The 114382-nt window shown below is 67.4% G+C and carries 99 protein-coding genes, 3 tRNA genes, 1 other RNA gene, 1 CRISPR repeat array and 1 riboswitch (2 of these 105 cut by a window edge); of the genes, 57 read left to right on the top strand and 46 right to left on the bottom strand.

Going from position 1 to position 114382, the window contains the following annotated elements:
- On the bottom strand, positions 1-105 hold the beginning of the coding sequence (locus EI73_RS10625; protein ID WP_156103516.1) for an aminopeptidase. Its footprint begins 1134 nt before the window's first position; only the first 105 of its 1239 coding nucleotides appear in the window; it begins with the start codon at positions 103-105; its stop codon lies off the left edge, out of view.
- A 98-nt stretch (positions 106-203) separates the two neighbouring features.
- On the opposite strand from EI73_RS10625, the gene EI73_RS10620 reads away from it, so the two are divergent.
- The 8 genes from EI73_RS10620 to cas2 all read left to right on the top strand — a co-directional run bounded on the left by EI73_RS10620 (position 204) and on the right by cas2 (position 8484).
- A tRNA-Pro gene (locus EI73_RS10620) sits at positions 204-280 on the top strand.
- Positions 281-406: 126 nt separating this feature from the next.
- Positions 407-2689, top strand: a complete 2283-nt coding sequence (locus EI73_RS10615; RefSeq protein WP_051935489.1) for a CRISPR-associated endonuclease Cas3'' — start codon at positions 407-409, stop codon at positions 2687-2689.
- Positions 2690-2856: 167 nt separating this feature from the next.
- Entirely contained in the window at positions 2857-3609 is a 753-nt protein-coding gene (gene cas5c / locus EI73_RS10610; RefSeq protein WP_034388105.1) for a type I-C CRISPR-associated protein Cas5c, read from the top strand.
- Positions 3609-5522, top strand: a complete 1914-nt coding sequence (locus EI73_RS10605) for a type I-C CRISPR-associated protein Cas8c/Csd1 (RefSeq protein ID WP_034386599.1) — start codon at positions 3609-3611, stop codon at positions 5520-5522. Before cas5c ends, EI73_RS10605 begins: the two co-directional genes overlap by 1 nt.
- A gap of 32 nt (positions 5523-5554) precedes the next feature.
- A complete protein-coding gene (gene cas7c / locus EI73_RS10600; RefSeq protein ID WP_034386596.1) occupies positions 5555-6532 on the top strand; it encodes a type I-C CRISPR-associated protein Cas7/Csd2 in 978 nt (325 codons plus the stop codon).
- 7 nt (positions 6533-6539) lie between these two features.
- On the top strand, positions 6540-7169 hold the full coding sequence (gene cas4, locus EI73_RS10595) for a CRISPR-associated protein Cas4 (protein WP_034386594.1): 630 nt from the start codon (positions 6540-6542) through the stop codon (positions 7167-7169).
- Positions 7166-8194 carry a type I-C CRISPR-associated endonuclease Cas1c gene (cas1c, locus tag EI73_RS10590; RefSeq protein ID WP_034386592.1) on the top strand — a complete coding sequence of 343 codons (1029 nt, stop codon included), beginning with the start codon at positions 7166-7168 and terminating at the stop codon, positions 8192-8194. The genes cas4 and cas1c overlap by 4 nt, the downstream gene beginning before the upstream one ends.
- Positions 8191-8484, top strand: a complete 294-nt coding sequence (gene cas2 / locus EI73_RS10585) for a CRISPR-associated endonuclease Cas2 (RefSeq protein ID WP_034386590.1) — start codon at positions 8191-8193, stop codon at positions 8482-8484. The genes cas1c and cas2 overlap by 4 nt, the downstream gene beginning before the upstream one ends.
- A 182-nt stretch (positions 8485-8666) precedes the next feature.
- A CRISPR array of direct repeats spans positions 8667-10217; the repeat unit is 37 nt; unit sequence GTTGCAGCCGTCCTTCGGGGCGGCTGAGGATTGAAAC.
- Between the two features lie 2 nt (positions 10218-10219).
- Here cas2 and EI73_RS10580 read toward each other — a convergent pair.
- Positions 10220-12697 (bottom strand): tetratricopeptide repeat protein, encoded by a 2478-nt coding sequence (locus EI73_RS10580; protein WP_034386588.1) that lies wholly within the window; start codon positions 12695-12697, stop codon positions 10220-10222.
- 129 nt (positions 12698-12826) lie between these two features.
- Here EI73_RS10580 and EI73_RS10575 point away from each other — a divergent pair, with 129 nt between their 5' ends.
- Entirely contained in the window at positions 12827-14656 is a 1830-nt protein-coding gene (locus EI73_RS10575; RefSeq protein WP_034386586.1) for a S8 family serine peptidase, read from the top strand.
- A gap of 91 nt (positions 14657-14747) precedes the next feature.
- On the opposite strand, the gene EI73_RS10570 is transcribed toward EI73_RS10575, so the two are convergent.
- From EI73_RS10570 to EI73_RS10545, 6 genes are all read right to left on the bottom strand, one after another.
- Positions 14748-15578 (bottom strand): stage 0 sporulation family protein, encoded by an 831-nt coding sequence (locus EI73_RS10570; protein WP_034386584.1) that lies wholly within the window; start codon positions 15576-15578, stop codon positions 14748-14750.
- A gap of 70 nt (positions 15579-15648) precedes the next feature.
- The gene (locus EI73_RS10565) at positions 15649-16026 is read right to left on the bottom strand and encodes a RidA family protein (RefSeq protein WP_034386583.1); all 378 of its coding nucleotides are present in this window, start codon (positions 16024-16026) and stop codon (positions 15649-15651) included.
- 26 nt (positions 16027-16052) lie between these two features.
- Positions 16053-17099, bottom strand: a complete 1047-nt coding sequence (locus tag EI73_RS10560) for a PP2C family serine/threonine-protein phosphatase (protein ID WP_034386581.1) — start codon at positions 17097-17099, stop codon at positions 16053-16055.
- A gap of 87 nt (positions 17100-17186) precedes the next feature.
- Entirely contained in the window at positions 17187-18026 is an 840-nt protein-coding gene (locus EI73_RS10555; protein WP_034386579.1) for a DUF1206 domain-containing protein, read from the bottom strand.
- 7 nt (positions 18027-18033) lie between these two features.
- Complete coding sequence (locus EI73_RS10550; protein WP_034386576.1) at positions 18034-18768, bottom strand: metallophosphoesterase; 735 nt, start codon at positions 18766-18768, stop codon at positions 18034-18036.
- Between the two features lie 94 nt (positions 18769-18862).
- Positions 18863-21376, bottom strand: coding sequence for a primosomal protein N' (locus tag EI73_RS10545; protein WP_034386573.1), 2514 nt, complete (start codon positions 21374-21376; stop codon positions 18863-18865).
- A gap of 88 nt (positions 21377-21464) precedes the next feature.
- On the opposite strand from EI73_RS10545, the gene EI73_RS10540 reads away from it, so the two are divergent.
- Together EI73_RS10540 and EI73_RS10535 are read left to right on the top strand one after the other, a co-directional pair.
- On the top strand, positions 21465-22343 hold the full coding sequence (locus EI73_RS10540) for a DMT family transporter (protein WP_034386571.1): 879 nt from the start codon (positions 21465-21467) through the stop codon (positions 22341-22343).
- Between the two features lie 48 nt (positions 22344-22391).
- On the top strand, positions 22392-24752 hold the full coding sequence (locus EI73_RS10535) for a penicillin acylase family protein (protein ID WP_051935488.1): 2361 nt from the start codon (positions 22392-22394) through the stop codon (positions 24750-24752).
- Between the two features lie 10 nt (positions 24753-24762).
- Here the strand turns inward: EI73_RS10535 and EI73_RS10530 are convergent, their stop codons facing one another.
- Positions 24763-25890: a nitric oxide synthase oxygenase gene (locus EI73_RS10530; protein WP_034386569.1), complete on the bottom strand. Its 1128-nt coding sequence runs from the start codon at positions 25888-25890 to the stop codon at positions 24763-24765.
- A gap of 37 nt (positions 25891-25927) precedes the next feature.
- A complete protein-coding gene (locus tag EI73_RS10525; RefSeq protein ID WP_034388101.1) occupies positions 25928-26353 on the bottom strand; it encodes a secondary thiamine-phosphate synthase enzyme YjbQ in 426 nt (141 codons plus the stop codon).
- Positions 26354-26417: 64 nt separating this feature from the next.
- On the opposite strand from EI73_RS10525, the gene EI73_RS10520 reads away from it, so the two are divergent.
- Entirely contained in the window at positions 26418-27791 is a 1374-nt protein-coding gene (locus tag EI73_RS10520) for a DUF4403 family protein (RefSeq protein WP_034388098.1), read from the top strand.
- Positions 27792-27802: 11 nt separating this feature from the next.
- On the opposite strand, the gene EI73_RS10515 is transcribed toward EI73_RS10520, so the two are convergent.
- From EI73_RS10515 to pgeF, 4 genes are read right to left on the bottom strand one after another with little or no spacing between them, the layout of a single operon-like run.
- Positions 27803-29014: a type IV pilus twitching motility protein PilT gene (locus EI73_RS10515; RefSeq protein WP_034386566.1), complete on the bottom strand. Its 1212-nt coding sequence runs from the start codon at positions 29012-29014 to the stop codon at positions 27803-27805.
- A gap of 22 nt (positions 29015-29036) precedes the next feature.
- Positions 29037-31712 (bottom strand): ATPase, T2SS/T4P/T4SS family, encoded by a 2676-nt coding sequence (locus EI73_RS10510; RefSeq protein WP_034386563.1) that lies wholly within the window; start codon positions 31710-31712, stop codon positions 29037-29039.
- Positions 31713-31759: 47 nt separating this feature from the next.
- Positions 31760-32260, bottom strand: a complete 501-nt coding sequence (locus EI73_RS10505; RefSeq protein ID WP_034386559.1) for a YqeG family HAD IIIA-type phosphatase — start codon at positions 32258-32260, stop codon at positions 31760-31762.
- A complete protein-coding gene (gene pgeF, locus EI73_RS10500) occupies positions 32257-33024 on the bottom strand; it encodes a peptidoglycan editing factor PgeF (protein WP_034386557.1) in 768 nt (255 codons plus the stop codon). The genes EI73_RS10505 and pgeF overlap by 4 nt, the downstream gene beginning before the upstream one ends.
- A 96-nt stretch (positions 33025-33120) precedes the next feature.
- Between pgeF and EI73_RS10495 the strand changes: the two genes are divergently transcribed.
- From EI73_RS10495 to EI73_RS10475, 5 genes are all read left to right on the top strand, one after another.
- Positions 33121-33906, top strand: a complete 786-nt coding sequence (locus EI73_RS10495; protein WP_034386554.1) for an enoyl-ACP reductase — start codon at positions 33121-33123, stop codon at positions 33904-33906.
- A gap of 117 nt (positions 33907-34023) precedes the next feature.
- Positions 34024-34908, top strand: a complete 885-nt coding sequence (locus EI73_RS10490) for an acyltransferase (RefSeq protein WP_034388096.1) — start codon at positions 34024-34026, stop codon at positions 34906-34908.
- 12 nt (positions 34909-34920) lie between these two features.
- Positions 34921-35505 carry a 5-formyltetrahydrofolate cyclo-ligase gene (locus tag EI73_RS10485; protein ID WP_034386552.1) on the top strand — a complete coding sequence of 195 codons (585 nt, stop codon included), beginning with the start codon at positions 34921-34923 and terminating at the stop codon, positions 35503-35505.
- Positions 35502-36086, top strand: a complete 585-nt coding sequence (locus EI73_RS10480) for a hypothetical protein (protein WP_034386551.1) — start codon at positions 35502-35504, stop codon at positions 36084-36086. The genes EI73_RS10485 and EI73_RS10480 overlap by 4 nt, the downstream gene beginning before the upstream one ends.
- A 54-nt stretch (positions 36087-36140) precedes the next feature.
- Complete coding sequence (locus tag EI73_RS10475) at positions 36141-37220, top strand: type IV pilus twitching motility protein PilT (RefSeq protein ID WP_034386549.1); 1080 nt, start codon at positions 36141-36143, stop codon at positions 37218-37220.
- A gap of 139 nt (positions 37221-37359) precedes the next feature.
- Here the strand turns inward: EI73_RS10475 and EI73_RS10470 are convergent, their stop codons facing one another.
- Positions 37360-37587 (bottom strand): hypothetical protein, encoded by a 228-nt coding sequence (locus EI73_RS10470; protein WP_034386547.1) that lies wholly within the window; start codon positions 37585-37587, stop codon positions 37360-37362.
- An 83-nt stretch (positions 37588-37670) separates the two neighbouring features.
- On the opposite strand from EI73_RS10470, the gene EI73_RS10465 reads away from it, so the two are divergent.
- Entirely contained in the window at positions 37671-37913 is a 243-nt protein-coding gene (locus tag EI73_RS10465; protein WP_156103514.1) for a hypothetical protein, read from the top strand.
- A 133-nt stretch (positions 37914-38046) separates the two neighbouring features.
- On the opposite strand, the gene EI73_RS15955 is transcribed toward EI73_RS10465, so the two are convergent.
- The 5 genes from EI73_RS15955 to dnaE all read right to left on the bottom strand — a co-directional run bounded on the left by EI73_RS15955 (position 38047) and on the right by dnaE (position 46397).
- Positions 38047-38511 (bottom strand): spore coat protein U domain-containing protein, encoded by a 465-nt coding sequence (locus EI73_RS15955; protein ID WP_197050758.1) that lies wholly within the window; start codon positions 38509-38511, stop codon positions 38047-38049.
- Positions 38493-40664, bottom strand: coding sequence for a hypothetical protein (locus EI73_RS10455; RefSeq protein ID WP_034386543.1), 2172 nt, complete (start codon positions 40662-40664; stop codon positions 38493-38495). Before EI73_RS10455 ends, EI73_RS15955 begins: the two co-directional genes overlap by 19 nt.
- 14 nt (positions 40665-40678) lie before the next feature.
- Positions 40679-41389: a molecular chaperone gene (locus EI73_RS10450; protein WP_034386542.1), complete on the bottom strand. Its 711-nt coding sequence runs from the start codon at positions 41387-41389 to the stop codon at positions 40679-40681.
- A gap of 123 nt (positions 41390-41512) precedes the next feature.
- Positions 41513-41974 (bottom strand): hypothetical protein, encoded by a 462-nt coding sequence (locus EI73_RS10445; protein WP_156103512.1) that lies wholly within the window; start codon positions 41972-41974, stop codon positions 41513-41515.
- A gap of 220 nt (positions 41975-42194) precedes the next feature.
- A riboswitch (cyclic di-GMP riboswitch) is annotated at positions 42195-42278 on the bottom strand.
- Between the two features lie 150 nt (positions 42279-42428).
- A complete protein-coding gene (gene dnaE, locus EI73_RS10440) occupies positions 42429-46397 on the bottom strand; it encodes a DNA polymerase III subunit alpha (protein WP_034386540.1) in 3969 nt (1322 codons plus the stop codon).
- Between the two features lie 81 nt (positions 46398-46478).
- Here dnaE and cobA point away from each other — a divergent pair, with 81 nt between their 5' ends.
- The 6 genes from cobA (at position 46479) to EI73_RS10410 (ending at position 51833) form a co-directional block, all read left to right on the top strand.
- Positions 46479-48005 carry a uroporphyrinogen-III C-methyltransferase gene (gene cobA / locus EI73_RS10435; RefSeq protein ID WP_034386539.1) on the top strand — a complete coding sequence of 509 codons (1527 nt, stop codon included), beginning with the start codon at positions 46479-46481 and terminating at the stop codon, positions 48003-48005.
- 83 nt (positions 48006-48088) lie between these two features.
- Positions 48089-48658 (top strand): bifunctional precorrin-2 dehydrogenase/sirohydrochlorin ferrochelatase, encoded by a 570-nt coding sequence (locus tag EI73_RS10430; protein WP_231557319.1) that lies wholly within the window; start codon positions 48089-48091, stop codon positions 48656-48658.
- Entirely contained in the window at positions 48655-49752 is a 1098-nt protein-coding gene (gene hemA, locus EI73_RS10425; RefSeq protein ID WP_034386536.1) for a glutamyl-tRNA reductase, read from the top strand. Before EI73_RS10430 ends, hemA begins: the two co-directional genes overlap by 4 nt.
- A gap of 151 nt (positions 49753-49903) precedes the next feature.
- Complete coding sequence (locus EI73_RS10420; protein WP_034386534.1) at positions 49904-50773, top strand: folate-binding protein YgfZ; 870 nt, start codon at positions 49904-49906, stop codon at positions 50771-50773.
- Positions 50766-51209 carry a hypothetical protein gene (locus tag EI73_RS10415; protein ID WP_034386531.1) on the top strand — a complete coding sequence of 148 codons (444 nt, stop codon included), beginning with the start codon at positions 50766-50768 and terminating at the stop codon, positions 51207-51209. The genes EI73_RS10420 and EI73_RS10415 overlap by 8 nt, the downstream gene beginning before the upstream one ends.
- Positions 51210-51299: 90 nt before the next feature.
- Complete coding sequence (locus EI73_RS10410) at positions 51300-51833, top strand: GNAT family N-acetyltransferase (RefSeq protein ID WP_034386528.1); 534 nt, start codon at positions 51300-51302, stop codon at positions 51831-51833.
- 44 nt (positions 51834-51877) lie between these two features.
- On the opposite strand, the gene EI73_RS10405 is transcribed toward EI73_RS10410, so the two are convergent.
- The 3 genes from EI73_RS10405 to EI73_RS10395 form a co-directional block, all read right to left on the bottom strand.
- Positions 51878-52897: an ABC transporter permease gene (locus tag EI73_RS10405; RefSeq protein ID WP_034386526.1), complete on the bottom strand. Its 1020-nt coding sequence runs from the start codon at positions 52895-52897 to the stop codon at positions 51878-51880.
- Positions 52897-53919: an ABC transporter permease gene (locus EI73_RS10400; RefSeq protein ID WP_034386523.1), complete on the bottom strand. Its 1023-nt coding sequence runs from the start codon at positions 53917-53919 to the stop codon at positions 52897-52899. The genes EI73_RS10405 and EI73_RS10400 overlap by 1 nt, the downstream gene beginning before the upstream one ends.
- 158 nt (positions 53920-54077) lie before the next feature.
- A complete protein-coding gene (locus tag EI73_RS10395) occupies positions 54078-55799 on the bottom strand; it encodes an ABC transporter substrate-binding protein (RefSeq protein WP_034386519.1) in 1722 nt (573 codons plus the stop codon).
- Positions 55800-55999: 200 nt separating this feature from the next.
- On the opposite strand from EI73_RS10395, the gene EI73_RS10390 reads away from it, so the two are divergent.
- The 10 genes from EI73_RS10390 to EI73_RS10345 all read left to right on the top strand — a co-directional run bounded on the left by EI73_RS10390 (position 56000) and on the right by EI73_RS10345 (position 69730).
- A complete protein-coding gene (locus tag EI73_RS10390) occupies positions 56000-57019 on the top strand; it encodes a D-alanine--D-alanine ligase family protein (protein ID WP_034386517.1) in 1020 nt (339 codons plus the stop codon).
- A 74-nt stretch (positions 57020-57093) separates the two neighbouring features.
- Positions 57094-58092 (top strand): extracellular solute-binding protein, encoded by a 999-nt coding sequence (locus EI73_RS10385; protein ID WP_034388093.1) that lies wholly within the window; start codon positions 57094-57096, stop codon positions 58090-58092.
- A 150-nt stretch (positions 58093-58242) separates the two neighbouring features.
- Positions 58243-59790, top strand: coding sequence for an iron ABC transporter permease (locus EI73_RS10380; RefSeq protein ID WP_034386514.1), 1548 nt, complete (start codon positions 58243-58245; stop codon positions 59788-59790).
- A gap of 39 nt (positions 59791-59829) precedes the next feature.
- Complete coding sequence (locus tag EI73_RS10375) at positions 59830-60858, top strand: ABC transporter ATP-binding protein (RefSeq protein ID WP_034386511.1); 1029 nt, start codon at positions 59830-59832, stop codon at positions 60856-60858.
- A gap of 57 nt (positions 60859-60915) precedes the next feature.
- Complete coding sequence (locus EI73_RS10370) at positions 60916-61509, top strand: TetR/AcrR family transcriptional regulator (RefSeq protein ID WP_034386508.1); 594 nt, start codon at positions 60916-60918, stop codon at positions 61507-61509.
- 78 nt (positions 61510-61587) lie between these two features.
- Positions 61588-63009 (top strand): TolC family protein, encoded by a 1422-nt coding sequence (locus EI73_RS10365; RefSeq protein WP_034386506.1) that lies wholly within the window; start codon positions 61588-61590, stop codon positions 63007-63009.
- The gene (locus tag EI73_RS10360) at positions 63006-64043 is read left to right on the top strand and encodes a TolC family protein (RefSeq protein WP_051935486.1); all 1038 of its coding nucleotides are present in this window, start codon (positions 63006-63008) and stop codon (positions 64041-64043) included. The genes EI73_RS10365 and EI73_RS10360 overlap by 4 nt, the downstream gene beginning before the upstream one ends.
- On the top strand, positions 64040-65308 hold the full coding sequence (locus EI73_RS10355; protein ID WP_034386505.1) for an efflux RND transporter periplasmic adaptor subunit: 1269 nt from the start codon (positions 64040-64042) through the stop codon (positions 65306-65308). Before EI73_RS10360 ends, EI73_RS10355 begins: the two co-directional genes overlap by 4 nt.
- Positions 65305-68721 (top strand): efflux RND transporter permease subunit, encoded by a 3417-nt coding sequence (locus tag EI73_RS10350; protein ID WP_081909005.1) that lies wholly within the window; start codon positions 65305-65307, stop codon positions 68719-68721. Before EI73_RS10355 ends, EI73_RS10350 begins: the two co-directional genes overlap by 4 nt.
- Before the next feature lie 166 nt (positions 68722-68887).
- Complete coding sequence (locus EI73_RS10345; protein ID WP_034386503.1) at positions 68888-69730, top strand: neutral zinc metallopeptidase; 843 nt, start codon at positions 68888-68890, stop codon at positions 69728-69730.
- 273 nt (positions 69731-70003) lie between these two features.
- Here the strand turns inward: EI73_RS10345 and EI73_RS15950 are convergent, their stop codons facing one another.
- The 5 genes from EI73_RS15950 to EI73_RS10325 form a co-directional block, all read right to left on the bottom strand.
- Positions 70004-70225, bottom strand: a complete 222-nt coding sequence (locus EI73_RS15950; RefSeq protein ID WP_081909004.1) for a hypothetical protein — start codon at positions 70223-70225, stop codon at positions 70004-70006.
- Between the two features lie 113 nt (positions 70226-70338).
- Positions 70339-72201, bottom strand: a complete 1863-nt coding sequence (locus tag EI73_RS10340) for a DUF4900 domain-containing protein (protein ID WP_034386501.1) — start codon at positions 72199-72201, stop codon at positions 70339-70341.
- A 10-nt stretch (positions 72202-72211) separates the two neighbouring features.
- On the bottom strand, positions 72212-73075 hold the full coding sequence (locus EI73_RS10335) for a prepilin-type N-terminal cleavage/methylation domain-containing protein (RefSeq protein WP_197050757.1): 864 nt from the start codon (positions 73073-73075) through the stop codon (positions 72212-72214).
- On the bottom strand, positions 73053-73517 hold the full coding sequence (locus tag EI73_RS16325) for a prepilin-type N-terminal cleavage/methylation domain-containing protein (protein WP_034386498.1): 465 nt from the start codon (positions 73515-73517) through the stop codon (positions 73053-73055). The genes EI73_RS10335 and EI73_RS16325 overlap by 23 nt, the downstream gene beginning before the upstream one ends.
- On the bottom strand, positions 73517-74011 hold the full coding sequence (locus EI73_RS10325; RefSeq protein WP_034386496.1) for a prepilin-type N-terminal cleavage/methylation domain-containing protein: 495 nt from the start codon (positions 74009-74011) through the stop codon (positions 73517-73519). The genes EI73_RS16325 and EI73_RS10325 overlap by 1 nt, the downstream gene beginning before the upstream one ends.
- A gap of 255 nt (positions 74012-74266) precedes the next feature.
- On the opposite strand from EI73_RS10325, the gene EI73_RS10320 reads away from it, so the two are divergent.
- The 8 genes from EI73_RS10320 (at position 74267) to purF (ending at position 81925) form a co-directional block, all read left to right on the top strand.
- On the top strand, positions 74267-75979 hold the full coding sequence (locus EI73_RS10320; RefSeq protein ID WP_034386494.1) for a dynamin family protein: 1713 nt from the start codon (positions 74267-74269) through the stop codon (positions 75977-75979).
- 44 nt (positions 75980-76023) lie between these two features.
- Positions 76024-76107, top strand: a tRNA-Leu gene (locus tag EI73_RS10315).
- Between the two features lie 98 nt (positions 76108-76205).
- An RNA gene (ffs, locus tag EI73_RS15945) (signal recognition particle sRNA small type) lies at positions 76206-76304 on the top strand.
- Positions 76305-76563: 259 nt separating this feature from the next.
- A complete protein-coding gene (gene purC, locus EI73_RS10310) occupies positions 76564-77289 on the top strand; it encodes a phosphoribosylaminoimidazolesuccinocarboxamide synthase (protein WP_034386492.1) in 726 nt (241 codons plus the stop codon).
- 64 nt (positions 77290-77353) lie between these two features.
- Positions 77354-77608 (top strand): phosphoribosylformylglycinamidine synthase subunit PurS, encoded by a 255-nt coding sequence (gene purS / locus EI73_RS10305; protein ID WP_034386490.1) that lies wholly within the window; start codon positions 77354-77356, stop codon positions 77606-77608.
- The gene (gene purQ, locus EI73_RS10300) at positions 77605-78273 is read left to right on the top strand and encodes a phosphoribosylformylglycinamidine synthase subunit PurQ (protein ID WP_034386488.1); all 669 of its coding nucleotides are present in this window, start codon (positions 77605-77607) and stop codon (positions 78271-78273) included. The genes purS and purQ overlap by 4 nt, the downstream gene beginning before the upstream one ends.
- Positions 78270-80510: a phosphoribosylformylglycinamidine synthase subunit PurL gene (gene purL / locus EI73_RS10295; RefSeq protein WP_034388086.1), complete on the top strand. Its 2241-nt coding sequence runs from the start codon at positions 78270-78272 to the stop codon at positions 80508-80510. Before purQ ends, purL begins: the two co-directional genes overlap by 4 nt.
- Positions 80507-81925: an amidophosphoribosyltransferase gene (gene purF / locus EI73_RS10290; protein WP_034386486.1), complete on the top strand. Its 1419-nt coding sequence runs from the start codon at positions 80507-80509 to the stop codon at positions 81923-81925. Before purL ends, purF begins: the two co-directional genes overlap by 4 nt.
- A 25-nt stretch (positions 81926-81950) precedes the next feature.
- Here purF and EI73_RS10285 read toward each other — a convergent pair whose 3' ends face one another.
- From EI73_RS10285 to EI73_RS10245, 9 genes are all read right to left on the bottom strand, one after another.
- Complete coding sequence (locus tag EI73_RS10285) at positions 81951-82193, bottom strand: hypothetical protein (RefSeq protein WP_034386484.1); 243 nt, start codon at positions 82191-82193, stop codon at positions 81951-81953.
- Positions 82194-82238: 45 nt separating this feature from the next.
- Positions 82239-82958, bottom strand: a complete 720-nt coding sequence (gene otsB / locus EI73_RS10280) for a trehalose-phosphatase (protein WP_051935484.1) — start codon at positions 82956-82958, stop codon at positions 82239-82241.
- On the bottom strand, positions 82955-84328 hold the full coding sequence (locus tag EI73_RS10275; protein ID WP_051935483.1) for a trehalose-6-phosphate synthase: 1374 nt from the start codon (positions 84326-84328) through the stop codon (positions 82955-82957). The genes otsB and EI73_RS10275 overlap by 4 nt, the downstream gene beginning before the upstream one ends.
- 23 nt (positions 84329-84351) lie before the next feature.
- The gene (locus EI73_RS10270; RefSeq protein ID WP_034386481.1) at positions 84352-85134 is read right to left on the bottom strand and encodes an SDR family NAD(P)-dependent oxidoreductase; all 783 of its coding nucleotides are present in this window, start codon (positions 85132-85134) and stop codon (positions 84352-84354) included.
- Between the two features lie 206 nt (positions 85135-85340).
- The gene (locus tag EI73_RS10265; RefSeq protein ID WP_034386478.1) at positions 85341-86630 is read right to left on the bottom strand and encodes a hypothetical protein; all 1290 of its coding nucleotides are present in this window, start codon (positions 86628-86630) and stop codon (positions 85341-85343) included.
- Between the two features lie 225 nt (positions 86631-86855).
- Positions 86856-88124, bottom strand: a complete 1269-nt coding sequence (locus EI73_RS10260) for an O-acetylhomoserine aminocarboxypropyltransferase/cysteine synthase family protein (protein ID WP_034386476.1) — start codon at positions 88122-88124, stop codon at positions 86856-86858.
- A 92-nt stretch (positions 88125-88216) separates the two neighbouring features.
- Positions 88217-88609 carry a hypothetical protein gene (locus tag EI73_RS10255; protein ID WP_034386473.1) on the bottom strand — a complete coding sequence of 131 codons (393 nt, stop codon included), beginning with the start codon at positions 88607-88609 and terminating at the stop codon, positions 88217-88219.
- 9 nt (positions 88610-88618) lie between these two features.
- Positions 88619-89836, bottom strand: a complete 1218-nt coding sequence (locus tag EI73_RS10250) for an MFS transporter (protein ID WP_034386469.1) — start codon at positions 89834-89836, stop codon at positions 88619-88621.
- Positions 89837-89852: 16 nt separating this feature from the next.
- Positions 89853-92045, bottom strand: coding sequence for a hypothetical protein (locus tag EI73_RS10245; RefSeq protein ID WP_034386466.1), 2193 nt, complete (start codon positions 92043-92045; stop codon positions 89853-89855).
- Positions 92046-92131: 86 nt separating this feature from the next.
- Between EI73_RS10245 and EI73_RS10240 the strand changes: the two genes are divergently transcribed.
- From EI73_RS10240 to EI73_RS10230, 3 genes are read left to right on the top strand one after another with little or no spacing between them, the layout of a single operon-like run.
- The gene (locus EI73_RS10240) at positions 92132-93637 is read left to right on the top strand and encodes an ATP-binding protein (RefSeq protein WP_081909002.1); all 1506 of its coding nucleotides are present in this window, start codon (positions 92132-92134) and stop codon (positions 93635-93637) included.
- Complete coding sequence (locus EI73_RS10235; RefSeq protein WP_034386464.1) at positions 93634-94266, top strand: response regulator transcription factor; 633 nt, start codon at positions 93634-93636, stop codon at positions 94264-94266. Before EI73_RS10240 ends, EI73_RS10235 begins: the two co-directional genes overlap by 4 nt.
- Before the next feature lie 29 nt (positions 94267-94295).
- Positions 94296-95198, top strand: coding sequence for an MBL fold metallo-hydrolase (locus EI73_RS10230; RefSeq protein WP_034386461.1), 903 nt, complete (start codon positions 94296-94298; stop codon positions 95196-95198).
- Between the two features lie 6 nt (positions 95199-95204).
- On the opposite strand, the gene EI73_RS15645 is transcribed toward EI73_RS10230, so the two are convergent.
- The gene (locus EI73_RS15645; RefSeq protein ID WP_156103510.1) at positions 95205-95663 is read right to left on the bottom strand and encodes a DUF6328 family protein; all 459 of its coding nucleotides are present in this window, start codon (positions 95661-95663) and stop codon (positions 95205-95207) included.
- Positions 95664-95725: 62 nt separating this feature from the next.
- Positions 95726-96049, bottom strand: coding sequence for a hypothetical protein (locus EI73_RS10220; protein WP_034386458.1), 324 nt, complete (start codon positions 96047-96049; stop codon positions 95726-95728).
- A 113-nt stretch (positions 96050-96162) separates the two neighbouring features.
- Here EI73_RS10220 and EI73_RS10215 point away from each other — a divergent pair, with 113 nt between their 5' ends.
- The 3 genes from EI73_RS10215 to EI73_RS10205 all read left to right on the top strand — a co-directional run bounded on the left by EI73_RS10215 (position 96163) and on the right by EI73_RS10205 (position 98175).
- Entirely contained in the window at positions 96163-96855 is a 693-nt protein-coding gene (locus tag EI73_RS10215) for a DNA starvation/stationary phase protection protein (RefSeq protein ID WP_034386455.1), read from the top strand.
- 73 nt (positions 96856-96928) lie between these two features.
- Positions 96929-97423 (top strand): DUF4385 domain-containing protein, encoded by a 495-nt coding sequence (locus EI73_RS10210; RefSeq protein WP_034386453.1) that lies wholly within the window; start codon positions 96929-96931, stop codon positions 97421-97423.
- 86 nt (positions 97424-97509) lie between these two features.
- A complete protein-coding gene (locus EI73_RS10205; protein ID WP_034386450.1) occupies positions 97510-98175 on the top strand; it encodes a YqhA family protein in 666 nt (221 codons plus the stop codon).
- Here the strand turns inward: EI73_RS10205 and EI73_RS10200 are convergent.
- Positions 98150-98719: a DinB family protein gene (locus EI73_RS10200; RefSeq protein WP_034388076.1), complete on the bottom strand. Its 570-nt coding sequence runs from the start codon at positions 98717-98719 to the stop codon at positions 98150-98152. The genes EI73_RS10205 and EI73_RS10200 overlap by 26 nt on opposite strands.
- 46 nt (positions 98720-98765) lie before the next feature.
- On the opposite strand from EI73_RS10200, the gene EI73_RS10195 reads away from it, so the two are divergent.
- From EI73_RS10195 to EI73_RS10180, 4 genes are all read left to right on the top strand, one after another.
- Positions 98766-99362, top strand: coding sequence for a hypothetical protein (locus EI73_RS10195; protein WP_034386448.1), 597 nt, complete (start codon positions 98766-98768; stop codon positions 99360-99362).
- 149 nt (positions 99363-99511) lie between these two features.
- Entirely contained in the window at positions 99512-100333 is an 822-nt protein-coding gene (locus tag EI73_RS10190; protein ID WP_034386446.1) for an enoyl-CoA hydratase/isomerase family protein, read from the top strand.
- 130 nt (positions 100334-100463) lie between these two features.
- On the top strand, positions 100464-101468 hold the full coding sequence (locus EI73_RS10185; protein WP_081909001.1) for a malate dehydrogenase: 1005 nt from the start codon (positions 100464-100466) through the stop codon (positions 101466-101468).
- A 119-nt stretch (positions 101469-101587) separates the two neighbouring features.
- A tRNA-Leu gene (locus tag EI73_RS10180) sits at positions 101588-101672 on the top strand.
- A 56-nt stretch (positions 101673-101728) separates the two neighbouring features.
- Here the strand turns inward: EI73_RS10180 and EI73_RS10175 are convergent.
- Positions 101729-102874, bottom strand: a complete 1146-nt coding sequence (locus tag EI73_RS10175) for a glycosyltransferase (RefSeq protein WP_034386443.1) — start codon at positions 102872-102874, stop codon at positions 101729-101731.
- 52 nt (positions 102875-102926) lie between these two features.
- Between EI73_RS10175 and hisA the strand changes: the two genes are divergently transcribed.
- Entirely contained in the window at positions 102927-103658 is a 732-nt protein-coding gene (hisA, locus tag EI73_RS10170; protein WP_034388071.1) for a 1-(5-phosphoribosyl)-5-[(5-phosphoribosylamino)methylideneamino]imidazole-4-carboxamide isomerase, read from the top strand.
- 98 nt (positions 103659-103756) lie between these two features.
- Here hisA and EI73_RS10165 read toward each other — a convergent pair whose 3' ends face one another.
- A complete protein-coding gene (locus tag EI73_RS10165) occupies positions 103757-104938 on the bottom strand; it encodes a YihY/virulence factor BrkB family protein (RefSeq protein ID WP_034386441.1) in 1182 nt (393 codons plus the stop codon).
- A 94-nt stretch (positions 104939-105032) separates the two neighbouring features.
- Here EI73_RS10165 and EI73_RS10160 point away from each other — a divergent pair, with 94 nt between their 5' ends.
- Genes EI73_RS10160 through EI73_RS10150 form a run of 3 tightly spaced genes read left to right on the top strand, consistent with a single transcriptional unit; the run spans position 105033 to position 109094 of the window.
- Complete coding sequence (locus EI73_RS10160) at positions 105033-105476, top strand: thioesterase family protein (RefSeq protein ID WP_034386438.1); 444 nt, start codon at positions 105033-105035, stop codon at positions 105474-105476.
- Positions 105477-105533: 57 nt separating this feature from the next.
- Positions 105534-107282, top strand: a complete 1749-nt coding sequence (locus EI73_RS10155) for an NAD-dependent malic enzyme (RefSeq protein WP_034386434.1) — start codon at positions 105534-105536, stop codon at positions 107280-107282.
- 60 nt (positions 107283-107342) lie between these two features.
- Positions 107343-109094, top strand: a complete 1752-nt coding sequence (locus EI73_RS10150) for an NAD-dependent malic enzyme (RefSeq protein ID WP_034386433.1) — start codon at positions 107343-107345, stop codon at positions 109092-109094.
- 63 nt (positions 109095-109157) lie between these two features.
- Here EI73_RS10150 and lon read toward each other — a convergent pair whose 3' ends face one another.
- From lon to clpP, 3 genes are all read right to left on the bottom strand, one after another.
- Entirely contained in the window at positions 109158-111599 is a 2442-nt protein-coding gene (gene lon / locus EI73_RS10145; protein ID WP_034386431.1) for an endopeptidase La, read from the bottom strand.
- Between the two features lie 161 nt (positions 111600-111760).
- The gene (gene clpX, locus EI73_RS10140; protein ID WP_034386427.1) at positions 111761-112978 is read right to left on the bottom strand and encodes an ATP-dependent Clp protease ATP-binding subunit ClpX; all 1218 of its coding nucleotides are present in this window, start codon (positions 112976-112978) and stop codon (positions 111761-111763) included.
- Positions 112975-113586: an ATP-dependent Clp protease proteolytic subunit gene (gene clpP, locus EI73_RS10135; RefSeq protein ID WP_156103583.1), complete on the bottom strand. Its 612-nt coding sequence runs from the start codon at positions 113584-113586 to the stop codon at positions 112975-112977. Before clpP ends, clpX begins: the two co-directional genes overlap by 4 nt.
- A gap of 136 nt (positions 113587-113722) precedes the next feature.
- Between clpP and EI73_RS10130 the strand changes: the two genes are divergently transcribed.
- Positions 113723-113911 (top strand): hypothetical protein, encoded by a 189-nt coding sequence (locus EI73_RS10130; RefSeq protein ID WP_034386426.1) that lies wholly within the window; start codon positions 113723-113725, stop codon positions 113909-113911.
- A gap of 29 nt (positions 113912-113940) precedes the next feature.
- Here EI73_RS10130 and EI73_RS10125 read toward each other — a convergent pair whose 3' ends face one another.
- On the bottom strand, positions 113941-114382 hold the 3' portion of the coding sequence (locus EI73_RS10125; protein WP_034386424.1) for a ribonuclease J. The gene runs 1253 nt beyond the window's last position; 442 of the gene's 1695 nt are visible here — the last part of the coding sequence; its start codon lies off the right edge, out of view — the gene reads right to left on this strand; the stop codon is at positions 113941-113943.

Genomic DNA, 114382 nt, shown 5'->3' with positions numbered 1-114382 from the left:
CGGCGCCTGTACCAGCACACGTTGGCCCGCCCGCACACCCAGGCCCACGCGAACGGCCAGACGGGCATAGTTCCGCAGCTTCTCCTCAAAGGTGAGTGGAGTCATGCCCGGCAGAATACGCCGCAGACCGCTTCCGCCGTCCCGGAGAGCGGGCCACCCTTGACCCCGCAGCGTCCAGCGTCTATTATTCTCTGCGCTGGAACCGAGGCGTAGCGCAGCCTGGTAGCGCACTACCTTGGGGTGGTAGGGGTCGTGAGTTCAAATCTCGCCGCCTCGACCAGCAGAGCTCCCTCCTCGCGAGGGAGTTTTTTTGTGCCTGCTTTGGGTGCTACTTTGCGGCCTCCTGCCGGATCCGCAGGAGCTACGCTGGGCGGGTGATCCACAAAAGCGTCAGGCGGGTCCCCCGATGAGGGAAGCGGTCTTCTATGCTCATACCTTTCCCGGCGATTCCACCGGGGCGCGCTGGCAACCGCTCAAGGACCACGCGGCCCAGGTGGCGCAACGTGCCCGGCAACACGCCGAGCCTTTTGGGGAGGGAGACCGGGCCGCGCTGGCTGGCCTGCTGCATGACCTGGGCAAATACGGCACGCTGTTTCAACGCCGCTTGTGGGGGGAAGGCCGCGGCCTCGACCACTGGTCGGCGGGTGCCTGCCTGGCCAAACAGGCCTACCACGATGCAGGGCTGGCGCTGGCCATTGCCGGGCACCACACCGGTTTGCCCAGCGGGGACGGAGACAGCCTGCGGGCCTTGAGCCTCGATCACCTGCGGGCGCAGCATCCCCTAGGCCTGCGCCTCACCGAACCCGAACCCGACCAGACCAACCTCAAAACGCTGGTGCAGCGCCTGCGAGCTGACGGCCTGACCCTGCCACCACCGCTGCCGCGTCCCCTGACACCCGGCACGACGGCTGCCCAGATGCTCGATACCCGCATGCTCTTTTCGGCACTGGTGGACGCCGACCACCTGGACACCGAGGCGGCGATGCGCCCCGACGACGAACCCCCACGGCCCACCGGTCTGCCGCTGGACGCCGCACGTCTGCTTGCCGCCCTGGAAAGGCGGCTGGCGGAACTGGCCCACGAGGAGGGCCTGCCGCCCGCTACCCGTGCCCTGCGCGCGGACCTGATGGAGGCCTGCCGCGCTGCGGGCGAGTCCGCAGACCGGCTGTGGACCCTAACCGCCCCGACGGGCAGCGGCAAGACGCTCGCCATGCTGCTGTTTGCCCTGACGCGTGCGGTGAGGCAACCCTTGGCGCGGCCCATTCGCCGCATCGTGGTCGTGCTCCCCTTTCTCAGCATTCTGGACCAAACGGCGGACGAGTACCGCCGGCTTGTGGCCGCCGCCGGCCTCAGCCCGCAGTGCCTCCTCGAGCACCATAGCCTGGCCGGAACCCAGGGCGCGGAGGACGCAGCGGGGTGCGCCGCGCGGCAGCTTGTCGAGAATTGGGACGCGCCCATCATCCTGACCACCAGCGTGCAGCTGCTGGAGAGCCTGCACGCCCACACGCCCGGCGCCTGCCGCAAACTGCACCGCCTCGCCCAAAGCGTCATTCTGCTCGATGAGGTGCAGACACTCCCGGCCCCGCTGGTGACCCTCACCCTCAAAACCCTCGCCCGGCTCACCCATGAGAAGTACGGGACGACGGTGGTGATGGCCACCGCCACCCAACCCGCCTTTGACCGGCTGAGCGAGCAGGTGCGCGAGCCTGGAAACGGCGGCTGGCAGCCCCGAGAAATGGCGCCCCCTACGCTCCAGCTGTTTGAGCGCGCGCGGCGGGTCACCCCCCGCTGGCACCTGGAAACGTCCACTCCCTGGAGGGAAGTGCAGGACTGGCTGCGCCGGGAGCCGCAGAGCCTGTGTATCGTCAACCTGCGCCAGGACGCGCTTGAGCTCGCGCAGGCGCTGTCTGATGTCCCTGGCCTACGCCACCTCTCTACCTTTTTGTGCCCGGCCCACCGCCGCGCCGTGCTGGAGGAGGTTCGCGCCGACCTCCAGGCGGGACGTCCAGTTCGGCTGGTGTCCACCCAGTGCGTCGAGGCGGGGGTGGATCTCGATGTTCCGGTGGTGTTTCGGGCCCTGGCTCCCCTGGACGCTCTCGCCCAGGCGGCGGGGCGCTGCAACCGGCATGGACGGCGGCCACACGGCACCCTGCACGTCTTTTTGCCGCAAGACGCCCGTTACCCCACTCCCGCCTACCAGCGGGCCGCTCTACTCACCCTCAGCCTGGTGCGCGAGGCCGGGGGTGAGCTGGACCTCGATGATCCCGCCACTTTTCGCCGCTTCTACGAGCGGCTGTGGCCCTATACCTCACCCGACCGGGAGGAGCTGCGGGCCGCCGTCCTGCGGCAGGATTACCCCGCGGTCGCCCAACTCTACCGCCTGATTCCCCCAAGCAGCGTGAATGTGGTGGTGCCCTACGGTGAGGGAGCCGCCCTCATCGAGGAAGCCCGGCAACAGGGCATCACCCGCACGTGGATGCGCCGGGCACAGCCCTACACCGTGACGGTGTTTCGCCGCGCCGACGGCACCCTGCCCCCCCACTGCGAGCCCGTTCACCTGCGCGGCAGGCGCGGCGCGCCCCCCGAGCCCGCCGCCACCTGGTTTGTCTGTCCCTATCCCGCAGCCTATGACCCGCAGCTTCTGGGCTGGCAACCGGACGGCGGCGGGGCCGAGCCCTTTGTGCAGTAGGTGCTGGAGAAGCGTACGTCAATTCGGTTAGCCCCTCGCGGCTGTTTGGCTGAGGAAGAGATGAGAAGGCTTTTTCTATTGTGGAGGTCGCTCGACGTGCTGCATCCCCCATGCAGCACGTCGCTCGTCCCGTACCGCTTTTTTCTGTGCTGTTTTTCGGAGGTTCCATGACCGAGCAAACGCAGCGGGGCAGCTCCTTTGTCCTGGAAGTCTGGGGAGAGTACGGCTGTTTTACCCGTCCCGAGCTCAAGGTGGAGCGGATGAGCTATCCGGTGATCACGCCCAGCGCCGCCCGCAACATCTTTGACGCCATCTATCTGGAGTTTGATCCCCGCACCCGCAGACCCGCCCACCGCTGGGAGATCAGCCGCATCGAGATTCTGGAACCGGTGCGGTACGTCGCGCTCATGCGCAACGAGGTCAAGGAAAAAATCAGCGTGCCCAGCGTCAGGCGGTGGATGAAAGATCCCGCGCAGCTCGTGCCCATCCTGGCCGACGCCACCAAGGACGAGGTGGGCACCGACACCAAGGGCCGCACCCAGCGCCAGACCATGGCCCTGAAATCGCCCCGCTACCGGATCTTTGGCCACGCCGTGCTGTTTGAGGAGGACGGGGCGCTGCGGCAAAAAATCGAGCGCAGCTTCGAGCGCCGAGCCCGGCGCGGCCAGTGCATCTTTCAGCCCTACCTGGGCTGCCGGGAGTTTGCGGCGGCCTTTGAGCTGGTCACCGGAACGCCTGCGGTGCCTGTTCCCCACGATGAGGAGGTGGGCTGGATGCTCTACGACGTCTTTGACCTCTCACGCCCTGGCGCAAACACGGACGCTCCTCACATCAGCCTGTTTCGGGCGAGCATTCGTGGCGGTGTGCTGGAGGTGCCCCCCTACCACAGCGCGGCTGTGCGCAAACCCGGAGGAACCTGATGCTCGAAGCCCTGATTCGCCAGGCTGAGCAGGCGGGCCTTAGCCCCGAACCCGGCTTCGCCCGCAAGGAGCTGCACTGGCTCGCACAGCTGCACGGCAGTCGGCTCACCGGCGTCCTGCCGCTGCGCGAGGGCAAACAGGGCCGCAGCGTCGCACGCTGCCCCGAGCTCAGCCAACCGGAAATGATGGCCCTGCCCAAGGCCCTGGGGCAAACCCAGGCCGCCCACTTTCTGGCCGACTCCTGCGGCGTCATCGCCCTGCTGCCCGAACGTGCGGGGCAGGAGGTCGACCCCAAAACTGCGGCCAAACATCTGGCCTATCTCGCCCTGCTGGAACGCGCGGCCCGGGCTGTGCCAGAGCTTCAGCCCGTGCTGGAGGTTCTGCGGACTCCCGACCAGCTGAACGAGCTGCGCGCTGAGCTCGCGCGGCAGGGCGCCAAGGCCACCGATCGTCTGAGCTTTGCCGTCGACGGCCTGGACCTGCTGGAAAGCGAGCTGTGGCACCCCTGGTGGCGCGGCTTTCGGCGTGAGGTCTTTGGGCGAGCAGCCCCCAAGGGCACCATGCTTGACCTCAGCAGCGGCGAGGCGGTCACCCCGGCTCAGACCCATCTCAAGCTCACCCGGCTGGGTGTGGGCGCGATGCCTACGGGTGCCTCTCTGGTCGGCTACGACAAGGAAGCTTTCGGTTCCTACGGCCTCCAAGCGGGTGAAAACGGCGCCGTTTCGGAAGAAAATGTGGCCGCCTACCGCGCGGCGCTCGACCAGCTGCTCGACAGGGCACCGGTGCTTGGTCAGATGAAGGTGGCGGTGTGGTTTGATCACCGCCAGGACGAGGGCGAGGCCCTGATCCAGGCCCTGACCAACCCCACCACCCTCGAGCAGGCCGCAAACTGGAGCTGGGACGACTGGGACGACAGCGCGCCCACCGAGGTGCTCGACACGCCCGAGCAGCAGGAGGCGGTGGCCAAAGCGCGCGCTCAGCAGCTGCTCACCGCCCTGCGCCGGGGCGAGGCGCCGCCAGCCCTCACCGCCCGCTACTTTGCCCTGGCGATCAGCGGCGCGAGTGGCCGGGCGATGGTCCGCGACTGGCACACCGGCAGCCTGGAACACCTCGCCCAGGCGGTCACAACCTGGTTTGAGGATCTCGCCATCGTCAACCTCAGTGGCCAGCGGGCCAAGCGTCCCGGCTTTTCCCAGGTGCTCCTCAGCATCCAGCGCCCCAAAGCTGCCTCGACCTCGCTGGACGACTACCTCAAACCCATTCGTAACCTTCAGCTCCCCCTGTGGCGGGCGGCCCTTGACCCTCAGGCCCCCCTTCCATTGGCTGCTGTTACCAAGGTGATGGAGGCCCACCGAGCGCAGGTGATGAGTGGCGCGTTCAGCGAGGCCTTAAGCCGCGAGGGTGACAGCACAGAAAAGGCCCGCATCTACACGCGCATGGCCCTCTTGCGGGCCTATCACTGCCGCAAGGCCCGCCGCCAGCTCGCTCGCGAACAAGGAGGTTTTTTGATGTCCAGTTCGGTTGATCCCCGGCACCCCAGCCCCGCCTACCACTGCGGACGCCTGATGTACCTGCTCGCCCAGGTGCAAGAAGCCCAGGGCGGCGATATCAACGCCGGTGTTGTGCAGCGCTACTACGGCGCTGCCAGCAGCACGCCCGGCCTGGTCCTGGGCCGCCTGACCCGCCTTAGCCAGCACCACCTGGCCAAAATCGCACGCGACAAGCCTGGCCTGGCCTATACGCTCGAACAGGACATCGCCGCCGTATGGGCTGTGCTGGGCCATACCCTCCCCAGAACACTCTCCCTCGAAGAGCAGAGCCTCTTTGCCCTGGGCTACTACCAGCAGCTTGCCGACAGCGTGGCCCGGCGCAAGGAGCTGGCCGCCCAGCGCCGAGCCGCCCAAGCAAACTGACGCTTCCCGCCTTTCTCCCCCGGAGGAATCCTATGACCCAAACCGCTACGCCCATCCGCAACCGCTACGAGTTTCTGCTGCTGCTTGACGTAGAAAACGGCAATCCCAACGGTGACCCCGACAGCGGCAATGCCCCCCGCGTCGACCCCGAAGACGGCCACGGGCTCATTTCGGATGTGGCCCTCAAACGCCGCGTGCGCAACTACGTTCAGGCGGCGGGCGAGCAAATTTTCATTGAGCACGGCACCAACCTCAACCGCCGGATTTTTGAGGCCAAACAGGCCAGCGGCGGCGGCGGCAAAGGCAAACAGGATGTAGACGCCGCTCGCCGCTGGATGTGTGCCCACTTCTACGACGTGCGGACCTTTGGCGCGGTCATGAGCACGGGGGCCAATGCCGGGCAGGTGCGCGGCCCAGTTCAAATCACCTTCGCTCGCAGCCTCGATCCCGTCTTTGCCCTCGAGGCGAGCATCACCCGCGGCGCGGTGGCCGAAGACGTCAAAACCGCTCGGACGCTGGACGATTTCCTGCAGTGGGAAGCCCAGCAGGACGAGGACAAGCTACGCACCATGGGCCGCAAGAGCCTGATCCCCTACGGTCTTTTTGCGGCCAAAGGCTTTGTGAGTGCCCATCTGGCCGAGGGCACAGGCTTCAGCGAGGCCGACCTTAAGCTGCTCTTTCAAGCCCTGCTGAACATGTACGAGCACGACCGCAGCGCGAGCAAGGGGCTGATGAGCAGTCGCCGCCTCTTTGTGTTTCGGCATGTGGGCACCGACAGCGATCCGGAGCGGCGGGCTCGCCAGGCCGTGTTGGGCTGCGCTCCGGCCCATAGGCTGCTGGACCTGGGACAGATCATCGAGGTCCGGCGCAAGGACGAGCACAAGCCCGCCCGCGCCCTGAGTGACTACGAGGTGACCGTGCATCTGGACCGCCTCCCCGCCGGAGTCGAGCTGCTGGACTTGGACAGTTGGGACGAGGCCCGGTACCGCGGCGGCTGGCAGGCGCGCTAGGAGCAGCGTGCCGCCTGAGCCCCTGCTGCTTTCCAGCCTGGCGCAGTACGCCTACTGCCCGCGGCGCTGCGCCCTGGTGCATGTCGAACAGGAATGGGCCGACAACATCTGGACCGTGCGAGGCGAACAACTGCACGCGCGCGCCCACGGCGGAGGAGAAGAGGCTCGCGGGGACGTGCGAATTCTGCGCGCTTTGCCCCTCGTCTCGCGCCAGCATCGCCTCAGCGGCGTCGCTGATGTGGTTGAGCTGCGGCCGGGCGACGTGCCCTATCCGGTGGAGTACAAGTCCAGCCGTTACCCCAAGACCCACCGGCTGGGGCACTTTGTCGAGGCGCTACAGCTCTGTGCCCAGGCCCTGTGCCTGGAGGAGATGTTCAGCCAACCGGTGTTGCAGGGCGCGCTCTACCACATCGCCAGCCGCAAACGGCGCGAGGTGACCTTTACCCCGGCGCTGCGTCAGGCGGTGTTGGAAGCCCGTGACGGTGTCTGGGCCCTGCTGGAGTCGGGTGTCTTGCCCCCACCCGCCGCCGACGACCGCTGCCAATGGTGCAGCCTCCAGGAAGAATGCGAACCCTTTGCGCCGCGCGACTTTCCGCGGGGTTACGACCCCTTCAGCACCGCCCTGGAGGAACCATGAGGCAACTCCTCAACACCCTGTACGTCCAGACCCAGGGCACTTATCTGCACCTTGACACCGACAACATTCGGGTGGAGGTCGAGCGCGAAAAGAAGGCGATGCTGCCGCTGCACCACGTAAACGGCGTGGTGGTGTTTGGCAACGTGCTGCTCTCGCCCTTTCTGATCCACCGCCTCGCCCGCGAACACAAGCCCGTCACCTGGCTCAGCGAGCACGGACGTTTTCTGGCCCGCACAGAGACGCCCGTTCGCGGCAGCGTCCTCCTGCGGATGGCCCAGCACGACTGTGCGGGTGACCGGGAACGAACGCTTGCCGTTGCCCGGTATATCGCCGCCGGCAAGCTTCAGAACCAGAAGACGGCCCTGCTGCGGGCGGCGCGTGAGGCGGCCGAGGCCGACGCCGCCCCCCTGCGGCAGGCTGCCCGCGACATCAATGACCAGATCGCCTGCCTGCCTCTTGGCCAAACGGTGGACGAGGTGCGCGGCATCGAGGGCACGGCCGCCCGCAGCTACTGGCAGGTGTTTCCCCTGATGCTGCGGCAGCACCGCGAATTCTTCTGGCTCTCGGAACGAACACGCCGCCCGGCCCGCGACCCCATCAACGCGCTCCTGAATTTCGTCTATACGGTGCTGGCCAACGAGTGTGCCTCGGCCTGTCAGACCGTCGGGCTTGACCCGCAGATCGGCTTTCTCCACGCCCTGCGGCCCGGCCGGGCCAGCCTCGCCCTCGACCTGATGGAAGAGCTGCGCCCCATCGCCGCAGACCGCGCCATCCTCACCCTGATCAACCGCGGCCAGATCACCCCCCGTGACTTCGAGCAGCACGAGGGTGGAGTGGTTACCCTCCGCGAGGAGGGCCGCAAAACAGTTTTGGCGCACCTCAACGAGCGCCGCAAGGAGGAAGTGACCCATCCCCTCACCGCCCGCAAAACGCCGCTGGGGCTGGTTCCACACGTCCAGGCCCGCCTTCTTGCCCAGCACCTGCGCGGCGACCGCCCGCACTACCCTCCATACCTCCACCGATGATTGACCTGCTGATCTGCTACGACGTCGCCACCCAGACCGAGGCGGGCCGCAAGCGCCTGCGCCGCGTTGCCAAAGTCTGCGTCGCCCACGGCCAACGGGTACAAAACAGCGTCTTTGAAGTCAGCGTGAGCGAAGAACAACTCCTCACCCTACGTCAGAAGCTGCTGAGTATCCTCGACCCTACTGAAGACAGCATCCGCATCTACCGCCTGCGGCAGCCCCGTCAGCACTTTGTGGAAGCCTACGGCCTGGACCACTACCGCGACTTCAGCGAGCCACTCATCTTGTAAGCTTTGCGCGAACCCCACGTGACGAAAAAACCCCGGGGGGTTCGCGCAGAGCAAAAAGTCCCTCTGGGACGGGATCTTTGACAACTGACCCTCAAGGCCACCTCCAAAAACTGGACAGCTCTGAGGAGGTTCGCGCAAACTGATGGCGGGGAGCCGTATGGGACGCATCCGGATGGCGAACCGTTGCAGCCGTCCTTCGGGGCGGCTGAGGATTGAAACCCGTCGCACCCGGCCCGGCGGCACACCTCGCACACGTTGCAGCCGTCCTTCGGGGCGGCTGAGGATTGAAACACTAATGTCCGGGGCGACCCCCAGGGGGATAAAGCGCGTTGCAGCCGTCCTTCGGGGCGGCTGAGGATTGAAACGGTCACGTAGTCCGTGATCGTGTAGCCCAGATCACGTTGCAGCCGTCCTTCGGGGCGGCTGAGGATTGAAACTTCATCAAAAATACCCCGACTGAGCCGGTTTGGTGTTGCAGCCGTCCTTCGGGGCGGCTGAGGATTGAAACATGGAGCATCCTCCGGGTCCGCTCACCGTGTCTCGTTGCAGCCGTCCTTCGGGGCGGCTGAGGATTGAAACGGCGAGAGGAACCACACGGGCGCACACACCGCCGTTGCAGCCGTCCTTCGGGGCGGCTGAGGATTGAAACGAGGGGTTCGAGGTCCACCCGGTCGCACAGTTGCCGTTGCAGCCGTCCTTCGGGGCGGCTGAGGATTGAAACTCCCATCTGGTCATTCCCGGTGGCTACGTTGATCGTTGCAGCCGTCCTTCGGGGCGGCTGAGGATTGAAACGTTGTTTCGGCAATCAAGGCTTATTCGGCGGATAGTTGCAGCCGTCCTTCGGGGCGGCTGAGGATTGAAACGATATGGTATAATAATCCTAGGCGGAAATGCCTATGGTTGCAGCCGTCCTTCGGGGCGGCTGAGGATTGAAACGTGTTGGTATACCAAACCATTGCCAATGTACAGCGCGAGTTGCAGCCGTCCTTCGGGGCGGCTGAGGATTGAAACCTTGTTGCGGGAGGCCAAGCTCATCTCCGCCGAGACGTTGCAGCCGTCCTTCGGGGCGGCTGAGGATTGAAACCTCGTCGTAATAATCGAAGCCTCCCCCGAAGCTCGGGGTTGCAGCCGTCCTTCGGGGCGGCTGAGGATTGAAACTGCAGCCTACGCTGCGCCGCGCCTCACTGAAAAGCGTTGCAGCCGTCCTTCGGGGCGGCTGAGGATTGAAACTCTCTCTTCATATCGCACCCCGCGTGGGGAATTGTTGCAGCCGTCCTTCGGGGCGGCTGAGGATTGAAACCGGTAGCGCGCGGCCAGCAGCAAGGCCGGTAGCGAGGTTGCAGCCGTCCTTCGGGGCGGCTGAGGATTGAAACTGCGGCGGATAGAACTTTAATCGCCTGATTCCGCGAGTTGCAGCCGTCCTTCGGGGCGGCTGAGGATTGAAACCATGAACCCCATGAGTCTAGTGAAATATGCGGTGTTGCAGCCGTCCTTCGGGGCGGCTGAGGATTGAAACTCGGGCGGGGCATAGAGGGATGGCGGCTGGTCGAGATGTTGCAGCCGTCCTTCGGGGCGGCTGAGGATTGAAACCGTTGGACGGGAAGCGCCCGGTCAGCCGCCACCATGTTGCAGCCGTCCTTCGGGGCGGCTGAGGATTGAAACGCCAAGGGTGAGGACCCCCCGCGCCCGCCCGGCCGTTGCAGCCGTCCTTCGGGGCGGCTGAGGACACTGCGCTTCAGCCCAGGTCCAATTCGCGCAGGATGTCCTGCATGCGGGCACGTTCTTGCTGAGCGCTCTCGGTGTCGCCTTGCCCCAGGTGCCAGTCCACCAGGTGCGTGCGGGCCTCGATGTTGAGGGGGTCAGCAGCGATCAGGTTCCGTAGGGCGTCACGCCGCTCCAAGCTACCCTCGGGCTGGGCGTCGGCATAAACCCGCAGGGCGTCGTGCAGGAGCCGCTCGGCCAGCTCGCATTCCTCGTGCAGCTCGGCAGCCAGATCAGGCAGGACAGCCGGGGGCGTGGTCTCTTGGCGAATCAGGGCCGCAATCCGGTCCGGATCGCGGGCAGCCAGGGCCTCTTGCAGGTCCGCCAGGTCACTGTGTACCGGAAAAGTCAGGGTCAGGCGGCCCCGCGCGCTGCGAATGAGGTTTACGCCGAAGGTGCTGCGCAGGTGATACACAGCTGTTTGCAAGCTTGCCAACGGGTTCTTGGCGTCTGGCCAAAACCGCTCGGCGAGCTGCTCACGAGGTTGGGAACGGCCGGAGAGGGCCAGGGCGACCAGCAACGCTGCACTCTTGCGGGTCGGAAAGTCCGCCGAACGCCAGACACGTCCCGCCTGGGTGACTCGCAGCGGTCCCAGGACACGCAGCACCAGGGGAAACAGCGCACGGGTAGCGTCATCCTGGGCATGGGTGACCAAGCGGTGTGCCGCCGGGCTCCTGAGGAGTGCGCGGTAACCGTGGGTGCGAATCAGGTCGAGGGCCTCCTCCAGGTCTTGGGGTTCAGCCCGGTGCAGAAGGGCTGTTGCCAGTTCCAGCCGGGCCTCCTCCTGGCGAGCTGCTTCGATTACTTCTCCCACGTCGTCGGCGCCCTGCAACGCGGCTTCTAGGTCGGCGCGCAGCCCCAAGGCACGGGCCTCAGCAAGGGCGGCTCGAGCAGCCTCTGCCTCGCCGAGTTCGCGGCAGGCACGGGCCAGCAGCAGTTGGGTCTCGGCCTGTAGGCTCCGGTCGGCAGAAGGCACGGCTTCCAGCAGGTCGCGGGCCACCTGTGGCAAACCGGCGTGCAGGGCGAGCAGGGCACGGACGCGGGTGATCCAGCCCGTCACATGGGTCAGCTCGAAGCGTTCAGTTAGGGCCTGAGCACGCTCGAGATGGGCGCGGGCCTGCTCCTCCTCGCCCAGCAGTGTCCGCACCTCCGCCAGGTTCACGTGGGTAAGCGCAGTTTCCTCCGGGTGATCCTCCTGCAAGAGGCGCAGCACCTGCTCGTACGGCACAAGCGCCTCTTGCAGGAGGCCCCGGCCGAATTGCAGGCTGCCCAGCGTTTCCAGGCTGCGGGCCTCGCGCCGCAGGTCGCCCGCCTCGCGGAAGGCGGCAATTGCGCCATCAAGGCTCTGTTCGGCGTCGGCATGGCGGCCCAGCTGCACCAGCAGGGTAGCGCGGTTGTGCGCGGCCTCGCCGCCGGTAAGCCCCCCCACGCGGCTGGCCTCCCCGAAATCCTCCAGCGCCCCCGCCGCGTCGCCCCGGACTGCGCGCACCACACCCCGCGCGTTGGCGGCAAGGGGTTGCAGGGCCGGAGGCAATACCGGGAGGGCGCGGCTGTAGAGCGCCTCGGCCCGTTCCAGATCGCCCGAGGCCCGCGCGAGCAGGCCGGCGAGGTAAAGGGCCGCTGGTTGCTCGCGCCAGTAGGGGGGCAGGGCACGCAGGGTGGCACGCAGTACCTCTGGTCCCGACCCCACCCGCAGCTCCTGTGCCAGCAGGGTGAGGTGCTCATCCCAGGCGCCCGCCTCACGCAGCAGGGTAAGGGCCGCAGCCGTAAACCCCGCCTGGTGCAGCAGAGCGGCGACGGGTCGCGCGACTTGAGGATCCGGCAATGGGCAGAGGTGACGGCGCAACACACCCGGCAGCTCCCAGCCGCCCGGCACCGCCCACAACCATCCACGGTCCGCCAGCACCTCAACTGTTTCCCAGGAAACGTGGAGGGCAGCTGCCACTTGTGGGGTGACCAGGGGTGTGAGCGCAAGGGCTCGGTAGGCAGCAAGGAGGGGCCCTGGCGGCAGCAGGGGGGCCAGCAGGGCTCCTGCCAGCGGATGGCGGTACCACTCCTCCCGATCGGAAGCGTGGCTTTCTGCCAGGGCCAGGGCCAGCGGCAGGGCGGCGGGCCAGCCCCGGCTGAGGGCAAAGGTGCTGGCTGCCCAGGCGGGGGCGCCCCTCACCGCTGCCCGCCACTCCTGCTCGGTGTACCGGGTATCGGTCCCGCTGAGGACCAGCAGAGGCAGGGAGCTGTCTGTTTGGGCCGCCCAGGTCATCAGGTCAGCACGGCGCCGGGGCCACCATAACCAACGGAGCTCGGAAACAGGTGGCTCGCGGGTGACGGTCAGGCCCCGGGCCCTGGCCCAGGCAACCAGTGCCTCCTGGCCTGCTCCGACATCCACGGGAAGCACCACCCGGTCAGGTTCCGCAGCCAGGCGAAGCCGCAGGTGTTCCGGCAGGGGAATCATGAGTCAGTATAGAAAAAACCTTTAGTTTAGCGCAGAAACGGCGCGAGCGGGAACGAGTTTGCGTTTTTTTTGAGGAGCGTTTGCTGAAATGGACTCCATCCAAAGCATTCTCACCTCCAGGAGTTCCCGATGAAACACACATCCCCGATCATCCTGAGCCTGACCGTTCTTCTTGCCGCCTGTGGGCAGAGCACGCCGCAGGGAGTGACCTCCACCCAACCTCAGGCACGTGCGGCCGCCAGCACGCTGAGCGTACAGAGCCCCGGCACCACCCAGACCGAGTGCCAGGCACTGTACGCGACTACTCCCAGCAGCGTGCAGGTGGACAGCAACCTGCGCTACGGGCAGGTGGGCACGCTCATCCTCTCCTTCCTGGATGACACCAGCAAGGGCCGCGCGATCACCTGGATGGACTCTAACCTGCCCGTAGACCTGGGCAAGGGCCTGGGTGTGCTGGAGAACCTGCCCATGATCGCGGTCAAAACCCTGGTGACACCGGAGCTGCTCGATACCCTCAAGGCCAACCTGCCCGGCCTGGTGTCGGTGTACCAGGACGCACCCCTCCAGTACAAGCTGGCCGAGAGCGTGAAATTTATTGGGGCAGACGTCGCGCGCAACACCTACGGCGTGACCGGGAAGGGCATTGGTGTGGCGGTGCTGGACTCGGGGGTTGACGGTACCCACCCCGACCTGAAAAACGTCGCCAAGAACGTGAAGCTGGTGGGACCGATCACGGATGTGGGCGTGGGGGGCTACCTGTATGTAGACTCGCCCAACACCGATACCAGCAGTGGGCACGGCACGCACGTAGCCAGCACCATCGGCGGCAGCGGCGCGGCCTCGGAAGGCTCGGCACGGGTACGCCAGGGGGTCGCGCCCGGTGTGACCCTTGTCGGTGTGGGCGCCGGAGATGCCCTGAGCATCCTGTACGCCCTTCAAGGCTTCGACTACATCATGAAGCCAGAGGTGCGCGAGACCTACAACATTCGGGTCATTTCCAACTCCTGGGGCTCCAGCGGAGAATTCGCCCCCTACAACCCCATTAGCCTCGCGGCCAAGCGGGCCTACGACGCGGGCATCATCGTAACCTTTGCGGCGGGCAACGAGGGGCCGGACGCCAACACCCTCAATCCCTACTCCGCCAGCCCCTGCGTGATCAGCGTGGCGGCGGGAGACAAGAAGGGCTATCTGGCCGACTTCAGCTCCCGTGGCCGCCCCGGCGACGCGCTTGTTCACCCCGATGTCACCGCGCCCGGCGTAGACATCAGCGCCGCCCGCGCCCTGACTGGCCTGGCCGCGACTACTGTGCCCGACCTCGACAATCCGCAGTACTCCACCATCAGCGGCACCAGCATGGCAACCCCCCACATCAGCGGCGTCGTGGCCCTGATGCTGGAAGCCAATCCGCGGCTGAAACTGGACGACGTGCTGGCAATCTTTAAGAAGACCAGCCGCCCGATGTACTACACCGAGACGGCCACAAACGGCCTTGATCCCAACCAGGTCGTTACCAAGCGCCGTGAGCTGTGGGAAGTTGGCTACGGCTATGTGGATGCCAACGCCGCGGTGCGGGAGGCGGTGCGCCTGAATCCCAACCGCTACACCGTCACCACGACGGCCCTGCCCAGCTGGAGCGGCACCGTTGCGAGCAGCGTCTGCGCGCCCCTGGTGAACTGTGTGGCTACCGCGCAAGACACCCATACGCTGAGCGTTCCCTCCGGTGCCTCGGCCCTGCGCGTCTCGACCGAGTGGGGCAACCCCGCCTACGACCTCGACCTAGAGGTGTATGACCCCGCCGGCCGGCTGGTTGGTTCCAGCGCCCAGGGAACCAGCACCGGCGAGGCCGTCAGCATCCCCAACCCGGTAGGAGGCAACTGGAAGGTTGTCCTCAAGGGTTACCTCAACCCCACCACGACCTACACCGGCACTGCCGAGATTGACAAGGTCATCCGCAAGTAAACGGCCCGCCCAGAAACCAGCGTCTTCCCAGCTTGGGGAGACGCCTCCTTTGTTGATCCTGTCGACACGGGTCGCGTGGGAGAGCGGCGGCCTAGGCTTCCGGCTCGGTCCGCCGCCCCCGTCCCGCGGCGTCGGGCGCGCGGGTCAGTTCGTGAGCGGGCACACCGCTGAGCATCCCCTGTTCGGTCTGCACGTCCACCTTGCCGGCGAGGGGATGCAGCTTGACGACCTTGCCGCAGGCTCCGCTGGCCGTGTGGCACACTCGCGCATTCTTGCGGGGAAGGTCACCAAGCAGGTCGAGGTACTGGGCATGCTCGTATTGCAGGCAGCACAGCAGGCGGCCGCAGGGACCGCTGAGCTTTTCGGGGTTCAGCGGAAGCTGCTGATCGCGGGCCATGCGGATGCTGACCGGGGCAAACTCCTGAAGGTGGTGGCTCGAGCAGTTTTCACGGCCGCAGGCCCCCAGCGTGCCGATCATCTGTGCCTGCTCACGGGGACCTACCGCAGCGAAATTCACCCGAGCGCGGGTATGTGCTCGGAGGTCTGCGATCAGGCTGCCGAGTTCGATGCGTTCCTCGGCGCTGTAACTGACCGTGACCAGGCTCTCGTCAAGCGTGAATTCCACCGCCACGATCTTGACCGGCAGGCCGCGTTCGCGGGCGCGGGCCCGCAACAGCCATTTCAGGTCCTCTCCCTGACGGTACAGCTCGTCCCAACGGGCCAAGTCTTCGGGGGTTGCGGCACGCAGCACGGCGCCGTAGCGGCCCTGGGGATCCGGAGCTCGGCCCTCGCCGCGCACCGTGGCGACCTCGGGCCCGCGTTTGCCCTGTACCACCACACGCGTCCCCACCGCATGCGGCTCTTCGCTGAGCATCGCATGCAGGCGGGGACTGCGTTCGAAGCGGACGGGCAGGACAATCACGTCCCGCAGGATGTCATGCCCGCCGGGGAAGCGTCGAGAGCCGGATTACGAACGGATGAGAAGGAGGAACTCAGTGCCGCTCGGCGATCACCTCGATCTCCACCCGGACGTCTCTGGGCAAGCGGGCCACCTGAACGGTGCTGCGGGCCGGATAGGGCTCTTGGAAGTATTCTGCATACACCGCGTTCATGGCGGCAAACTCGTTCATATCCGCCAGGAACACCGTGGTTTTCACCACGCGGACCAGGTCCGTTCCGGCAGCGGCCAGCACAGCCTTGATGTTATCGAGCACCTGCCGCGTCTGTGCCGCGACGTCACCCTCTACCAGGCTGCCATCGGGCCGCAGCGGAATCTGGCCGCTGGTGATCACCAGATTGCCGAAGGTGGTGGCCTGGCTGTAGGGACCGATGGCCGCGGGTGCGTCTGGGGTCTGAACGACGTCTTTCATAGCCTTACTGTACCCGTGCTCGCCGCTCACCCCGAGGAGTTGCGGACCTCGCGCTCCGGCGAGGGCGCGGCCAGCGCGGCGGGGCGCAACGGAAAACGTCCGGGCCGAGCACGCAGCACCCGCTGGGCAGCGGCCACCCCCAGCAGCAGCGAGACGCCCAGCAGACCGATGAGCAGTCGGGACTCGGGAATCAGCATCACGCCCAGCAGCGTAAAATAGGCGACAATCAGAAGCACGTAGGTGAGGGGACTGCTGCCCCGTTGGGCGTTCAGCAACGCGTCCACATAGAGGGGGCCTTCCCCCTGGCGAACCGGCAGGGCGTAGTGCGGCAGGCGCTGATCTTGCAGCACGTCCACCACAACGGCGGTGATGTTGTCTGGACCTCCCGCAGCGTTGGCAGCCCCCACCAGGGTCCGTACAGCCTGGTCGGGCGTCTGGGCCCGGGTCAGCAGGTCGAGCAGGGCGCCGTCAGAAAGAACTCCGCTGAGGCCGTCACTGCATAGCAGCAGGCGGTCCCCGGCGGCGACCGGCAGGCCAAACAGTTCCAGGCGCACCCGCTCCTCGCCGCCCAGGGCGTTACTCACCACGCTGCGCCACTGGTGGTGGCGGGCCTCCTCCTCGGTGAGGTTTCCTAACCGAACCTGCTCGGCCACCCAGGAATGGTCGTCGGTGAGGCGGTAGAGTTCTCCGCCCCGCAGCAGATACGCCCGCGAGTCCCCCACATGGGCAAGGAGCGCTGCCCCCCGGTCGATCAGCAGGGCAAGCAGCGTGGTGCCCATCCCGACGTATTCGCCGACCGCGTGCCGCAGCACCGCCAGGTTGGCAGCCTGTACCGCCTGAGCGAGGCGCACGGGCGGCGAGCCGCGTCCCTCCAGGTAGTGCTGGCTGAGGGTATCAAGCGCGAGGTTGGCGGCAAGTTCGCCCGCCGCGTGTCCGCCCATGCCGTCCGCCACCGCATAGAGCCCCCCCTGCGGCAGGTCGAGGGCCAGGGCAGCATCCTGATTCACGCGGCGCTGACGCCCCACATCCGTCAGAATCCCGGAGGACAGGGGGGGCGTCGCGTTGGCGCGCATGTGAACAATATAAGGGAAGGGCTTTTTGCCGGGGGAGCACATTGAGAGCCCTTTTCCACCCCAGAGATGGCCCAGACCGCAGGAGCCTTAAGGCTGCACCCTCACTCGGCGATAACGGGCCTGGATGAGACACCACCAGCCGTAGCAGAGGGTGCCCAAAGCCACAACACCCAGCAGCAGGGGTCCGGCAGGCTGCGCGCGCAGCCAGGAAAACACCTCCGCGATCCCCCGCACGCTCCCGGCACGGCCCCGCCACGCGGCGAGCAGCAGGAACACCGCGATGATCGCCAGCACCACGCCCCGCGCCGCGATCCCCACCTGCCCGACGCGCTTGACCAGCTCGGCAGAGCGGGTGCCCAGCTCGGTCAGGGCCATCCGCTTCATAAACCTAGCGCCGGAGGCGCTGTAGAACGCGCTCCCGGCCACGGCCAACAGCACCAGGCCAGCCAGGGCAAGCAGGACCTGTCCGCCCGGCCAGTCCAGCACCTGCCGGGCCACCTCCACCTCACGGTGCTCGTCCCGCCGAGCATGTCCGGTCCAGGCCAGCCGCACTGCAAACAGCGCCAGACCGCTGTTGGCTAGAGCGCTCAGCAGGTACCCCGCCCGCTTCGCCAGCCCCCGAGCGCCCCGGCCCTGGTGTTCGGGGTCGAGGAATGCCCGTATCAGTTGCCACAGCGCGTACCCCAGAAGGCCCAGGGCAAGCAGCCAGAGCAGGGGGGTCCCCAGCGGCAGATCCTGAAGGCGCAGCAGGGCCCCCTGCGTATCCGCCGCGACTCCGCCCCAACCCAGCACGACACTCAGCGCGAGCACGCCGATCACCCCGTATATGACGCCCTTGCTGACATAGCCAAAACGCGCCAGGGCCTCCAGGCCCGGTGCCGCGTAGGCCGCAGCCTCCTCTGCACCCGCCTCACGAGAACTCGCCATGATCCGGTTATTCCCCCGTGCGCGCCCGACGTTTCTGGTACGCGCCGGTGAGCAGCTCCGCGATGTACTCGCGGGTAAAGGGCATGCCGCTCGCCTCGGCAGCGGCGATCTCGGCGTCACGGTTGTACGTGAGGCGCACAAAGGTCGCGCTGTAGGAGGGGCTGTGCGGATCGAACTCCAGAATCAGGTAGCTGGGCAGCGTGCTGTCGAGGGGGTTACCGACCGAGCCCGTGTTGATGAGGGGGCGGCCCTCTACGTCGAGCAGCAGCGTCTCGTGGACATCGGCATACACCAGGGCGTCGGCCTGTACCCCTAGGCCAAACTGCGGGTTGGGCGCAAACGCTTCCAGTTGTTCGCCCAGGCTGGAATGCGGGTACAGGCGGTGAAAGAGACCTTTGGAGCTCGCGTGGACAAAGCGCCACCACGCCCCGCCGAACTGCTCCTCAATCCCGTAGGGAAGCCCCGCCAGGTACGCCAGCTGCCCCGCCGTCAGCTTGGAGCGCGGCCACAGGTCTTGGGGCCGGTTGGTCGCGCCCGCAACGCGCGCGTCCCAGTTGCCCTGAATCACCCGCGTCGCGTGCGCCTGCGTCCACTCGACCACCTCGCGCGGACGCGGTCCCTTGCCAACCAGGTCGCCCAACACCCACAGTTCAGAAATCCCCCGCCGCTGCACGTCCGCATGTGCGGCCAGCGTCGCCTCCAGGTTGGCGTGCAGGTCCGCGAGAACGGCCAGACGGATCATGAGCGGAGTCTAACGCAGCGAGCAGAGCGGGCCCGGCGAAGCTGAAGGAAGGAATTAGGGGGCGGGGATGCAGCCAGGATGCCTCAACGGGTGCCTACAGCCCCCCCCGCGGGTTCACGTCCACCCGCACCCGCGCCGTCCAGCGGCGATCCAGGGTAGCGAGGAGCTGCGCCAGGCGGGCGTCGTCGCGGGCGCGCAGCAGCAGGTGGTAGGGGTACACGCCGCGCAGCCGGGCGACCGGGCTGGGGGCGGGGCCAAGCACTTCCCCGGCGGTCGCCCCCGCGCCGTGCAGCGCGTCAAAGACTTCCTGCGCGGCGACCTTCGCCCGCTGCGGATCACGGGCCGCCACCTCCACCTGCGCAAGACGGGCGTGTGGAGGATAGCCCAGGGCGGCGCGGGCGCGTTCCTCTGCGGCGGGGTAGGCCAAGGCGTCGCGGCCCTCGACCATCACCCTCAGGGCGGGGTGGTTGGCCTGGAAAGTCTGCACGACGAGGAGGGGTGCGCGGGTGGGATGCCACTCGGCAAGCTGGCGCAGCAGGCGGTGGTAGCGTTCGGAGGCGCGAAAATCCGAGACGTTCAACCAGGTATCTGCCAGGGTCACGCCGATCAGGGCGAGGTTGGGAGGCGCGTCCTTCGAGAGCAGCAGCTGGGTGCCCACCACAACGCCGCTCTCACCGGCAAAGAGGGGAGAAAGGTCATCCTGGCGGTCGCGGTCGTAGCGGAAGACGGGAAGGCCGGGAGCGAGGCGCGCCACCTCGGCGGCGATCCACTCGGTCCCGGGACCGCGGGCCTGCCACATCCGTTCGCCGCAGGCGTCGCAGCGGTCAGGCAAAGCCTCGTGGTAGCCGCACTGGTGACAGGTGAGCTGGCGGGCAGCCTGGTGAAAACGCAGCGGCACGTCACAGTGGCGGCAGTGCGGCGTGTGCTCGCAGCTCGGGCAGCGCAGCAGGGCCGAGTATCCCCGGCGGGGAGCGAGGAGCGCCGCCTGCCGCCCGCGTTCCCGCACCTGGCGCAAGAGCCGCGTGAGGTCGTGGCTGAGGGGATACCCCAGGTCGCCGGGCGTGAGGTGCGCGCTGGAGAGCGGCCCAAGTTCCGGCTGTTCGGGCGGGTTGGCGTAGTCCACAACGTGCACCCGGGTCCTCGGGGGGGGCAACAGCGCACCGGGAAGAGGCACGCTCTCGGCGGCGGGGACGCTTCCGACCAGGGCGAGGGCGGCACCGTGCGCGGCGGCGACGCGAGCAGCCAGGTCCGGAATAAAGGCGCGGCTCCCCCCCGCGAGCTTGTAGGCGTCGCTGCCCTCCTCCAGCAGGAGGACCAGGGCGGGGTCCGCGAGCGGCGCGGTGAGCGCCAGGTAGCTGCCGATGACCAGCCGGGCCGCGCCGGAACGAATCAGGTGCCAGGCGTGTTCGCGCTGCGCCGCATTCAGGCCGCCGCTGAGCTGAACGGCCCGAGTTCCGGCGGGAACGGCCAGGCCGGAGAGGCCCTCCCAGGCGCGGCGCAGGGTCGCGTGGTCGGGCGCGAGCACCAGCACTCCGCGCCCCTGGGTGAGCAGCCGGGCCACCCGCGGCGCGAGCGTGCGGAAGCGGGACGCGGGCCGCCCGCCATGAAGCCGCCAGGCCGGGGCTTCCGGCAGACGGTCGGGGTCGGAGGTGGTCCAGTTCGCCTGCGGCTCGGGAAGGGAGGGGGGAGGCGCGGGTTCCTGCACGGTGTCCGCCCAGCCACGCAGGGCCAGCGTGCCCGCGAGCGTGGGCGAGAGGGGAATGCCGTCGGCGGACGCACCGCTGGCCCAGTCGCTCAGCGTCTCCACCGGGCCGCGCTCCCGCAGCCAGGTCCAGGCGGGGGGTGGAGGCACCTCCTGCGGCACGTACTGCGCTCCACCCGCCTTCAGCACGTTCGTCACCACACTCGCGCTCACACCCGCGCCGCGGGCCCAGGCACTCAGGTTGTCCTGCGGACCGTGCGCCTCCAACCACGCCCACGCGGCCCGGCCCTTGGGCGTGAGGCCCGCGGGCGGTTCCGCTGCGGCCTGTAGGACGGTCACGGTGCGGGCCGCAGCGGGCACCTCCGCCAGGGGCCGGGCCCGCACCACGCTCCGGGTGCGGACGGTGGGCCAAAACGCCTCCTCCAGCAGGCCCTGCTCGCGGATGGCGTCGAGGAGGGGCGGCGCAAAAGCTCCCGCGTCCGTCCAGATCGTCGTGGGCACGTGACGGGCAAAGGCGCTGAGATCCGCGCCCGGTACCGCCCGCACCCGGTGTTCGACCCGCGCTTCCCACCCCGTGCCCAGCAGGTCACTCCAGACCAGTCCGGCCGGAACCCGAGCGTCGCGCGCCCAGGCGCTGATGGCCTGTACGGTAGCGGGGGGAACCCAGGGGCCTTCCTCGTCATCGAGGACATGCACGGCCTCGCGCAGGCGGTGGGAGGAGCGGCCTTCTCCCTCTCCCACCACCAGGCCAGCGGCGAGTTCGCCCCGCCAGGGCACCAGCACGCGGCAGCCCACCGGGACGGCCGCCCCGTACCCGTGCGGCGCGGCAAAGTCGAGCGCAGCCATCGGCAGGGGCAGCACCACCCGCCAGGGCACCGGCGGGCGGGAAGCAGGATCCGGCGTCACGTGCCCGAAGCTAGCGCAGCCGGGAGGAGCCGAGAGGTGGGGTAGACGCCAAAGCGCCGCCACCGCCTGGGGACGGTACGCTGATTCCATGACTGCCAGCCCCGCTGTGCCTGCTCCGCCCTCCCCCGCTCGCCTGGGCCTAGGCCTCGCGCTGGTGGCCGCGCTGGGCTTTTCCACGCTGGGGATCTGGGGCAAGCTGGGCACCGCGGCGGGCATCAGCAGTTTCAGCCTGCTGGCCTGGCGCTTTGGCCTGGTGGCGCTGGTGCTGCTGCCCCTGGCGGGACGGGGTCTGACCTGGCGGGAGCGCGGGCCCCTCCTCGCTACCGGCGTGCTGTACGCGCTGGCAACCACCTGCTACTTCGGAGCGCTCTCGCGCATCACGGCGGGCACCACAGGGCTGCTGCTGTACCTCGCGCCCGCCTTCGTGATCCTGTTCGGATGGCTGACGGGCCGCAGGCCGGACGCGGCTCGGCTGGGCGCGGTCGCCCTGGCGGCGCTTGGCCTGGGGCTGGTCGTGGGCGTGCCCGGCGCAGGAGACCGCAACCCGCTCGGCCTCGCCCTGGGGGCCGGCGCGGGTGCCCTGTACGCCCTGTACCTGCTCGCCTCCGAGCGCTGGCTGACCGGGGTGTCACCCCTCGCCTCCACCGGGCATATGGCCCTGGTGAGCAGCCTGTATTTTGCCGCGCTCGCCGCGGCCCAGGGCACCCTGCACGCTCCCGGCACCCCCGCGCAGTGGGGCGCGGTTCTCGGCATGGCCGTCCTCGCCACCCTGGTCGCCGTGCCCGCCCTGTACGGGGCTGTTGCCCGCCTGGGTGCTGCCCGCGCCAGCCTGCTGGGGACGCTGGAACCGCTGTTTACCGTGCTGCTCGCCTGTGCGGTTTTGGCGGAGCCGCTGCGGCCAAGCGTGGTGCTGGGCGGAGCATTCATTCTGGGGGGGGCCGTGCTGGCACAGCGGCGCCGGGGCTAAGGCTCACCTCCCCGCCGTATTCTGAACCTGGTTCAACAAGGAGGCAGAATGCGGTTACTTGGTCGGCTGGGACGTGGCCTGCTGTGGTTGATTCTCCTGCTGCTCGCGGCGGCGCTCGCCGTGGTGGTGTGGCTTAAGGTAACGTCGACGCCGCGCACGGCGGGCACCGTGACGCTGGCGGGGCTCCGGGGGCCGGTGACGGTCACGCGGGACGCGTGGGGCGTGCCGCATATCCGCGCGCCAAGCTCGGACGAGGACGCGCTCTTTGCGCTGGGCTTCGTGCACGCGCAGGACAGGGCGTGGCAGATGGACTTCCAGCGCCGCGTGGCGCAGGGGCGGCTGGCCGAGGTGCTGGGCGAAGCCGCGCTTCCTCAGGACCGGTTCCTGCGAACCTGGGGCTTTTACCGCGCGGCGCAGACCGCGCTTCCGGCCCTGTCGGAGCGGTCGCGGCGGATGGTACGGGCCTACACCGCGGGTGTGAACGCGGGCCTGAGGCAGGGCAAGGTCGCCCCCGAGTTCCGCATCCTGGGGTACACGCCCGAACCCTGGACGGAGGTGGACTCCATCGCTTGGAGCAAGCTGATGGCCTACGATCTGGGCGGCAACTGGGAAGAGGAGATCCTGGGGATGCGCGCCGTCAAGCGCCTGGGCCGGGAGGGCCTGGATGCCGTGCTGCCCCCCTACCCGGCCAGCGGCCCCACCATCCTCAGCCGGGGAGAACTGGGGAGAAGCGGCCCGGCTGTGCCCGCGGCGGATGAGACGGCAGTCCTTCCCGAAGCGACGCTCCGCGCCCTGGAAGCGCACCTCGGCGCCGCTCGTGCGCTGGGGATGGAAGGGGTGCCGGGCAAGGGCAGCAACAACTGGGTGATCGCAGGAAGCCGCACGGCCAGCGGCCAGCCCATCCTGGCCGATGACCCGCACCTGGCCCTCACCAGTCCGATGCTGTGGTATCTGGCGGACATACAGGGACCGCAGCTCAGGGCGATCGGCGCGACCATCCCGGGGCTGCCCGGCATCGTGATCGGGCGCAATGAGCGCGTTGCCTGGGGCGTCACCAACGTCAACCCCGACGTGCAGGACCTCTACATCGAACCCGCAGACGCGAGGCTCACCGAGCGCACCGAGATCATCCGGGTCAAAGGCGGAGAGGACGTCCGCCTCACCATCCGCGAGAGCGAACACGGCCCGATCATCAGCGGCGTCGGCGCGGGCGAGGTGGGGCCGCGCGTGGCGCTGAAGTGGACGGCGCTGCAACCCGGAGACACCACCCTGGACGCCTTTTTGGAGCTGAACTACGCGCAGAACTGGTCCGATTTCGTCAGGGCCCTCAAGAAGTACGTGGCCCCCAGCCAGAACTTTGTCTACGCCGATGTAGAGGGCAATACCGGCTACTACGCGCCTGGCCGGGTGCCCATCCGCCGGGGCTGGGACGGCTCCCTTCCGGTGCCTGGCGACGGCTCGCGGGAATGGCAGGGCTTTATTCCCTTTGAGGAGCTGCCCCATACCTTGAATCCTGCCGACGGGCTGGTTGTCACGGCAAACAACAAGGTGGTGCCGGAGGAGTACCCCTATCTCCTGGGCAATCGCCGCAACTGGGCCGAGCCCTACCGCGCCCAGCGCATCACCGACCTGCTCACGGCCCGGACCAGCAGGCTCACCGTGGAGGACGTGCGGCAGGTGCAGCTCGATACCTTTAGCCTGGTGTGGCGCGACCTCAAACCCTTCCTGCTGGGCACGCTGCCCAGCGGAGACCTCAGCCGTCAGGCGCTGGAATGGCTGCGCGACTGGGACGGCAACATGCGGACCGACCGCGTTCAACCGACGATCTTTGAGGCGTGGCTCGCCGAACTTCAGACGATGGCGCAGGACGAACTCGGAAACGAGACGCGCCTCAATAGCCTCGCGGTGCTGAACCAGCTTCGGCAGGACGGCGAGCTTTGCCGCAACGAGGCTGCCCACCGGCAAAACTGCGCGGCCGAGCTCCAGGCCAGCCTGAAACGGGCCGTGGAGCGCCTGGCTGCCCGCCTTGGCCCTGATCCCGCAGGGTGGACGTACGGCCGAGTGCACACCGTCGCCAGCCACCACCGCGCCTTTGGGGAGGTGGCGGCCCTGGCCTGGCTCTTTAACCACTCGGTCCCCACTCCGGGCGGCACGAACACCGTGAACGTGGCTCGCCCTGACCCCGAGACGCTGCGGCAGACCCACGGCCCCAGCTACCGCCAGATTGTGGACCTAGGAGACCTCAACAGCAGCCTGTACGTGGGCAGCCTGGGCCAAAGCGGGAATCCCTTCGGCGAACACGTCACCGACCAGCAGCGGCTCTGGGCGGCGGGCGAGTACCTGCCCATGAGCACGGATGAGGAGGACTGGGGGCGAACAACCACCCTGACCCTCCTCCCCCAGCGCTGAGGCGAAGGGCTTAGCCGTGAAAGGGGCAACCCGCTGCGCCCTCCCGCTGCGCCCAGGCGGGCAGCTGGGGGAGGTAGGCGGGCCGCTCGTCCCCGTCCACGTACTGGCGGTGCCAGATGGGGGTGGTGGCGGGCGAAAGGGGCGGAATCAACCACGACCAGCGGCCCCGCACCTCACGTCCCGCCTGGGCCTCCCGCGCCTCGAACTGCACAAACTGCCGCGCCACGCTGTGATGATCGCTGATCCGCACGCCCGCCGCGTCAAAGGAATGCAGCACGGCGACATTCAGCTCGACAAGCGCACGGTCCTGCCAGAGCCGCCGGGGCGAGGCCATCTCCAGGCCCAAGGCCCGCGCCACGGCGGGAAGGGCGTTGTAGCGCCCCTCATCGGCCAGGTTGCGGGCGGCGATCTCGGTCTGCACGTACCAGCCGCTCAAAGGCGCACAGGAGAACGTGAGCCCCCCGACCTCCAGCGCGAACCCGCTCAGCACGGGCAGGGCGAACCAGCGCAGCCCCAGGTCCGCGATGGCGGGGCAGTCGGGGTGGGTCAGCGGCACCTGGGGCGCGGCGTCCGGCGGGAGCTCGTAGAGGCGCACCTGTCCTGCCCCCTCGACCGCGAGGGGCAGCACGTCAAAGGGCGTCCCCGGCCCCCCGGTCCACCCCAGCCGCCGCAGATGCGAGGTGAGGGAAACGTTCTGCGGATCGCCGGTCACTGTCCCGTCCGGGTGGCGGTATCCGGCATAGCGGAGAAGCTGGTCATTGTGGATGCGCACCCCGGGGCCGAAGACGCTGACGAGGGGCCGAACACGCCCCCCGTTGAAAGCGCCGTGCAGGTGGGCGAGCAGGAACGCGAACACATCGTCCGGGCGGGTCACGTGCCGCAGGTCACGGACCTCCAACCCCGCCCAGGGCAGGCGGCCCACGCAGCGGCTGCTGTTGCGCCAGGCGACCCGCGCCCCGTGCGTCAGTTCGTCGGAGGTGAGGGTGTAGCTGCCCGTGCGCGCCACCTCGTCCCGCACCTCACTCAGCCGCGCCGCCAAACCCGGCCGGCGACACTCGTCGTGATAGAGGGTCAGAAAGCGCTCGGCTTCCGCGAGCAGGCGAGCGGGCGGCGCACCTTGGGAAAAGGCGGCAGTCATCCCTCATCCTTTCGCCGCGCTTCCCGGCAAATGTCCCCTAGGACGCCTCGCCGTGGAGGGTGAGCAGCAGCCGCCGCGCGCCCCCGTCCTTTCGGTGCTCGCACAGGTAGATGCCCTGCCAGGTGCCCAGCGCCAGCTGCCCGCCCCGCACGGGCAGGGTGAGGCTGGAGCCGAGGAGGCTGGCCTTGATGTGCGCGGCCATGTCGTCGGGGCCTTCCAAGGTGTGCTCGAAGGGCGGCCAACCGTCGGGCACGAGGTGGTTGAACAACCGCTCAAAGTCGCGCCGGACATCGGGTGAGGCGTTCTCGTTGAGGGCCAGGCTGGCGGAGGTGTGCTGAATCAACACGTGCAGCAGGCCCACCTGCACGCGGGCGAGTTCCGGCAGGGCAGCCACCACCTCCCGCGTGATGAGGTGAAAGCCGCGCGGAAAGGAACGGAGGCGCAGTTCGTGCTGAACCCACATGGGCAAAGGGTAGCGCGCCTTGTCTCCGGCGCTCATCCTGGACCGTTACCCTGCGAACCACGCCATGCGACGTCTTCTCATCCCGGCCCTGTCCACTGTGCTCATGGTCACCCCGCCCGCCGAGGCCCTCTCCTCCCTCACGCTGCCCGTCACCGTGCCCCTTGCCGGAGTGCAGGAGGCCGCCAACACGCGCGTTCCCGCCGAGTTCGCGCGCCTGAACGAGACGCGTGAATTCCTGGGCGGCCTGCTGAGGGTGAAGCTCACGGGCGCGGTCACCCGAACCGGGCCTGTCCGCGTGAAACCCGCGCCGGAGGGAGACGCGCTCATCGTGAGTGTCCCCCTCCGCGCCGACTTCCGGGCCGAACCGGCGGGCCTGGGTTCCTTGCTGACCCGGGACTTCGGGGGCGCGGCGACGGTCAGCCTGCGGGTGAAGCCGTTGGTCACCCCCGCATGGGAGGCGGGAGCACAGGTGACTGGAGACGTCACCTGGACGGACCCGCTGAGCGTAGACCTCACCCAGGGCGTGCGGGTGAGCGTGCAGTCGCTGGTCGAAGGGCAGGTGCGCGCGGAGCTAGACCGCGTGGCAGCCGATGTGGCGCGGGCCGTGCGCGAGGGAGCCAACCTGCGGGCACGGGCGGGAACGCTGTGGGCCCGGGTGCAGCAGCCCTGGGCCCTGCCCACCCCCGACCCGGCCTACGCCCGCGTGACGCCCCGCAGCCTGACCGTCAGTCCTCCGCGCTTTACCGGTGACGCGCTGAGGCTGACGGTGGGCGCGACCTTTGACCTCATCGCCGGGCTGGGCCGCGCCCCCACCCCAACGGCCACACCGCTTCCCGCGCTCAACGTGGCCGCGCCGCCCACCTCTGGGGTGGACCTGAGGTTGCCGGTGCGCCTGCCCTACCCGGAACTGTCCCGAGCAGCCACCCGCGTGGCCGGACAGCGCCCCTTTCCGCTGCCGGTGCCCCTCTCCCCCACCCTGCGGGTGGAGCGCGTGACGCTGACCCCGCGTGGCGGGAAGCTGAATGCCGCGGTCAGCGTCACGGTGTCCGGGCCTCTGGGGCTCAACGTTCGGGCCACCGCCGACGTCTCCGGAACGCCCACCCTCGACCCGACGGGCCGAGTGCTGACCCTGCGCGGCGTCACCGTCACCACCCGCCGGGAGGGCCTCAGCGGACGGGTGATCGGCTGGCTGGCCGACAAGCGGGCCCAGGCCTACCTGGCGCGAGCCGCTCGCTTTGACCTCACGCCCTCACTGGAGCGGGTGCGGGGACAGGTACAGTCACGCCTCCCCTTCACACCCGTGCCGGGCGTGGAGCTTGCGGGCACGGTCGGCCCCCTGCGGCTGACGGCCCTTCAGGTCACCCCGGAGGCCCTGGTCGTGACGGCGGCGGCGGGCGGGGAGCTGCGGGGAACGGTGAACGCGGCGAAGCTGCGCTGAGGCGAGGACCTCTAGCGCCGTCCAAAGGGGCCGTTGCCGCTTCCCAGCACGGTACTGCGGCCCACATCCGCGCCGCGACCCGCGCCTTCCCGGCCCGTGCCGTGGCCGCCCCCAGCGGGCGGCGCGTGAGGGGCGCTCCCGGTTCCCGCGCCGGGGTCGCCCGCCAGGCGGGCAAACTCCTTGGGGTCCACGGCACGCTCTACCCCGGTGTCATAGCTGATGAGGCGGCGGCGATAGAGCCCCGCGAGGTAGGCGTCCATCGTCACCATCCCCTCGCGCGCGCTCGTCTGCATGGTGGAAACGATCTGGTAGGTCTTGCCCTCGCGGATCAGGGCCCGCACGGCGGGATTGGCGATCAGGAGTTCGTAGGCCAGCACGCGGCCGAGGCCGTCCGCACGCGGCAGCAGCTGCTGCGTCATCACGGCGACAAGGTTGTTGGCGAGCTGCACCCGCACCTGCTCCTGCTGCTCTTCGGGAAACACGTCGACAATCCGGTCGATGGACTCCGGCGCGGAGTTGGTGTGCAGGGTGCCCATCACCAGGTGCCCAGTCTCGGCGGCGGTCACCGCAGCCTTGATGGTCTCGTAGTCGCGCATCTCGCCCACCAAGATCACGTCGGGGGCCTGGCGCAGCGCGGCGCGCAGGGCGTCATTGAAGCTCATGGTATCCGCGCCAACCTCGCGCTGGTTCACGATGCTGCGCTTGTGCAGGTGCATGAACTCGATGGGGTCCTCGATGGTTACGATGTGCAGCTTCTTGGTGCTGTTGATGTGGTCGATCATCGCGGCGAGCGTGGTGCTTTTGCCCGAGCCGGTGGGGCCGGTGACCAGGACCAGGCCACGCGGGGCGTTCGCGATCTCGATCACCTGCGGCGGCAAGCCCATCTCCTGCACGCTCCGGATCTGGGTGGGAATCAGGCGCAGAACGCCGCCCACGAAGCCGCGCTGCATAAAGGCGTTCACGCGAAAGCGCGCCTTTTCGCCCAGCGCAAAGGAGAAGTCAAGCTCACGGCGTTCTTCAAAGATTCGCTGCTGGCGCTCGTTCATCATCGAGTACATCAGCTTGCGGGTCTCCGGAGCGGTGAGCGGGGAAACGCCGTTCGTCTCGTAGGTCCCCTGGAGCTTGTACTGCGGCGGCAGGCCCACCGTTAGGATGACGTCGGACGCGCCCTTTTCGGCGGCGAAATGCAGGATGTCGGCTATGTCGGGGGCAGTCTGGGTCATAACAAACCTCGGGGGATGAACACTAGTTGCTGGTCACCGCCAGCACCTCTTCCAACGTGGTGAGGCCCGCCAGCGCCTTTTCGATTCCGTCTTGGCGCAGGGTGCGCATGCCGCTCTCCGTCAAGGCCACGTCACGCAGCTCGGTGGCGGTCTTGCCCGCACCGATCGCCCGGCGCAAAGCGTCATCAATCACCATCAGCTCGTGAATGCCCATGCGGCCCTTGTAGCCGGTGCCGCCGCAACGCTGGCAGCCGGTGCCGCGCATCAGCACCGCGCCACGCATCTCCGTCTCGCTCAGGCCCAGGCGGCGCAGCACCTCGGGGTCAGCGTTGGTGGGCTGCTGGCACTCGCTGCACACCCGGCGCACCAGCCGCTGCGCGAGCACACCCACGACCGAGGCGGAGATGTTAAAGGGCTCCACGCCCATCTCGGACAGGCGGGTGATCGCGCCGGGAGCGTCGTTGGTGTGTAGGGTCGCCAGCACCAGGTGGCCGGTGAGGGCCGCCTCGGTCGCGATCTTGGCCGTCTCGGTGTCGCGGATTTCCCCCACGAAGATGATGTCCGGGTCCTGCCGCAAAAAGGCGCGCAGAGCGCGGGCAAAGGTCATGCCCGCCGCCTCGTTCACCTGCGACTGCACGATGCCGGGGATCTCGTACTCGATGGGGTCCTCGATGGTGGTCGTGTTTTTCTCGGGCCGCGCGATGCGCTTGAGGGTCGAAAAGGAGGTAAAGGACTTGCCCGACCCCGTGGGCCCGGTGATCAAAAAGATGCCGTTGGGCTTTTCCACCACGTCCAGGTAACGCCTGTAGTTGTACTCCGAAAAGCCGAGCTGCTCGACTTCGGGGATGTTTTCCGCCTTTTGCAGCAGGCGCATCACGGCCTTTTCGCCGTACACGGTGGGCAGGGTGGAGAGGCGCAGGTCCAGGTCAATGCTGCCCTTGCGAAAGCGGATGCGCCCGTCCTGCGGCATCCGCCGCTCGGCGATGTCGAGGTGACCCATGATCTTGATGCGGGCCAGAATGCTCTGCGCGCTCCCCTTGGGCAGCTCGGGCTGCTCGCGCAGCGCGCCGTCCACTCGGTACCGTACCCGCACCGCCGTCGCCGTCGGCTCGATATGAATATCCGACGCCTCCTGAAGGGCTGCCTCGCGGATCAGGTTGTCTACGACCCGCACCACGGCGTTGTCATCTAGGCCCGCCGTGAGGTCGAGTTCTTCCTGCTTTTTCGCCTCGCGGCTCCGGCTCTCGGCGATCAGGCGCTGGTTCAGGTTCGCCATATCCTGATTGCCGAAGTAGCGCTCGATCAGCCGAATGATGTCCTTTTCCGCCATCACCGCCGGGACGATGTCGCGCCCGGTGATGAGTTTCAGGTCATCAAGCGCAAAGACGTTGCGCGGGTCTTTCATGGCGACCACCAGCGCCTCGCCCTGAAGACGCACAGGCACCACCACGTAGCGCCGGGCTGTCGCCTCGGGCACCATCAGCGCGACCTGAGGATCAGGCGGATTCTGCACCGGATCGAGGTACTCGTAGCCGAGCTGCGCAGCGAGGGAACGGGCCAGCATCTCGGGGCTGAGCTTGCCGGACTGCACCAGGGTATCTTCCAGGCGCCCGCCCCCCGCGTTCTGCTTGCGCAGGGCCGCCTCGATCTCCTCAGCGCCCGCAAAGCCGAGTTCGACAATCACTTCGCCCAGCGGCTTGACCTTGCCGCCACGCGCCTGCACCTGAAGGGCTTCGCGCAGCTGCGCGCGCGACAGGGTGCCCTGCTGAACCATCTGTTCGCCCAGCCGAGTGCGCTGCGGGTAGTAGCGCTCGATCAGCGCCTCCACGTCGCGCGGCTTGGCGAGGACAAGCTGCACGGGGCGCCCAACCAGCGCCTCGATCTCCTCCCGGCGGCGGGGATCACTCGTGACCACCGTGATGCCCTGGGCCGTCTCGTCGACGGGCACGGCAGAAAGGCGCAGCGCGTCCGAACGCAGCAGGCTGCCCAGCACGTCCTCACCGGGATGAAAGTCGCGGGGGTTACGCAGGTACACCACGTCCGCCTGCTCGGCCAGCACCTCGTAGAGCTGGTCTTCGGTCAGCACCCCCTGGGCCACCAGCGTGGCGCCCAGGTCGTTCCCGGTCTGCTGCTGCGCGTCAAGCGCCACCTGAAGCTGAGCCTCCGAGATCAGGCCGCGGCGCAGCAGGAGTTGTCCCAGCCGCCCGCCTTCTTGCCCCTTGCCAACCATCTCGGCGGGGGGCACCGGCGTCAACCCCAATTCTGGGTAGTAGGTGGCGATGGCCCACGCCACCTCGTCGCGCAGGGCCTGGTAGGGCTCGATGGTGAGGCCGCTGTCGTCTTCCAGGGCCTCGATCGCCAGGGTGGAGAGGGGGTCGACCAGCGCGACCCGCAGCGTTCCGCCCTCCAGCGCAAAGGGGAAGGCCTGCACCCGTTGGGCGGTTTGCGCCCGAACCGCCGAGAGGGCTTCTATCTCGGGCGTGATCACCAGCAGGTTCACCAGTGGAATGCCCAGCGCCTCCTCGATCGCACGCGCGATGCGTTTCTCACCCACCTGCCCGGAGTCGATCAGGATATCGGCCAGGCGGCCCCCCACCTCCGCGTGGCGCACAAGCGCCTTTTGCAGGTCTGTGTCGCTCACGTACCCCTGTTCGAGCAGAATCGCGCCCAAGCGCCGGTCACCGATCGAGAGTGCCACTGTGTTCCTCCATAGTTCTGCAGTTTTGCCTTGCCTGCGGGCCCCCCTCAGGGCCGCCAGTCGTGTCCGTAACGTTTCAGGACCGCGCGCTCCAGCCGCCGGGCGGCGCGGGTATGCGGCAGGGCGTTCACCGCCAGCGGCCGCACGAGGATGGTGTGCATCCCCGCCAGGTTCCCACCCAGCACGTCGGTGAAGAGTTGGTCCCCCACCATCCCCACCTGCTGAGGCGGCAGCCCAAGCTGCGACAGCGCGCGGCGAAAGGCCCGCGGGTTGGGTTTTCCGGCCATGCCGATGCCCTCAAAGCCCAGCTTCTCGATCCAGAAACGAGCGCGGCGGCTGGTGGCGTTGCTGAGCAGGTACAGCCGGATGCCGGCCCGGCGCAGCTCCGCTGCCCAGTGCATCACGTCCGCGCGTTCCTCGTAGCTCCCGTAGGGAATGAGCGTGTTGTCGAGGTCCAGCAGCAGCCCCCGCAGCCCCCGTGCCGCCAGGAATTCAGGCGTGATGTCGTGGACGTGCGCGATCACGTCGTCAGGGCGCAGCAGGCTCATGCCGTCACCCCCTGTGCGTCGGAAACGGACGGCAGGCCGATCACCGCCCACATCCGCCCGGTCCGGCCCCCGTCACGGCGATAGGAGTAGAAGTCGGGCTCGGTCGAGCAGCGCCCGCTCACCCAGATGTGCTCGGGCCGCAGCCCCGCTGTGAGAAGCGCCGCTCGGTTGGCGCCCGCCAGGTCAAGGTGAGGGCCCTCCGCCCTGTCCAGCACGCACTCACCCAGGCCCGCTTCCTGGAAGCGGCGGGCCACGTCTGCCCCCACCGGGTACCGCTCGCCACAGATACCGGGGCCGATGGCCGCGCGGATCTTTGTGGGCGTAGCGCCCCGTTTCACCATCGCTTCCACAGTGCGCGCCGCGATCCGGCCCAGGGTGCCCCGCCAGCCCGCGTGCGCCGCGCCGACCACGCCCGCCGCCTCATCGGCCAGCAGCACGGGGAAGCAGTCCGCCGTGCCGATGGCGAGGAGCAGGCCGGGTTCGCAGCTGACCAGCGCGTCCCCTTCCTGCACGCCGGGGCGGGCCTCGAGAACGTCGGTTCCGTGAACCTGGTGCAGGCGGGCCACCCGGTCCAGCGCAAAGCCCAGCGCGGCGCAAAGGCGGCGGCGATTTTCTGCGACAGCCTGCGGGTCGTCTTCCCGGTCGTCGAGGTTCAAGCCCGCGTACGCGCCCACCGACACGCCCCCCACGCGGGTGGTGAACGCGTGCGGCACGCCGAGGACGGGAGAACGCAGGAGCATCAGAAGGTCAGTATCGCTGGACATCTCTCACCGGATTCTGACGGGTTGCAGGCGCGGAGTGGGCCCGCCGTTTGCACCCACTTCAGCACTTCCCGCCGCGACATTGCTACAGTCGCCACCATGAGCTTGACTGTTGATCTGTCCAGCAAGACCGCCCTGGTGATGGGCGTCGCCAATGCCCGCAGCCTGGGCTGGGCCATCGCCCAGCAGCTTCTCGCCGCGGGCTGCCGGGTGGGCTTTTCCTACCAGGGCGAGCGCCTCAAACCCGAGCTGGAAAAGCTCACCGCCGGGCACCCGGGCACCTGGATCCAGCAGGCGGACGCGACGAGCGAGGCGGACATGACGGCCCTCTTTGCCCGCGTCCGCGAGGAGTTCGGGCACCTCGACTACCTGGTGCATTCCATCGCCTTTGCGCCGCGCTCCGCGATGGAGGGCCGCTTTATCGAGACGACGGCGGAGGACTGGAACACGGCCCTCAACGTCAGCGCCTACACGCTGGTGAGTGCGGCCCGACACGCCGAACCGCTGCTGCGCGAGGGCGGCGCCGTGGTGAGCCTCACCTACCACGCCTCACAGCAGGTGGTGCCCAAGTACAACGTGATGGGTGTGGCCAAAGCCGCGCTGGAGGCCGCGACCCGCTACCTGGCCGGCGACCTGGGCAAGCGGGGCGTCCGGGTCAACACCATCAGCGCTGGAGCCATGCGGACCGTCGCGGCCCGCTCGATTCCCGGCTTCAGCGGTCTGTACGACGAGGCGGGCCGCCGCGCTGCCCTGGGCCGCCACGCCACCCCCGAGGAGGTCGGCAAGCTGGGCCTGTTCCTGCTCTCCGACCTGGGCAGCGGCGTCACCGGGCAGACGGTCTACGTGGACGCCGGGGCCAGCATCATGACCATGCCGCTGGAGTGACCGCCTGCGCCCTGTCCCGCACCCGGACCGCTCCTTTCCTGAGCCGTTCTTCAGGTGTCTATGTCGCTGGTGAGAGAAGGCGCGGTTCGGGGCAAGGCGCGCGCTACAGTGGCGGACGTGACGTGGCTGAAGCCGGTGAGCATTGACCCTAGCGCGCAGGCGGCATTTGACGAGTTTCTGCGTGACCTGGAGGCCCGCCTTGCGGACCCGGCCACGGACCGCTTTGTCCTGGCCCGCGAGGTGCTTTCGCAAGCGATGTACGGCCGCCCGTACGAGCAGCTCCTCGCGGATGCCCCCCTCGCGGCCCTGAACCTTGACGCGCGCAACGTGACCTTTGAGGCCGAGTACTACATGGCGACCGACCCGGAGAAGTTCACCCGGGTCAAGCCGCTGCTGTGGCTGTGGAAAAACCTCGACCTCACCCCCATCGGCCAGAACCCGGTCACCGGAATTCCGGTGCGGCGGGTGCTGGCCGAGCGGATCTTTAAACGGGTGGGGCGCAACTTCAAGTGCTGGCAGAACGTTGAATTCAGCGTCGGGTACAACATGGAGGTGGGCAACGACGTCGTCGTACACCGCTACGTTCTGCTCGACGACATCGGCGGGATCGAGCTGCACGACAACGCCTCGATCAGCGACTACGTGAACATCTACAGCCACACCCATTCCGTGCTCGACGGCCCGGACGTGACGCTGCGCCGCACCGTCATCGGCCGGGGCGCGCGCATCACGTATCACTCCACAGTGCTGGCGGGCAGCGTGGTGAGTGATGACGCGATGCTCGCCACCCACGCCCTGCTGCGCGGCGACATTCCCCCACACGGCATCGCGATGGGCGTGCCCGCCAAGATCACCCGCTACAAACTGCGCGATCCGCAGCCCTACGAGGTGGATGCCCGCACCCATCCGCACGACCCCGGGCGCAAGGCCAACCCGGCCTTTCCCGACCCCACACCCAACCAAACCCGTCGGCCCACCCCCAAAGAGATGGGCGAGAGCTAAAGCTCCGGGCGCATGCCGCAGAAAGCCACCAGCGCCGGAGCGTTTCGTGAAGAGATGTGGAACCGTCTGGCGGCCACCCGGGTGGCGGCCTTTCCCCTTCCGCCGCACGGGCATCACCCCAACTTCGTCCGAGCGAGGGATGCGGCGCGGCACCTCCTCACCCATCCCGAGGTGGCGGGGCTACACACCCTGATCGTGGGACCAGAGCGGGCCCTGCTGCCGCTCCGCAAGCTCGCGCTGGCGGCGGGAATCACCCTGTATGTGCCCCACCAGCAGAGGGAGGGTTGGTACTGGCGTCTCATCGACCCTGCGGGAGCAGCCCTGTCTCACCTCAGCGCCGTGGGCGAACCGACGTTGAGGCCGGAGGGGGCGCAGGCAGCGGTCCTTGCCTGCGTAGCTGCGGACCGCCGCGGGGGAAGGCTGAGTAAGGGCTTCGGCTGGGGCGCGCGCGGTCTGGGGCTCGGCCTGCCCGAATACACGCTCGCGCACCCGCTGATGCTCCTTGACCGGCTGCCCTGTGCTGCTGACTCGCGGGTACGGCTGATCGGAACGCCCGGCGGAACCACCGAAGCAGCAAACCTTACACTGAGTCCATGAGCAAGCGCAGCAGAGTCTTTGTGCCTGCGGTGGTGACGGTCGCCACCGTTGGCGTTGCCGCTGGAGCCGCCTACATGGCCCGCTACCGCAGGGATGACGTGAAGGAATTCTTCGTCGCCCAGGCGCTGGAGCGGCCCGCCGGTCGCATGAGCTACGCAGAACTCGGACAGAGCCTGGAACGCAGCGGCATTCTGCTCGCGCAGCGGGCGGCCCGCGCCGCCGATACGGACGTGAACCGGGGAATTCTGACCCATATCATCGGGATCGAGCGCTGGGGACAAAACCGGCTGCGGGTAGCCCTGGGCCAGCAGGCTTTTGTCCGGGACGAGCATCACCCCTACAAGCCCGGCGCGGGGACCACCCTGCGCGAGCTGCAAGCGCTCCTCTCACAGACGCGCGCGCAGACGGTCGAGCTCGCCTGGAGGCTGCACGACGCCCCCCCACCCGAGGGCACGACCGTCGAGCACAATGGCCTCGGTCCCCTCACCCCCAAGGGCTGGCTGCGCTACCTGACCCAACACGCGGACATCGAAAGCCGCCGGCTGCGCGGCGCCAAAGAACACCCGGCGCTGGGCGAGTAGGCGAGCTGCCCCCGCCCAGAGTTCTGTAAGAGCCGGACCGCTAGAGTCACCGGCATGAGCGTCTTGCAGGCCCTCCTGGGCGTTATGGTGAGAGCAGGAGCAAGCGATATTCACCTGCGGGTGGGCAGCGCGCCCGCGGCCCGGGTCAATGGGGAGATCGTGCGCTTCGGCGAAGATCGCCTCGCTCCAGAACACGTCGAGGCCTTTGCCCGCGAGATGATGAGCCGTCCCGGCCAGTGGGACGACTTCCGGATGCGCCGTGACGCGGACTTTGCCTATGGCGTTGCCGGACTGGCCCGCTTTCGTGTCAACGCCTACTACCAGCGCGGTTCTATCGGCCTGATCATGCGCGTGATCGAGGAAAAGCCCATTCCCAGCTTCGCTGAGCTGGGCTTGCCCGTCGCCACCTTCGAGGCACTTGCTGCCCACGAGCGGGGACTGATTCTCGTGACCGGACCGACCGGGAGCGGCAAAACGACCACCCTGGCTTCCCTCATCGACCACATCAACGCCACCCAGGCCGTCAACATCGTCACCCTAGAAGATCCCATCGAGATCCTGCACCGCGACAAAAAAGCCATGGTCTCCCAGCGAGAACTGGGCACGGACACCCTCACCTTCGCTTCTGGTCTGCGCGCGGCCATGCGCCAGGATCCGGACGTGATCCTCATCGGCGAGATGCGCGACAAAGAAACCGTGGAGGCCGCTCTAAGCGCCGCGCAGACCGGTCACCTGGTGTTTTCTACCCTGCACACCCTCGACGCCATCCGGACCGTCAACCGCATCATCGACTTTTTCGCCCCCCACGAACGCGACCAGATTCGCCTGGGCCTGGCCGAAAGCCTTGTCGGCGTGGTCAGCCAGCGCCTGCTGCCCCGCCTGGGCGGTGGCCGAGTGCTGGGCATGGAAATCCTGCTGGGAACCCCACTCGTGCGCGACTGCCTCAAGGACCCGGACCGCACCGACGACATCAAACAGGCGCTGCTTGAAGGCGGCCTGCACGGCATGCACACCTTTGACCAGCATCTCGCTCGTCTTGTCCAAGAGGGCCTCCTGAGCGAGGCGGACGCCCTTCAGGCCGCCACCAGCCCCCACGAGGTCAGGATCAGCCTGATGCGGCAAAAGTTCGCCTAGAAAAGGCCTTACAGGCTTTTCTCTTGACTGAGGGCAGGGAAACGGGCTGATGGGAGGTTGTGGGGTGCCCCCTCAGCCCCCGGCCCTTTTGAACCCAGATTCCCAATGGGCGTGACCAGAAGCGCATCCATTATGGGCATCACTCTGGACGGTCGTCCTGGTTGGCCTCCTGTCCAGACCAGAGAACATCCCGGCGCTCTCTCAATAGCTGCAAGGGTAGCGCGAGGTGCTGTGTCGTCACCTCGCGCTGGACCGCATACCGCAACAGGCCCTGATCTACCGCTTCTTCTGGTCTCTGGCCGACCATCTCGCCCAGCGCCAGACCGCCCGATTGGCCGGGGTCAAAGCCCAACATCCTGGGGCGCATGAGAAGCTCGTCCTCTCGGAAAGGGCAAGGTGCTCAAGGGGAGTGAGCGAGAGGGCCAGGCGGGACGACACGAGGCCAAAGGTATGGGGGAACTGCTGGAGACGATCACCGCCGTCTTGGGCTCCAACTGGCTGCTGACGTTGAACGCCTCCACCGAACGCGGCTTCAGCGCCCAGGTGGTCCAGGTACCTCGTCCCCCTCAAAAACAACGTCAAAGAGAAGGCATGGCCGTCTTAGCCTTCAGCAACCTCGTACAGAACGGGGTCACGGACGTGGAACGCCAGTGGGGCACTGAACACCGCAGTCATCACCGCGATACCGTGTGAAGATCGCTGCCGCTTGCGAAAGGGGCTTAGGGACGCGCAGTCCTTAATGGCGTGGTCCTGGCCCTGTTGACCTCACGGACGCGTCATGTCACCGCGCCCGTTCACCCTGAACTGGGTTGAGACAAAAGCCTGGTCAGGGTGCGGTAACGGTCATGGTCATGGTGAGGGTACCGGAGTACGTCCCAGCGGGGACACGCTGACCAGACGCAATGCGGAGGGTGGGCGTGAATTCGGCGCTGGCGGAGGACGTGCCATTCACGCTGAGCTGCTGACTGTACAGAGCCGTTCCCCCAGTGCCATCCCCCCAGACCAGGCCAGAGGGCAGGAGAAGCGAGTAGGCCAGGGCCGACCCAGCCGCTGTCCCCTGTCCGGTGAGGGAACGCGTCTCTCCTGTGAGCGCCAGGTCTACCCTCACGGTGATTGCTGTATCAGAGGAGCAGGTCACGCTAGCAACCGAACGCGTCGCCTCTACTCCCCCGAGCAGTGTCCAGGTGTACTCGATTCTAGAGATATGGAGTGGGGTCAGCGTGCAGCTGGGGGCAGCCTGAGCCAGTCCAGTTACCCCCAGCAGGGTCAGCGTCAGAATTCTTTTTCGCACGGAATCACCTCCGAGGTCAGGTCCAGGCGTACCGCGCAGCGGCGGGAGCCGTCCTCCTCGCGCAGCACGCCCGCGGCGGCCTCTAGGGGGGGCACGAGGGCCTTGCCTGCCTCATCCGCGAAGAAGAGCTGACCGCCGGGGAGTTCTAGGGTGGCGTAGGCCGCCACCTCGCTGGGGGACCAGCGCAGCTGCACCCAGCGGGAACGAATGAAGTTGCCCTGCCAGTCGTACCGGGAGACGCCGGGGCGCTCCAGCGTAAGGCTCAGGCTGCTCTGGCGGAAACTCACCTCGATGGGCAGATCATCCTCGTTCACCTGGATACGGATGGGTTTCCCGACGCGCAGGCCGGTGAGGACAATGTCGCCGCTGGCGTTCGTGGTGCCCTGGGGTCGCCCGTCCACCTCAATGGGGACCCCGGGCAACCCCGTCTGAAGGATCAGGGCAGAACCGTCGTCGAGATTGGCGGAGGCGCTGGTCTGCCCACCCACCCAGACCACACTGCCCGCAACGCGCCCCGCCACGAGGCCCCCACTGCTGGCCGTAACGCTGCCCGTGACCGCAGGGCGATTGAACTCGTAGCTGGCGGTGAGGTCAAGGGGACTGGTGTACTGGAGCCGCAGGCGGTCCTGACCCAGGATGCGGGTGTACTCCAGGCTGCTGGCCGGACGGCCCGAACCCACCTCCGTGCGAGCGGTCAGGGTACTCTTGGCGTCGAGCAGGGAGCGGCCCTGCACACCGATGCGGTAACGCCCAGCCGTGCTGGCCTCGGCATAGGCGAGGAATGTGGTGCTGCTCTCAGCCTGCCACTGCAGGCTGGCCCGCCCCACCGCGCTCTGATCGAAGTGGTACTCCGCCTGTCCCAGCACGGACACCCCACGCCCCAGGAACGCGCTGCCATCCACGCCCACCCACGACCGGGAGGCGTCTCCCGGTGTCAAGGCGCCGTACACGCCGATGCGATTCGGCCCCAGCACCCGGCTGTAGCGGGCCGAGTACTGCTGCTTCAGCCCCAGGTCACCCTGCCAGCCCAGCGCCACACCAAAGTTGAGGTTCTGCCGGGGGTCGGACCATTGGGCGCTGGCCGTGACCCGCCCGTTTCGGCCCGCTACATCCGCCGTGCCCTGCATCTGAAAGTCCGGAGTGACCAGAACGCTGCCCGCCGCCCGGAAGGTCACCCCGGTCCCCACCATCCAACCCGCCTCGCCCCTTACCGCAAAGCTGCCGGGCTGCACGAGGCTCTGCAGGACATACGTCTGCCGGTGGGTTTCCAGACGAGTGCCGTTGCGCCAGCGAACCTCCACCGTCCCCTGCACGCTGCGGGGGCGCAGTCCGCGAATGGTCAGGTGTCCTGCGGAGGCGGGGAACGACTGCACCGTCTGGCCGTCCAAAAGCACTTCCACGTCGCTGTCCGTGGGGAGGTTTACCTCGATGGGTGGGAGTTCCGCCGCCCGTTCGCTCAGCAGGGAGGCCCGCACCCCGAAGGTCTGCGGCACGCTTCCTCCCCGCCAGAACACGCCAGCGCTCAGGTCCGGGGCAAGCTGCAGGTCGGCACCGGCGGACAGGGTGTGACGGAAGGCGCTGCCACCATACTGCTGCGCGTACCCAGCCTCCACGCTCAGCGGCCCCCGCAGGTACTGCGCGCGCACCTGTCCCCACTCGCGCCCCGCGCTCTGCGGCCCGTTCCACTCGCCGTAGGCATCGTACTGCACGCGAAACAGCGCGAGGTCACTGGAGAGGTCTAGGGGCCTAATCTCCACCGTGTGCGTGCTGGACGGCAAAAGGGTGAAGTTTGCCTCCACCGCCAGCGTCAGCCCCAGCCGGTCCAGACTGAACTTCAGTTCGGGGCGCAGCCGCACATAGGCCTCACCGTCGCAGTCTTGTCGCCCCGCCACATATCCCCGCTCGGACGGGAGCAGCGCCGCCCCGGGCAGCCACAGTCCCTCCGGCGCGAGGTACACCAGTTGCACCCCCCGGTCCGAGCCGCCCACCGTCGTCTGAACCAGGAACGGCTCACCTGGCAGGCAGTCGGAAGTCTCCGGGCCCGAGGCCACCGGGAAAGCCGGCTCCGGCAGCGAACCCTGTGCCAGCCCGACCCCGCTTAGGCCAAGCGTGAGCAGCAGCAGTCCCTGTATTCGTCGTGAACGCCCCACCATTGCAGGCCCCTGCCCTAAGGATTCGCCCGCAGCGTAAGCTGCCGCAGCTGGCCGCCCTGGGTGAAGCTCAGGCCTACCTCCGCCGCGTTGCCGGGTACCGGAAAGCGCAGCGAGCCACCACCTAACAGGTTAAAGGCCGGAACCTTTGTCTTCTGCCCGCCCGCCGAGAGTTCGAGGTCGGTCAGCGTCGCGTAGCGGTTCCCGGTGTTTCGCGCCACCACGAACGTCCCCGTGCCGGAGCGTTCCAGCGCAAACTGAGGCTGTGCCGCCGCATTCTTGGGGAACACCATCAAGGGCAGGCTGAGGCGGTACAACGTAGTGAGCTGGATGGAGTTGGCCTCCTGCGCCTGGGCAGGAGTAGAGGGCAGTTCCTGCACGAACACCCGGTAGGCTTTCTCGGTGTTGGACGGCGCCCCACGCAGCGCAAAGCGGATGGTCTGTTCTTGTCCGGGGGCCAGCCGGAACGTCGCCGGGTTGACGATCACATCCCGTGTCGGTGCGAGCTTGTCCTCGCCGTCCTGCGTCCAGCTCGCGAGCTCCATTCGAAAGGAAGCCGGCTGATGGGACGTGTTGCGAACGGTGAGCTGCGTGCTGCGCTGGTTGCCTTCGAGTTTCAGGGAGATGGGAGCGAAGGAGAGGGAGGTAGCCGCCTGGGCCGAGGGGAGGACAACACCCAGCAGGGACAGGCGAAGGAGAGCAGGAAGGGAAGGAAGGATGAAACGCATGTCTTCTCCTGTAGGGGTAGAGGAAAGGAGGAAAGGGCCAGAAAAAAGAAGTCTCATTTGGGAGGGCCAAACAGCTTCGGCAAAAAGGAGCACCCGGGGAGAGTGCTCCTGTGAGAAGGAGAGTTACTGAGCGACAACTTCCAAGGTGACGGTTGCGGTCCCCGTGTAAGTGCCGGCCGCATCCGTTTGGTCAGGCTTCTCGACACTCACATTGATGGTTTGGGTCAGGCCAGTTGCCCCATAAACGTCACCACTGGTCGCCCCCATAGTAATGGTCGCGTTGAGCGAACCCGTCTTGGTCGGGTCAGTGTTGGAGAGCGTGGTGTCCGCGACAGAGAGGTTGTAGCTCGCCCCAGCGTTGCAAGTAACAGTCGTACTGGTGCTCCCCGTGCCCCCCGTCGTGCCCGTCCAGTAAAGGGTGCCGGAGATTGTGACATTGCCCAGGGGCGAAAGCGTGCAGGAGTCGCCAACCGTTGCCGTAATGGTGAAGTCCTCGGTGTTGCCGGTGGTTTGCCCAGCCGTAACGGTAGCGGCGGAGGTGAAAGAAGCACCCATCAGGGCCAGGGCCATCGCGAGCTTTTTCATAGGACACCTCGTGAAAGGAAGCTGCTCTTACCGAGCAGGGAGAGAACGAGCCGGGAGGCGGCGCCTAGGCCGCGCCGCTTCCCAACCCCAGGCATAGGAGGGGCAGGCGTCGGGCTTGCTCTGCCGGAAACGGAAGGCACAAAACGAGCAATGTGCAGTTGTGTGAAACTCTCCTTGCTGAGGGTTGCCAAGTTGCGCCACACTCGGCGTGTGACGGACAGGGCGAGGTCGGGGGTCGCACCACTAGCTCCCTCTGTTCTAGGTGCCCGGATTACCGAACAGAGTTCATCGCTTCGTTTCGCCAGGGCAACTTTGCTCTGGTGGCTGAAAGATGCCGCAGCGGCTCTTACACATCTCTTACGCGATACTCAAGGCGTTCTCACGTCCTTCTCAAGGAAAGGCAAAAGAAAGCGTGGCCGAGGAGTGGGCCACGCTCGCTTCTGGACGGTTGCGGTTACGCCTGCATCCCCCGTCCCTTTTGCCCCCAGGCGGGCGGCTTGGGCGCGAAGCGGCTGAGAATGGTGCCCTGGTCGTAGGCGAGGTAGGCCCTGGCCCAGGGGAAGGTGGCATTCAACGCCCGGATAGCCTCCGAGCTGCCCATCTTGCGGTCAAGCTCGTACAGCACGAACTGCTCGGGGGTTTCTAGGCGCAGGTAGGTGGGCATGGACCCGGCGTACTCGTCCAGCACACTCTGAAACTCGCCCACCGCGTCGGGGGTGGCCGTCTCCAGGTCGATGGTGACGTACATGACCTTGGGAAGCTCGGCGAGCTGCTCTGGCGACACGACCTCCTCTGCAATGGCGCGCAGGCCGCCGTCTTCCGATTCGAGCTCGACGATCACCAGGGCGGGCGTGTCGTTCACCAGCTTCTCGTGAATGCGCTCGTAGGCACGTGAAAAGGCTACCAGTTCGGTCTGCCCCGACTCGTCGGCCAGAATGAAGCGGGCCATCATGCCGCCCGACTTGGTGGGCTTCTTGACCACGTTCTCGACCATGCCCGCCAGCACGGCCTTGACACGTTTACCGGGCGCGACGTTCTGCGTCTGAAACCAGGTGTCGAGGTCGCTGATGCGGCAACTCGCGGCCTCGCGCAAACCCTCATGCTGTTCAAGGGGGTGGCCGCTGATGTAGAGGCCCAGTGCCTCCTTCTCGACGGCGAGGCGCTGGAGATCGGTGTAGGGCTCGACTCCTGTGCGGAGTTTCGGCTCGGGAGCGGTCTCGCTCATCCCAAACAGGGCGTCCATGCCGCTGTTCGCCAGCGCCGCCGCACCCTGCGCCCAGGCCATCGCGTCTTCCAGGCTTTCCATAAGCTGATGGCGCTCGCCAAAGCGGTCAAAGGCCCCCGACTTGATCAGGGCTTCCATCGCCTTGCGGTTGCAGACCCGATTCCCCAGCCGCGAGCAGAAGTCGGCCAGCGACCGGAATGGCCCGCTTTTCTCGCGTTCCTCCAGAATCTTCTGAACCGCGCCCTCGCCCAGCCCCTTGATCGCGTACAGCCCAAAGAGGATCTCCTCGCCGTGAACCGCGAAGTCCGCCGAAGAGCGGTTGATATCGGGGGGCAGCACCCGCACGTCCATCTTGCGGGCATCAGAGACGTACTCGGCCACCTTGTCGGAGTCGCGGCGCTCGACCGTGAGGAGGGCCGCCATGAACTCGACGGGGTAATTGGCCTTGAGCCAGGCGGTCTGGTAGGTAATCACACCGTAGGCGGCACTGTGACTTTTGTTGAAGCCGTAGTTTGCAAAGGCGTCCAGCAGGTCAAAGAGCCGGTTCCCCTCCTCTTTCGGCACGCCATTTTTCTCGGCGCCCTCCACAAAAAGCTGGCGCTGGCGCTTCATCTCCTCGGCGTCCTTTTTGCCCATCGCGCGGCGGAGCAAATCTGCCCCGCCCAGGGAATACCCCGCCACCTCCGAAGCGATCTGCATGATCTGCTCCTGATAGACCGGGATGCCGTAGGTTTCGCGCAGGATGGGTTCCAGCCACTTCTCGCTGTGGGGAAACTCATCGTAGGTGACGGGTTCGGCGCCGTGGTGGCGGCGGACGTAGGTCGGAATGTTCTCCATCGGGCCCGGGCGGTAGAGCGCCGAAAGCGCGATGATGTCCGCGAGGCGGCGGGGCTTGAGGCGGCGGGAGGCGTCCGCGATGCCCGCGCCTTCGAGCTGGAAGACTCCCTTGGTGTCGCCACGCGAAAGGAGTTCGAAGGTCTTCTCGTCGTCGAAGGGGATGGCATCGAAATCCAGCTCCAGCCCCTTGGACTCGCGCAGAATGCGCCGCGCCTCGTCCAGGAAAGACAGGGTGCGCAGCCCCAGGAAGTCCATCTTGATCAGGCCGATGTCCTCCACGGCCTTCATGTCGTACTGGCAGACCATGCCCTCACCGGACGTGTCGCGCATGACGGGCACCAGGTCGGTGAGCTGCGTTTTGCCGATCACCACGCCCGCCGCGTGAACGGAGGCGTGGCGGGTCAGCCCTTCGAGTTTCTGCGCGAACTCGTAGGCCTCCTTGAGCTGGGGGTCCGCCTCCAGCATCTGCCCGATGTCGGGCACCGCCTCGCGGGCCTGCTCGAGCGAATAGCTCTTGCCGAACTTGATCGGGATGAGCTTGGAGACCTTGTCGACCTTGGCGTACTCCAGGCCCATCACACGCGCCACATCCTTGAGGCAAGCCTTACTCGCCATCGTCCCGAAGGTGGCGATCTGGGCGACCTTGTCGTCCCCGTACTTCTGCTGCACGTACGCGATCACTTCTCCACGCCGGGCGTCGTTGAAGTCGATGTCGAAGTCGGGCATGGAGATGCGGTCGGGATTGAGGAAGCGCTCGAACAGCAGCTCGAATTCGAGGGGGTCGAGGTTGGTGATGCGAATGGCGTACGCGACGAGCGAGCCCGCTCCCGACCCGCGTCCCGGCCCCACGCTGATCCCCTGATCCTTCGCCCAGCCGATGTAGTCCGCGACGATCAGGAAGTAGTCGGGGAAGCCCATGTTGTTGATCACCGAGAGCTCGTACTCGGCGCGGCGCAGGATGGTGAGGGCGTGCTTGTGGTGGGCGCGCGTCGTCTCCTCGGCATCGGCCTGCGGACCAAGTTCGATGGCCGTGTCGCTGTCCTTCTGCCTGGCCCGGCGGCAGTCTTCAAAGGCATAGGCGGGAAGCTGACCAGCCTCGGCCTCCGCCTCCATCCCGGCCAGCGCCGGGTAGGGCGTGTACTTCTCCCCCGCCGCCTTGCCGCGCGCCTCCCACTCGCTGCCCATGAAGGCAAGGAGGGTGTAGAGCGTTTCGAGGTCGCAGGTCCGGGCGTCGCAGCCCCCCACCCGAGCGAGGACTCTGGCCTTGTCCTCCGGCCCTAGGGCCTCCAGCGAGCGCAGCGCGTAGTCACGCAGCAGCCCTTCGGTGACGTGCGCCGGATAGCGCTTCACCACGCCGCGGTACGTCTGCACCCGCAGCTCCTCCGCCATCGTGCGGCCCTCGGGAATGGGCAGGGCGGGCATCTGGTACACGCGCTTTTTGCCCACCGGCAGGTCCACATTGCAGAGAGAGGCGATGTAGGCCGTGTTGTCAAAGGGCTCCTCACCCCACTCGGCGACGGGCAAAGCCCGCTGCATCTCGTCGAGGCCCTTGACGTAGAACTCGTCACAGGGGAACTTAAAGCGGTTCTCGTCGGCGAGGGTCGCCTTGGTCTGGATAGCGAGCAGCGCCTCGTGGGCGGTGGCATCGGCCTTCTTGACGTAGTGACCGTCGTTGGTGGCGACCATCCCGATACCGAGTTCCTGCGCCCAGGCCCGGAGAATCGGGTTGTTCTTTCGCTGCTCGGGCAGGCCGTGGTCCTGAATCTCGATGAAGTAGTTCTCGCCAAAGAGGTCGCGGTACCACAAGAGTCTCTCTTTGGCCTCGTCCTCACGGCCCTGCAGAAGCAGCTGCTGCACCTCCGACCCCAGGCAGCCGGAAAAGGCAATGATGCCCTCGTGGTGCTCCTGCAACAGCTCGTGGTCAATGCGGGGCTTGTAGTAGTAGCCCTCGGTGTAGCCTCGGCTGCTCAGGCGGCAGAGGTTCTGGTAGCCCCTGAAGTCACGGGCGAGCAGCGTCAGGTGAAAGATGCCCTTTTCGCCGCTTACACCGGGTTTCTTGTCACGCCGGGTGCCGAAACCGGGCACGACGTAGGCTTCGTAGCCCAGAATGGGTTTCACCCCGAGCTGAGAAGCGTAGTTGTAGAAGTGCACCGCCCCATGCATGTTGCCGTGGTCGGTCATCGCGCAGGCGGGGTCTGTCGGCGTGACCTCCTTGACCCACTTCAGCAGGTCCCCCAGTTTCGCCGCGCCGTCAAGCAGGCTGTACTGGGTGTGCTGATGCAGGTGCGCGAACTTCTTGGGGCCGCAGCAGGAGCCGTCCGGCAGATGGATATGGGGTTGAGGCGCGCCTTCGGCGGTCATGCCCAGAGGATATGCCGGGAACAGAAGGGGCGGTGTGACGGCCCCGCATTTGTCCCCCCTGCCGCCCGCTAGCCTGGAGGCATGACGGCCGAAGCCTTTCCCCAGCCTTCCCGCGCGTTCGTGTCCCTGATCGGGGCGGGGCCGGGTGACCCGGGCCTGCTCACCCTCAAGGGTGCCGAGGCGCTGCGGCGGGCCGACGTGGTGCTGTTTGACTACCTGGCCAACCCCGAGCTGCTGCGCTTCTGTCCGCAGGCCGAGACCATCTACGTGGGCAAAAAGGGCTTTTCCGAGTACATCTCCCAGGAGCAGATCAATGCCCTGATGGTGGAAAAGGCCCGCGAGGACGGTGGCAAGCGGGTGGCGCGGCTCAAGGGCGGGGACGTGTTCGTGTTTGGGCGGGGCGGCGAAGAAGCCGAGGCCTGCGTGCAGGCGGGGATTCCCTTTGAGGTGGTGCCCGGCGTCACCAGCGCGATTGCTGCCCCTGCCTACGCGGGGATTCCAGTCACACACCGCCGGGCGGCCCGCAGCTTTGCCGTTCTGACCGGCAACACCCAGGAGGGAGAAGCGCACTACGAGCGGCTCTCGGGCGTGGACACCCTGGTGCTCCTGATGGGCGTGCGGAACCTAGAGGAGATCAGCGCCAACCTGGTGGCCGCGGGCCGGGCCCCCGACACGCCCGCCGCCACCATCCAGTGGGGCACCACCCCGCAGCAGCGCGTGGCGACGGGTACCCTTGCCACCATCGCCCAGCAGGTGCGGGAGGCTGGCCTAGAGGCTCCCGCCGTGACCGTGGTCGGGGAGGTCGCTCGCCTGCGGAACACGCTGCGCTGGTTTGATGTGCGGCCTGCCGGTCCCCTGGCGGGCCGCACCGTCGCCGTCACCCGCACGCGCGAGGGTGTCAGTGCCCTCGCAGACGTGCTGCGCGCGCGTGGCGCAGCGGTGCTGGAAGTCCCGCTCATCCGCTTTGCCCCCACCCGGGACGAGGCGGGACTCCAGGCCCGGCTGCGTGAGCTGGGCAGCGCTGACTGGCTACTCCTCACCAGCAACCAGGCGGTCAAGGCCCTCTTTGCAGAGCTGGAACGCCTGGACCTCGACGCACGGCACCTCGCAGGCGTGCAGGTGGCTGCCGTGGGCCCCAGCACCGCCCGCAGCCTGCAGGAACGGGGCCTGCGGGCAGACTTTGTGCCGAGAACGCCGGGGGCGCGGCATCTGGCGGCCGAACTCCCCGTGCAGCCCGGCCAGGTGGCGCTGCACCTCACCAGCCAGGTCGCCGAGGACGAGTTGCAGCGCTCCCTGGAGGCGCGCGGCGTGCGCTATGAGCGGGCCGAACTGTACCGCACCGAGCCCGCGCCGCTCAGCGCCCCCGAGCTCGAGCGGCTCCGGCAGGCCGACGTGGTCACGCTCGCCTCGGGCAGCGCGGCGCGGCACCTGGCCGCCCTTGCCGGAACAGCGTTCGCCGTGGCGGTGATGGGCCCGCAGACGGCAGACGCAGCGCGGGCCGCAGGCTTTAGCCGCATCACGGTCGCCCGGGAAGCCACGCTGGAGGCTCTGGCCGACGCAGCGGCCCAGGCCGCTCCCCTCCGCCCGGCACCCACCACTTCGGCCTAAGCAGCGAAAATGCTGTTCCAGCCCAGCTTCTTACCGTTCGGTCGGGGACGCTCGCCCCGGCTTTGCGCGGTATGCTACGCGCCATGAGTCTGGCGGCCTTCCTCGATCTGTCTGGTGAGGCAGCGCTTGTGGTGGGCGGTGGCCGCACCGCGCTGCGCCGCACACGCCTGCTGCTGGAGGCCGGCTTGCACGTCACGGTGGTCGCCCCCACGCTGCACCCGGACTTTGCGGGACTGCCCGTGCAGGTAGAGTGCCGTCCGTATGCACCGAGCGACGTGCAGGGAAGACGGGTCGTTGTGGCGGCCACCGACAACCCGGCGGTGAATGACGCCGTAGCCACCGATGCACGCGCGCTCGGTGCCCTGGTCAACCACGCAGGAGACGCGGGGCGCGGCAACCTGCGCTTTCCCGCCGTGTCCCGGCGGGGCAGCGTGCAGGTTGCCGTGAGCACCGGGCGAGAACTGCCCCTGCTCGCTCAGGCCCTGAGCGAGCGCGTATCGGCCCTGTTGCCCGACGAGGCCGCTGTGGAGGCCTGGGCTGCGCGGCGTGAACACGCGCTCACCCTGGCGCCCGCCGAACGGGAACACGAGCTTGCCGCCCTGCGCCGTGAGATTCGCGCGGCGCTGGCCCTGCCCCTAGGAGGTGCCGCGTGACGCTTGCCTGTCCCACTGCCCGCGCCTTTCTGGCACATCCGCAGGTCTTTCCCCCTGCGCCGCTGGATTTCGCCGTGGTGGGCCTCAACCACCAGACGGCTCCCGTTGAGGTGCGCGAGCGCGCTGCCGTGCGCGCCGGAGAGGAGGACGCGATCCTCACGCACCTTTCCCGGCACGCCCGTGAGGTGATGCTGCTTGCCACCTGCAACCGCACGGAGGTGTACCTCGCGGGCATCCAGGGTGATCCTGTGAGCGCCTTTGAGGGGGCCTGGGGACACGCGCTGGATGAGCACCTGTACGTGTACCGGGGCGATGAGGCCGCGGCACACCTGTACCGCGTCGCGGCGGGCCTAGACAGCCTGGTGATCGGCGAGACGCAGATTCAGGGGCAGGTCAAGCGCGCCTGGCAGGCGGCACACGCGCGCGGCCTCGCGGGGACCCTGCTCAACAAGATCGCGCAGGGGGCGCTCGCGGCCGGAAAACGGGTGCGCAGCGAAACCGGCCTCAGCGACAAGGTGGTCAGCGTGTCGAGCGCGGCGGTCGAACTCGCGCAGGCCGCGCTGGGCGACCTGGGAAACCGCACCGCCCTGATCCTGGGGGCGGGCGAAACCGCCGAACTCACCCTCACGCACCTGCGGGCCGCCGGTGTGCGGGACGTGATCGTGGTCAACCGCACGGCGGAGCGTGCTCGGCAGCTCGCTGAGCGGCTGGGGGGCCGCGCCTGCGCCGCAGAGTACCTGCACGAGGCCCTGCCCGAAGCCGATGTGGTGATTGCCTCCAGCGCCGCTCCCCATTACGTCCTGCACGGACCGGGGGTACAGGCGGCCCTCACCCAGCGCCCCGAGCGCCCGATGTTCCTGATCGATATCAGCGTGCCGCGCATCCTGAATCCCGAGATCAACCAGGTTCCCGGTGCCCACCTCTACAACCTCGACGACCTCACGGCCATCGTCAGCCGCAACCTGCAAAGCCGCCGGGCCGCTCTGCCGCAGGCGGAGGCGATCATTCGCGAGAGTGTGGCTGAGCTGATGCGCTGGCACCTCACCCGCGAGGCCCAACTCGTCCGGCGTGGGCTGGCGCTGGCAAGCGACTGATCCCCACTTCAGGTGAGGCGCAGCCGAACCCGAGCGCAGCGAGAAGAAGAACATCCGGTGTCTTTTCAGCGTGTTCTGGAAGCAGAGCAAGTTGGGATGATGTAGGCCCACCTTCCACATTCCGTGCCCCCTTTCCCTTACCCTGCCTCCCATGTGGACTCGCCTTCCTTCAAGCGCCCTGCGGCTCACCGGCGCGGACCGCGTGGACTTCGTGCAGGGGCAGATGACCAACGATCTGCGCGGCGCACCGACACCGGGTGTGGTTGCCTGCTGTTTTCTCACGGTGCGCGGGCAGATCGAGTTCTTCGCGCGGGCCTACAAGCGTGAAGGAGACGTGTATCTGCATCTGGACGCAGGGCAGGCCGCCGGGCTGGCGGCCCGGCTGCGGCGGTACATCATCTTCGATCAGGTGGAGATCCAGGACTTGACCAACGAGCTGCGGACCGTGCACGTCTGGCGGGAGGCCGATCTCCCCGGCTGGAATCCGGCGGGCGGGGACGCCCAGGCCTTTGAACTGGGGGGCAGCCAGGTGCTGGGGGGACGGGCCAACCGAACCGGCATGCCCGGTGTGGACCTGCACTACCTCGCCGAGCAGGAGGCGAACGTGCTGGCCGCACTGGGGAGGGAGGAGCCCTTCGATCGGCTGGAGACGGCACGGCTGCGGGCCGGCATTCCGGACGTGACGCGGGACGGCTTTGTGGGCACGCTTCCGCAAGAGGTCGGCTTGGACGTGGGCGGCCCCCTCCCGGCCATCAGCTACCGCAAGGGCTGTTATGTGGGACAGGAGATCATGGCCCGGCTGGAGGCCCGCGGGAACGCTCGGTATCACCTGATGCGCCTGTCGGGCGAGGGCCTCCCCGACCGCGCGGAGGTCACGCAGGGCGGCAAAGTGGTTGGGCAGGCGGGGCGGCATGCGGGCGGGCTGAGTCTCGCCCGGCTGCGCAAGGAACTCGCGCCGGGGGACAGCGTCCAGGTGGGCGGCGTCCCCGCGACCGTTCAAGCCCTTAGGGCCGATGCTTGAAGCCTTTGTCCGCGAGCTGCGGGCCGGAACACCCGCCGAGCTGACGCGAGCCGCCCGCCGCGCACAGGTGTTCGCCTTCCTGGTGCTGGCCGCGCCGGGCCTGCCGCTGGGAGCGCTGTACCTGCTGACCCGGCCCGCACCGCTGCCCCCCAGCTGGGTGGCTGCACTCGTGCTGCTGGGGGCGCTGCTCGCCTGGGTCGCCCTGCGCCTTGCCCACCAGGTCGTTAGCGACGCCGTGCAGCCGCCCGCCCGGCGCGTCCTGACCGCGGCCATCCAGGCAGCCACCGCGCCCGCCGTGCCCTTTTTGCTGGGTTGCGTGTGTCTTCATCAGCCTGCCGCCCTGGCTGCCCTGTGGCTGGTGGCCGCCCTGGCCTACGCCGCCGCTCGGGCCAGGATCCCCGGCTGGGTGAAAGCGGCGCAGCCTGGGAGAGGTTGAGGTCTGTCACGACTCGGAAAAGGCACGTTGAGGGCAGCCTCCGCCATCCGGCCGACGCACCCCGCCGGTTCCTCCCCTACCCTGGGCGGGATGTACGCCGAAACGCCTCGCCTGCTCCTTGTGCCCCTTACCCGTGAGGTGATCGCAGGGCGGCTCGCCCTCGCCCACGACGCCTTTACCGCTGTAGTCCCAACCCCGCGCGGGCCGCTTCCCGTGACCTATTCGCTCGCCTGGCCCGGCGATCTCCTGCCCCTCTTCCCGGCACGGCTGGCCGCCTTTACGCCGGAGGGGGAAGCCTGGAGCGCCACACTGGTCGAGCGGGCGACCCGGCGGGCGATCGGGCAGATGGGTGCCAAAAACGGGGGCCACCCCGACAAGCGGGGCGACGTGGAGATCGGCTACGGCCTGAACCCCGAAGCCTGGGGGCAGGGGTACGCGACGGAGGCGGTGGGTGTGCTCGTCACGGCTCTGCTCGCCCGGCCCGACGTGCGGCGGGTCACGGCCCGGACCGCCCTCACCAATCCCGCCAGTGGGCGCGTGCTGGAAAAGCTGAGCTTCGAGGAGGTCGGGAGAGCCTGGGACATGGAGGACGGCGAACTCATCCTCTGGGCACGACCGAGATGAAACACCCCCGGCGGGACCACCGGGGGCGAGGAGCGGGCGGGGATTCAGCGGGTTTTGGGGTCGTAGGCGTCGCGTAGGGCGTCCCCAAAGAGGTTAAAGCCCAGGCTAAAGAGGATGATAAAGGCCGCCGGGTACACCATCACGTACCAGTACTGCGGCTGGAGCCACGCGCGGGCAAAGTCCACGAGCTGGCCCCACTCGGCGTATCCGGTGGGGAAGCCCAGGCCCAGGAAGGACAGGGCCGCTACGCTGAGCGGTACGGTGCCCAGTTCCAGCACCGCGACGGTGAGCACACTCGCCAGGCTGTTGGGCACAACGTGCTTGACGATCATGCGCCAGTCGTGGGCACCCAGCGAGCGGGCCGCGTCCACGTACTCCAGTTGCCGGGTGCGCAGGACGTCACCGCGTACAATCCGGGCGTAGGACGCCCAACCGGTGACTGTAAAGGCGAGGATGATGGGGAAGAGCGGGTCTATGCCCGGGTTCCGCGCGCGCAGGAACGTGACCAGGATAATGGTGAGCACCAGGCCCGGCATGGCGAACAGCACGTCGATAAAGCGCTGAATCAGATTGTCGATCCAGCCGCCGTAAAAGCCGCTGATCGCCCCGATGATCACGCCGACCAGGAGGGTGATGCCCACGATGATCAGCGAGAGCTTGAACATCGTGCGGGTGCCCCAGATCAGGCCGTAAAAGATGTCATAGCCCTGGCTGGTCCCGAAGTACGCATCGGGGCCGGGCGGCGTGGGCGTGGGCGAAAAGCTCTCGCGCTCGATGGCGTAGCAGCTCTCCGGCGCGGCAAAGAGCGCCTGCCAGAACCCGGCGTTTGCCGGATTGTAGATCTGGCTGGGGCGACTCAGGTTCAGGTCACGCAGGCAGTTGGAGCCCGCCGAGGGCCGCGCGATCAAGGGCGCGAAAAAGGCGGTCAACATAAACAGCAGCGTGATGGCCAGCCCCAGCATGGCAAGCCGGTTGCGGCGCAGCTTCAAGACCGGGCGCGAGGTGAGAAAGGCGCGCAGTCGGCTTTCGCGCCGCTCGGTGGGGGGAGCACTCAACGTCGTCATCAGTCAAACCTCACGCGGGGATCGACCACCCCGTACAGGATGTCGGTCAGGGTGCTGACCACCACCACGATCAGGGCCGAGAGCAGGGCAAAGCCCAGCACCGAGGGAATATCGAGCTGCAGGGCCGACTGCACCACCCACTGCCCAATGCCGGGGTAGGCAAAGATCGTCTCGGTGATCAGAGAACCGCTCAGCAGGCTGATGATGAGGAAGCCGCCCAGGGTAATCACCGACAGCAGGGCGTTGCGGCGGGCGTGCCGCAGGTTCACCACCCGCTCCGGAAGCCCCTTGGCGCGCGCGGTTCGCACGTAGTCACTGGTAAGCGCCTCAAGCATATTGTTGCGCATCACCTTGAGGATGGTCGCGCTGCTGATGATGATCAGCGTCAGCGCGGGCATAATCAGGTGCCGCAGCACGTCGAGCGCGATGTCGTAGCGGCCATTCAGCAGCGCATCGATGCCCAGCATGCCGGTGTAGCGTTTCAGGTCCCCAATGGCGAACTGGTTGATCACCTCCAGTTGCCCGGCACCCGGAAGCCAGCCCAGGTATCCGTACAGCACCGCCAGCAGGATAATCCCCAGCACAAAGGACGGCAGGCTGTACCCCAGCACGGCAAAGACACGCAGCACCTGGTCGATGAAACGGTCCTTATTGAGCGCGCTCAGGGTACCCAGCCACACGCCGATCAGGATGATGGGAATGGCGGTGACCAGCGTTAGCTCCAGCGTATTGGGCAGGCGCTCGACGATGGTATCCAGCACCGGCTGGCCGCTGGCTTTAGAAAAGCCCAGGTCGCCTGACAGGGTGCTTTGCAGCCACTTGCCGTACTGAACCGGGAACGGCTGGTCAAGACCCCGGTCACGAATGATGCGTTCGAGCTGCGCGGCCTGCTGCTCGCTGCGGATGTACCCCGCGGCGCGCTGCGCAGGCGTCAGCAGCATGGTGAGGGCCACGATCAGAACCGACAGGGCCAGCATCACCAGCGGAATCTGAAGGAGGCGGCGGACGATGAAATTGAGCATGAGTAACCTCTGGAAGAACGCCTACGGGCGTGTTCGCCCGATTTTCCTCCCCGGGGGGGAGTCTGTGATGAACGTTGGTGAGTCTGGGATCAGAACGCCACGGCCCACACAGATGGGCGGGGGGGCAAGCGTCGCCCCCCCGGCCCCAGTTCCTCAGTTTACTTCTTGCTGAGTTCCTTCCAGTAGGTCCCGGTGTCGTCGAAGCTGATCATGGGGTTGTAGTTCTGGGCACTCACCCCGACCAGGTTGTCCCGAACCACCGTGAGGCCGATGCCCGCCGGGATCAGAATGAAGGGAGCCTGCTCGTAGGCGCGCTGACCGACCAGGCTGTACAGACGGTTACGGGTCGCCTGGTTGGTGGTGGCGCGGGCCTGCTCCAGCCACTTGTCCACCTGCGCGTCCTTCCAGTTGCTGCGCGGGTAGTAGTACCCGTTGCTGCTGTAGAAGGTGTACATGAAGTTGTCCGGGTCGGCGTAGTCGGGGGCCCACCCGATGATGATCATGGGCTCCTTGCCGCTCTTGGAGTCGTTCAGCAGCGCAGACCACTCCTTGGCCTGGAGGTTCACGCGGAACTTGGGGTTCAGCGCCTCGATATTCTTCTTCAGAATCTCCATCGCCGTCTGGGAGGCCACGTTCCCCGCGCGGTAGGCGGCGTTCAGCGTGAAGCCGTTTTTCCACATCTGGCCGCCCCAGGCGCGCTGGCAGTACGCCTTGGCCTGCGCCGGGTCGTACTTGTAGGTCTTCACCTTGGCGTCATAGCCCGGGAAGGTGTCCGGGAGCAGCATGGTGCGCTGCTTGCCCTTCCCGTTCTGGACGTCCTGGATGTACTGGTTGTAGTTAAAGGCGTACGAGAAGCAGCGCCGGACATTCACGTCACTGAAGAAGTTGGCCGGAATACCCTTGCCGTCCAGTTTGCCGCTGCCCAGGCGGCTGCTGTCCTTGATGTTCTCGTTCATGAAAATCGCGGTGGCGGTGGTGTTGGGCAGGTTGTCGATCACCACCACGCCGGGCTTGCCCTTGAGCTGCTCCTCGATGTTGGCACGGCCACCAGCCTCGATCAAATCGGCGTCACCGCGCAAGAAGGCCTGCTGCCGGGCGGCGAGCTCGGGCACCTTTTGAATCACCACGTTCTTGATCGCGGGCTTCTTGCCCCAGTAGCCGTCAAAGGCCTGCAGCAGCGTGGCGTTGGCGTCCCGGCGCACCAGGCGGTAGGCCCCCGTGCCGCTGGGCTGCTTGTTCAGGTTGCTGCCCTGCAGGTCCTTGCCAACCCAGTTTTTCCAGTCGGCCTCGGTGCCCTTCCACTCGCCGATGGCGATGGCGTGCTTGCTGTCCACGATGCTCTGGCCCGCGTAGGCCAGCTTGGCGAGGAACGCGGGGTCCACCTTGGGCAGCGTGAAGACGAGCTGGCCCCGGCTGTTACACTCAACCGCCTTGTCGATCTTGTCCCAGGTGATGCTCTTGTCGTCGTTGGCGTTCGCACCGGTGCCCAGCAGGCTTTCCGAGATAAACCAGTTGCCGGACTCGGCCGAGTTCGTCACCAGGTTGCGCTCAAAGGTGTACTCCGCGTCACGGCAGGTAAAGGGGTTCCCCGAGTGGAACTTGACGTTCTTGCGCAGGTCAAAGGTGTAGGTCTTGCCGCCGTTGCTGATGGTCCACTTGGTGGCGAGCAGCGGTTCAAGTTCGCGCAGGCTGGAGCCCTTGTAGGTCAGCAGCGTCTCGTAGATGTTCTCCACAATCGCGCCGGACGCCGTGTCGTAGGTGGCCGTGGGATCCAGGGTGGGAATATCGGCCCCCCACTGCACGACCAGCGTGTCTTTGGGGCTGGCGGCCAGGGCCGCGCCGGAGAGAAGCAGGGTGCTGAGCAGAGCGAATTTCTTCATTGCGCCTCCTGGGCTCAAGGTACCGCACGCACCGCAACCTTGGTTGTGAACATGGGGTACCGGATGTAGGGTTAGACAACCGGCATGATAGCGCAGCCTGAGCAGCGGGTGTGAGAGAACCCAAAGCGTGCCGCGAGGTCAAGCGCGCGTCTGATCCTCCGCGGAGGCTTTTCAGGCTTGGGAGTGCCATACTGCCCCGCGTGAAGAAACGCATCCTGCTGCTGGCGGGCGGTCAGTCCGGTGAACACGAAGTCAGCCTGATGAGCGCCCGCAGCGTGCTTGCGGCGCTGCCCCGCGACCAGTTTGACGTGACGCCCGTGGTGATCAGCAAGCAGGGCCGCTGGCTGTCTCCCACCGAGACGCAGCGGGCCATCGAGAGCGGCAGCGCGCCGCAGGGGGGGGACCTGGTGCTGCACCGCGCAGCCAGCGCCGAAGGGTACGACGCCGTCTTTCCCCTGCTGCATGGGCCGATGGGCGAGGACGGAACCATTCAGGGCCTGCTGACCCTCGCCGGGATTCCCTTTGTGGGCTCGGGGGTGCTGGGCTCGGCAGTCAGCATGGACAAGGTGATGACCAAGCAGGTGTTGGCCTCCGCCGGTATTCCTCAGGTGGCCTGGCGTCTTGCGGTTCGCCGCGAGTGGCACGACCGGCCCGAGGTGGTGCGCGCCCGAGCCGCCGAACTGGGGTATCCCCTCTTTGTCAAGCCAGCCAACCTGGGCTCCAGCGTGGGGATCAGCAAGGTCAGTCGGCCCGAGGACCTCACGCGTGCCCTGGACCTCGCCTTTCACCTTGACCGCCGGGTGATCCTGGAGGCGATGACCGCCCACAAGCCCCGTGAGCTGGAGGTGGGCATCCTGGGCAACGACGCGCCGGTGGCCAGCCCGGTGGGCGAGCTGCGGTTTAGCGCAGACTTCTACGACTACGAGACGAAGTACACCGAGGGCCGCGCCAGCATGCACATTCCCGCCCCGGTCCCCACCGAGGTCGCCGAGCGCGTTCGCGAGCTGGCCCTCACGGCCTTCCGGACGCTGGACTGTGCGGGCCTGGCCCGCGTGGACTTTTTCTATGTCGAGACGACCGGCGACCTCTTTCTGAACGAGGTGAATACCATGCCGGGCTTTACCACAACCAGCATGTACCCCAAGCTCTTCGAGGCCGCTGGCCTAAGCTACAGCGAACTCGTGACGCGGCTGGTGGAACTGGCGCTGGAAAGGCGGTAGATGGGCTCCGGCAGGGCCGCATCCGTGGGTGAATGAAGTTGACAATTCTGAGTAGTATGCTTAGGATTCTGCCCGTGAGACGCTTTCTGCTGGCCACCACAGCCCTCTTCCTGACCGGCACCACCCTCGCCCAGGCACAACAGACCCTGACGGTGTACTCCGGCCGGGCCAAGACCTTTGTCGAACCCGTCGTGCAGCAGTTCGAGCGTGCGACCGGCATCAAGGTGAATGTCCGCTACGGCACCGACAGCCAGCTGGTCGCCGCCCTGCGCGAGGAGGGCCAGCGCAGCCCCGCCGACGTGTTCTGGGGAAACAGCGTGGGCGCGCTGGGCGAGCTGGCGAGTGACGGCAGATTCGTGAAGCTGGGCACGGCCCTCACCCGCAACGTGGCCGCCAACTACGTGCCCGACGACCGCTCCTGGCTGCCCACCACGGTGCGCTTTCGGGTGCTTGCGTACCACAAGGACCGGATCAAGCCCGAGCAGCTTCCGGACAGCGTGCTGGACCTCCCCAAGATGACCGCCCTGAAGGGGCGTATCGGCTGGACGGTGAGTTACCCCTCCTTCCAGGACTTCCTGGCGGCGATGATCGCCCAGTACGGCGAGGCGACCACCCGGCAGTGGCTGGAAGGCATGAAGGCCCTGCAACCCAAGGACTACAAGACGAGCAACGTGGGGATGCTGGAGGCCATGCGCGCCGGAGAGATCGACGTCGCGCTCACCAACCACTACTACATCCAGCGGGTCAACCGCCTGAACTATCCCATCGAGACCTACTTTTTCCGAAACGGCGATATCGGCAACCTGGGGAACGCCACCGGCGCGGCCATCCTCAAGACCAGCAAGAACCAGGCGGCGGCCACTCGGTTCCTCAGCATGCTGACCGGCAAGGACGCCCAAACCTTTTTCCTGAGCGTGAATTTCGAGTACCCCGTGATCGGCAACATCCTTCAGCCGACCACCATGCTCCCCTACAGCGACGTGACCCGGCGCAGCCCACGGCTTGATCCCGCCGTGTTGCCCAAGAACCTCGACAAGGCCCAGAGGCTGCTGCGGGACGCGGGCCTGCTCTAAGGCTGCCGCTGGCCCTTTCCCTCGGCGAGCGCCCGTGCGGCAGTCACCGGCGCTCGCCGCCTTGTTGAAGCGCGTTCCTTCCGGCTTTCCGGGACACCTCGCCCTCAGCCCGACCCGGCTGCTCTGCTACAGTAGCGCGGCTCGCTGCCCATGACGACCCGACGTCTTCCCCTCGCCCTGGCCCTGCCCGCGCTGCTCACGGCGCTGGGCGTGCTGCTGCCGCTCTCGTACCTGGTGCTGCGAGCGCTGGGAGCACAGGGGGAGGAACTGCGCGAGATCGTGTTTCGGCCGCGAAACCTGGAGCTGCTGGGGAACACCCTGGGCCTCGCGACCGGCGTGCTGGTCGCTGGGACAGCGGTGGCGCTGCCGCTGGCGTACCTCGCCGCCCGAACGACCTTTCGCCCCCGGCGGCTGCTCACGCTGCTCGGCGTGCTGCCGCTGGCCCTTCCCGGCTATGTGGGAGCCTACGCGCTGATCGCAGCGAGCGGCCCGGGCGGCACGATTCAGGCCCTCACCGGCGTCGCCTGGCCGGGACCGAGCGGCTTCTGGGGAGCGCTGGGCGTTCTTACCCTCTTTACCTTCCCGTACCTCTTTCTCAACCTGCACGCGGCGCTGCGAACGCAGGATCCCGCCCTGGAGGACGCCGCACGGCTGCTCGGCCGAACGCCGTGGCAGACTTTCCGGGCGGTGACGCTGCCACACCTGCGGCCCGCGTGGCTCGCCGGGGGCCTGCTCGTCACGCTGCACGTGCTGGGGGACTTCAGCGTGGTGAGCCTGATGCGCTATCCCACCTTCAGCGCGGCGATCTACCAGCAGTACACCGCCGCCTACGACCGGGTGTACAGCGCGTGGCTCGCGCTGATGCTGCTGGCGGTGACGGGGCTGGCCCTCGGGCTGGAAGCCCGGCTGATGCGCGGCGTGTACCTGACGCGGGTGTCGCCGGGGGGGGCGCGGCAGCCCACGCGCTTTCCCCTGCGCGGCTGGACGCTGCCCGCCTGGGCCTTTGTGCTTGTGCTCGCGGGGGCGGCCTTGGTCGTGCCGCTGGGGACCATCCTGTACTGGCTGCGTCTCCCGAACCCCTCCGCGCTCGCGGGGGTGCTGGAGGCGGCCTGGAGCTCGCTCGGGGCGGCGGGGACCGCGGCCGTCACGACCACAGCGCTGGCCCTTCCGCTCGCGTACATCGGCAACCGCTACACGGGGCGCGTGGCGCGCGTCACCGAGCGGGTAGCCTACCTGGGGTATGCGACGCCGCCGCTCGCCTTGGCGCTCGCGCTGATCTTTTTTGTGCTGCGCTCGGCACCGGACCTGTACCAGACCTTTGTGCTGCTGATCCTGGCCTACACGCTGCACTTCTTGGCGGAGGCGATCGGTCCCATTCGCACCGCCCTAGGCCGCGCCACGCCCCGGCTGGAGGAGGCGGCGCGGGTTCTGGGGGCGCCGCCCAGCCGCACGCTCTGGCGAGTCACGCTGCCCCTGCTGCGGCCAGGGCTACTCGTGGGCGCGGCCTTTGTGTTCCTGAGTGTGCTCAAAGAGCTTCCCCTCACGCTGCTGCTTGCGCCCACCGGCTTCGAGACCCTTTCACGCAACGTGTGGACCTACACCGAGGAGGCGCAGTATGCCGCCGCCGCGCCCTACGCACTGGTGCTCGCCGCGAGCGGAGCGGTGCTGACCGGGCTCATTCTGCGCAGGGAGAGGTGACCCGTGGTCCGTGATGAGCAGAAGAAAGGACAGAAACGCATGACGCCGCCCATGCTGGACATCGAACACTTGGGCAAGAGGTATGCGCCCGGCCTGCCCCCCGTGCTGGAGGAGCTGAACCTGCAGATGGAGGCGGGGGAACTGGTGACCTTGCTGGGCCCGAGCGGCTGCGGAAAGACGACCACGCTGCGGCTGATCGCCGGTCTGGAGACGCCCGACACCGGGCGCATTCGCCTGGGTGGGCGCGACGTCACCTCGCCCTTCCTGCCCCCCGAGCGCCGGGGAGTAGGACTGGTGTTTCAGGACTACGCGCTGTTTCCGCACCTGACGGTTTTGGGCAACGTCTGCTTCGGCCTGCACGCCCTTCCGCGTGCCGAGCGTGTGATCCGGGCCCGCGAGACCCTCGCGCTCGTGGGCCTGACGGTGTTCGAACACCGCTACCCGCACCAGCTCTCGGGGGGGCAGCAGCAGCGGGTGGCCCTGGCGCGGGCCCTCGCGCCGCGACCTCCGCTGCTGCTGCTCGACGAGCCCTTTTCCAACCTGGACGCAGGGCTGCGTCATGCGACGCGGCAGGAGGTGCGCGCGATCCTGCGCCGAAGCGGCACCGCTGCCCTCCTGGTCACGCACGACCAGGAAGAGGCGCTCGCCTTTTCTGATCGCCTGGTGGTGATGCGGGGCGGGCGAGTCGAACAGGTCGGCCCGCCGCACGAGGTCTACGCACAGCCCCGAACGGCCTTTGTGGCGAACTTCCTGGGCCGCAGCAACCTGCTCTCGGGCACGGCGGGAGGCCGGCACGCCCGCACCGCCCTGGGCGACCTGCTCCTTGCGGAGCCCGCACACGGCCCGGTCCTGGTGAGCGTGCGCCCCGAGCACCTCGCCTTTGCCCGCCCCGGCGAGGACGGCGTGCCCGTCACCATCCTCGCGCGCGAGTACAAGGGCCACGACGTGACCTACACCGTGCGGCTGGGCCAGCAGGAACTCCTGGTCCACGACGCCGCTGGCACGTTCTGGCCCGAGGGAACGGAAGCGCGCGTACGGGTGACCCAGGCCGCCCGCGCGGTACGTTAGCTCGCGCCGGGACAAAGCTCCTTGCCTCTCTCCCTATTCGTAAGTATCTCCTCACTTATGCCGCGCCCCCGTACCATCACCGATGAGCAGATCGTAGAGGCCGCGCGGCGGGTCTTTTTGGAACAGGGGTTTTCGGCCACAACGGCCGAGATCGCACGCCGCGCTGGGGTCTCGGAGGGCACCCTCTTTAAGCGCTTTGCCACCAAGGAAGATCTCTTTGAGGAGGCGGTGGGCCTGCGCGACTACGCTGCCTGGCGCGGCGAGCTGCCCGGGCTTGTGGGCGAGGGGGACGTGCGGCGCAACCTGGAACGCGCGGCGCTGCGCTTTCTGGAGGCCGCCGCGCGAATCGTGCCCAGCCTGATGCTGATCTTCTCGCGGGGGCACGCTCCCGACCACAATCCGATGCTTCAGCGCCTGGGAAATCCGGTTCGTCAGGACGCCGACGCCCTGGCGGCCTACCTCCGGGCCGAGGTGGCGCTGGGACGAGTGCGGCCGGTGGATGCAGACGTGACCGCCCTGCTGCTGATGGGGAGCCTCACCCACTACGTCCACCGTGAGCTGATGACCCCCGAAGCGGGCCGCGAACCGCTGGACGCCGGGCGCTTCGTCCGCGGGCTGCTCGACGTGCTGTGGCCCGGCCTGGAACCCTAGAGCACAACCCCGCGTATGCCTGCCCGTAAGGAAGTCCGCACTCGCGAATAAACGCTCTTCTGCGCCCTGAGGTGGCCTATGAATTCTTCTCCCTCTGCTCTGCTGCTTGTGCTCACGCTGCTGGCCCTGCCGGGCGCGGCGGCCCAGGTGACCGCCCCGGTGCCCGTGCAGACGCCCGCACCCCTCACGCTGACAAGCACGCTGGAGCGCCTGCGTGAGAGCCCCGGCTGGCGCAGCGCGGACCTCCAGTACCGCAGCGCCCAGCTCGCCCTGGACCGGGCGCGTGCCCGTGCGGGCCTGAACGTCACGGCAAGCGCGGACGCCGCCGCCGTCAAGCTTCCCCTGGGCGAGGGCAGCTTCACCGTCACCCCCACGCTGACCGTGCAGGCCTCCGCGAGCGTTCTGCCTTGGTCCCCCGCGCTGGAAGGTGTGCGGAGTGCCGAGCGCGCGGCGAGCCGCGCTGCCCTGGACCTGCGGTCTGCCCGGCTCAGCCTCGTCGTGAACGCGGTGCAGGCGTACTGGACCGCTCGCAATGCCGCCGCGAACCAGGCGTTGGCAGAGGCCCAACTGGCCCTTGCGGCTCGGCAGCTTGGGGTTGCCCAGGCCCAGCGCGCGGCGGGCATGCTGGCTCCCGAGGCGCTGCTCGCGCGGGAAGGAGCTCTGGAGGACGCGCGGGCGGCACAGCGTCAGGCCCGCCTGGAAGTGGACCTCGCCGCGCGGGGGCTCGCCAACCTGCTGGGCCAGCCCGTCACCCTCCCCACCGACGCCGCCGCCTTTGGTCCCCTGCCCGCGGTGCCCGCCCCACCCGGCCCCCTCGAAAGCCTCGTGGCCCGCGCCCTCGCCGCGCGACCGGAGGTGACCCGCGCAGAGAACGACCTGGCCGACGCGCAGGCGCAGCTGCGGTCCGCACAGCTCGACGCCCGGCTTCCCGATGTGACGGCCAGCGTTCAGTACGGCCAACTGGGAAGCACCCAAACCTCGGCGGGGCGGGTGGTCGGCGGCAGCCTGAACCTGAAAGCAGGCGTGCTCGCGGCCCAGGCCAGTTTCCCGCTGCGGGACCCCGGCGAGCGGCCGACAGGGCTGGCCCTTGGCCTCAGCGGCAGCTTCCCGGTGGTGGGTGGGGAAAAGGGCGCGGTTCTCGCCGCCGCCGAGGTGGGCGTAGAGCTCGCGCAGCTCGCGCTGGAGACGGCGCGGCAGAGCGTGGACCTGGAAGTGCGGCAGCGCGCCGCGGACCTTGCGCGTGCCCTAGACAGCCTGGACAGCGGGCGGAGCGCCCTTGCCCGCGCCCAGGCCGCCCTCACGACTGCGCAAGCCCGGCTGTCGGCAGGGCTGGCCACCGAGCTGGACGTGGAGGCGGCCAAGCTTGGCGTTCAACAGGCGGGACTGGCGGTGGAGCGTGCCACCGTGCAGGCCCACCTCGCCTCGCTGCGGCTCGCGCAGGCGACCGGCGAACTCGACCCGACCCTTCTCGTCACCCCTATCCCGGAGGCCCGTCCATGAACCCACTCTTCCTCACCCTGGCCCTCACCCTGGTCTCGCCCGTCGCCGCCGCGCAGACCGTAAGCCTCACGCTGCCGGACGCCGTAAGCCGCGCGCTCGCCGGTGGCCCCGACGTGACGACCGCCCGCGCCAACCTCCAAAAGGCGCAGGCGAATGCCCGGGCCGTCCGCGCCGATCCCAGCGCGATCATCACCACCCTCACCCAGGCCGAGCAGGGCCTTCAGGCCGCCGAAGCCACCCTGGCGGGCACCAAACTGAATGTCGCGCAGACCGTGATCAACCAGTACCTCGCCGCCTCTGAGGCCGCTGGGCGCGTTGCCCTGAACGAGGCACAGGTGCGGCTCGACGAGCGCAACCTTCAGATCGCCCGAGCCCGCCTGCAGGCGCGCGTTGCCACCCAGCTCGACGTGAACCGCGCCCAGACCAGCCTCAGTCAGAACCGCCAGGAGCTCGCCGACGCCCGCGCGCAGCTCCCGGTGCTCGAAGCGCAGCTCGCCCGCACGCTGGGGCTGAACGTGGGGACCAACCTGCGCCTCGCCGCGCCGCCCACCCCCCCCAAGCTCAGCGTGGCCTTGACCGCCCTTCAGTCAGGGCTGGAACAACGCCTGCCCACACTTGTTCAGGCCGCGCAGGCCGTGGAGTTCGCCGCCCTTCAGGTGCGCCTCTCCGACAACGACTACACCCCGGCCCGCACCCTCCAGGATGCCCGAACGGCGCTCGACAACGCCCGCCGTGACCTAGAGAGCGCGCAGCGGGGCGCGAGCACCCAGGTGCGTGACGCCTACCGCGCCGTGCAGGACGCACAGGAGCGGGTGAACATCGCCCGGCAGAGCCTCACCAACGCACAGACTGCCCTCACGCAGGCACAGGCTCGCCTCAGGGCGGGGACCGCTGCCGCCGTGGAGGTGCAGCAGGCGCAGGTGCAGGCGCAGCAGGCCCAGTTCAGCCTCACCCAGGCACAAAACGGCGTTTGGCGCGCGCTCGCCGCGCTTTCTGTCGCCTCCGGAACCGACGTGACGGGGCTGGTCCAGTGAGGAGGGGGGCTGCCTCGCACGGGCTGGCCCTGGCCCTCACCGTCCTGCTGCTTGCCGCCTGCTCGCCCAAGAGCGGTGGAGAGCCCCAGAACGCGGCCTCGCCCCCCACCCGCAACGACCTGGACGCCGCACCGGCCAAAACGACGGCGCTCACCGTGCGGACCATTCCCGCTCGGGCAGGCACACTCACCGTAACGCGTACCGCGGCGGCCACCCTGCGCGCCGACCGCGACAGCAACGTCGCTGCCCAGGCGAGCGGCACCGTGACCGCGATCCTGGCCGGGGAGGGCGAGCGGGTGCGGGCCGGGCAGGTGGTGGTGCAGCTCGACGATACGGCGCAGCGGCAGGCGCTGGAAAATGCCCGGTTGCAGCTGCGGCAAGCGCAGATCAATCTGGAACAGACCCGCACGAACACGGCGCAGGGCACCGCCGCGCTGGAAGCCGCTGTGCGGGCGGCCGAGGCAAACCTCCAGAAGGCGCGGCAGGACGCTGCCAGTGCCGAGAGCCTCTACGCGCTGGGTGGAATCAGCCAAGCAGACCTCACTGCCGCCCGAAGTGCGCTCGCCCAGGCAGAAAGCGGGCTGGTGCAGGCCCGCAACAACCTCGCGCAAAACGGGCGGAGTGGGCAGGGCAGCGTGGCCCTGCTGGAGGCACAGCGGCAAAGCGCACAGGCGGGCGTGCGCCAGGCCGAAGAAAACCTGGCCCGAACGCGCGTGAAGGCCCCCTTTGCAGGCGTGATCGCGTCGCTGGCGGTGGAAGTCGGCGAGTTCGCCTCCCAGGGCAGCCCGGTCTTTCGCCTGGTGGACGAGGGGAGCGTCAAGGCCACCTTCAACGTGCCGCCCGGAGACGCTGCGGTCTTTCAGCCGGGCACCCGACTCAACCTCGACTACGGCGGTGAAACCTACGTCGCCACTGTGCAGGACGCGAGCGGCGTGGCGGGCAGTGACCGGCTGGTCCCCGTGACCGCGCGGGTGCAGGGCGGCGGCAAACTGCCGGTGGGCGGCACCGCTCAGGTCCGCTACCGCACCACGCTGGGCGGGGGCGTGCTGGTTCCCACCGCCGCGATCAGCGTGGACGGGGGGGAAAACGCGGTGTACGTCGCTCAGGACGGCGTGGCCCGCCGCGTGCCGGTGACCGTTGCCGCCGAATCGGGCGGGTGGGTCGCCGTACAGGGCCTGGAGGAGGGGGCCCGCGTCATCTCCCCCGTTCCGGCCAGCCTACAGGACGGGGCGAGCGTCCGCGTGGGCGGAGGAGACCAGTCATGAGCACCCACGACCCACCGGAGTTCTCGCTGCCGCGCGGCACCCTGCCCGACGGCACACCCGAACCCGCCGTTCACCCCGCCGTCCGCTTCAGCGTGCGCAACTACGTCTTTTCCATCGGCATCTTCCTGATGGTGGTGCTGCTGGGCCTGATCGCGTCCACCCGCCTGGGCGTGGAGCTGCTGCCCAACTTCGAGGTGCCGGTGCTCGCCGTCAGCACGAGCTACCCGGGCGCGACCCCCGACCAGGTGGACCGCGAGGTGAGCCAGAGGATCGAGGACGCGGTGAGCACGCTGGGCGGCGTGGTGGACATCAACACGACCAGTGTGAGTGGACAGTCGGCGGTGGTGATCACCTTTGCGGACGGCACCGATATCGACGCGGCGGCCAACAGCGTCTCGCAGGCCGTGGCCGCCATCCGCGCCACCCTCCCCAGCGGCAGCGACGCCCCGGTCGTGCAGAAGTTCGACCCCAACGCCACGCCCATCCTCACGCTCGCGCTGCTGGGCGGCTCGGCGCGCACGGCAGACGTGGTGGCCTACGCCGAAGACACCCTGGTCCCCCGCCTGCAACGCGTCGAGGGGGTAGCCGATGTGAGCGTGACGGGCGGCCCCGAGCGGCAGGTGCAGGTGCTGCTCGACCCCGCTCGCCTCCAGGCGTACAACCTCTCCCCCGCCCGCGTCACGGCAGCGATCCAGGCTTCGGCCCTCGACCTGCCCGCCGGGAGCCTCACCCAGGGTGGGACGACGGTGGGCTTTTCCACCCGCAATACACCCACCAGCCTCGCGGACGTGGAAAACATCGTGGTGGACCCCGCCTCCGGCCTGCGCGTGGCGGACGTCGCGAGCGTGCGGGACACCACCGCGCGGCCCACCAGCTATGCTCGGGTCAACGGGCAGCCTGCCGTGCTGCTCAATGTCCGCAAGGCGAGCGGCACAAACAGCGTGGCGGTCGCGAACGCGGTGCGGGAGGCGATGGAGACGCAGCCTCTTCCCAAGGGGTACACCCTCACGCTCGCCAGCGACACCACCACCGTCACCCGCGCGACCGTGGAGGACACCTTTCACGAATTCCTGCTCGCCGTCGCCGCCGTGGGCGTGATCGTGCTGCTGTTTCTGGGGAGGCTCAACACCGTCTTCGCGGTGATCCTCGCCATTCCCATCTCCATCAGCGCCGCGCCGCTCCTCTATAGCCTGCTGGGCTTTTCCTTCAATATCGTCTCGCTGCTCGCGATTATCGTTGCCATCGGCATCGTGGTGGATGACTCCATCGTCGTGGCGGAGAACGTGCAGCGCTACCGCGACCTGGGCTACGGCCTGCTCAGGAGCGTGCTGCTGGGCGGCTCCGAAGTCTTTTCGGCGGTCACGGCCGCCTCCTTCGCGCTGCTGGCCGTCTTGATTCCGCTCTCCTTTATGCCGGGCATCCTGGGCCAGTTCTTCAGTCAGTTCGGGTTGGGCCTGGCTGCCGCAATCACCCTGAGCTGGCTCGAAAGCCTGCTGTTCCTGACGGTGCGAATGGCCTACACCCGCGACCCTGAACCCATCGGTTGGGCCCAGGTGCCGGGCGTTCTGGCACGGCTCCCCCGCTTCTTCCACGAGGCCCTGAGCGGCGTGCGAACGCTGCCGGGCCTGCTGCTGCTCGCGCTGGCCGGAGCGGCGGGCTGGCTCCTGCTGGACCGGGCCACCCGCCTCCCAACCCCTGCCGTCGCCCTCCTCGCCGTACTGCTCGCGCCCGTGGGCCTCACGCTGGTGCGATATGGGCTCACGGTCCTGCTGGCCCTGCTCGAGGCGCTGACCGGCACCCTGCACGGCCTGACCAATCGCGCTGTGACGGGAACCGCCCGCGCCTATGCCCGCAGCGTGGGCACGGCCCTGCGGCGGCCCGGGGTGGTCATGCTGATCGCCGGGCTCTTTCTGCTGAGCGTGCCTCTCGCGCTCCGCGGCGTCGGCTTCTCCTTTGTGCCGCAGAGTGACAGCGGCATCCTGACCGTAGAGGTCGAACTCCCCGCCGGAACGGACCTCGCCCGCACGAACGCGCTCACCGCCCGCATCGAGGCGAACCTGCTGAAGCGCCCGGAGGTGCGGCTCGTCCAGACCAGCGTGGGCGCAGGGGGTGTGCTGGGCGGCACCAACGCCAACACCGCCACCCTGACCGTCACCCTGGTGGACCGGGAAGAGCGCCCCGGCATCGAGACCCTCACCGCGCGTCTCGCACGGGACCTCCAACCCCTCGCGCAGACGGTGCCCGGGGCGGAAGTCCGGGTGGCCTCGCAGCAGACCGGCCCCGGCGGAAGTTTTGACCTCAGCCTGGCGCTGACCGCACCCAACCAAGCGCTGCTCGCCGAGCGCAACCGGGAGGTGCTGCGCCTGCTGGCGGCTGACCCGAACGTCGCTACCGTGGAGAGCAGCCTCAGCGCCACCCGCCAGGAACGCAGCTTTGTGCCCGACCCCGCCCGCCTCGCCGGCAGCGGCCTCAGCGTCAGCGACGTGGCGCAGGCCCTGCGAACCTACAACGAGGGCAGCGTGAGCGGGACGCTACGCGACGCTGACCGCAGCGTAGACATTGTGGTGCGGCTGAATCCCGCCGAGGTGCAGAACGAGCAGAGTCTGCTGTCACAGACGGTGTACTCTCCTTCGCTCGGGGCAAACGTGCCGCTGGCCGAACTGGGAGACTTTCAGCTCCGGCAAGCCCCCGCCACCCTCAGTCGCCTGAACAAGGCGTACACCGCCACGCTGAACATCAATCTCGCCCCCAGGGTCAATCCCTTCGCGTACCAGGGAACGATCATCGAGAACGTGCGCCGGGCTGGCCTGCTGGAAGGCAACGTTAGCCTGGGCAACGCAAGCGCCTTTGGCAGCACCGGCCTGACCGCCGATCTGGTGTTCTATGGCCCGGTGGTGTTGGTGCTCGCCGTGCTGCTCACGTACCTGGTGCTGGGCTCACAGTTCAACTCCTTCCGCTATCCCCTCTACCTGCTGCTGCCCATCCCCCTCGCCATCGTGGGGGCGCTGTGGACGCTCAACCTCTTCGGGGTGGACCTCGATGTGATCACGGTGCTGGGCATGGTGATCCTGCTGGGCCTCTCCACCAAGAATTCCATCCTGTACCTCGAATTCGTCACCGAGCGGATGCGAACGCTTCCCCTGCGTGAGGCCCTGATCGAGGCCGCCGAGCTGCGCTTTCGCCCGATCGTGATGACCACCCTCACGGTGCTCGTGATCAGCATCCCGCTGGTGTTCGGGCAGGGCGACGGGGCAGAGTTCCGCCGGGGCCTGGGCATCGTGATCCTGGGCGGCGTGATCACCTCCACCCTGCTCACCTTCTATGTGGTGCCCAGCGTCTTCTACCAGTTCGAGCGGCGGCGCCAGTCCGCCCTACCCGCTGGTGAAACTGGCCTCGCACCCGCTGGGCACTGACCAGCCGTCCCGGTTTCCCGCCGCTCCTGCACCGACGGAGCGGCGTTTCCTTGGCCTTTCGTACAGCTTCTCTCAAGACCGCCCTCGAGAAAGCCCCCTACAATGCAGCCAAAACAGCAGCACCTTCCCGGCGACGCCCGGCGAGACACAAGGAGAGAGGAACAGGATGGACTGGCAAAACCTCCCCGGAGGGGGAAATATCGAGGACCGCCGTGGAGGGGGCTTGCCCGGCGGGGGAATCGCCGTGGGGGGCATCGGAGGACTGATTCTCGCCCTGATCGCGATGTTTTTCGGCGTCGATCCCAGTGCCGTGCTGGGCGGGAACCAGGCCCCGACTCCAGCACAGACCAGGACCGCACCCGGCGAGCAAGACATTGCCTATCAGTTCGTGGACCGCATTCTGGCCAGCACCGACCGGGTTTGGTCGGACATCTTTGCTCGGGCGGGCCGCACCTACACTGAACCGACCCTGGTGCTGTTCAGTCAGGCCGTCAACAGTGCCTGCGGACAGGCCAGCAGCGCGGTGGGGCCCTTCTACTGCCCCCTTGATCAGAAGGTGTACCTGGACACCAGCTTCTTTAGCCAGATGGACCGCCAGCTTGGTGGGGGCGGCGACTTCGCGTACTCCTACGTGATCGCCCACGAGGTGGGGCACCACGTCCAGAACGAGCTGGGCATCGCCGATCAGGTCACCCGTGCCCAGCAGCAGGCCCGCAGTGAGGCCCAGGCCAATGCCCTCAGCGTGCGCCTCGAACTTCAGGCGGACTGCTTCGCCGGTGTGTGGGGAAACCATGTCGCCGACCTCGCCAACCTCACCCAGGAGGACGTACGCGAGGCCATCAACACCGCCGCGGCGATTGGTGACGATGCCCTCCAGCGGCGGGGGCAGGGCTACGTGGTCCCCGATTCCTTTACCCACGGCACGAGTGAGCAGCGTGTGCAGTGGTTCATGACCGGCTTCCAAAGTGGCGATCCCAACCGCTGCGACACGTTTTCTGGACAGCTTTGACCCGGGGCAGCGGCGCCCTGACGGCGTGCGTGTCCACCGGTCACCCCCGACTCCCTTGGACGGTCGGGGGCTTCTCCATTGTCCTGAGGCGCAGCGCTTGCCGCCGCACCATACCGCTGCGCGTCCAACCCGTCACCGTCTGGGCCCCCGCCCGATGACGCTCATTGACATGCCGGGCTGAAGGAACACGGGCAAACGCTGAGGCGCTCCCGCACAGCAGACCAGACGCAGAGCGCAGGAGGCCACGGCACATGCCCTGCGCTCTGATCACACCTATAGGCTTGACATCGCCGGAACCGGTGTCGGGCTCGGCAGCCCCGGTGTGTCCGGATTCTCTGAGGGTGTGGGCTCGGGCATTCCCGGCAGGTCGGGGTTTGCGGGTGGGTCCATAATCGGGCCCGTATCCTCACTGCCCGGCAGCCGTTCCGGCAGGGGTGCAGGGGTGTCCGTCGGCTCGCTGGCGGGGGCTGGGGGACGGTCATAGGGTCCGGTCATCGACATACCTCCTGGTGGAATGGGAGCAGTATGCGCGGCCTAGATGCTCAGCACACGAGAGGGGGGTGAAGAAGAGTTCACAGCAGCGGCCCAACGACGTTCCGGAACAGATTCTACCGGCGTTCCTGCTCGGCTTGGCCGTACTGAATGATGCGGCGGCTTGGCAGCAGGCTGGTCATTTGGGTTGTGGGGAAGTACGGGGGGGCCAAGCCATTGAGCATCCGCTGGTCGTACGTGAAGCTGCGCTGCATCCCCGAAGTGCACTGACCGGTCCCCGAATTGAACCTCCCAAAGGGCCCGTAGGTCTTCTCGATCACGCCCCCCAAAATGTAGACCTTGCCATTACAGTCTGCTGTCGCGTAGTTCTCAACGCGGACCTGCCCCACAGAGGCCATCAACGTGGCGTGAATCCGGACGTCGCGAGGAACATTCAGGCTTCCACCCGTGTTCCCCAGACCGATCAGCACGTCGCCGCCACTACTGTAGATGCCCAGCACATTCCGCTTTACCAGGGGATCGGTCTCACAGTTCGGAACGATCACCTGCCCGTCTTCGCCCCGCCGCAGGTCACCGTCACAGGGATCATCCTCGTACTTGAGATCGCTGGCGATACGGATATCGTCCGCCGCTGCAACGGTGATCTCCGAAAACGCCGCCAGAGCCGGTGGCGCTGTCTTGGGATCGTTCGCGTTTGTACGAGCAGGAGCTGCCAGACGTGTAATCCGGCCACTCGCGTAGATCACACCGTTAAAGGCGGTAATCTCCTGACCGCTTGCGTTCCTCGCCACCCTCCAGGTATTTCCGGACTTCATGTAGAAGGTGCTGTCCTCAAAAGCCCGGTACTCGGTGCCATTGACGGTGATGGCCTGGTACTTCTTCCCGTTCTTTCCTGGAATCTCCGTCCCCGCCGTTCCCACACTCAATGTGACTGTCGCATCACCATTGATCAGGATGCCCGCCCGCTCGGCAGCGCCCTTCTGATCGTTCGAGTTGTTGGGAAGCTCAATTTCATCCGCCTCCCAGTCCACCCCACTTGTAAAGGTCGGAACCGCATTGCCGTAGGCTGGCGTAGGAGACAGGTCGGCAACGTCACGAAATGCCGTACAGGCCGGTTGCCGCCGACCACCGCAGCCGTCCGTGCGTTGAAACCAGGCTCCCCTCTGCCCCGTGTCTGTCACCCCTGAGCTCGACACTGCCCCGCCGAACCAGGGCTGGCCGTAGAATGCGAAGTTCCCATTGGTATGCACCGGTCCGTTAAAGAGCGTGTCCGAAGTGAAATAGATCTGGGCCGCCCTGTCACTCTGCTGGTGGATATCCGTAAGCAGAGCAAAGCGAGCAAAACTGCCGTTGCCCACGTCAAACTGATACTCGCCGCTGACCGTGAGCGTGCGCCGCGCCGCCCCCTTACTCGCAGCGATCACCGTTACATAGGGCAAGCTGTACGTTTGGGTGCTGTTGCGAGATCCAGAGATGAACCGGCCCACACCGATAGAAACCGTTTCGGCCACAGCGCCATCACAAGCGGGCAGCGCGCCCGTGAACGTGACTCGCACACTCAGCGTTTGCCCGCCCTCCACAGTGAAGGGACCGTAGCATCCACCACCCGGCAGGCTGTTCTGTAACTGGGCGGCGAGCGTTTGCATGTTCTGGGCCACCCGCTGGGGATCGGGGCTTGGGCTATTTTCACCCTTCGAGAACACCCAGGTACCTGCATTGCCCAGCACGTTGCGTTGTGCCAGATCCGTCACGGTGTCACTCAGCTTGGTGCCCACCGGCCCCCGCAGCAGGCTCTGCGCGAAATTGCGGCCTCCTTGCGCTAGGGCAAGGGTTTGCGCCGTTGCCACGGTGTCGCCCGTCTGCCGCAGATTCCCTACGGTGAGCTGGGTCGTGACGGCCACCACACCCAGCACCAGCACGATCAGGAAGAGTGCGGAGACAAGGGCCATGCCCTGTTCGTGTCGCGTGTTCAAAGCCATCCTACCTTCATCACGAACAACTCACCGATGTCCCCGGGGCGACATACCTCAGAGGTTTGGTCGTTAGCGTAAACAGTTTTGGGATCTCTACCGTGCTGCTTAGGGAACGTGTCAGCAGACTGCTTCCCTGCCCACGTTGCATCGTGATACTCAGCTGCACCCGCGACAAGCTGGCCGTTTCGGGCAGATCCGCAAGCGCCGTGTAGGAAGCCCCGTCCGTAGCCACGTACCGGATATTGAAGGCAGAGACATTAAAGGCCAGCGGTGTCTCAATGATGGTGGCCCTGGCCCTCACGCCCCGGAAGATCATTTTCTTAGTCGGGTTGTATGTGTACCCAACAAGACGCAGACGCTGTACCAGATTCCCGGTCGAGAAACACAAGGTATTGGGTTGGCCCGCATGACTGAGGGTGACCTTTCCATTCCCGCCGACGGAGCTCGCGGCGTTGAGGTCCAGCACGGTCGCCAGACCCTGGACCGGGTTCACAAGCAAAAACGGCGTGTCACTGTCCCAACTGAAGCCTGCGGGCGCCAGGACCTGAACGTTGTTTGCATTCGGAAAGCCGCTGCCGCTGGGGCCAACGACCGGGTGAACGCCCGTATCAGCCACCTGTGCCATGGAGATGGCGGTCGCCGTGCTCACGTAGGGCGTGTCGGTGACCATGCCGTACGCAGCATTTCGCAAGTCCTGGGTAAGAATCGCCATTGTGCGGCGCAGGCTGCTTTCTAGGCTGATTTCCCGTTCAGTGCTCGTCTGCATGCGAATAGCCGTCCTGCTGGACTCCAGTAACAATCCCAACAGGATGGCCAGAATTCCCATAGCCACCAGCAGCTCTACCAGCGTGAATCCATCAGTAGATCGTCGTCGCTTCAACGCAGCGCACCGCTCCTCTCTCGTTCCAGCAAGCCTGGGTGTTGTACGTGCGGGCCGCCACCCCCAGCAGGGATACGCCTCCAACAGCAGGATTGAAGCTCCCGTTGTTGCGAACCGTCACGCAGTAGTGGGCTCGGCCCGCAGGAGACATCAGGTACGCACTGCATCCTGTTGGAGTGCTCGTCAAGGTGACGGGTGTGGGCGGCGTGCCAGGCTGGAACACCAGAAGCTCTGAGCCACCCTCCGGGAGGGTCAACACGTGTTGCGTGATTTGGTCTGTCACCGTGGAGAGCACCTGCGTGACCCGCGTGCGGTAGGCCGCGCCGGAGTTAGAGACCATCGTGGAGATGTACACGCTCATGGCCGCGGCCATCATGACCGTGAGAATCAGCAGGGCGACCAGCACCTCCACGATGGTTAAACCGGCGCTGCGACCCTGCATCACTTCACCTCCGTCTGACCGTTGCCAGACACCAGCACCCGCCGTGAGGTCGCGCCCCGTCTCACCGCGAAGCAGGGAATATTCGTCCCGTTCTCCACACAGGTAGCCAGGGTTTCCAGACGGGTCACGAGGCCCGGAGCGGAGATGCACAGCCAGCCGGTTGGATTGGTGGTACCCGCCGGGAGATTGATTTTCCCGGACGTACTGGCAAGAGCAGGGGCAGCCGAAGCCGTCTCGCAACTGCTCAGCGTCAGACCGCTCGTGCCGGGTCCCCATTCAACGCCGCTCGTGCCGTACTTGATGACGTACAGCGCGTTGTTGGTGTTGGCCCGCGAGGCACTCTGCTGAACAGCGAGAGCAAACTCGTTCGCATAACCGGTCAACGCAAGGGCCCGGGAGGAACTATTGAAGTTGAGGGCGGCCAGTGCCGAGAGCACCGCCACAATGGCCAGCACCACCAGCAACTCCAAGAGTGTCAGACCCGATACCTGCATGAGAAAACCTCGCCCCCACTTAAGATCAGCGCGCGCCTACGGGGCTGCCGATACACCTTTGTCACCCCGCTACCCAGCCAGGATGGAAAGGGAAATCTGACAAATTTCTTTCGGGAAGGCAGCCTCACGCCCGTTGGGCTGGTCTGGACGCTGGCAGGAGGCGCGTCACGGAAACCGGTCCTCACGAGTGGTGCACTCCGTCTCATAGGGAATTCCCCAAGACACCCTCTGCGCCGGACACCGTACCCTATGCCCATGCTCGTCTCTGGCCGGGTTCAGGACCTTCTCTCGCAGGAGCGGGCGCTGCTCGCCGACCTTCAGGCGTTTCTGGAAGCGCAGGGGGCGCCGCCGGAGGCCGTAGACTACGCTCGTCAGGCCGCTCGGTCGCTGGACGAGACGTTCCTGCTCGTGGTGGTGGGTGAGTTCAATGCGGGCAAAAGCAGTTTCGTGAACGCGCTGCTGGGGTCGCCGGTGCTGCCCGAAGGGGTGACCCCCACCACCGACCGCATCTACGTTCTGGTGCATGGCGACCGCCCGGGACAGCTGGAGCCGACCCGTGACCCCTTTGTGAGCCGCCTGACCTATCCCCTCCCCAGCCTGGAAGGGGTCGCCCTGGTGGACACGCCGGGCACAAACGCGATTATCCGCCAGCACCAGGCACTGACCGAGGGCTTCTTGCCCCGTGCGGACCTGGTGCTTTTTCTGACTTCGGCAGACCGTCCCTTTACCGAGTCGGAGCGGCAGTTTCTCTCGCTGGCGGCGCGCTGGGGCCGCAGCGTCATCCTGGTCGTCAACAAGGCGGACCTGCTGGAAACGCCGGAACAGCGCGAACAGGTGCGCGAATTTGTGGAAAAGGGGGCGCGGGGTGTGCTGGGCCTGACGCCGCCCGTCTTTCTGATCAGCGCGCGGGCCGAGCAGCGGGGGGGCGACCCAGGCTTTGCCGCCCTGCGCGAGGTCCTGAAAACGCGCCTGTCAGAAACCGAGCGCACCCGCCTCAAGCTGCAAAACCCGCTGAACACAGCGGCCGAAATTCTGGGCGCTGAGGAGGCTCGTGCCGAGGCCGCACGCCGAACGCTGGCCGAGGACCTGCGTGTGTTGCACGACCTCGAAGCGCAGCGCGAGCGTCACCGTGAGACGATGCTGGGCGAACTCGACGGACAGCTTAACCGTGTGGCTCGCCTCCTCAGCGAGTTCGAGGTGCGCGCCGACCGCTTTATCGATCACCAGCTGCGCTTTTCTAACCTGCGCGGCCTGATGAACAGCCGCGAGCTGGAAGAGCAGTTTCGGCGCGAGGCGGTCGCAGAACTTCCCGAAGCGATCGACCGACAGTTTGGCAGCATGATTGACCGCTTTGTGGAGGCCAATCTGCACTTTTGGGAGGACGTGCAGGCTTTTTTGATTCGCCGCCAGCCCAGTTCGGAGATCGCGCGCACCCGCTTCTCCTACGACCGGGCCGCGCTGCTTGAAGGCATCGCGGGCAGCGCCCGGCAGCACCTGGAAACCACCACCGAGCAGGACCTCGCCCGGCAGCTCTCGCGGGACGCCGAGGACGCGCTCAAGGGCGCCGTGGGTGGCCTGGCGGGCGGCATCGGCATCGGGGCTACACTAGGGGCCCTGATAGGAGCCTCTGCCGTAGACTTCACGGGCGGCATCCTGGCCGGGCTCACCCTGGGCAGCCTGGGCCTGTTTGTCCTGCCCAACAAGCGCATCCAGGCACACCGCCAGCTGCGCCGCAAGGTTGCCGAGCTGCGCGAGGCGCTGGAGCGCATCATCCGCCGCGAGTACGAGCGCGAGCAGGAACGGGCCGACCAACGCCTGCAAGACGCCCTCAGCCCCTACACGCAGTTTACTGAGCAGGAGCAGGCCCGCCTGACGCAGGCCCAGGCGCGGGCTGCCGAACTGCGAGCGCGCCTAGATGCGCTGCGCAACGACGTTCGGACCTGGAGCACACAGGCCGGCAGCACTTGACAAAAGGGGCCCAAGTCCGTAGCATTCTTTTCGCCCTTCACCCTGCTCGGGTGGCGGAATTGGTAGACGCGCACGTTTGAGGGGCGTGTAGGTTTCCTGTGTGGGTTCAAGTCCCATCCCGAGCACCACAAGGCCGTAAGCCCAGCGCTTGCGGCGTTTTTGTTGCCTGCTGGCGGGGGCGCTCCTCTGGCACGCCCTGCCCGAAAGTGCTATAGTTCGCCCTGCATTGCTGGCGCAGCGCAGCGGGGACGCCTGAACCTGGTCAGGGCCGGAAGGCAGCAGCCATAAGGGATGATCCTCGGGTGCCGCTGCTTCCCGGCAATGCTTTTTGTTTGTTTGCCCCGCCGGGCGTGCGCGGCGGTGCGGCCAAGCTTCAGGGATGTTAAGGTGAGCTACGGCGGCCGCAGCGGCCGCACATCCCCCTTCCACCCGCGTCCCGCGAGACGCCCCGTGCTCGGCACGGTAAGCCCGCCCGAGAGGCGGCGATGGAGGCCCCTCATGCAAAGTCACGCGCAACCCTCGAGCGTCTTCCCGCCTGCTTTCCGGGAGACGCTCGCCCTACTTTTCTCTGTAGGAGTCCTGGCATGAAGCTTGAGCAGCGCTACGAAGGCAAGGCGAAAAAGGTCTACGCGACCGAGAATCCCCTGGAATACGTGGTGGAGTACAAAGACGACGCGACCGCCTTTAATGGGGTCAAACGGGCCCAGATCAGGGGGAAGGGCGCCATCAACAACGCGATCACCGCCCATCTCTTTCCCCTGCTCGAACAGGCCGGGATTCCCACCCACTTTCTGGAAAAGCTCTCGGAACGCGAGCAGCGGGTGCGGGCCGTCACGATCATTCCCGTCGAGGTGATTGTGCGCAACGTGGCCGCCGGAAGCTTTGCCAAGAGGCTGGGGCTGGAGGAAGGCACGCCGCTTGCGCGCCCCGTCGTCGAATACTGCCTCAAGTCCGACGCGCTCGGTGACCCGCTGATCAACACCGACACGGCGGTCGCGCTGGGCTGGGCGAGCCCAGAGGACCTGGCACGCCTGCGCGAACTCGCGCTGCGGACCCGCGATGTTCTCACGCCGTACTTTGCCGAGCGCGGCATCCGCCTCATCGACTTCAAGCTGGAGTTTGGCCGCACCCACGACGGCACGATCGTCCTGGCCGACGAGATCAGCCCCGATACCTGCCGCTTCTGGGACATGGCGACGGGCGAGAAGCTCGACAAAGACCGCTTCCGCCGTGACCTCGGCGGGGTCGAGGAGGCCTACGCGCAGATGCTCTCGCGCGTGACGGGAGGAGGGGGACAGGATGTGGCTTGAGGGCTGACCGCCTTCCCTCTTTCCCGCTTTTCCGCGCCACCCCTCCCCAATTCCCGAGGTTGCCATGCCCACCTATCACGCCAAAGTCATTGTGACCCTCAAGCCGTCCATCCTTGATCCCCAGGGCCGCACCGTCGAGCGGGCCCTGTCCCATCTCGACCACGCCAATGTGTCGGGGGTGCGGGTCGGAAAGTACATCGAACTCACGCTGACGGGCGAGCGTGCGGACGTGGAGCGCCAACTGGCTGAGCTCGTTGAACAGGTCCTCAGCAACCCCGTGATGGAAAACGCCCGCTGGGAGTTGGAAGAGGCCCAATGAAAACCGCCGTCATCCAGTTTCCCGGCTCCAACTGCGACGCGGACGCCCTGCATGCCGCCCGCCTGACCCTGGACCCGGACGCGCAGTTCGTGTGGCACACCGAGGCGGGGCTGCCGCAGGGCACCGACCTGGTGTTCTTGCCGGGGGGCTTTTCCTACGGGGATCACCTCCGAAGCGGCGCGATCGCCGCCCGCAGCCCCATCATGGCCGCGGTCAAAGAACATGCCGAGCGGGGCGGCTACGTCTTGGGCGTGTGTAACGGCTTTCAGGTGCTCACCGAGGCGGGGCTTTTGCCCGGCGCGCTCTCGCGCAACCGCGACCTGCACTTTCGCTGCGCGCCCGTGCATCTGCGGGTGGAAAACGCGCACACGGCCTTTACGGCGGCGTACCAGCCCGGGCAGATCATCGAAATTCCCATCGCGCACGGCGAGGGCAACTACTACGCCGACCCCGAGACGGTCGCCCGGCTGGAGACCGAGGGCCGGGTGGTCTTTCGCTACCTGGATAACCCCAACGGTTCACTCAACGACATCGCGGGCATTGTGAATGAAAGGGGCAATGTGCTGGGCATGATGCCGCACCCCGAACGAGCTGTAGAAGAACTTTTGGGCAGCGTGGACGGCAGAGGACTCTTTGCGAGCCTGAAGGGGGCGTGGCCCGCATGACCGGGACCTCTTCCCTGCGGAACCGGGCCGCCACCTTTGGCCTGACCACCGAGGAATTCGATCTCGCTGCCGAGCGGCTAGGACGCGAACCCAACGCGCTGGAAGCCGCCATCATCGGGGCGATGTGGTCCGAGCACTGCGGCTACAAGAACTCGCGGCCCCTCTTCCGCGCCTTTCCCACGACCGGGCCGCAGGTGCTGCAAGGCCCCGGCGAGAACGCGGGCGTGGTGGACATCGGGGAGGGCTGGGCTGTGGCCTTTAAGATGGAGAGCCATAACCACCCCTCGGCGGTGGAACCCGTGCAGGGCGCCGCGACCGGCGTGGGCGGCATCCTGCGCGACATCTTCGCGATGGGCGCGCGGCCCTTTGCCGTGCTCGACTCCCTCAGGTTCGGCAACCCCGACTCTCCCCGCACCCGCTTCCTGCTCAATGGCGTGGTGGAGGGCATCGCCCACTACGGCAACGCGGTCGGCGTGCCCACCGTGGGCGGCGAGGTGACCTTTCACCCCTCCTATCAGGAAAACCCGCTTGTCAACGTGATGGCCCTGGGCCTGCTGAGGCACGAGGACCTGGCGAAGGGCACGATGGGCGCGGCAGGCAACCAGATCGTGTACGTCGGCTCGAAGACCGGGCGGGACGGGCTGGGCGGCGCCGTGTTCTCCTCGGCGGACCTCAGCGCCGCCAGCCAGGCGGACCGCCCCGCCGTGCAGGTGGGCGACCCCTTTATGGAAAAGCTGCTGCTGGAGGCCACCCTGGAGGCGATTCAGGCCGGGCTGGTGGCGGGCGTGCAGGACATGGGTGCAGCGGGCCTGGTGTCCTCGACCTGCGAGATGGCCTACCGCGCGAATCTCGGCATCACCATGAACCTCGATCTGGTCCCCACCCGCGAAGAAGGCATGGTGCCCATGGAGCTGTGCCTCTCCGAGTCGCAGGAACGCATGATCCTGGTGCCGGTGCCGGGGCGAGAACAGGAGCTGCTCGACCTTCTCGCCCGGTGGGAACTCGACGTGGTGACGATCGGGGAGGTGGAGGCCCATGACCGCTACCGCCTGACGTGGCGGGGCGAGGTGGTCTGCGACCTCCCCGTCGCCCTGCTCAACGAGGCACCCAAGTACACCCGTGAGGGCGTGGAGTCGGCAGAGATCCGAGCCAAACGCGAACGGGACCTGAGAGGCGTCCCCGTTCCCGGCGACCTGGGCGCAGTGCTTGTCGAGCTGCTCTCGCACCCCACGATTGCCTCCAAACGCCCGATTTTTGAACGCTACGACCATCAGGTGATGACGAACACCGTGGTGGTTCCGGGAGCTGCCGACGCCGCCGTGCTGCGCGTGAAAGGGAGCCGCATGGGGGTGGCCGCGACGAGCGACTGCAACCCCCGCTTCGTGTACCTCGACCCGTACAAGGGAGCTGCCGCCGCCGTCGCGGAAGCCGCGCGCAACCTCGCCTGTGTGGGGGCGACGCCGCTCGCGATCACCGACAACCTCAACTTCGGAAACCCGCACAACCCCGAGGTGTACTACCAGCTCCAGCAGGCTGTGGCGGGCATCGCGGATGCCTGCCGCGCGCTGAATACGCCGGTCACGGGCGGCAACGTGAGCCTGTATAACCAGTACACCGAGGGTGATCACAAGGTCGCCATTCACCCCACGCCCACGATCGGTATGGTCGGCGTGCTGCCCGACGTGAACGCGCGGGCTACCCTGGGCCTCAAGCCAGGACCGCACACCCTCTACCTGCTGGGCGAGCACGCGACCACCCTCGGAGCCTCGCAGTACCTCGAAACGGTGCACGGCCTGGAGGCGGGACAGGTGCCCGACCTTGACCTAGCGCTGGAAGGGCGCGTGATCGCGGGGACGCTGGCCCTGATCCGCGCCGGGCTGACCGCTACCGCGCACGACTGCTCGGAAGGCGGCCTCGCCGTGGCGCTGGCCGAGATGGCGATTGCGGGCGAACAGGGGCTCAAGGTGGAGCTGCAGGCCCCGGCAGGGGTGCGCCCGGACGCCCTGCTGTTTGGCGAAGCCCACAGCCGAGTGATCGTGGCGGTTCCTCTGGGTCACGAGCAGGCGGCGCAGGAGCTGCTCGACCGCCTGGAGGTTCCCTATACCGCCCTGGGAGAAAGCGGCGTGGGGGGTGACCGGGTCACCATTTCTGTAACGGGGGCGAACGTACAGTTGAGCGTGAACCTCCAGACCCTGAAGACCGCCTTTGAAACGCCGCTGCGGGAGATCCTGGGATGATCTTCGATCCAGCCACCGACAAGCCGCAGGACGAGTGCGGGGTGTTTGGCCTGTACTCGCCGCAGCCCAACGACCTGGCGTGGCTGACGTACCTGGGCCTTTTCGCCCTCCAGCACCGCGGGCAGGAGGCGGCGGGCATGTGCGTCTCCGACGGAGACAAATTCCATGTGGACAAGGATCTGGGCCTGGTCACGCAGGTCTTTGATGAGCGGCGGCTCGACGGCCTGCGCCTCCCGAACGCCCGCGTCAGCATCGGCCACGTGCGCTACTCCACCACCGGCTCCAACCTGCGCTTCAATGCCCAGCCCCTCACCACCCGCACGAACAAGGGCATTCTGGGCCTGGCGCACAACGGCAACTTCGTGAATGCCCGCGAGGTGCGAAACACGATGCTGATGGAAGGGGCCCTCTTTCAGACCACCAATGACAGCGAAGTGATGCTTAACCTCATCGCGCGCGAGGCCCACCTGGACCTTATCGAGGCCACGGCTGCCGCGATGAGGAAACTCCGGGGCGGCTACGCCTGCGTGCTGATGAGTCGCCATCAGCTCCTCGGCTTCCGCGACCCGCACGGCGTCCGGCCCCTGGTGATCGGGCAGCGGGAGGACGGCGCCTGGGTGCTGGCCTCCGAGCCCTGCGCCCTGTACGCGGTCGGCGCCCGCCTCCTCCGCGACGTGCAGCCCGGCGAACTCGTGTGGTTCGATCGGGAGGGGCTGCACTCGCTGATGGTGGAACCGCAACACCCCACCCCCTGCTCCTTCGAGTGGATCTACTTCGCCCGCAGTGACGGCGCGCTGGACGGCGTGGACATCCACGAGAGCCGCATTCGGATGGGGATGCAGCTTGCCCGCGAGAAGCCGGTGGACGCTGACATCGTGGTGCCGGTTCCCGATTCCGGCATCGGCGCAGCCATCGGCTACGCCCGCGAAAGCGGCATTGTGTTCGACTACGGCCTGTACAAGAACCCCTACGCGGGCCGCACCTTTATCGCCCCCACCCAGGAGGCGCGCGAGCTCAAGGTCAAGATGAAGCTCTCGCCCACGAGTGCCGTGCGCGGCAAGCGCGTCGTGCTGATCGATGACTCCATCGTGCGCGGCACCACCAGCCGCCAGATCGTGAACCTGCTGCGCGAGGCGGGCGCCACCGAAGTTCACTTTCGGGTGTCTAGCCCGCCCATCACGCACCCGTGCTTCTACGGCATCGACACCGCTGCCCGCAAGGAGCTCGTCGCGAGCACGCACACGGTCGAGGAAATCCGCGAGCTGATCGGCGCGGACACCCTCGCCTTTATCAGCGAGCGCGGCCTGCGCGAGGCGATCGGCGGTCCCGGCCTGTGCTCGGCGTGCTTCACCGGGGACTACCCGGCGGGAACGCCGCTGCTGAGCGACGTGGACAAGCTCGCGCTGGAAGTCTAAGCCCGCCTGCCGAGACAACGGCCGCTTAGGCTGCCGCGCGGGAGCGCCGGGGCAAGCCCAGGCCCAAGCCCGTGAAAAAGCCCCCGAGGAGCGCCAGCCCGGTCATCAGGAGCACCTGGTTGACCGGGCTGGGAAAGTCCCGGGAGCGATTGGCGTTGGCCACCGCGTGGAGCTGGTTGATGTCGATCACGTTTTTGGCGAGCAAAAAGGCCGCGACCAGGAGGATCACCACGCCCAGGAGCAGCGCGACTCGCGAGAGAACTGGCATGGCTTCAGCATACGGCTCTCCCCAACCAGGCGGTTTGCCCGTTCGTTAGGACAGGTTGGGCGTCGCCCAGGCCCGCAGCAGCGCCACCACCTCCGCTGGGCCCGCCACTCGGTACTCAGCGGCTGTCGCGCCCTCCCCCACCTTGACCGTTACGCCGCCCAAGGCCCGCAGGCGCACAAAGCCTTCCTCATCGGTCACGTCGTCACCCAGAAAGACGGGCAGGAGGCCAGGGTGCCGCTGTGCCAGACGCTCGGCCGCGCGGCCCTTGCCAAAACCGGCGGGGCGGAACTCACGGACCTTCTTCCCGGCAATCGCCTCCCAGCCGGGCGGAAGGGTGATGGCGGCCAGCTGAGCCTCCACCTCGGGCTGCCGGTCCTCGGGCACCTCGCGGGAGTGAACGGCCAGGGTCCAGCCCTTGTTCTCGGCCCGCAGGCCGGGCACCGCGGGCAGTTGCGCGGCGAGCGCGCGCAGGGCCGCAGGGTCAGCGGGCGTCATCTCCTCACCGGGCCATTCCATCCCGTGCAGGCCGACGACGGGCAGCGCGGGGAGCCCCAGAAAGGCGTGGACCTGCTCGGCCAGGCGCCCAGTGACGATGGCAACGCGGTGCCGACCCCCCGTCAGGAGGGCTTCCAGCGCCTCGCGCGCGCCGGGTTGCGGCCAGGCCTCCTCCGGGCGGGGGACGATGGGGGCCAGGGTGCCGTCATAGTCGGCCAGGACGAGCAAGGACCGCTCGCGCAGGGCCAGCAGGTCGGGCGGAACGCTCATGCCCCGGCCAACTCCGCCACGAAGCCGTCCGCCCATGCCCGCAGGTCACTCTGGCGCAGGCGACTACGCAACCGGGTGAGGCGAGCCTTTTTCTCGTCGAGGGGCATCGCCAGCGCGCGGGTCAGCGCCTCGGCCAGGCCGCTCGGATGGTAGGGGTTGACCTGCACCGCTTCCGGCAGCTCGTCGGCAGCCCCAGCAAAGCGCGAAAGAACCAGCACCCCATCCCGCGAGCAGGCGGTGAATTCCTTGGCCACCAGGTTCAGGCCGTCGCGCAGCGGGGTAACCAACATCACGTCCGCCGCGCGGTAGTGCGCAACGAGTTCCTCGCGGGGAACCCCCCGGTAGATGTACTGGATGGGCGACCAGCCGCTTTCGGTGTGCTTGCCGTTGATGCGCCCCACCAAGCCTTCGACCCGCGCCCGAAGCTGGCGGTAGGACTCGACCTGTTCACGGCTGGGCACCGCGATCTGCAGAAGGGTGACTCGTCCCCGTGCCTCGGGGTGTTGGTCCAAAAAAGCGTCAAACGCTTCCAGTCGCTCCGGGATGCCCTTGGTGTAGTCCAGACGGTCTACACCCAGCAGAATCTGGGTTTGCAGGGTGCGGCGGATACGGTCGGCCGCCTCCTCCACCTCGAGACTCGCGGCGAGCTGCTCGTATGCATCCACTTCGATGCCGATGGGGCGGTCCACCACCCGGCTGACCTGCCCCCGCCAAGAGACCGTGTCTCCTGCGGTCTCCGCATGCAGCACGCGGCGGCAGGCCGACTGGAAGTGGGAGACGTACTCGGGCGTGTGCATGCCGATCAGGTCTGCTCCGAGGATGCCGTCGAGAATCTCCTGATCCCAGGGGAGGGTACGAAACACCTCGGTGGAGGGCCAGGGAATATGCCAGAAGAAGCCGATTCGGGCTTCGGGCAACACCTCACGAATCAGGCGCGGCACCAGCGCGAGCTGATAGTCATGCACCCAGATCAGGTCGCCTGCTCGGTAGCTCTCCACAGCCGCCCGCGCGAAGCGGCGATTGACCTCCACGTAGGCGCGCCAGTTGGAGGCCAGATACTTCGCGCGCTCGATGAAGTAGTGACTCATGGGCCACAGGGCACGGTTGGCAAATCCGTAGTAGAACTCGCGCACCTCGCTCTCGCTCAGGCGAATGCGCCTCAGGCGGTAGCGGGGATCACCCTGCGGAAGGTCTACCTCGGTCACGTCGGGGTGCTCTTCCCCCCAGGCGATCCAGGTGCCGCCCGCGTGTTGTAGGGCGGGGTCGAGCGCAGCGGTCAGCCCCCCGATGGAGGCCGTCCAGGTGAGCGTTCCGTCCTCGCCCTTTTTCGGCGCGTACGGTTCACGGTTGGAGATGACGATCAGACCCACAGGTATCCTTTCCAGAACGGGGCTCAGCGCAGCAGCGAGGCGCCGCCATCCACATAGATCTCCACACCGGACACGTGCCGCCCGAGGTCAGAGGCGAGAAAGAGGCAGGTATCCGCCACGTCGACCGGCTGGCCCTGGCCCCCGTGCAGCGCGGGGTTCCCCTCCGGCAACTCCACTTCGATGCCGATTTCCTCGGTATCGCGCTCCTCGGTGCGCTCCTCGATGTTCGTCTCGATCGCGCCGGGGCACACGGCATTGCAGCGAATCCCGTGGCGGCCCAGTTCCAGCGCCACCATCTTCATCAAGGCCACCTGCCCAGCCTTGGAGGTGCTGTAGGCGGTCGCGCCGGGCGTCGAGAAGGTGCGGGTGCCGTTCACGCTGCTGGTGATGATGATGCTCCCGCCCCCTCGCCGCTTCAGGTGCGGCACGGCGAAATGCACGGTGAGGTACGTGCCCTTGAGGTTGATGCCCAGGGTTCGGTCCCACTCGTCGGGTTGCAGCTCGTCGATGGGAGCCCATACGCCGTTGATCCCAGCGTTGGCAAACACGATGTCCAGGCCGCCAAAGGCCTGCACCGCCGCTGCGATAGCCTGCCGCACCGATTCTGGGTCGCTGACGTCGCAGTGCACGTACAGGGCCTGCCCGCCCTGCCCGGTGATCTCGTTGCGGACACGCTCGCCTTCCTCCGACTGAACGTCGGCAAGAACCACTCGTGCTCCCTCCTGAGCAAAGCGGCGGGCCGTCCCTGCCCCGATGCCGCTCGCGCCCCCCGTGATGAATGCCACCTTGCCTTCCAACATGCCCATGCTGCTTCTCCTTCTGCCTCAGTCCGGCTGCCACGCGTCTTGCCCCAGGGGGAAGGACGCCGTCTCTCGGGGACAGTACGCTCCTGCACCCGCTCAGGCCTGATAACGCCCTTAGGCATCCGTTGACGCTTGCAGCCCCGGGAAGACAGAAAAACCCCGACCGCGACAACGGTCGGGACTGAAAGGCCTTTTTCTGGGTGAGGAGCTCAGCGGGTCTTGGGCGTGGGGACTGCAGGCGTCGCGGGCAGGGCGCCGTTCCCGTTCTTCCCCTTGCCCTGTCCGCTTCCCGGCTGAGCCGGTGTGGCCGGGAGGGCCGGCGTCGCGCCATTGCCCTTGCCGTTTCCATCGCCCGCGGGCAGCGCCGGAGTCACCGGAGCAGCGTTGCCGGGTACGCTGCCTTCACCCGTAGGGCAATTCCCATCGGCACTCGCGTTCACGTCGCCGTGTTCGCCGTGAGCGTTCAGCGCGTTGCGGCTCACCGTGATGGACACGTAGGAATTGGTCTCGCTGCCCGTTCGGTGACAGAGGCTGACCTTGTCGTTCCCGTTCACCGCCGCCTGCCCGCCCGCCTTGGCGGCGCCATTCATGTTACCGGTAGCGGGCTGAGGGGCGTTCACCCCGCCGCCATTCGTGTTCCCGCCGCCTGCGCTCGTGGCGGGTCCCGTGGGGCAACTCCCGTCGGCACTCGCGCTCACGTCGCCGTGTTCGCCGTGAGCGTTCAGCGCGTTGCGGCTCACCATGATGGACACGTAGGGATTGGTCTCGCTGCCCGTTCGGTGACAGAGGCTGACCTTGTCGTTCCCGTTCACCTTGGAGGTGGCGTTCGTGCGGGTGTGCACCGGCGAGGCGACCGTGTTCACCCGAACGTCCCCCGCCTGAAGGCGCCCGGTAGGCCGCAGGGGACGCACCAGGGGGAGACGGGTGGTGCGGCCGTTTTCGGTGCGAATCAGATACACGGCGGCGTTGGTGGTTCCCGAGACCGGCGTGAAGGCGCCCGCGCTGTAGGTGGCCACCGGGCGCAACTGTTCGTCAACGAGCAGGACGACCGCCCCCGCCTGAGCGCCGCGCAGCACCTCCGCAGCGCTCTCGGAGGCCGTACCGGCAGCCACCCCTGCCGCCCCACCGCGCACGGTGATCTGGCGAAGGAGGACGCTTGTTCCCGGCGTGACAGGCTGGCTGAGCGCGTAGCGGATGGACTGGTCACCGCGCTTCACGACCACATGCGTCCCCGCAGGGCTGCCGACGGGCAGGGTCACACTGGGACCGCTCAGGGTGGCCAACATCACCCCCCGCTCGCTGACGAGTGCCGCCGTGGAGCTCGTGCGGCGCAGGTCTTCCAACGTCAGAGCCCTCTCCGTCGTCGCGTTGTTCGCAGTACGGATAGGCGTGACACCGGTAGGTCCCGGAAGCGTGGCGCGGGGACCCGCTCCTCCAGCAAGAGCGGTAGCGGTGAGCATCAGGACGGCAGAGGTCAGCAGCATCTTGTTCTTCAGCATGTTTCCTTCTCCAAGAGGGGATTTGAAAAGCCGTCCGCCAATGTAGAAGGAAGCCAGCACAAGAACATTTAGCTCCGTTTTACTCGAGGATGCTCCTCCAAACCTTCAAGTTTTGACCAGTTCCTAGAGAAGCGGAGTGTTAAAAACTTCATGGACAAGACCGCCGCGGCCGCACAAGAGGGCTTGAGATCGAGCACAGCCCTGCGGAAAATGCTCCTGAGTGGCTTACGCCAGCGCGCCCTCCAGGTCGGCCTGCAAGTCTTCCAGGCTCTCCAGGCCGACGCTCATGCGGATGGTCTGCGCGCTCACACCGGCGGCGCGGCGAGCCGCTTCCGGGAGGCGGCCGTGGGTGGTTGTCCAGGGATGGACGGCCAGGGTGCGCGTGTCTCCCAGGTTGGGCGCGATGCGGATGACCTTGAGGCGGGCCAGGAACGCGGCGGGGTCGGGCACTTCGAAGGTGAGGACGGCCCCGAAGCCGCCGCGCAGGTACTTTTGGGCGAGCGCGTGATGCGGGCTGCTGCGCAGGCCGGGGTAGGACACGCCCTGCACGCGCGGGTGCCCGGACAGCCACTGCGCCAGCGCCAGGGCCGTTTCGCTCTCGCGCGTGAGGCGCAGGGCGAGCGTCTCCAGGCCCTGGGCCAGCAGGAAAGCGCTGTGCGGACTCAGGGTCATGCCCATCTGGTGGGCGCCCAGCCAACGCACCCGCCAAGCGAGGGCCTGCTCCCCGCGCTGGGAAAGCAGGCTGTTCTCGCCGCCCTCGGTGTAGATGGGGTTGCGGGTGAGGTCATGGCGGGAACCGGCAGTCACGCTGCCGCCCAGCACGCTGCCGTGCCCGCCCGCCCACTTCGTGAGCGAATGGGTCACGAGATCCGCGCCGAACTCCAGGGGGCGACAGAGGTAGCCCACACCGCCCCAGGTGTTGTCGATGCCCAAAAGCGCCCCCCGCTCGTGCGCGATCTGCGCGAGTGCCGCGAGGTCCGGCACGTCCCCGGCCGGGTTCCCGATCGTTTCCGCCCAGACCAGTCGGGTGTTGGGCCGCATCGCCGCAGCGATGGCACCGGGCGTGTTCTCGGTCAGGGTCGCGCTGATGCCCATCAGCGGCAGAATGTTGTTCAGCAAACCCGCGCTGCCACCAAACAGACTGGCGGTCGCCGCGACGTGGTCACCGGCGCGACACACGCTCAGAATCGCGGTCAGGGTGGCGGCTTGCCCGCTGGAGAGGGCGACGGTCGCCGCGCCGCCCTCCAGCGCGGTCAGGCGTTCTTCCAGGGCACGAACGGTCGGATTTTGCAGGCGGGCATAGCTGAGGCCCTGGTTGCGCGCAAACTCGTCCTGCGCCTCCTCCAGGGTGCTGAACTGGAAGGCGGCGGCCTGGTGAATCGGGAGGCCAACCGTCTCGCCCAGGCCGCGCGGGATGCCGGTCTGTACGGCCGTCGTCTCGTAACTCCAGGGGGTGTTGGCCGGGTCGACTTCGGTCGAGGGGAACTTTGTCATGTGCTCACGCTACGCGCCGCGACCGCGTGGGGTGGCGGACATGTCCGACCTGCCCGAACCCGGCTCGCCCTGCTGTTGGGCGCTGGGGGGCCTTACAGCCGCCGCGTCCTCCTCCCCGTGAGCCCGCCGAGCCCCAGCCCCAGCAGGGCAGGCAGCGTAAAGAGCAGCAGGAAGCCCGCCAGGTCGCTGTCTCCGATCATGTTCCCGAGGGGACGCCCCAAAGCGACCTGTAGGGGGCTGCCCAACCAGGCGAGCGCCGTCCAGATCCCCCCTTCTAGGCCCCGCGCCTCCGCGGCATTCTCCAGCCAGCGCACCCCCAGCAGGCCGAGCGTCTGGAGCAGCAGCGCGGGCAGCAGCACCAGAACCGCCCGCGCTCCCCTCTCCGCTCGGCCCGCCAGAAAGCCCAGCGCGAGCGGCCCCAGCACGGGCACCCAGCCCACCAGCAGGGCGACGAGCAGCAGCATGAAGGCATTCACCCAGAGCATGGCCTGAGTCTACGCCCGGCCAGCCTCTGCCTCCTCGCGTCGCGGCACCTCCCGCAGGGCCCAGCGCAGCCCCAGGGCCGTCAGCACCCCCACCCCCATCAGCGTGAGCCAGGGCAGCAGCGGCAGGCCTGCCCGCTCGCCCGCATCCATCAGGACGCCCCCCAGCAGGTTGCCGACCGCGCCACCCAGGCCCAGGCTGATCGCGCTGAAGCCGAAGTAGCTGCCGGTTAGGCCGGGCGGGGCGAGCCGGGCCGTCAGGGTCTGCTGCGTGGGGTAGACGAGCATGGTCCCCAGGCTGTAGAGCGCCACGCAGGCAAGAAGCTGCGGAAAGGTGACGGCAAAGCCCATCAGACCCAGGCTGAGGCCGACCGTCAGCACGGCGGCCACCAGCGCTGCCCGTGTTCGGACCCGGCGCTCCACGAAGCGGAGAAGCGGGTACTGAAGCAGCACCGATAGGCCCGCCGAGAGACCATACAGCGGACCCGTCGCCCCCGGTCCCGCCAGCGTGACGGCCTTGAGGGTCACGGCCACGTTGAGCTGTGTACTCAGCAGAAAATACCCCACCAGCACGAGGGTAAAGCGGCGAAAGCGGCGGTCGAGGGCGGCGGTCTTCAGCCCCGCCAGGCCGCTGCCCACCGTTCGGGCGGGGCGGATGTGGGGCAGTGTGGCGGCAAGCACCGCGCAGGCGACCAGGTACACGCTGCCCGCCGCCAGCGCTGCCGTGCGAAAGCCCAGACCGATCAGGGCCGCACCGATCAGCGGGCCCGTCACCATACCCAGGTTCCCGGAGATGCTCGTCAGGCTGAACATCCGCGCACGGTGCTCGGACGCCGTGACGGCGGCGATGGCTGCACTCTTGGGCGCGTCGAACAGGCCGCCGCCCAGCCCGGCCAGCACCGACGCGGCCAGCAGGACGGGCAGCGTGTCGGCAAAGCCCATCCACCCAAAGCCCAACGTGCGAATGAGGCACCCGCCGAGGATGAGCGGCTTGGGGCCCAGGCTGTCGGCCCAGGCCCCGCCGAACACGGTCAGGCCCTGCTGGGTGAGCTGCCGCACCCCCAACACCAGCCCCACGCTGCTCGCGGCCCAGCCCAGCCCGTCCACGAAATGCACGGTCACCAGCGGAATCACCGCAAAAAATCCACCCCACATCAGAAAATTCGCGGTGATCAGCCCGAGTTGGGCTGCCGAGAGGCGAAAGGGAACCGAGGCCGCGGGCACCGTCACGCGGGCGAGTGTACGCCTACCCGCCCACGTGCACCACCGGGCGGCGATACGCTTCGGGTTCGGCGCGGCGCAGGACCTCGTGGGTGAGGGGCGGGATGTCCCCTTCTCCGGCCAGCAGGAAGCGCAGGGCGTTGGCCGCCGGGCCTTTCTCGCTCCACTCGAAATAGATGTGTGGCGGCACGCCGGTTAGGTCACGCACGTGCAGCAGCACGGCGGCGATGGTGTTGGGGACGCTGTTCCCCCGGGCCCGCAGCACCGTGTGACGGCCCACCCGAACGCCCGTGACAGTCACCGTGTCGCTGAAATTGCTGGGATCGGTCACCGCTACCTCCAGAAAGAGGGGCGGCTCACCCTTGGGCAGGTGGGTGTCTAGCCGCACCTCCAGCTCCTTGAGGCGGTACTCGCGGGTGTTCCCGGCATTGAGGCGGTTGGCAATCAAGCGCAGCGGCAAGCCGCGCCGGCTCGCCTCCTGGACGAACCGGGCCGCTTCCGCGTCGAAGGTGACCTGCTGAACGCGCAGTTCGGTCGCGCGGCTCACACGCGAGGCCACGCTCGTGACCAGGATGGCGACGATAAACAGCAGGGCGATGGCCAGGCCCTGCGGTTGCCCGAGCACCGTGACGCCGAGCGCATAGGTAAAGAGGGCGCTGACGCCCCCAAAAAAGAGGGTGGGGCCGCGCCGCCACCTTTTCCATTCCGTCAGAAACACAGCAAAAGCTGCTGACGTCATCATGGCCAACACGCCGGTCGCGTAGGCCCCACCCTGGGCGTCCACGTTGGCGCGAAACGCCAGGGTCACCAGAAAGCAGATGGCCGTAAAGAGCAGCACCAGGGGCCGGGTGGCACGGGTCCATTCCGGGGCCATACCGTAGCGCGGCAGGTAACGTGGCACGACGTTGAGGAGCCCCGTCATGGCCGAAGCGCCCGCAAACCACAGGATCAGGATGGTCGCGACGTCATACAGGGTCCCAAAGCCCTCACCCAGGTAACGGTGCGCAAGGTAGGCCAGCGCGCGGCTGTTGGCCTCTCCAGCGGGCTTGCTGACCGTCACGGTCGCTACCGGAGAGCCCGGCGTGACCGCGACCGTCAGGGGCACCGGACCGCCCACCGTCTGTGCCCGAACCGTAAAGGACGCCGGTTCACCTGCCGCAGCGCTCGCGGGCAGAGGCAGGGTATACAGCACGCGCGGCGTCTGCGCGTCGTCCAGCGGCACATTGACGGTTGCTCGGCCCGCCGCGAGGTCAGAAGCATTCACCGGATGCGTGTAGGTGATCGCGGGCCAAAAGGCGGCGGCGGGCGTCAGGAGGGTACTCGCCAGAGACGAGGTGAGCAGCAGGGTTCCAGAGATCAGGGCAGCGGCGGTCAGCAGCTTCTGGGTGTTGTGAATGCGGCCCAGCGGTTTGGCCGGTGTGTCGTCTGGTCGGCCCCGAACAAGGGGCATCACCAGCACGCCGGTTTCAAAGCCGCTCATGCCCAGGGCCAAACGCGGAAAGACCAGCGCAGCCGCGCCGATCAGGGCGAGCGGCGAAACGTAGGTCTGCCGCAGCCCGGTCCACCAGTCGCTCACCAGGTGCGGATGGGTCAAAAGCTCCAGCAGGCCGCGTCCCACCAGAATGACGTTGAGGCCCACGTACAGCGCCACCAGCGCCACGGCGATGCCGATCGCCTCTTGAAAGCCCTTGAGAAACACGGCGCCCAGCAGGGCGATCAGGGCGAGCGTCACGGGAACCTGGGTGCCCGCCAGAGCTGTTTTGAGAAGAGGATTTTCGATGAGGTGGGCCGCCGCGTCTGCTGCCGAGAGGGTGATCGTCACGATAAATCCGGTGGCAATAAACCCGAGCAGACTGAGCACGAGCAGCTTGCTGGGCCAGTAGGTCAGCAGCCGCTCGAGCATGCTGACCGAGCCGTCACCGTGCGGGCTTTCGTGGGCGACCCGGCGGTACATCGGCAGGGCACCAAACAGCATCACGGCCACCAGCACCAGTGTCGCCACCGGGGAGAGAGCGCCCGCCGCCAGAAAGGCGATGCCCGGCGCGTACCCCAGACTGGAAAAGTAGTCCACGCCGGTGAGGCACATCACCTGCCACCAGGGATGCTTGTGGTGCTGGGCCTGCGCGGCCTGCTCTGCCTCGTAGAAGCCCTCGCGTTCAGGAGGCTCGGTTTCCAGAAACCAGCGCATCAGGGCACTGGGCGGCGACGTGTCGGACATACACCCAAGCTAAGAAAGTGCCTCCCCGGCGTCACTGGCCAGGTGGCCAAAGCAACGGGGGCACGCAGCCGCTAAGCTAGACGGTTATGAAGGCTGTCCCCGCGTTTCCTCCCGCGACAGCGGGGCGGCGCGAGCAGGTGCAGACCGTGCCGACCTTGGCGGTGCTGCTCGCGGCCCTGATCACGCTGGCGGACCTGCTCACGCCCCCCACCCTGGTGGTGGGCACGCTGCTCACCGCGCCGGTGGCCCTAGCGGCGCTGGGCGGCTCGCGCCGCTTCACCCTGGGCCTGCTCGCGTTTGCGGTGCTCGCCAATGTGGTGGCGGGCGCGCTCCATTTCCAAGCCGGGGAGCCGCCCACCACGGACCTGCTGAACCGCGGCATCAGCGTGCTGGCCACCCTCCTGGTCGGTGGGCTGACCCTGCGCGCCCGTACCGCCTCACAGCGCGCCGCGTGGCTGGCCGCCGAACAGCGCCGCAGCGAGCAGGAGCGCGCCCTGCGCACCCTGGTGCAAACCGTCAGCGGGCCCTATGGCGAGGCGGAGTTCGTGGCCCGCGCTGCCCAGGGCCTGTGCGTCTTGAGCGGGGCGCAGGCGGTGGAGATCGGCTGCGTGAGGCGGGGCTTTTTGCGAGCACCCCACGCCACATTTCCGCCGGAGGCACCCCACCACCTCAATACCCATCTTCCCCTGGACCTGCTGGTGCGTCCCCCCGATGCGGGCACCGTCTGGCGAGCTGCGGACGGCGAACACCTCCTCGCGACGCTGGCACGGCAAGACGGTGACCTGTGGGTTCGGGTACAGCGCCCGCAGGTGAGCCCCGAAGCACTCGCCGAGGCGATAGCGGCCCTTCAGCCGCTGCTGGAGCGCACCGCCCTCCTCGACAGCCTCGCGGCGCAGCGGGCGCAACTGGCTGAACAGGGTGAAGTGGTGCGCGACCTGATCTACGCCTTTTCACACGACCTGCGCACGCCGCTCCTGGCAAACGCCCTGCACATCGACCAGGCCCTGCGGGGTGCCTACGGCCCTTTGCCCGAGGAGTACCGCCGCGCCCTGCAACATGGCCTCGATGCCAACGACGCCCTGCTGTCCCTGGCTGATCAGCTCCTCACCGTCGCCCGCTATGAAGGGGGAGAGGCCGCCGAGGAACCGCAGGAGGTGAACATGCGCGACGTGGTGCTGGGGGTCGTGGAGCAGTTGCGGCCCCGGGCCCAGGCCCGTGACGTGACCTTCGAGCTCCACCTGCACAGCGTGCGGGTCGAAGGCTCGCGCCACGACCTGCGCCGCGCGGTTCAGAACCTGCTGGACAACGCCATCAAGTTCAGCCCGCCGGGCGGGACCGTCACCGTCGAGCTGGGGTTGGATCTGGATGACGCCCGCTTGCGCGTCACCGACGAGGGCCCCGGAGTCCCCCCCAGCCGTGAAGCCACCCTGTTTCAGCGGTTCCGCGGGGGAGGAGCAGGGGGCGGCAGCGGCCTGGGCCTCTACCTGGTTCGCCGCATCGCAGAAGCGCATGGAGGCAGCGTGCACTACCAGCGCACCGCTCGGGCCAAAACTGTCTTTTCCCTGTTGCTGGCAGGGGGACGCGCCGGATGAGTGCTGCCGTCATTCGGGTCCTGCTGGTGGAAGACCACGCCTTTACCCGTGATGCCCTGCGGGTCGCGGTGAACTTTGAGCCGGACCTGCGCGTGGTGGCCGAGGCGCGCAGCGGCGAGGAGGCGCTGGAAATCCTCCCCCGTACCCCCGTCGACGTCGCCGTACTCGATATCGGCCTGCCGGGCATGGACGGCATTCAAACCGCAGGAGAGATCAAGCGTGGCTGGCCCAGCACGCGCGTGGTGATGCTCACCGCCCACGACCTGCGGGCCGAAGTTCTCGCTGCCCTGGCTTCCGGCGCAGACGCCTACTGCCTCAAACGTGCCCGCCCCAATCTGCTCCTGCTGGCTATTCGGGCCGCTGCGACCGGCAGCGCCTACCTCGATCCCCAGATTGCCCATCACGTTCTGGGCGCCGTGCGCGCGCCGGGGCCTCCGGTGAATCTTCTGCCGCGTGAGCTGGAGGTGTTGCGCCTGATCGCCGAGGGCCTGAGCAACCGTGACATCGCCGAGCACCTCCAGATCAGTGTCAGCAGCGTCAAGCTTCACGTGCAGGAGCTTCTGATCAAGCTGCAAGCCTCCGACCGCACCCAGGCCGCCGTCAAGGCGCTGCGCCAGGGCCTGCTCTGATCGCGGCGCAAACCCCTACCCTGTTCGCCATGACCCCCGAACTCCTGACCCTCGCGCCCGGCATCCACGCGCTGCCCGCCGCCGTCAACAGCCTCCTGCTCGAAGATGGCCGGGGCGGGGCACTCGTGGTGGACACCGGCCTGGACGACAGTCACGCACGCAAGCTGCTGCGGGCGCTGACGGCGGCAGGGCTGCGGCCAACCGCCATCCTCAATACCCACAGCCACGCGGACCACCACGGCGGGAACGCCTTTCTCCTCCGGCGCTTTCCCGAGCTGGAGGTCTACGCGCCGCCACTGGAGGCCGCCGTCATCCACCACCCCATCCTGGAACCCCTGATGCTGTTCGGCGCGCGTCCGCCCCGCGAACTCCAGACCAAATTCCTGCTCGCGCCCGCCAGCCCGGCCCGGCCCCTTCCCCAGTCCGGCCCGCAGCGCCTGGGCGGGGTAGAGGTCGAACTGCTTGACGTCTCCGGCCACGCCGTCCAGATGTACGCCGTGCGTGTGGGAGACGTGCTGTACGCCGCCGACGCCCTCTTTGGGCCGGACGCGCTGGGCAAGCATCCCCTCACCTTCTGCGCCGACTCGCGCGCACAGAAGGAGGCCGCGACACGGCTGGGCACGCTGGAGGGCGTGCGGGTGGTGCTTCCCGGCCACGGCGCGCCTACGGGGGACCTCCGCGGGCTGGTGGCCGCCAACCTCGCTGCCTACACCCGCACGACGCGGGCGGTCCTGGACGCCGTGCGGGCAGGTGCAGCTCCGGTGGACGAGGTGCTCGCCCGGGTATGCGGCGCCCTGGGCGTGGAGATGGCCCACGCTGGGGCCGCCGTGCTCAACCGTGCGGTGGTGAGCGCCCACCTTACCGAACTGTTGGAGGAGGGCGCCGTCACCCTGGCCCTGGAGGGAAATCGCCTGCTGTTCCAGCCCGTCTGAGGAAACTCAGGACTTGGGCCCCCCATACTCGCGGCGTTCGTGCAGGAGGGGGAGCGCCCACCACACGCCCAGCAGCAGCAGGGCGATGGCGCCCGGTGCGATCCAGGCGAATGCGCCCGGCAGCACCTGCGCCGCGACCAGGCGGGTAGCCAGCACCAGGGTGAGTGACATCAACACCGCGCCGCCGCGAACCAGCCGGGTCGCCGTGGCCTTGAACTGTTCGGGATGCCGCATGGGGCGGCGCAGGTAGTGGTGCAGGGCCGGGGCGCTGAGCAGCACCAGACTGATGAGCGAGCAGAGAAAGGTCGCCGCGTACACCCACCGCTCGGAGGCCAGCAGGTCGCGGAAACTGGCGTTAAACGGCAGGATGATCAGAAAACTGGTGAGCACCTGCGCGCCCTGAAGCAGGATGCGCAGCTCGTCGAGCAGGGCAGACAGGGTGTCCGTCTCCGGCGTACCAGCCATGTAACGGTCAGCATAGCCGAGGGAGGAGCGCATAGTCCTCTACGCCGTCCCCCTGCCCAGGCTCAGCGTCCGGGTTGGGTCTCCAGCACCAGCTCAGCAAGCGCCAGGGCCGCCGGGTCAGGCGTCCCTTCACTCCAGGTGAGCTGGACCGGCTGTTGCGGGTACTTATTCTCATACTGCCGCTGGTAGGCGGCGAGATGCGCCCGAAAGGTCTCCGGAGAGCGCTGTACGGCCACCGCCAGGGCCTGCACGGCGTGGAGCCGCCGTGGGTCCTGCTCATCGGGGACATGCCACACCGGGTGCGGCTGGCCGGGGACGGGTGGACTGACCTGGAGGGGCAAGGCCTGGGCGACCAAACGCGCGGCCTCGTCGGGAGGAGTCGTCATGTCTCATGCTAGCCAGAGGGCTTTTGCGGCGGCGAAAAGAATTTCTGAAGGGAAGGACAAGCGTGAAGAAACCCGTTATGGGCGTGCCCGGGTGGGCGGCGTAGGGTGAACGCATGACCAGAACGAGCAAGGCGAGCAAGACAGGCGGAACGCGCAAGCGGGGCACGAGCACGCCGGTGGAGCAGGACCAAGCCATGCAGGACCAGGCCGCCCCGGAGCGGGGGCGGGCGCAGGACACCTCGGCTCAGGGCGCGCCCGGCGTTCCTGCCGAGGGCGAAGCCAAGGCCGACGCGGCGCACCTGAACACGGTCAATAACCAGCTGGTGGACCACGGGTACCTCACCGAGGAGGAATTCCGCACGGTGAGCGAGGCCCTGCAGCGCAACCTCGCCACCACCATCAGCCTGTATCTCAAGTTCAAGAAGTACCACTGGGATATCCGGGGCCGCTTCTTCCGCGACCTGCACCTCGCCTACGACGAGTTCATCGAGGAGATCTTTCCGGGGATCGACGAGCAGGCCGAGCGCCTTGTCGCGCTGGGCGGCAGCCCCATCGCCGCTCCCGGAGACATCGAACGCTTCAGCATGATCCGCGTGCCCACCGAGACCGTCCGCGACGCCCGCACCCAGGTCGAGGACCTTGTGGCCGACCTCACCCGCATCGGCAAAGGTTACCGCGACGACTCGCAAACCGCCGACGAGGCCAACGATCCGGCGACGGCCGACATGTTTAACGGCTACGCGGCCCGCATCGACAAGATCCGCTGGATGCTCCAGGCCATGCTGGACGACGACCGCATGAACTGAAGGATGAACCCAGAAGGGCGGGCGGCGCTGGGGCACTTGCGTGCCTTTTCGCTGCTCGCCGTAGCGCCCCAGCATGTCCCGCAAGTTTGACTACTCCCTCGACTACGCCCACCTCGACCTACGGGCCCACCCCGAGCTGTACCGGGTGGGCGTAGGAGAACAGGGCGTCTTGCTGGTTCAGCCCTACAAGGCCGAGCTGTTGCCGCACTGGCGCTTTGCCACACCGGAGCTGGCGCGGGTGAGCAGCGAAACGATCTACCGGATGTTCTTGGAGTACCTGGAAGCCGGGGATTTCGTGGGGGCCGATATGGCGCGGAAGTTCTTGCAGATGGGCTTTACCCGGGCGCGGCGGTATGCCAACCACAAGGGGGGCCGCAAGTACGCCGGACCGGTCCCCGCGGACCGCAGGGGCCAAAGCGGCGCACACGGACGCCCCGAACTGCCCCGGTCGCCAGAAGACCCAGCGAAGGCCGAAGCGGCCCGCCTCTTCAAGGCGAAGTGGGATCAGGCCGAGGCCAACGAGACCTACGCCCGCCTGAAACGGGAACACCGGGCGCGCTACGGGTAGCGCGCGCTGCAAACCGGTCCTCACCCGAAGGCGAGCTGATCTTTATGGAGACCGGGGGGAGACCTGCGGGCAGGCAAGATGAAGGAGTGAGGCCTTCCCCTTCTTCCAAGCGCGAGTGGTTCAGCGAGCTGATCGGCCGGACCCGCTTCGTGGTGCTGATCGCCGTGATCGCGGTGCTGCTCGTGGCGTTTAGCCTGTTTCTACAGGGCACCCTCCTGGCCCTGTATACCGTCTATGAGACGTGGCACGACATGTTCACCCGCGGCGTGGCAAGTCAATCCGGAACCCTGGCGGTGGAGTTCTTGGAGGTCGTGGGGACCATGCTCAAGGCCGTCGTGTTTTACCTGATCGGCGTAGGGCTGTATTCGCTTTTCATCCGGCCGCTGAACCTGACCTCGGCGCTGGGCGTAGAGACCCTCTCGGACCTGGAACAGAAGGTCGTATCGGTGGTGATCGTGATTCTGGGCGTGACGTTCCTGGAACACTTCATCCGTTGGGAGAATGCGCGGGAAACGCTGTACTTCGCGGGGGCGCTCGCTTTGGCGGGCGGCGCGCTGGTGTTCTTCCAACGGGTGCACCGCGGGCAGGGCAGTGACCTCCAGCAGCCCGAGGCCAAGTTGCGTGCCCGCCGCGAACTGTTCGAGCACGACTCGGAACAGCGCCACATTGAGGAACAGGACGTGCAGCGCGCCGAACAGGCGACCCAGGCCAAAGTGGCTGGGCGAGTCAGTGCTGAGGAGGGGGCGGAGTGACCGCCTCCTTGCCCTCACCCGCCTGACCCAGCGCCAGCCGCACCTGCGCAAGGTGGTGACGCAGATGCCAGTCGTGCTTGGCCAGAAGCCGCCATAGGTCCTGTTCACCTTCTTGCGGATGGAGGACGCGCCGAGCGAACAGGGCTGGGTCAAGGCCGCGCAGCAGTGCTCCCCAACGCACATTCACAGCGTCCATCAGCGCCAGCGCCGCCTCGACCGGAAGCGCTGCGTCGGGCAGCATCAGCCAGCCCTGCTGGTCGAAGGGCTGAATCACGTATTCCTCCGCCGTGAGGCTATACCGCAGCCGGTTGAGGCCGTGAACATGCGCGTCCGCCGCGTGATGGGCGAGCTGCCGCACCGTCCACGCCCCGGGGCGATAGGTGCGGCCCAACTCCGCCTCATCCCGCCCGGTCAGGGCCTCGCGCCACGCACGGCCCGCCGCCTCCATCCGCGCCGCCACAGCCTCCAGTGTCGCCCGGTCGCGCCCAGGCAAGTCTTGAACTGGGCCGATGGGATACCGCCTCGCCTCCAGGTCAGGGGACATGAACCGAGTATCGCGCAGGTTGAAGCCCACGCGTTAAGCTCACCCCATGCTGACCTTTGCCGAGGCGGCCCGGCAGCCTGCCGCCGTGGTCGGGGCCGAGACGCACCGTCTGGCCGCGCACCCGGAACGCGTTCCGGCCGCCATGCTCCTGCCCGCGGCCTTCGAGGAGGCGTTTTACCGGGCGGCCAACCTGCCCGAGCAGCTTTCGCGTCTGCTCGCCCCCGTGAAGCCTGACCGCCTTGACGAGGACCTGCTGGAGGCCCTGTCTCCCCGCGCCGAGGCCCTGATTCGCACGAGCTACCTGGAAGACGACGCCGTGCAGCTCTTTTACCGAGCGCTGGGCCATGCGGGCCTGAGCCGGGGCCCACTGCACGTGCGTCGCCCCGGAGGGCGCGAGGTCGAAACAGCGCAGGTCTCTCCGCCCGGCACCGCCGCCCTGCAGGCGGTCAAACGCCTGTGGGCCCGCGACTGGACCTTCGAGGCGCTGCTCGCTCGGCTGGACAACACCGGCAGCATCGGTTTGGAAGCTCGTCCCACGCTGCTGCTGGCGGGTCCGCCGGGCACGCCGGACCCGGGGCTGGCCGCCGAGCTAGGCGTTGAGCTGGCTCTGATCAACACGCTGGGGCTGGTCGGCCTGCCGTAGCCGAGCCGGGGTGTTCGACGATTCCGGTTGAATCCCTGTGAATCCCAACCGGCGGGAGAAGGAAAAAGGACGGATTTCAGAATGGCGCTCGCCCTGGGCACTTTCCCAAAGGCTCACAGCGTGGCCGGAATCCGTATTACCCTCCAGCCATGACCACCGAACAGCTGACGGCGCCGGGGGCGTACCCGGGCCTGCACCTCACCCTGCACGAGGGCGGCATTCTCGACATCGTCATCCGCAGCGGGAAGACCCTGGGCAGCGTGAACGCAGAAGCGCACCGAGCACTCACCTCCATCTGGCGCGACATCGACGCGGCAACAGGCATTCGCTGCGTCCTGATCCGCGGCGAGGGGCGGGCCTTCTCGTCGGGCGGTGACTTCACCCTGATCGAGGAGATGAGCCAAGACTTCACCGCTCTCGCCCGCGTGTGGCGCGAGGCCCGCGATCTCGTCTACAACGTCATCAACTGCGGCAAGCCCATCGTGAGTGCCATCCACGGCCCCTGCGTCGGCGCGGGACTGGCGGTGGCGCTGCTTGCGGACGTGAGTGTGGCGGCCAAATCCGCTCGGCTGCTGGACGGCCACGTCCGGCTCGGGGTCGCGGCGGGAGACCACGCGGCGATCATCTGGCCCCTCTTGTGCGGGATGAGCAAAGCCAAGTACCACCTCCTCACCGGTGAACCCGTCTCCGGCGAGGAGGCCGAGCGCCTCGGTCTGGTGAGCCTGTGCGTGCCCGACGAGGAACTTTTGGACCGCGCGTGGGCCGTCGCGCGCCGGCTCGCCGCGAGCAGTCCGAGCGCCGTGCGCTGGACCAAGTACGCCCTCAACAACTGGCTGCGGATGATGGGCCCCACCTTCGACACCAGCCTGGCCCTGGAATTCCTGGGCTTTACCGGCCCCGACCTGCGCGAGGGCCTCGCCAGCCTGCGCGAGAAGCGGGAGCCGCGCTTTCAAGAGGACGCGCCGATCTGAGCCGTAAGGCCTGAGGGGAAGCTTGTCCCTTAGGCCTCCTTCTGTCTCCTCCCGGGGAACGCCCGCGCTCTTCCCGCTTCCTGCGCGTTATTGTGGACCGAAAAACTTCACCTTCCGGGAGGACCCCACCATGACGATGAACCCAAGCCCCAAGCAACCCGTTCGCGTGGCGGTGACCGGCGCCGCCGGGCAGATCGGCTACAGCCTGCTCTTTCGCATCGCGGCGGGCGATATGCTGGGCAAGGACCAGCCGGTGATCCTGCAACTGCTGGAGATCACACCCGCCCTCAAGGCCCTCCAGGGCGTCGTGATGGAGCTGCGCGACTGCGCCTTCCCACTCCTCGCCGATATCGTGACGAGCGATGACCCGCTTGTGGCCTTTCAGGACGCCGACTATGCGCTGCTGGTCGGCGCGATGCCGCGCAAGGCGGGCATGGAGCGTGGCGACCTGCTGGGCGCCAACGGCGGCATCTTCAAGCCGCAGGGCGAGGCGCTCAACCGGGTGGCAAGCCGGGACGTGAAGGTGCTGGTGGTGGGCAACCCTGCCAACACCAACGCCCTGATCGCCCAACAGAACGCGCCGGACCTGAAACCCGAGCAGTTCACCGCGATGGTGCGCCTCGATCACAACCGCGCGATCAGCCAGCTCGCCGAAAAGACCGGGCAGCCGGTGAGCGCCATCAAAAACGTCACCATCTGGGGGAACCACTCCTCTACCCAGTACCCCGACCTCTCGCAGGCGACGGTGAACGGCCAGCCTGCCCTCGACCTGGTGGACCGGGCGTGGTACGAGCAGGAATACATCCCGACCGTCGCCAAGCGCGGCGCGGCGATTATCGAGGCGCGCGGGGCCAGCTCCGCCGCGTCCGCTGCCTCCGCCGCCATCGACCACATGCGTGACTGGGCGCTGGGCACGCCCGAAGGCGAGTGGGTCAGCATGGCGGTGCCCAGTGACGGCTCCTACGGCATTCCCGAGGGCCTGATCTATGGCTTCCCCGTCCGCACCCGCAACGGCCAGTACGAGATTGTTCAGGGCCTTGAGATCAGCGACTTTAGCCGCGGGAAGATGGACGCAACCGCCCGGGAACTCGAAGAGGAACGCGAGGAAGTGCGCAAGCTCGGCCTGGTGCCGTAGGCGCGGAAGACAGGGGGCAAAGCGCCAGGACGGGCTTTGTCCCCTGTTGACAGTTCCGGAAGGTCCCGCTAAAGTAAGCAAGCCTGAAACGCGCCCCTGCCCGGGCGAAGCCAAGGAATGCCGAGGTGGCGGAATTGGTAGACGCACTAGTTTCAGGGACTAGCGCCGCGAGGCGTGTGGGTTCAAATCCCATCCTCGGCACCAGAGAAGCCCCCGCTTGTGCGGGGGTTTTTGCTGCCGGGAGGGTCTGCTCGCAGGCCCTAGCCCCGCCCCCGCGCCACCGTCTGTGCATAGACCTCCTCTAGGGCGGCGGCCCGGGTGGGCAGGTCGTACTGCGCCGCGCTCGCCCGCGCCCCGGCTTGCAGGGCGGGCAGGCGGGCGGGGTGCAGCACGTTCAGCAGGCCGTCAGCGAGCGCCTCCGGGTCTGCTTCCCGCACCGTGCCGTTCACGCCCTCCTGCACGAGGTCGAGGGCGGCGGGGCTACGGGCGGCCACCAGCGGGGTACCCGCGGCGAGGGCCTCGATCATGCTCATGGGGAGTACCTCGGACGTGCTTGCGGTAAGAAAAGCGTCCGCGGCGGCCAGGGCTTCGGGCACGCGGGCATAGGGCAGGGGGCCAGTAAAGGTGACACCCTCTGGGGCCCCGACCCGCGCCGCCTCACGGCTGGGACCGTCACCCACGACGAGCAGGCGCAGTGCGGGGCGGGCGGCGCGGGCCTGCGCAAAGGCGCGCAGCAGTCCTTCGAGGTTCTTTTCCGGGGCGAGGCGGCCGAGGTACATCACGAGGGGCGTATCCCTCGGCACGCGATGCTCAGCACGAAAAGCGTCGCCCCTCGCCTCCCGAAAAGCGGCGAGGTCCACCGGATTGGGGAAGAGTTCCACCTTGCCCATAAAGCCGTAGGCGCGCAGCATCTCCACCATTGCGCGGCCGGGAGCCAGCACCGCGTCCACCCGCCGGGCAAAGGCCGCGACATGCGGGCGCAGCATCGCGCGGCCTACGCGGCGCGGCATGGGCGCGTAGTGCAGGTACTGGTCATACTGCGTGTGTGCGGTAAAGACCACCGGAGCGCCCGAGAGCCGCGCCCACTTCAGGGCCAATTGCCCGGCCAGAAAGGGGTGCATCGTGTGCAGCACGTCCAGATCCCGCAGCGGCAAGCGCGCCGTGAGGCGTGGCCCCGGCGCGAGCATCACCGGATAGTCGGCCGGTGCCCCCAGAACGCGCGCGCCGGCAAAAGAGGAATTCAGGCGGTAGACTCCCTCCTCCGGGCCGCTTGCCTGGGGATGGCGGGGGGCAAAGACCCGGACTTCGTGCCCCCGGGCGCGCAGGCCCCGGACATAGAGCGCCGTACTCGTGGCGACGCCGTTTCGCGACGGCAGATAGGTGGCGGTGACGATCCCGATACGCACGGCTTCCGGAGTGTACCCTTCCGCCGACGACCAGGCCGCTATCCTGGCTCACATGACTGGCCCGCATTCGGCTGCCCTTCCCCAGATCATCCCCTGCGTGGACATCCAGTCGGGCCGCGCCGTGCGCCTGTACGAGGGTGACCCCGACCGCGAGACGGTGTACTTCGAGTCCCCACTCTCGGCCGCCCGTCACTGGGCTGCGCTCGGCGCGGAGCTGGTGCACCTGGTGGATCTCGACGCTGCCACCGGACGCGGCGAGAACCGGGCCCTGATCGAGCAGATCACCGCCGAACTCGGCGTACCGGTGGAGGTGGGGGGCGGCATTCGCGACCGCAGGGCCGCCGAAGACCTCCTGCGGGCAGGGGTGGCGCGCGTGGTCATCGGCACTGCCGCTGTCAAGAACCCCGAGCTCGTGCAGGAGCTGATCGGAGCCCACGGCCCGGAACGGGTGGTGGTAAGCCTCGACGCGCGCGGCCTGGAGGTCGCCATCCACGGCTGGGCCGAGGGCAGCGGCCGGCACGTGGCTGAATTCACGCCCCAGCTCGCGGCTGCGGGCCTAGAAACCCTGATCTTTACCGACGTCACCCGCGACGGCACCCTCAGGGGCCTTGACCGCGACCTGATGCGCCAGGTGCGCCGGCTCTGGACGAATACCCTCATTGTGGGCGGCGGCGTCGCCACCCTGGACGACGTGCGCCTGCTGGCCGAAGAAGGCATCCACGGGGCGATTGTGGGCCGGGCGATCTACGAGGGAACGCTGCCGTATCCGGTCAAGGGGCTCTGAGGGCAGCCCGCTCCAAGATACCCGGTTCCTCCAGAACAAGACTTCGCCAACCCACTCACCACACAGAAACGCGGCGGCAGGCTCCCCCACCCCAGACCCTACTTGCGCCGCACCTGCTTTCGCCCCTTCCAACCCAGCAGCCTCAGCACAATCACCGCTGGAATCGCCAGCACGGCGGTGACGGCATTCCACAGGGTCTGACCGATGCCGGGCACCACGTCCTGTGGGGTGGACGTCTGGACGTGGAAGGTGCGGTCCTGGGCCGGAGCACGGCGCAGCCAGGGCAGGTGCACGCGGCCACGGGCATCACGGGGGGCACGGTCAGCGTGCTGGAGGGCCGCTGCCTCCTGACCGCTGGGCGTGGGGTCTATCTCGGCGCCCTTGGCGGCAACGGCCGCCTTCTTGCTGACATTCGCGGCACCGCCCGCGTGGGTGCCGTATTTCTGCGAGTACACCCAGGTCACCTCTGCACCGAAAAAGAAAATCATGCCGCTGTAGTAGATCCACAGCAGGAGCGCCACGAGCGTCCCAGCCACACCAAACACGCTGCTTGTCGCGCTGCGTCCCAGGTAGAACCCGATGGCCACCTGCCCCAGCGTAAAGAGAACGGCGGTGACGGCGCTGCCCACCCAGACTTCGTGCCACTGCAGCTTGACCGCAGGCAGAAACTTGTAGATGGCGGCAAACACCAGGGTGAGCAGCGCGCTTCCCAGCAGCACGGTCCCCACCCGCACGAAAAAGGCGCCGGCTCCAATCACGTCCCCCAACCGCTGGGCGATGGCCGAAAGGTAGGTGTTCAGGGCCAAAAACGCGAGCAGCACCAACCCGATCCCCAGGATCAGCAGAAAGGACACCACCCGCGTCTGCGCGACCTTGAGAAATCCCCCCGGTGGCGGCGGGTCCGCCCCCCACATGCTGCTCAGGGCATCCTGAAGCTGCACAAACAAACCGGTCGCGCCCATAAACAGGGTGACAAAGGCGATCACGGTCGCCCACAGCGAGCCACGCTGAATGCCCTCCTGGTTCTGTACCAGGCTTCTGAGAAACTCGGCGGCCTTCTCACCCAGGTTCTGCGCCACCAACCCCTGCGGCCCGAAGAGGGTCGTGATCACCGCGTCGTTGGTCAGAAAAAACCCTGCGACCGCCACCGCAAAAAGCAGCAGGGGGGCCAGGCTGAAGATGGCGTAGTAGGCGATGGCTGCCGCCAGCCGGGGGGCCTTGTCCTGCCCAAAGGCCAGCGCTGCTTCCCGAATCAGGGTGAACAGGTCCGTGAACCTCATAAAGGCAGTCTACGGGCGGTGCTGAGGCGGCCAGCCCACCCCTGGCCTGGAGTTCCTTCACAGAGCCCGCTCCTCCCCCTGCTAGCCTCTTCCTATGCGTCCGATTCCGGCGGGCTTTACCCAGACCCTCACCGTCACCGTGACCGACGAGATGACCGTGCACTTTGCCGAGCTGGGCCCGGTGCACCCCGTGTACGCGACCTACTGGCTGGCCCGCCACTTCGAGGAGGCGGGCCGCAAGATTATCCTCCCCTTTCTGGAGGAAGGAGAGGGCGGTATCGGGACCGACGTTCAGGTGATCCACACCGCCTCGGCGCTGCCCGGCATGACCGTGACCGTAACCGCCACCTTCGGCGGGATGGAGGGCCGCCGGATTCTGTGCCACCTGCGTGCCGTCTCGGACCTTGGCGACGAGATCGGGTACGGCACCACCGGACAGATGGTGCTTCCCCAGGCGAGGATCAACGCGGGCTTCGCGCGGCTGCGGGAGCGGTGGCACGAGCAGCAGAGGCAAACGAAGAATTCTTGCATTGAGTAAAAATCTTGTACACGCTCCGGAAGAATTGCCGTTCTGGTGGGCTACACTTCGGAGGTTATGCCTGAAGCTCCCCGCGTCTCCCGCTACTATGACGTGAAGCGCGACGAAAACGGCCACCGTTACCTCGATGTGAACGTCACTGGCTTCTCGCTGCTGCATATTCCCCTTCTGAACAAATCCACCGGCTTCACCCGTGAGGAACGCCGCGCGCTGGGCATTGAGGGCCTCGTTCCCCCGCACCACAGCACGCTGGAAGAACAAAAGGAGCGCACCTACCGGCGCTACCTTCAGCAGGCCACCGACCTCGACAAGCACGAGTTCTTGCGGGCGCTTCAGGACCGCAACGAGGTGCTGTTCTACGCGCTTTTTGCGGATCACCTCGAAGAAATGATGCCCATTCTCTACACCCCCACCGTCGGCGAGGCGGTGCGGGTCTTTTCCCATATCTACCGCTACCCGCGCGGCTTCGCGGTCAGCACCGAGGACATCGACCGAGTGGATGAGCTGCTCGAAAACGTGCCCCTCAACGACGTGCGGATGATTGTGGCGACCGACTCAAGCGCCATTTTGGGCATCGGCGACCAGGGCTTCGGGGGCATGGCGATCTCGATCGGCAAGCTCAGCCTGTACACCGTCGCGGGGGGGGTGGGACCGGACAAGACGCTCCCGGTCGAGCTGGACGTGGGCACCGACCGTCAAGACCTGATCGACGACCCGCTCTACCTGGGTGTGCACCACCGCCGCCTCACAGGCCGCGAGTACGATGAGTTTCTCGACCGCTTCGTCGAGGCGACGGTCGCCCGCTATCCCAAAGCGATCATCCAGTGGGAGGACTTCGCGCGCGGCACGGCCTTCCGGGTGCTGGAGCGCTACCGCCGGGTGGTTCCCAGCTTCAACGACGATATTCAGGGCACCGGCGCGATGGCCTTGGCCGGGCTGCTCAGCGCGAGCCGCCTGGGAGGCCGGCGGCTCACCGACCAGACCTTTGTGGTGGTGGGGGCCGGGGCGGGCGGCATCGGCGTCGCGATGGCGATTCGCCAGGGCCTGATGCGTGAGGGCCTGAGCTACGCCGAGGCAAATGCCCGCATCTTTGTGGTGGACCGGTACGGCCTGCTGCTGCACGGGCAGCCCGGCCTGGAAGAACACCAGCTTTCCTTTGCTCGCTTGCCCGCAGACGTGCAGGACTGGACCTGCGAGGGCGAGTGGCCCACGCTGCACGAGACGGTTGTGCATAGCGGCGCGACGGCCCTGCTTGGCCTGACCGGAGTGCCGGGGCTTTTCCAACAGGCGACGGTCAAAGCGATGCTCGCGCACACGCCCCGCCCCATTGTGTTTCCGCTTTCCAATCCTACCAGCAACGTGGAGGCGCAGCCGGCTGACCTGCTGCGCTGGACGGATGGAGCCGCCATCATCGCCACCGGCAGCCCCTTTCCCGACATCGCATATGGCGGCCGGACCTACGCCATCGGGCAGGGAAACAATGCCTTTATCTTTCCGGGTTTGGGCTTCGGAGCGGTGATCAGCCGCGCCCGCGAGATCACGGACGGCATGGTGATGGAGGCCGCGCAGACCCTGGCCGACGAGACAGCGAGGTACGGCGACCGGGTCTACCCGCCGGTGAGCGCGATCCGCGAACTCAGCCTCAAGGTGGCTGTGCGCGTGGCCCGGCAGGCCATTCAAGAAGGCGTCTGTGCCGAGCGCCGCATCCGCAACCTCACGGATGAGGAGCTGGAACACTTTGTGCGCCGCCGCCAGTGGGTCCCAAAGTACCTGCCGCTCAGAAAGGCCGCAGACGCGCGGGACTGAAGGGAAGAAGCCGTCTAGCCCGTTCCCCTCAAGGTGCCCTGCCCCTGGCTAGCCTGAACTATGGCGCACATCTCCCGCTACTACGACGTGAAACGCGACCCCGCCGGGCACCGTTTTCTGGAAGTGCGGGTCACCGGCTTTCCGCTGCTGCACCTGCCACTCCTGAATAAGGGCACGGCCTTTACCGAGGAGGAACGCCGCCTGCTCGGCCTCGAGGGCCTGCTTCCCCCCGGCGTCAGCACCTTGGGGGAGCAAAAGGAACGCGCCTACCTGCGCTTTCGGCAGCAGGGCACGCCGCTGGAAAAACACGCCTACCTGCGGAACCTCCAGGACTACAACGAGGTGCTGTTTTTCGCCCTGCTCGAAGACCATGTCGAGGAGATGCTGCCCATCATCTACACGCCGACCGTGGGCGACGCGGTGCGGGAGTTCTCGCGGCTGTACCGCTACCCGCGCGGCTTTGCGCTCAGCACCGCGCACGTGGGGCGGGTGCGCGAGCTGCTGGACAATCTCCATCAGCAGGACGTGCGGATGATCGTGGCGACCGACTCAAGTGCCATTTTGGGCATCGGCGACCAGGGCTTCGGGGGCATGGCGATCTCGATCGGCAAGCTCAGCCTGTATACGCTTGCGGGGGGGGTGGGACCGGACAAGACGCTCCCGGTCGAGTTGGACGTGGGCACCGGGCGGCAGGATCTGATCGAAGACCCGCTTTACCTCGGTGCTCGCCACCCCCGGCTGACCGGCGAGGCGTATGACGCTTTCCTGGACGCCTTTGTGAACGCCGTGCGGGACCGCTACCCCAAGGCGATCATCCAGTGGGAGGATTTCTCCAAGGACACGGCCTTCCGGGTGCTGGAGCGCTATCGCCGGGTGGTTCCCAGCTTCAATGACGACATTCAGGGCACGGGCGCGGTCACCCTGGCAGGCGTGCTGCGGGCCTGCGCGCTCAAGGGGGAGCGGCTGCGCGATCAGGTGGTCGTGATCCATGGGGCCGGGGCCGGGGGGGCCGGTGTCGCCACCGCCCTCCGTGAGGGGATGCGCCGCGAAGGCCTGAGCGAAGCCGAGATCGCCCGCCGGGTCTTCGTCCTCGACTCGCGCGGCCTCCTGACCGATGACCGCCCGCTGGAGGCGTACAAGCAACCGCTCGCCACGCCGAAGAGCCTCACGGACGGCTGGACCGGAACCGATCTTCTCAGCGTGGTGCGGGAGGCGGGGGCGACGGTGCTGCTGGGCCTCAGCGGACAGGGCGGCATCTTCAACGAGCCCACCGTACGAGCTGTTTACGCCAACACCCCGCGGCCCACCGTCTTCCCGCTCTCCAACCCCACGGCCAACACCGAGGCCCTGCCGGAAGATATCCTGCGCTGGACGGACGGCGCGGCCCTCGTCGCCACCGGGAGCCCCTTTCCAGACGTGACCGTGAAGGGTCAGACGCACGCGATCGGGCAGGGGAACAACGCCTTTATTTTCCCCGGCCTGGGCCTCGCCGCCGTCCTGACCCGCGCCGCAGAAATCACCGACGGCATGGTCGCCGAGGCGGCCTATGCCCTCGCCGACTTCACCGCCCGGACCTTCCCCGACCGCATCTACCCGCCCGTCCAGGCCCTGCGCAGCGCCAGCCGAGCCGTCGCCCTGCGCGTCGCCCGCCAGGCCCTCTTGGAGGGTGTGGCCCGCGAGGAAAAGGTACAGGACCTCAACGACGACGCCCTCGCTGCCTTTATCGAGAGCCGCTTCTGGACGCCGAAGTATCTGCCCTACCGCACGGCGGAGGGGGCCAGCGCCGACCTGAAGTCGCATGCTCTCCCATAGCCATCAGGAACGCCTCCGATCTTCCGAAGGCGTTCCTGATGGTGGCTACTGCTGAAAGCTTCCTTACGCTCCCGGCTGCGCCACGTCCCGTCCCTGGGCCGGGGGAATCACCGCGGGCTGCTCCTCGGGTGCGGGCAGCAGCACCAGGTCAAGCACCTCGCCCACGCGCTCGACAGCGTGGATGCGAAGTTCACCGCGGATGCTCTCGGGCACTTCCTGAAGGTTGGGCTCGTTGTCCTTGGGGATGATGACCTCGCGGATGCCACCCTGGTGCGCCGCGAGCAGCTTCTCCTTCACGCCGCCGATGGGAAGCACGCGGCCCCGGAGACTGATCTCGCCGGTCATCGCCACATCCAGCCGGACCGGGCGGCCCGTGACGGCGCTGATCACCGCGGTTGCGATCGTGATGCCCGCGCTGGGGCCGTCCTTGGGCGTCGCGCCATCGGGGAAGTGCACGTGCAGGTCGAGCTTCTTGTGGAACTCGGGATCCGCGCCGTACTGGTGGGCATGGGCACGCAGGTAGGCAACGGCGGCCTGCACCGACTCCTTCATCACGTCGCCGAGCGAGCCGGTCATGCTGATCTTGCCGGTACCGGGCGTCGCGAGCGCCTCGACGAGCAGCATCGTGCCGCCCACGCTGGTCCAGGCCAGGCCCTGCGCAACGCCGACCTGCGGTTCCTTCTCCATGCGGTCGGGGCGGTGCAGCGGCACGCCCAGATAGGCCGGAATATCCGCCGCATCGATCACCTTGACCCCCTCCCAAGGCTGCTCCAGCAGTTCGCGCGCCGCCTTGCGGGCGAGCTTGCTGATCTGCCGGTCGAGGTTGCGCACGCCGCTTTCGGCGGTGTACTCCTCCACGATACGGTTGAGCGCCGCGTCGGTGATCGTGAGCTTGCCGGTGAGGCCGTGCGACTTGAGCTGCCGGGGCACCCGGTAGCGCCGCGCGATCTCCACCTTCTCAGGCTGGGTGTAGCCGGGGATGTTGATGACTTCCATGCGGTCCAGCAGCGGGCGCGGGATCGTCTGGAGCGTGTTCGCCGTGGTGATAAACATCACCTGCGAGAGGTCGTAGGGCACTTCCAGGTAGTGGTCTTGGAAGGTGTGGTTCTGCTCGGGGTCGAGCACTTCCAGCATCGCGCTCGAGGGGTCGCCGCGCCAGTCGCTGCTCATCTTGTCGATCTCGTCGAGCAGGATGATGGGGTTGACCACACCAGCCGTCTTCATCGCCTGGATGATGCGGCCCGGCATCGAGCCGATGTAGGTCCGGCGGTGGCCGCGAATCTCGGCCTCGTCGCGCACGCCACCCAGCGCCATGCGCACGAACTTGCGGTTGAGGCTGCGAGCGATGCTCTTGCCCAGCGAGGTCTTGCCCACTCCGGGCGGGCCGACCAGCACCAGGATCGGGGCCCGCAGTTCGTGGTCGGTGCTGTCTTCGGCGCTGCGGTCCTTGGCTTCGCCTTCCTGCTCGGGCCGGTGCGTGAGCTGACGCACCGCCAGGAATTCCAGGATGCGGTCTTTGACGTCGCCCAGCGCGTAGTGGTCGGCATCCAAAATCTCGCGCGTGCGGCCAATGTCGAGGATCTCCTGGTCGCGCTTGTTCCACGGCACGTCGATCAGCCACTCGATGTAGTTGCGAACAACCGTGCCTTCGGGGCTGCCGCCGGGCGTGCGCTCCAGCCGCTGAAGTTCCTTGAGGGCCTTGTCCTTCACGGACTCGGGCATACCCGCCGCCTCGATCTTCTCGCGCAGGGCCTCGATCTCGGCGGGGCCTTCCTCACCGCCGCCCAACTCCTTGGAGATCGCCTTCATCTGCTCGCGCAGGTAGTACTCGCGCTGGTTGGCGTCCATCTGCTCCTTGACGCGCCCGGCGATCTTCTTGTCCATGTTGAAGCGCTCGATGTCGCGGGTGAGCAGCTTCAGCACCGTTTCCAAACGGTCACGCACCCCCAGGGCCCCAAGCACCTCCTGCTTCTCTTCGGGCGTCCAGGTGGCGTGGTGCGTCACCTGATCGGCGAGCTGACCGGGGTCCGAAAGGTTTTTCAGGCCCTCAAGCTGGTAGTTATCCAGCCGCAGGTTCTTGTTCTGGCGCTGGTATTCCTCAAAGGCCGCCTTGACCTCCTGGGCCAAGACCTGCACCTCGCGGCTTTCCAGCTCACCGGTGGGCACCCGAACAGGCTGCGTCTCGGCCCGCACCCGCAGGTAGGCTGAGGGCACCTCGTCGAGCACCCGCGCCCGTTCCTGGGCCTCCACCAGCACCTGGTAGGTGTTGTCGGGCATGCGAACGACCTGCTTGACGACAGCCAAAACACCCATGTCATACAGTTCGGCACGGGTAGGATCGTCGGTGCGTGGATCGCGCTGGGTGAGCAGGAGCACGCGGCGGTCACTGGCCTGCGCCTCGTCCACAGCACGCTTGCTCTTGGGCCGCCCCACATCGATATTCATGGTGATGCCGGGCAGAAGAACCATATTTCTGAGGGCCACGACGGGAAGTTCCCAGATCATGCTTGCTCCTTAAAACCGAAACCACACAGGTTCCGGGAAGAGGTGAGACTCATGCGGGGCGCCCACCGCTGGGGCCACGACCCTTTTGGAAAAGACACCCCGCCCACGATGTCCCCAATTGTAGGGACCCGAGCGAGATGTCGCTGTAATCTATGTCGCTTTTAGGCAGATTTCTTGAGTCCTTTAGACTCAATCAGCTCCAGGGGCCGATCGATGTTTGCGGCGTCAAAGCGCAGCTCCCTGAGGCCTTCGATGGGGAGCTCAAACAGCAGGTCCGTCATGGCCTTTTCCAGCACGGCCCGCAGGCCCCGGGCCCCCGTCTTGCGGGCCTTGGCCCGGTGGGCCACCTCGCGCAGGGCCGCCTCGGTGAAGGTGAGGTCCACCCCCTGAAAGCCGAAGAGCGCCTGGTACTGCTTGACGATCGCGCCCTGGGGCTCGGTTAGAATTCGCACCAGCGCGTCCTCGTCGAGGTCCTGAAGCTGGACGACGAGCGGGAGGCGGCCCACAAATTCCGGGATCAGGCCGAATTTCACGAGGTCTTCGGGCAGGAAACGCAGCTCCTCTTTTTCTTCTCCCTTGTGCTCGGCACCGAAGCCCAAGGAACGCACGTTGGTGCGGCTGCGGGCGATGTCGGCCATGTTCTCAAAGGCGCCGCCCACAATAAAGAGGATGTTTTTGGTGTTCACCTGCACGAGTTCCTGCTGTGGATGTTTGCGCCCCCCCTGCGGCGGCACCTGGGCAATGGTGCCCTCGATGATTTTCAGGAGGGCCTGCTGCACGCCCTCGCCCGACACGTCACGGGTGATGGAGGTGCCCTCGGACTTGCGCGCGATCTTGTCGATCTCGTCGATGTAGATGATCCCGCGCTCGGCGGCGGCCACGTCGTATTCGGCGGCCTGCAGCAGGCGCACAATCACGTTTTCCACGTCGTCACCGACGTAGCCCGCCTCGGTCAGCGTGGTGGCGTCAGCAATCGCAAAGGGCACCTCCAGCATCTCCGCGAGGCTCTGCGCAAGCAGCGTCTTGCCGGTGCCGGTTGGCCCGATCAGGAGGATGTTGCTCTTTTGCAGGTTCACGTCGGGGTGGGCAAGGCGCTGATAATGGCTCACCACCGCGACGGCCAGGGCCTTTTTGGCCTCGTCCTGCCCGATCACGAACTCGTCAAGGTACGCCTTGATCTCCTTGGGGCTAGGCAGCTCCTCGAGGCGAAATTCACTGCCTGCCTTTTTGTTCTGACGGACCAGCTCATGCGCCCGCTCGGTGCACTCGTTGCAGATAAAAGCCGCTCGGCCGGGCGCCTCGATCAGCTGCGCGATCTGCGGATGCTGCCGCCCACAAAAGGAGCAGCGATCACTGCCGATGGTACCGCGCCCGGTCACAGCGCCTCCTCGATCTCGCGGGTGTTCTCAATCACCGCGTCGATCAGGCCGTACTCTTTGGCCTCGTAGGGCGACATAAAGTAGTCGCGTTCCATATCGCGCAGCAGCTTGTCGTGCGGCAGGCGGGTGTGCTTGTGGTAGATGTCAATCAGGGTGTCGCGCAGGCGCAGCACCTCCTTGGCCTGCACCTCCAGGTCAGGCGTGTTGCCGCGGAACCCCGCCGACCCCTGGTGGATCATGATGCGGCTGTTGGGCAGGGCCATGCGCTTGCCCTTATCCCCGGCCATCAGCAGCACGCTGCCCATGCTCATGGCGATTCCCACACAGATGGTGCTGACCGGAGCCTTGATGTAACGCATGGTGTCGTAGATCGCCAGGCCCGCGTACACTTCCCCACCAGGGCAGTTGATGTACATCTGAATTTCCTGTTCGGGGTTTTGCGAGTCTAGCAGCAGCAGCTGCGCCACGATCGTGTTCGCCATCTGCGACTCGATGGGCGTGCCCACAAAAATGATCCGGTCCTTGAGGAGGCGCGAGTAGATGTCGTACATCCGCTCGCCCCGACCGGTCTGCTCGATCACGTACGGGATCACGCTCATGCGGCGCATTATCGCACGGGGCGCGGCGGGGAACGTGGGCAAAGCTGCGCTCAGGCAGGGGGCGGCGACTCCCCCTGACCCTCAACAAAAGTTCATCGCCCGCACGCGGCAGTTCGCGTACGCTAGACCCCCAAGGAGGTCCAAGATGACGGGAAGAGACGACCGCAGCCATGACGTGGAGCGCTCTGAAACCACCGAAGTTCACGAGTCCCACTCCGCGGAGGGAGGCACCGAGACGCATACCCGCACTGAGCGGCACGAGGTCAGAGAAGAAAGGCCTGTCCGCGAGCCTGCCACGCAGACCACCACCACCACCACGATCATCGAGGAGTAGACCGGGCAGGGGACTGCCCCCTGCCGCCCTCATTCCACGATCATCGGAATCAGCACGGGATTGCGGCCCGTTACCTTGCGAACAAATCTCCGCACCGAGCCGTACATGTCGTCGCGGACGTCTTCTAGGCGCTTTTTCTCGCGCAGGCCAAGCTCAACAGCCTCGAGGGCCACCCGGCGAATCTGGCCGTCGAGCTCGCGGTTGGGACGCACGAAGCCGCGCGAGACGATCTCGACGTGCGGAGTGGGGTGCAAGACGGCGGTCATGATCAAGATGCCCTCCTGGCTCATGCTGGCGCGGTCAAGCAGCACGTCGTCCCCCACGTCGCCCACACCCAAGCCGTCCACGTAGACGCCGCCCGCGGGTACCGTACCGGTCACCCGGAACTCGTCGGCGCTGACGCGCACCACGTCGCCGTTGCGGGCGATCAGGGTGCGGCGGGGCGGGCGGGGGAGCGTCTGGGCGAGGCGG

The organism is Deinococcus sp. YIM 77859 (genome assembly GCF_000745175.1).
Classification (GTDB): domain Bacteria; phylum Deinococcota; class Deinococci; order Deinococcales; family Deinococcaceae; genus Deinococcus.
This window is presented reverse-complemented; position numbering and strand designations above follow the sequence as displayed.

Coding starts and splice junctions, on each gene's coding strand:
- EI73_RS10230 (WP_034386461.1), top strand. CDS start 94,296: ATGACCCCCGAACTCCTGACCCTCGCGCCCGGCATCCACGCGCTGCCC.
- EI73_RS10420 (WP_034386534.1), top strand. CDS start 49,904: ATGTGGACTCGCCTTCCTTCAAGCGCCCTGCGGCTCACCGGCGCGGAC.
- EI73_RS10400 (WP_034386523.1), bottom strand. CDS start 53,919: ATGCTCAATTTCATCGTCCGCCGCCTCCTTCAGATTCCGCTGGTGATG.
- EI73_RS10580 (WP_034386588.1), bottom strand. CDS start 12,697: ATGATTCCCCTGCCGGAACACCTGCGGCTTCGCCTGGCTGCGGAACCT.
- purC (WP_034386492.1), top strand. CDS start 76,564: ATGAAGCTTGAGCAGCGCTACGAAGGCAAGGCGAAAAAGGTCTACGCG.
- EI73_RS10365 (WP_034386506.1), top strand. CDS start 61,588: ATGAATTCTTCTCCCTCTGCTCTGCTGCTTGTGCTCACGCTGCTGGCC.
- EI73_RS10505 (WP_034386559.1), bottom strand. CDS start 32,260: ATGAGCCTGCTGCGCCCTGACGACGTGATCGCGCACGTCCACGACATC.
- EI73_RS10535 (WP_051935488.1), top strand. CDS start 22,392: ATGCGGTTACTTGGTCGGCTGGGACGTGGCCTGCTGTGGTTGATTCTC.
- EI73_RS10210 (WP_034386453.1), top strand. CDS start 96,929: ATGTCCCGCAAGTTTGACTACTCCCTCGACTACGCCCACCTCGACCTA.
- EI73_RS10360 (WP_051935486.1), top strand. CDS start 63,006: ATGAACCCACTCTTCCTCACCCTGGCCCTCACCCTGGTCTCGCCCGTC.
- EI73_RS10165 (WP_034386441.1), bottom strand. CDS start 104,938: ATGAGGTTCACGGACCTGTTCACCCTGATTCGGGAAGCAGCGCTGGCC.
- EI73_RS10430 (WP_231557319.1), top strand. CDS start 48,089: ATGAGTCTGGCGGCCTTCCTCGATCTGTCTGGTGAGGCAGCGCTTGTG.
- EI73_RS10285 (WP_034386484.1), bottom strand. CDS start 82,193: ATGCCAGTTCTCTCGCGAGTCGCGCTGCTCCTGGGCGTGGTGATCCTC.
- EI73_RS10200 (WP_034388076.1), bottom strand. CDS start 98,719: ATGTCCCCTGACCTGGAGGCGAGGCGGTATCCCATCGGCCCAGTTCAA.
- dnaE (WP_034386540.1), bottom strand. CDS start 46,397: ATGACCGCCGAAGGCGCGCCTCAACCCCATATCCATCTGCCGGACGGC.
- EI73_RS10605 (WP_034386599.1), top strand. CDS start 3,609: ATGCTCGAAGCCCTGATTCGCCAGGCTGAGCAGGCGGGCCTTAGCCCC.
- EI73_RS10130 (WP_034386426.1), top strand. CDS start 113,723: ATGACGGGAAGAGACGACCGCAGCCATGACGTGGAGCGCTCTGAAACC.
- otsB (WP_051935484.1), bottom strand. CDS start 82,958: ATGAGCGTTCCGCCCGACCTGCTGGCCCTGCGCGAGCGGTCCTTGCTC.
- EI73_RS10410 (WP_034386528.1), top strand. CDS start 51,300: ATGTACGCCGAAACGCCTCGCCTGCTCCTTGTGCCCCTTACCCGTGAG.
- EI73_RS10485 (WP_034386552.1), top strand. CDS start 34,921: ATGCCGCAGAAAGCCACCAGCGCCGGAGCGTTTCGTGAAGAGATGTGG.
- purL (WP_034388086.1), top strand. CDS start 78,270: ATGACCGGGACCTCTTCCCTGCGGAACCGGGCCGCCACCTTTGGCCTG.
- EI73_RS10240 (WP_081909002.1), top strand. CDS start 92,132: ATGAAGGCTGTCCCCGCGTTTCCTCCCGCGACAGCGGGGCGGCGCGAG.
- EI73_RS10615 (WP_051935489.1), top strand. CDS start 407: ATGAGGGAAGCGGTCTTCTATGCTCATACCTTTCCCGGCGATTCCACC.
- EI73_RS10190 (WP_034386446.1), top strand. CDS start 99,512: ATGACCACCGAACAGCTGACGGCGCCGGGGGCGTACCCGGGCCTGCAC.
- EI73_RS10395 (WP_034386519.1), bottom strand. CDS start 55,799: ATGAAGAAATTCGCTCTGCTCAGCACCCTGCTTCTCTCCGGCGCGGCC.
- EI73_RS10350 (WP_081909005.1), top strand. CDS start 65,305: ATGAGCACCCACGACCCACCGGAGTTCTCGCTGCCGCGCGGCACCCTG.
- EI73_RS10550 (WP_034386576.1), bottom strand. CDS start 18,768: ATGATCCGTCTGGCCGTTCTCGCGGACCTGCACGCCAACCTGGAGGCG.
- EI73_RS10195 (WP_034386448.1), top strand. CDS start 98,766: ATGCTGACCTTTGCCGAGGCGGCCCGGCAGCCTGCCGCCGTGGTCGGG.
- EI73_RS10340 (WP_034386501.1), bottom strand. CDS start 72,201: ATGGCTTTGAACACGCGACACGAACAGGGCATGGCCCTTGTCTCCGCA.
- EI73_RS10525 (WP_034388101.1), bottom strand. CDS start 26,353: ATGTGGGTTCAGCACGAACTGCGCCTCCGTTCCTTTCCGCGCGGCTTT.
- EI73_RS16325 (WP_034386498.1), bottom strand. CDS start 73,517: ATGCAGGGTCGCAGCGCCGGTTTAACCATCGTGGAGGTGCTGGTCGCC.
- EI73_RS10515 (WP_034386566.1), bottom strand. CDS start 29,014: ATGACCCAGACTGCCCCCGACATAGCCGACATCCTGCATTTCGCCGCC.
- EI73_RS10185 (WP_081909001.1), top strand. CDS start 100,464: ATGACGATGAACCCAAGCCCCAAGCAACCCGTTCGCGTGGCGGTGACC.
- hisA (WP_034388071.1), top strand. CDS start 102,927: ATGACTGGCCCGCATTCGGCTGCCCTTCCCCAGATCATCCCCTGCGTG.
- EI73_RS15950 (WP_081909004.1), bottom strand. CDS start 70,225: ATGACCGGACCCTATGACCGTCCCCCAGCCCCCGCCAGCGAGCCGACG.
- EI73_RS10520 (WP_034388098.1), top strand. CDS start 26,418: ATGCGACGTCTTCTCATCCCGGCCCTGTCCACTGTGCTCATGGTCACC.
- EI73_RS10375 (WP_034386511.1), top strand. CDS start 59,830: ATGACGCCGCCCATGCTGGACATCGAACACTTGGGCAAGAGGTATGCG.
- EI73_RS10265 (WP_034386478.1), bottom strand. CDS start 86,630: ATGCTGAAGAACAAGATGCTGCTGACCTCTGCCGTCCTGATGCTCACC.
- pgeF (WP_034386557.1), bottom strand. CDS start 33,024: ATGTCCAGCGATACTGACCTTCTGATGCTCCTGCGTTCTCCCGTCCTC.
- EI73_RS10445 (WP_156103512.1), bottom strand. CDS start 41,974: ATGAAAAAGCTCGCGATGGCCCTGGCCCTGATGGGTGCTTCTTTCACC.
- EI73_RS10345 (WP_034386503.1), top strand. CDS start 68,888: ATGGACTGGCAAAACCTCCCCGGAGGGGGAAATATCGAGGACCGCCGT.
- EI73_RS10270 (WP_034386481.1), bottom strand. CDS start 85,134: ATGGGCATGTTGGAAGGCAAGGTGGCATTCATCACGGGGGGCGCGAGC.
- purS (WP_034386490.1), top strand. CDS start 77,354: ATGCCCACCTATCACGCCAAAGTCATTGTGACCCTCAAGCCGTCCATC.
- cas2 (WP_034386590.1), top strand. CDS start 8,191: ATGATTGACCTGCTGATCTGCTACGACGTCGCCACCCAGACCGAGGCG.
- EI73_RS10320 (WP_034386494.1), top strand. CDS start 74,267: ATGCTCGTCTCTGGCCGGGTTCAGGACCTTCTCTCGCAGGAGCGGGCG.
- EI73_RS10565 (WP_034386583.1), bottom strand. CDS start 16,026: ATGAAAGACGTCGTTCAGACCCCAGACGCACCCGCGGCCATCGGTCCC.
- EI73_RS10325 (WP_034386496.1), bottom strand. CDS start 74,011: ATGCAGGTATCGGGTCTGACACTCTTGGAGTTGCTGGTGGTGCTGGCC.
- cas5c (WP_034388105.1), top strand. CDS start 2,857: ATGACCGAGCAAACGCAGCGGGGCAGCTCCTTTGTCCTGGAAGTCTGG.
- cobA (WP_034386539.1), top strand. CDS start 46,479: ATGACGGCCGAAGCCTTTCCCCAGCCTTCCCGCGCGTTCGTGTCCCTG.
- purF (WP_034386486.1), top strand. CDS start 80,507: ATGATCTTCGATCCAGCCACCGACAAGCCGCAGGACGAGTGCGGGGTG.
- purQ (WP_034386488.1), top strand. CDS start 77,605: ATGAAAACCGCCGTCATCCAGTTTCCCGGCTCCAACTGCGACGCGGAC.
- EI73_RS10475 (WP_034386549.1), top strand. CDS start 36,141: ATGAGCGTCTTGCAGGCCCTCCTGGGCGTTATGGTGAGAGCAGGAGCA.
- EI73_RS10530 (WP_034386569.1), bottom strand. CDS start 25,890: ATGACTGCCGCCTTTTCCCAAGGTGCGCCGCCCGCTCGCCTGCTCGCG.
- EI73_RS10540 (WP_034386571.1), top strand. CDS start 21,465: ATGACTGCCAGCCCCGCTGTGCCTGCTCCGCCCTCCCCCGCTCGCCTG.
- EI73_RS10450 (WP_034386542.1), bottom strand. CDS start 41,389: ATGCGTTTCATCCTTCCTTCCCTTCCTGCTCTCCTTCGCCTGTCCCTG.
- EI73_RS10415 (WP_034386531.1), top strand. CDS start 50,766: ATGCTTGAAGCCTTTGTCCGCGAGCTGCGGGCCGGAACACCCGCCGAG.
- lon (WP_034386431.1), bottom strand. CDS start 111,599: ATGATCTGGGAACTTCCCGTCGTGGCCCTCAGAAATATGGTTCTTCTG.
- EI73_RS10470 (WP_034386547.1), bottom strand. CDS start 37,587: ATGCGCCCCAGGATGTTGGGCTTTGACCCCGGCCAATCGGGCGGTCTG.
- EI73_RS10380 (WP_034386514.1), top strand. CDS start 58,243: ATGACGACCCGACGTCTTCCCCTCGCCCTGGCCCTGCCCGCGCTGCTC.
- EI73_RS10370 (WP_034386508.1), top strand. CDS start 60,916: ATGCCGCGCCCCCGTACCATCACCGATGAGCAGATCGTAGAGGCCGCG.
- EI73_RS10255 (WP_034386473.1), bottom strand. CDS start 88,609: ATGCTCTGGGTGAATGCCTTCATGCTGCTGCTCGTCGCCCTGCTGGTG.
- EI73_RS10555 (WP_034386579.1), bottom strand. CDS start 18,026: ATGGCGAGTTCTCGTGAGGCGGGTGCAGAGGAGGCTGCGGCCTACGCG.
- cas7c (WP_034386596.1), top strand. CDS start 5,555: ATGACCCAAACCGCTACGCCCATCCGCAACCGCTACGAGTTTCTGCTG.
- EI73_RS10155 (WP_034386434.1), top strand. CDS start 105,534: ATGCCTGAAGCTCCCCGCGTCTCCCGCTACTATGACGTGAAGCGCGAC.
- EI73_RS10495 (WP_034386554.1), top strand. CDS start 33,121: ATGAGCTTGACTGTTGATCTGTCCAGCAAGACCGCCCTGGTGATGGGC.
- EI73_RS10560 (WP_034386581.1), bottom strand. CDS start 17,099: ATGCGCGCCAACGCGACGCCCCCCCTGTCCTCCGGGATTCTGACGGAT.
- EI73_RS10220 (WP_034386458.1), bottom strand. CDS start 96,049: ATGACGACTCCTCCCGACGAGGCCGCGCGTTTGGTCGCCCAGGCCTTG.
- EI73_RS10455 (WP_034386543.1), bottom strand. CDS start 40,664: ATGGTGGGGCGTTCACGACGAATACAGGGACTGCTGCTGCTCACGCTT.
- EI73_RS10150 (WP_034386433.1), top strand. CDS start 107,343: ATGGCGCACATCTCCCGCTACTACGACGTGAAACGCGACCCCGCCGGG.
- EI73_RS10480 (WP_034386551.1), top strand. CDS start 35,502: ATGAGCAAGCGCAGCAGAGTCTTTGTGCCTGCGGTGGTGACGGTCGCC.
- EI73_RS10405 (WP_034386526.1), bottom strand. CDS start 52,897: ATGACGACGTTGAGTGCTCCCCCCACCGAGCGGCGCGAAAGCCGACTG.
- clpP (WP_156103583.1), bottom strand. CDS start 113,586: ATGCGCCGCATGAGCGTGATCCCGTACGTGATCGAGCAGACCGGTCGG.
- EI73_RS10260 (WP_034386476.1), bottom strand. CDS start 88,124: ATGACAAAGTTCCCCTCGACCGAAGTCGACCCGGCCAACACCCCCTGG.
- EI73_RS10235 (WP_034386464.1), top strand. CDS start 93,634: ATGAGTGCTGCCGTCATTCGGGTCCTGCTGGTGGAAGACCACGCCTTT.
- EI73_RS10160 (WP_034386438.1), top strand. CDS start 105,033: ATGCGTCCGATTCCGGCGGGCTTTACCCAGACCCTCACCGTCACCGTG.
- EI73_RS15645 (WP_156103510.1), bottom strand. CDS start 95,663: ATGGCTGGTACGCCGGAGACGGACACCCTGTCTGCCCTGCTCGACGAG.
- EI73_RS10215 (WP_034386455.1), top strand. CDS start 96,163: ATGACCAGAACGAGCAAGGCGAGCAAGACAGGCGGAACGCGCAAGCGG.
- EI73_RS10245 (WP_034386466.1), bottom strand. CDS start 92,045: ATGTCCGACACGTCGCCGCCCAGTGCCCTGATGCGCTGGTTTCTGGAA.
- EI73_RS10465 (WP_156103514.1), top strand. CDS start 37,671: ATGGGGGAACTGCTGGAGACGATCACCGCCGTCTTGGGCTCCAACTGG.
- EI73_RS10575 (WP_034386586.1), top strand. CDS start 12,827: ATGAAACACACATCCCCGATCATCCTGAGCCTGACCGTTCTTCTTGCC.
- cas1c (WP_034386592.1), top strand. CDS start 7,166: ATGAGGCAACTCCTCAACACCCTGTACGTCCAGACCCAGGGCACTTAT.